Annotated in this window: 107 protein-coding genes and 3 pseudogenes (1 of these 110 only partly in view); 67 read left to right on the forward strand and 43 right to left on the reverse strand. The window is 65.2% G+C overall.

Features of this window, described 5'->3' with window-relative positions; genetic code table 11:
- From AC1DQR_RS00210 to AC1DQR_RS00245, 8 genes are all read left to right on the forward strand, one after another.
- Positions 1–199 carry the 3' portion of a hypothetical protein gene (locus AC1DQR_RS00210; protein ID WP_416052256.1) on the forward strand. 257 nt of this gene lie to the left of the window's left edge, so the window shows 199 of its 456 coding nt (coding positions 258–456); its start codon lies off the left edge, out of view; its stop codon occupies positions 197–199.
- 119 nt (positions 200–318) lie between these two features.
- On the forward strand, positions 319–702 hold the full coding sequence (locus AC1DQR_RS00215) for a hypothetical protein (RefSeq protein WP_477132301.1): 384 nt from the start codon (positions 319–321) through the stop codon (positions 700–702).
- A 152-nt stretch (positions 703–854) separates the two neighbouring features.
- A complete protein-coding gene (locus AC1DQR_RS00220) occupies positions 855–1,424 on the forward strand; it encodes a hypothetical protein (protein ID WP_416052258.1) in 570 nt (189 codons plus the stop codon).
- Positions 1,425–1,588: 164 nt separating this feature from the next.
- Positions 1,589–2,077 carry a hypothetical protein gene (locus AC1DQR_RS00225; RefSeq protein ID WP_174427842.1) on the forward strand — a complete coding sequence of 163 codons (489 nt, stop codon included), beginning with the start codon at positions 1,589–1,591 and terminating at the stop codon, positions 2,075–2,077.
- Positions 2,078–2,148: 71 nt separating this feature from the next.
- On the forward strand, positions 2,149–3,921 hold the full coding sequence (locus AC1DQR_RS00230) for a ShlB/FhaC/HecB family hemolysin secretion/activation protein (RefSeq protein ID WP_477132302.1): 1,773 nt from the start codon (positions 2,149–2,151) through the stop codon (positions 3,919–3,921).
- Between the two features lie 229 nt (positions 3,922–4,150).
- Entirely contained in the window at positions 4,151–5,554 is a 1,404-nt protein-coding gene (locus AC1DQR_RS00235) for a HEAT repeat domain-containing protein (RefSeq protein ID WP_477132303.1), read from the forward strand.
- Positions 5,555–5,608: 54 nt separating this feature from the next.
- Complete coding sequence (locus tag AC1DQR_RS00240) at positions 5,609–5,917, forward strand: hypothetical protein (RefSeq protein WP_477132304.1); 309 nt, start codon at positions 5,609–5,611, stop codon at positions 5,915–5,917.
- Positions 5,918–5,929: 12 nt separating this feature from the next.
- Positions 5,930–6,676: an immunity protein Imm33 domain-containing protein gene (locus AC1DQR_RS00245; RefSeq protein WP_477132305.1), complete on the forward strand. Its 747-nt coding sequence runs from the start codon at positions 5,930–5,932 to the stop codon at positions 6,674–6,676.
- 423 nt (positions 6,677–7,099) lie between these two features.
- Here AC1DQR_RS00245 and AC1DQR_RS00250 read toward each other — a convergent pair whose 3' ends face one another.
- The 4 genes from AC1DQR_RS00250 to AC1DQR_RS00265 all read right to left on the reverse strand — a co-directional run bounded on the left by AC1DQR_RS00250 (position 7,100) and on the right by AC1DQR_RS00265 (position 10,949).
- Complete coding sequence (locus AC1DQR_RS00250; RefSeq protein WP_477132306.1) at positions 7,100–7,279, reverse strand: hypothetical protein; 180 nt, start codon at positions 7,277–7,279, stop codon at positions 7,100–7,102.
- 730 nt (positions 7,280–8,009) lie between these two features.
- Positions 8,010–8,486, reverse strand: a complete 477-nt coding sequence (locus AC1DQR_RS00255; RefSeq protein ID WP_253931412.1) for a GNAT family N-acetyltransferase — start codon at positions 8,484–8,486, stop codon at positions 8,010–8,012.
- A 980-nt stretch (positions 8,487–9,466) separates the two neighbouring features.
- On the reverse strand, positions 9,467–9,979 hold the full coding sequence (locus AC1DQR_RS00260; protein WP_477132307.1) for a GrpB family protein: 513 nt from the start codon (positions 9,977–9,979) through the stop codon (positions 9,467–9,469).
- Positions 9,980–10,052: 73 nt separating this feature from the next.
- Positions 10,053–10,949, reverse strand: a complete 897-nt coding sequence (locus tag AC1DQR_RS00265; protein WP_477132308.1) for a LysR substrate-binding domain-containing protein — start codon at positions 10,947–10,949, stop codon at positions 10,053–10,055.
- Positions 10,950–11,105: 156 nt separating this feature from the next.
- On the opposite strand from AC1DQR_RS00265, the gene AC1DQR_RS00270 reads away from it, so the two are divergent.
- The 6 genes from AC1DQR_RS00270 to AC1DQR_RS00295 all read left to right on the forward strand — a co-directional run bounded on the left by AC1DQR_RS00270 (position 11,106) and on the right by AC1DQR_RS00295 (position 16,633).
- Entirely contained in the window at positions 11,106–11,597 is a 492-nt protein-coding gene (locus AC1DQR_RS00270) for a CidA/LrgA family protein (protein WP_477132309.1), read from the forward strand.
- A complete protein-coding gene (locus tag AC1DQR_RS00275; protein ID WP_477132310.1) occupies positions 11,590–12,282 on the forward strand; it encodes an LrgB family protein in 693 nt (230 codons plus the stop codon). The genes AC1DQR_RS00270 and AC1DQR_RS00275 overlap by 8 nt, the downstream gene beginning before the upstream one ends.
- 308 nt (positions 12,283–12,590) lie before the next feature.
- Positions 12,591–13,748 carry an MFS transporter gene (locus AC1DQR_RS00280; RefSeq protein WP_416052268.1) on the forward strand — a complete coding sequence of 386 codons (1,158 nt, stop codon included), beginning with the start codon at positions 12,591–12,593 and terminating at the stop codon, positions 13,746–13,748.
- An 84-nt stretch (positions 13,749–13,832) separates the two neighbouring features.
- A complete protein-coding gene (locus tag AC1DQR_RS00285; RefSeq protein WP_416052269.1) occupies positions 13,833–14,747 on the forward strand; it encodes a glutaminase in 915 nt (304 codons plus the stop codon).
- Positions 14,748–14,897: 150 nt separating this feature from the next.
- Positions 14,898–15,359: a helix-turn-helix domain-containing protein gene (locus AC1DQR_RS00290; protein WP_477132311.1), complete on the forward strand. Its 462-nt coding sequence runs from the start codon at positions 14,898–14,900 to the stop codon at positions 15,357–15,359.
- Positions 15,359–16,633: a type II toxin-antitoxin system HipA family toxin gene (locus AC1DQR_RS00295; RefSeq protein WP_477132312.1), complete on the forward strand. Its 1,275-nt coding sequence runs from the start codon at positions 15,359–15,361 to the stop codon at positions 16,631–16,633. The genes AC1DQR_RS00290 and AC1DQR_RS00295 overlap by 1 nt, the downstream gene beginning before the upstream one ends.
- A gap of 103 nt (positions 16,634–16,736) precedes the next feature.
- Here the strand turns inward: AC1DQR_RS00295 and AC1DQR_RS00300 are convergent, their stop codons facing one another.
- Together AC1DQR_RS00300 and AC1DQR_RS00305 are read right to left on the reverse strand one after the other, a co-directional pair.
- Entirely contained in the window at positions 16,737–17,540 is an 804-nt protein-coding gene (locus AC1DQR_RS00300; RefSeq protein ID WP_416052272.1) for a BPL-N domain-containing protein, read from the reverse strand.
- Between the two features lie 50 nt (positions 17,541–17,590).
- Positions 17,591–18,235: a LysE family translocator gene (locus AC1DQR_RS00305; RefSeq protein ID WP_416052273.1), complete on the reverse strand. Its 645-nt coding sequence runs from the start codon at positions 18,233–18,235 to the stop codon at positions 17,591–17,593.
- A gap of 287 nt (positions 18,236–18,522) precedes the next feature.
- Between AC1DQR_RS00305 and AC1DQR_RS00310 the strand changes: the two genes are divergently transcribed.
- The 3 genes from AC1DQR_RS00310 (at position 18,523) to AC1DQR_RS00320 (ending at position 20,450) form a co-directional block, all read left to right on the forward strand.
- Entirely contained in the window at positions 18,523–18,765 is a 243-nt protein-coding gene (locus tag AC1DQR_RS00310; RefSeq protein WP_150990685.1) for a hypothetical protein, read from the forward strand.
- A 313-nt stretch (positions 18,766–19,078) separates the two neighbouring features.
- A complete protein-coding gene (locus AC1DQR_RS00315) occupies positions 19,079–19,375 on the forward strand; it encodes a hypothetical protein (RefSeq protein ID WP_416052274.1) in 297 nt (98 codons plus the stop codon).
- Between the two features lie 205 nt (positions 19,376–19,580).
- Positions 19,581–20,450 carry a lysozyme inhibitor LprI family protein gene (locus AC1DQR_RS00320; protein ID WP_477132313.1) on the forward strand — a complete coding sequence of 290 codons (870 nt, stop codon included), beginning with the start codon at positions 19,581–19,583 and terminating at the stop codon, positions 20,448–20,450.
- A 361-nt stretch (positions 20,451–20,811) separates the two neighbouring features.
- On the opposite strand, the gene AC1DQR_RS00325 is transcribed toward AC1DQR_RS00320, so the two are convergent.
- Together AC1DQR_RS00325 and AC1DQR_RS00330 are read right to left on the reverse strand one after the other, a co-directional pair.
- Positions 20,812–21,069, reverse strand: coding sequence for a hypothetical protein (locus AC1DQR_RS00325; RefSeq protein WP_416052276.1), 258 nt, complete (start codon positions 21,067–21,069; stop codon positions 20,812–20,814).
- A 654-nt stretch (positions 21,070–21,723) separates the two neighbouring features.
- Positions 21,724–22,587: a hypothetical protein gene (locus AC1DQR_RS00330; RefSeq protein WP_416052277.1), complete on the reverse strand. Its 864-nt coding sequence runs from the start codon at positions 22,585–22,587 to the stop codon at positions 21,724–21,726.
- Positions 22,588–23,264: 677 nt separating this feature from the next.
- Between AC1DQR_RS00330 and wrbA the strand changes: the two genes are divergently transcribed.
- The 5 genes from wrbA to AC1DQR_RS00355 all read left to right on the forward strand — a co-directional run bounded on the left by wrbA (position 23,265) and on the right by AC1DQR_RS00355 (position 26,869).
- Entirely contained in the window at positions 23,265–23,864 is a 600-nt protein-coding gene (gene wrbA, locus AC1DQR_RS00335; protein ID WP_477132314.1) for an NAD(P)H:quinone oxidoreductase, read from the forward strand.
- A gap of 49 nt (positions 23,865–23,913) precedes the next feature.
- Positions 23,914–24,360, forward strand: a complete 447-nt coding sequence (locus AC1DQR_RS00340; RefSeq protein WP_416052279.1) for an ester cyclase — start codon at positions 23,914–23,916, stop codon at positions 24,358–24,360.
- Entirely contained in the window at positions 24,357–25,130 is a 774-nt protein-coding gene (locus tag AC1DQR_RS00345; RefSeq protein ID WP_416052280.1) for an SDR family NAD(P)-dependent oxidoreductase, read from the forward strand. Before AC1DQR_RS00340 ends, AC1DQR_RS00345 begins: the two co-directional genes overlap by 4 nt.
- Positions 25,131–25,167: 37 nt before the next feature.
- Complete coding sequence (locus tag AC1DQR_RS00350; protein WP_416052281.1) at positions 25,168–26,121, forward strand: quinone oxidoreductase family protein; 954 nt, start codon at positions 25,168–25,170, stop codon at positions 26,119–26,121.
- An 88-nt stretch (positions 26,122–26,209) separates the two neighbouring features.
- Positions 26,210–26,869: a hypothetical protein gene (locus AC1DQR_RS00355; RefSeq protein WP_477132315.1), complete on the forward strand. Its 660-nt coding sequence runs from the start codon at positions 26,210–26,212 to the stop codon at positions 26,867–26,869.
- Positions 26,870–27,526: 657 nt separating this feature from the next.
- Here the strand turns inward: AC1DQR_RS00355 and AC1DQR_RS00360 are convergent.
- A complete protein-coding gene (locus AC1DQR_RS00360; protein WP_416052283.1) occupies positions 27,527–27,964 on the reverse strand; it encodes a DoxX family protein in 438 nt (145 codons plus the stop codon).
- Positions 27,965–28,064: 100 nt separating this feature from the next.
- On the reverse strand, positions 28,065–28,958 hold the full coding sequence (locus AC1DQR_RS00365; protein ID WP_477132316.1) for a pirin family protein: 894 nt from the start codon (positions 28,956–28,958) through the stop codon (positions 28,065–28,067).
- A 98-nt stretch (positions 28,959–29,056) separates the two neighbouring features.
- On the opposite strand from AC1DQR_RS00365, the gene AC1DQR_RS00370 reads away from it, so the two are divergent.
- From AC1DQR_RS00370 to AC1DQR_RS00400, 7 genes and pseudogenes are all read left to right on the forward strand, one after another.
- The gene (locus AC1DQR_RS00370; protein WP_416052285.1) at positions 29,057–29,965 is read left to right on the forward strand and encodes a LysR family transcriptional regulator; all 909 of its coding nucleotides are present in this window, start codon (positions 29,057–29,059) and stop codon (positions 29,963–29,965) included.
- Between the two features lie 57 nt (positions 29,966–30,022).
- Positions 30,023–30,595: a histidine phosphatase family protein gene (locus AC1DQR_RS00375; RefSeq protein ID WP_416052286.1), complete on the forward strand. Its 573-nt coding sequence runs from the start codon at positions 30,023–30,025 to the stop codon at positions 30,593–30,595.
- Between the two features lie 40 nt (positions 30,596–30,635).
- Positions 30,636–30,758, forward strand: a complete 123-nt coding sequence (locus tag AC1DQR_RS00380; protein ID WP_416053382.1) for a hypothetical protein — start codon at positions 30,636–30,638, stop codon at positions 30,756–30,758.
- A gap of 576 nt (positions 30,759–31,334) precedes the next feature.
- Positions 31,335–31,466: a hypothetical protein gene (locus AC1DQR_RS00385; RefSeq protein WP_416052287.1), complete on the forward strand. Its 132-nt coding sequence runs from the start codon at positions 31,335–31,337 to the stop codon at positions 31,464–31,466.
- Positions 31,467–31,655: 189 nt separating this feature from the next.
- Positions 31,656–32,375, forward strand: a complete 720-nt coding sequence (locus AC1DQR_RS00390; protein ID WP_477132317.1) for a hypothetical protein — start codon at positions 31,656–31,658, stop codon at positions 32,373–32,375.
- A gap of 50 nt (positions 32,376–32,425) precedes the next feature.
- Positions 32,426–32,950 (forward strand): P-loop nucleotide/nucleoside kinase family protein, encoded by a 525-nt coding sequence (locus AC1DQR_RS00395; RefSeq protein WP_416052289.1) that lies wholly within the window; start codon positions 32,426–32,428, stop codon positions 32,948–32,950.
- 144 nt (positions 32,951–33,094) lie between these two features.
- Positions 33,095–33,250: pseudogene (locus AC1DQR_RS00400) on the forward strand (DJ-1/PfpI family protein); the annotation flags it as partial.
- A 34-nt stretch (positions 33,251–33,284) separates the two neighbouring features.
- Here AC1DQR_RS00400 and AC1DQR_RS00405 read toward each other — a convergent pair.
- The 4 genes from AC1DQR_RS00405 to AC1DQR_RS00420 form a co-directional block, all read right to left on the reverse strand.
- Positions 33,285–34,619 carry an MFS transporter gene (locus AC1DQR_RS00405; protein WP_416052290.1) on the reverse strand — a complete coding sequence of 445 codons (1,335 nt, stop codon included), beginning with the start codon at positions 34,617–34,619 and terminating at the stop codon, positions 33,285–33,287.
- 278 nt (positions 34,620–34,897) lie between these two features.
- Positions 34,898–35,842 (reverse strand): alpha/beta hydrolase, encoded by a 945-nt coding sequence (locus tag AC1DQR_RS00410; protein ID WP_416052291.1) that lies wholly within the window; start codon positions 35,840–35,842, stop codon positions 34,898–34,900.
- Positions 35,826–36,707 carry an alpha/beta fold hydrolase gene (locus AC1DQR_RS00415; RefSeq protein ID WP_416052292.1) on the reverse strand — a complete coding sequence of 294 codons (882 nt, stop codon included), beginning with the start codon at positions 36,705–36,707 and terminating at the stop codon, positions 35,826–35,828. Before AC1DQR_RS00415 ends, AC1DQR_RS00410 begins: the two co-directional genes overlap by 17 nt.
- Before the next feature lie 38 nt (positions 36,708–36,745).
- Positions 36,746–37,801 (reverse strand): sugar phosphate isomerase/epimerase family protein, encoded by a 1,056-nt coding sequence (locus AC1DQR_RS00420; protein WP_477132318.1) that lies wholly within the window; start codon positions 37,799–37,801, stop codon positions 36,746–36,748.
- A gap of 123 nt (positions 37,802–37,924) precedes the next feature.
- Here AC1DQR_RS00420 and AC1DQR_RS00425 point away from each other — a divergent pair, with 123 nt between their 5' ends.
- Positions 37,925–38,545, forward strand: coding sequence for a TetR/AcrR family transcriptional regulator (locus tag AC1DQR_RS00425; protein ID WP_416053239.1), 621 nt, complete (start codon positions 37,925–37,927; stop codon positions 38,543–38,545).
- A gap of 362 nt (positions 38,546–38,907) precedes the next feature.
- Positions 38,908–39,936: an SGNH/GDSL hydrolase family protein gene (locus AC1DQR_RS00430; RefSeq protein ID WP_477132319.1), complete on the forward strand. Its 1,029-nt coding sequence runs from the start codon at positions 38,908–38,910 to the stop codon at positions 39,934–39,936.
- A gap of 96 nt (positions 39,937–40,032) precedes the next feature.
- Here AC1DQR_RS00430 and AC1DQR_RS00435 read toward each other — a convergent pair whose 3' ends face one another.
- The 3 genes and pseudogenes from AC1DQR_RS00435 to AC1DQR_RS00445 all read right to left on the reverse strand — a co-directional run bounded on the left by AC1DQR_RS00435 (position 40,033) and on the right by AC1DQR_RS00445 (position 41,094).
- A complete protein-coding gene (locus AC1DQR_RS00435) occupies positions 40,033–40,260 on the reverse strand; it encodes a hypothetical protein (protein WP_416053383.1) in 228 nt (75 codons plus the stop codon).
- 53 nt (positions 40,261–40,313) lie between these two features.
- A pseudogene (locus AC1DQR_RS00440) lies at positions 40,314–40,646 on the reverse strand (HipA domain-containing protein); the annotation flags it as partial.
- A 202-nt stretch (positions 40,647–40,848) separates the two neighbouring features.
- The gene (locus AC1DQR_RS00445) at positions 40,849–41,094 is read right to left on the reverse strand and encodes a DUF3562 domain-containing protein (protein WP_416052295.1); all 246 of its coding nucleotides are present in this window, start codon (positions 41,092–41,094) and stop codon (positions 40,849–40,851) included.
- A 443-nt stretch (positions 41,095–41,537) separates the two neighbouring features.
- Between AC1DQR_RS00445 and AC1DQR_RS00450 the strand changes: the two genes are divergently transcribed.
- A complete protein-coding gene (locus AC1DQR_RS00450; RefSeq protein ID WP_477132320.1) occupies positions 41,538–42,296 on the forward strand; it encodes a CDP-diacylglycerol diphosphatase in 759 nt (252 codons plus the stop codon).
- Between the two features lie 89 nt (positions 42,297–42,385).
- Positions 42,386–42,640, forward strand: coding sequence for a hypothetical protein (locus AC1DQR_RS00455; RefSeq protein WP_183031900.1), 255 nt, complete (start codon positions 42,386–42,388; stop codon positions 42,638–42,640).
- A 67-nt stretch (positions 42,641–42,707) separates the two neighbouring features.
- Here the strand turns inward: AC1DQR_RS00455 and pstS are convergent, their stop codons facing one another.
- The 3 genes from pstS to AC1DQR_RS00470 all read right to left on the reverse strand — a co-directional run bounded on the left by pstS (position 42,708) and on the right by AC1DQR_RS00470 (position 45,584).
- The gene (gene pstS, locus AC1DQR_RS00460; RefSeq protein WP_477132321.1) at positions 42,708–43,739 is read right to left on the reverse strand and encodes a phosphate ABC transporter substrate-binding protein PstS; all 1,032 of its coding nucleotides are present in this window, start codon (positions 43,737–43,739) and stop codon (positions 42,708–42,710) included.
- A gap of 237 nt (positions 43,740–43,976) precedes the next feature.
- Positions 43,977–44,795, reverse strand: coding sequence for an alpha/beta hydrolase (locus tag AC1DQR_RS00465; RefSeq protein WP_416052297.1), 819 nt, complete (start codon positions 44,793–44,795; stop codon positions 43,977–43,979).
- 129 nt (positions 44,796–44,924) lie between these two features.
- Entirely contained in the window at positions 44,925–45,584 is a 660-nt protein-coding gene (locus tag AC1DQR_RS00470; protein ID WP_416052298.1) for a helix-turn-helix transcriptional regulator, read from the reverse strand.
- A 149-nt stretch (positions 45,585–45,733) separates the two neighbouring features.
- Here AC1DQR_RS00470 and AC1DQR_RS00475 point away from each other — a divergent pair, with 149 nt between their 5' ends.
- Positions 45,734–46,207, forward strand: coding sequence for a RidA family protein (locus tag AC1DQR_RS00475; RefSeq protein ID WP_477132322.1), 474 nt, complete (start codon positions 45,734–45,736; stop codon positions 46,205–46,207).
- A 33-nt stretch (positions 46,208–46,240) separates the two neighbouring features.
- Here the strand turns inward: AC1DQR_RS00475 and AC1DQR_RS00480 are convergent, their stop codons facing one another.
- Positions 46,241–47,197, reverse strand: a complete 957-nt coding sequence (locus AC1DQR_RS00480; RefSeq protein ID WP_477132323.1) for a LysR family transcriptional regulator — start codon at positions 47,195–47,197, stop codon at positions 46,241–46,243.
- Between the two features lie 295 nt (positions 47,198–47,492).
- Between AC1DQR_RS00480 and AC1DQR_RS00485 the strand changes: the two genes are divergently transcribed.
- From AC1DQR_RS00485 to AC1DQR_RS00500, 4 genes are all read left to right on the forward strand, one after another.
- The gene (locus AC1DQR_RS00485) at positions 47,493–48,416 is read left to right on the forward strand and encodes an alpha/beta hydrolase (RefSeq protein WP_416052301.1); all 924 of its coding nucleotides are present in this window, start codon (positions 47,493–47,495) and stop codon (positions 48,414–48,416) included.
- 130 nt (positions 48,417–48,546) lie between these two features.
- On the forward strand, positions 48,547–49,827 hold the full coding sequence (locus tag AC1DQR_RS00490; RefSeq protein WP_416052302.1) for an efflux RND transporter periplasmic adaptor subunit: 1,281 nt from the start codon (positions 48,547–48,549) through the stop codon (positions 49,825–49,827).
- Positions 49,828–50,051: 224 nt separating this feature from the next.
- A complete protein-coding gene (locus AC1DQR_RS00495; protein WP_477132324.1) occupies positions 50,052–53,243 on the forward strand; it encodes an efflux RND transporter permease subunit in 3,192 nt (1,063 codons plus the stop codon).
- A gap of 35 nt (positions 53,244–53,278) precedes the next feature.
- Positions 53,279–54,802 carry an efflux transporter outer membrane subunit gene (locus tag AC1DQR_RS00500; RefSeq protein WP_477132325.1) on the forward strand — a complete coding sequence of 508 codons (1,524 nt, stop codon included), beginning with the start codon at positions 53,279–53,281 and terminating at the stop codon, positions 54,800–54,802.
- Between the two features lie 96 nt (positions 54,803–54,898).
- On the opposite strand, the gene AC1DQR_RS00505 is transcribed toward AC1DQR_RS00500, so the two are convergent.
- Positions 54,899–56,980, reverse strand: coding sequence for a patatin-like phospholipase family protein (locus AC1DQR_RS00505; protein ID WP_477132326.1), 2,082 nt, complete (start codon positions 56,978–56,980; stop codon positions 54,899–54,901).
- A gap of 368 nt (positions 56,981–57,348) precedes the next feature.
- Here AC1DQR_RS00505 and AC1DQR_RS00510 point away from each other — a divergent pair, with 368 nt between their 5' ends.
- Entirely contained in the window at positions 57,349–57,873 is a 525-nt protein-coding gene (locus AC1DQR_RS00510; RefSeq protein WP_416053241.1) for an SRPBCC family protein, read from the forward strand.
- Here the strand turns inward: AC1DQR_RS00510 and AC1DQR_RS00515 are convergent, their stop codons facing one another.
- Complete coding sequence (locus AC1DQR_RS00515) at positions 57,874–59,319, reverse strand: MFS transporter (RefSeq protein ID WP_477132327.1); 1,446 nt, start codon at positions 59,317–59,319, stop codon at positions 57,874–57,876.
- A gap of 114 nt (positions 59,320–59,433) precedes the next feature.
- Between AC1DQR_RS00515 and AC1DQR_RS00520 the strand changes: the two genes are divergently transcribed.
- From AC1DQR_RS00520 to AC1DQR_RS00530, 3 genes are all read left to right on the forward strand, one after another.
- On the forward strand, positions 59,434–60,306 hold the full coding sequence (locus AC1DQR_RS00520) for a helix-turn-helix transcriptional regulator (RefSeq protein WP_416052307.1): 873 nt from the start codon (positions 59,434–59,436) through the stop codon (positions 60,304–60,306).
- A gap of 30 nt (positions 60,307–60,336) precedes the next feature.
- Positions 60,337–60,600: an oxidoreductase-like domain-containing protein gene (locus AC1DQR_RS00525; RefSeq protein WP_416052308.1), complete on the forward strand. Its 264-nt coding sequence runs from the start codon at positions 60,337–60,339 to the stop codon at positions 60,598–60,600.
- Between the two features lie 94 nt (positions 60,601–60,694).
- Positions 60,695–61,534, forward strand: a complete 840-nt coding sequence (locus AC1DQR_RS00530; protein WP_477132438.1) for an NAD-dependent protein deacetylase — start codon at positions 60,695–60,697, stop codon at positions 61,532–61,534.
- A 6-nt stretch (positions 61,535–61,540) separates the two neighbouring features.
- On the opposite strand, the gene AC1DQR_RS00535 is transcribed toward AC1DQR_RS00530, so the two are convergent.
- Positions 61,541–61,912 (reverse strand): hypothetical protein, encoded by a 372-nt coding sequence (locus AC1DQR_RS00535; RefSeq protein WP_416052310.1) that lies wholly within the window; start codon positions 61,910–61,912, stop codon positions 61,541–61,543.
- A gap of 372 nt (positions 61,913–62,284) precedes the next feature.
- Here AC1DQR_RS00535 and AC1DQR_RS00540 point away from each other — a divergent pair, with 372 nt between their 5' ends.
- The 3 genes from AC1DQR_RS00540 to AC1DQR_RS00550 all read left to right on the forward strand — a co-directional run bounded on the left by AC1DQR_RS00540 (position 62,285) and on the right by AC1DQR_RS00550 (position 65,387).
- A complete protein-coding gene (locus AC1DQR_RS00540; RefSeq protein WP_477132328.1) occupies positions 62,285–63,196 on the forward strand; it encodes a LysR family transcriptional regulator in 912 nt (303 codons plus the stop codon).
- 152 nt (positions 63,197–63,348) lie between these two features.
- Positions 63,349–64,047: a hypothetical protein gene (locus tag AC1DQR_RS00545; protein ID WP_416052311.1), complete on the forward strand. Its 699-nt coding sequence runs from the start codon at positions 63,349–63,351 to the stop codon at positions 64,045–64,047.
- 80 nt (positions 64,048–64,127) lie between these two features.
- Positions 64,128–65,387 carry an MFS transporter gene (locus AC1DQR_RS00550; protein ID WP_416053242.1) on the forward strand — a complete coding sequence of 420 codons (1,260 nt, stop codon included), beginning with the start codon at positions 64,128–64,130 and terminating at the stop codon, positions 65,385–65,387.
- Between the two features lie 5 nt (positions 65,388–65,392).
- On the opposite strand, the gene AC1DQR_RS00555 is transcribed toward AC1DQR_RS00550, so the two are convergent.
- Complete coding sequence (locus tag AC1DQR_RS00555; protein ID WP_477132329.1) at positions 65,393–66,103, reverse strand: GntR family transcriptional regulator; 711 nt, start codon at positions 66,101–66,103, stop codon at positions 65,393–65,395.
- Positions 66,104–66,205: 102 nt separating this feature from the next.
- Positions 66,206–67,177, reverse strand: a complete 972-nt coding sequence (locus AC1DQR_RS00560; RefSeq protein WP_416052313.1) for a tripartite tricarboxylate transporter substrate-binding protein — start codon at positions 67,175–67,177, stop codon at positions 66,206–66,208.
- Between the two features lie 243 nt (positions 67,178–67,420).
- On the opposite strand from AC1DQR_RS00560, the gene AC1DQR_RS00565 reads away from it, so the two are divergent.
- The gene (locus AC1DQR_RS00565) at positions 67,421–68,149 is read left to right on the forward strand and encodes a GntR family transcriptional regulator (protein WP_183032233.1); all 729 of its coding nucleotides are present in this window, start codon (positions 67,421–67,423) and stop codon (positions 68,147–68,149) included.
- Between the two features lie 132 nt (positions 68,150–68,281).
- Positions 68,282–69,775, forward strand: a complete 1,494-nt coding sequence (locus AC1DQR_RS00570) for a fumarate hydratase (protein WP_416052314.1) — start codon at positions 68,282–68,284, stop codon at positions 69,773–69,775.
- A gap of 21 nt (positions 69,776–69,796) precedes the next feature.
- Here AC1DQR_RS00570 and AC1DQR_RS00575 read toward each other — a convergent pair whose 3' ends face one another.
- Entirely contained in the window at positions 69,797–70,024 is a 228-nt protein-coding gene (locus AC1DQR_RS00575; RefSeq protein WP_043354709.1) for a DUF3820 family protein, read from the reverse strand.
- 128 nt (positions 70,025–70,152) lie between these two features.
- Between AC1DQR_RS00575 and AC1DQR_RS00580 the strand changes: the two genes are divergently transcribed.
- On the forward strand, positions 70,153–70,617 hold the full coding sequence (locus AC1DQR_RS00580) for a DUF2127 domain-containing protein (protein ID WP_416052315.1): 465 nt from the start codon (positions 70,153–70,155) through the stop codon (positions 70,615–70,617).
- Here the strand turns inward: AC1DQR_RS00580 and rrtA are convergent.
- The 3 genes from rrtA to AC1DQR_RS00595 all read right to left on the reverse strand — a co-directional run bounded on the left by rrtA (position 70,592) and on the right by AC1DQR_RS00595 (position 75,892).
- The gene (rrtA, locus tag AC1DQR_RS00585; RefSeq protein ID WP_416052316.1) at positions 70,592–71,206 is read right to left on the reverse strand and encodes a rhombosortase; all 615 of its coding nucleotides are present in this window, start codon (positions 71,204–71,206) and stop codon (positions 70,592–70,594) included. The genes AC1DQR_RS00580 and rrtA overlap by 26 nt on opposite strands.
- Entirely contained in the window at positions 71,193–73,676 is a 2,484-nt protein-coding gene (locus tag AC1DQR_RS00590; protein ID WP_416052317.1) for an ExeM/NucH family extracellular endonuclease, read from the reverse strand. Before AC1DQR_RS00590 ends, rrtA begins: the two co-directional genes overlap by 14 nt.
- 122 nt (positions 73,677–73,798) lie before the next feature.
- Positions 73,799–75,892, reverse strand: coding sequence for an ExeM/NucH family extracellular endonuclease (locus tag AC1DQR_RS00595; protein ID WP_416052318.1), 2,094 nt, complete (start codon positions 75,890–75,892; stop codon positions 73,799–73,801).
- A 161-nt stretch (positions 75,893–76,053) separates the two neighbouring features.
- On the opposite strand from AC1DQR_RS00595, the gene AC1DQR_RS00600 reads away from it, so the two are divergent.
- Positions 76,054–76,677, forward strand: coding sequence for an HAD family hydrolase (locus tag AC1DQR_RS00600; protein ID WP_416052319.1), 624 nt, complete (start codon positions 76,054–76,056; stop codon positions 76,675–76,677).
- Positions 76,678–76,753: 76 nt separating this feature from the next.
- Positions 76,754–77,386 carry a CDP-alcohol phosphatidyltransferase family protein gene (locus AC1DQR_RS00605; protein WP_416052320.1) on the forward strand — a complete coding sequence of 211 codons (633 nt, stop codon included), beginning with the start codon at positions 76,754–76,756 and terminating at the stop codon, positions 77,384–77,386.
- Positions 77,387–77,415: 29 nt separating this feature from the next.
- On the opposite strand, the gene AC1DQR_RS00610 is transcribed toward AC1DQR_RS00605, so the two are convergent.
- The 10 genes and pseudogenes from AC1DQR_RS00610 to AC1DQR_RS00655 all read right to left on the reverse strand — a co-directional run bounded on the left by AC1DQR_RS00610 (position 77,416) and on the right by AC1DQR_RS00655 (position 90,389).
- Positions 77,416–79,620, reverse strand: a complete 2,205-nt coding sequence (locus AC1DQR_RS00610) for a phosphocholine-specific phospholipase C (RefSeq protein WP_477132330.1) — start codon at positions 79,618–79,620, stop codon at positions 77,416–77,418.
- Positions 79,621–79,737: 117 nt separating this feature from the next.
- Positions 79,738–81,020: pseudogene (locus tag AC1DQR_RS00615) on the reverse strand (aldehyde dehydrogenase family protein).
- A 208-nt stretch (positions 81,021–81,228) separates the two neighbouring features.
- Complete coding sequence (locus AC1DQR_RS00620; protein WP_416052322.1) at positions 81,229–83,040, reverse strand: ATP-binding response regulator; 1,812 nt, start codon at positions 83,038–83,040, stop codon at positions 81,229–81,231.
- A gap of 3 nt (positions 83,041–83,043) precedes the next feature.
- Positions 83,044–83,706, reverse strand: coding sequence for a response regulator (locus AC1DQR_RS00625; protein WP_416052323.1), 663 nt, complete (start codon positions 83,704–83,706; stop codon positions 83,044–83,046).
- A gap of 503 nt (positions 83,707–84,209) precedes the next feature.
- Positions 84,210–85,073 (reverse strand): phosphodiesterase, encoded by an 864-nt coding sequence (locus AC1DQR_RS00630; RefSeq protein ID WP_416052324.1) that lies wholly within the window; start codon positions 85,071–85,073, stop codon positions 84,210–84,212.
- Positions 85,070–86,143, reverse strand: a complete 1,074-nt coding sequence (locus AC1DQR_RS00635) for an ABC transporter ATP-binding protein (protein WP_416052325.1) — start codon at positions 86,141–86,143, stop codon at positions 85,070–85,072. Before AC1DQR_RS00635 ends, AC1DQR_RS00630 begins: the two co-directional genes overlap by 4 nt.
- Positions 86,136–87,023 (reverse strand): ABC transporter permease, encoded by an 888-nt coding sequence (locus tag AC1DQR_RS00640; protein ID WP_416053243.1) that lies wholly within the window; start codon positions 87,021–87,023, stop codon positions 86,136–86,138. Before AC1DQR_RS00640 ends, AC1DQR_RS00635 begins: the two co-directional genes overlap by 8 nt.
- Positions 87,024–87,034: 11 nt before the next feature.
- Positions 87,035–87,853 carry an ABC transporter permease gene (locus tag AC1DQR_RS00645; RefSeq protein WP_416052326.1) on the reverse strand — a complete coding sequence of 273 codons (819 nt, stop codon included), beginning with the start codon at positions 87,851–87,853 and terminating at the stop codon, positions 87,035–87,037.
- Between the two features lie 329 nt (positions 87,854–88,182).
- On the reverse strand, positions 88,183–89,214 hold the full coding sequence (locus tag AC1DQR_RS00650; protein WP_183032245.1) for an ABC transporter substrate-binding protein: 1,032 nt from the start codon (positions 89,212–89,214) through the stop codon (positions 88,183–88,185).
- 65 nt (positions 89,215–89,279) lie between these two features.
- Complete coding sequence (locus tag AC1DQR_RS00655; RefSeq protein ID WP_477132331.1) at positions 89,280–90,389, reverse strand: substrate-binding domain-containing protein; 1,110 nt, start codon at positions 90,387–90,389, stop codon at positions 89,280–89,282.
- A 519-nt stretch (positions 90,390–90,908) separates the two neighbouring features.
- Here AC1DQR_RS00655 and AC1DQR_RS00660 point away from each other — a divergent pair.
- The 8 genes from AC1DQR_RS00660 to AC1DQR_RS00695 all read left to right on the forward strand — a co-directional run bounded on the left by AC1DQR_RS00660 (position 90,909) and on the right by AC1DQR_RS00695 (position 97,977).
- A complete protein-coding gene (locus tag AC1DQR_RS00660; protein ID WP_416053244.1) occupies positions 90,909–91,574 on the forward strand; it encodes a fumarylacetoacetate hydrolase family protein in 666 nt (221 codons plus the stop codon).
- A complete protein-coding gene (locus AC1DQR_RS00665) occupies positions 91,571–92,335 on the forward strand; it encodes a fumarylacetoacetate hydrolase family protein (protein ID WP_477132332.1) in 765 nt (254 codons plus the stop codon). Before AC1DQR_RS00660 ends, AC1DQR_RS00665 begins: the two co-directional genes overlap by 4 nt.
- Before the next feature lie 58 nt (positions 92,336–92,393).
- Entirely contained in the window at positions 92,394–93,854 is a 1,461-nt protein-coding gene (hpaE, locus tag AC1DQR_RS00670) for a 5-carboxymethyl-2-hydroxymuconate semialdehyde dehydrogenase (protein WP_477132333.1), read from the forward strand.
- Positions 93,855–93,906: 52 nt separating this feature from the next.
- On the forward strand, positions 93,907–94,755 hold the full coding sequence (gene hpaD, locus AC1DQR_RS00675) for a 3,4-dihydroxyphenylacetate 2,3-dioxygenase (RefSeq protein WP_416052330.1): 849 nt from the start codon (positions 93,907–93,909) through the stop codon (positions 94,753–94,755).
- A 58-nt stretch (positions 94,756–94,813) separates the two neighbouring features.
- A complete protein-coding gene (locus AC1DQR_RS00680; protein WP_416052331.1) occupies positions 94,814–95,203 on the forward strand; it encodes a 5-carboxymethyl-2-hydroxymuconate Delta-isomerase in 390 nt (129 codons plus the stop codon).
- A 63-nt stretch (positions 95,204–95,266) separates the two neighbouring features.
- Positions 95,267–96,070 (forward strand): 2-oxo-hept-4-ene-1,7-dioate hydratase, encoded by an 804-nt coding sequence (gene hpaH, locus AC1DQR_RS00685; RefSeq protein ID WP_416052332.1) that lies wholly within the window; start codon positions 95,267–95,269, stop codon positions 96,068–96,070.
- Between the two features lie 21 nt (positions 96,071–96,091).
- Complete coding sequence (hpaI, locus tag AC1DQR_RS00690) at positions 96,092–96,895, forward strand: 4-hydroxy-2-oxoheptanedioate aldolase (RefSeq protein WP_416052333.1); 804 nt, start codon at positions 96,092–96,094, stop codon at positions 96,893–96,895.
- Positions 96,896–96,969: 74 nt separating this feature from the next.
- Positions 96,970–97,977, forward strand: a complete 1,008-nt coding sequence (locus tag AC1DQR_RS00695) for a Bug family tripartite tricarboxylate transporter substrate binding protein (RefSeq protein WP_416052334.1) — start codon at positions 96,970–96,972, stop codon at positions 97,975–97,977.
- Positions 97,978–97,984: 7 nt separating this feature from the next.
- Here AC1DQR_RS00695 and AC1DQR_RS00700 read toward each other — a convergent pair whose 3' ends face one another.
- Entirely contained in the window at positions 97,985–98,815 is an 831-nt protein-coding gene (locus tag AC1DQR_RS00700) for a DNA-binding transcriptional regulator (RefSeq protein ID WP_416053245.1), read from the reverse strand.
- A 142-nt stretch (positions 98,816–98,957) separates the two neighbouring features.
- On the opposite strand from AC1DQR_RS00700, the gene AC1DQR_RS00705 reads away from it, so the two are divergent.
- The 8 genes from AC1DQR_RS00705 to AC1DQR_RS00740 all read left to right on the forward strand — a co-directional run bounded on the left by AC1DQR_RS00705 (position 98,958) and on the right by AC1DQR_RS00740 (position 107,139).
- The gene (locus AC1DQR_RS00705) at positions 98,958–99,893 is read left to right on the forward strand and encodes an alpha/beta fold hydrolase (RefSeq protein ID WP_416052335.1); all 936 of its coding nucleotides are present in this window, start codon (positions 98,958–98,960) and stop codon (positions 99,891–99,893) included.
- Between the two features lie 33 nt (positions 99,894–99,926).
- Positions 99,927–101,792 (forward strand): bifunctional 3-(3-hydroxy-phenyl)propionate/3-hydroxycinnamic acid hydroxylase, encoded by a 1,866-nt coding sequence (locus tag AC1DQR_RS00710; RefSeq protein WP_477132334.1) that lies wholly within the window; start codon positions 99,927–99,929, stop codon positions 101,790–101,792.
- Between the two features lies 1 nt (position 101,793).
- Positions 101,794–102,780 carry a 3-carboxyethylcatechol 2,3-dioxygenase gene (locus AC1DQR_RS00715; RefSeq protein ID WP_416052337.1) on the forward strand — a complete coding sequence of 329 codons (987 nt, stop codon included), beginning with the start codon at positions 101,794–101,796 and terminating at the stop codon, positions 102,778–102,780.
- Positions 102,762–103,553 carry a 2-keto-4-pentenoate hydratase gene (mhpD, locus tag AC1DQR_RS00720; protein WP_416052338.1) on the forward strand — a complete coding sequence of 264 codons (792 nt, stop codon included), beginning with the start codon at positions 102,762–102,764 and terminating at the stop codon, positions 103,551–103,553. Before AC1DQR_RS00715 ends, mhpD begins: the two co-directional genes overlap by 19 nt.
- Before the next feature lie 52 nt (positions 103,554–103,605).
- A complete protein-coding gene (locus tag AC1DQR_RS00725; protein WP_477132335.1) occupies positions 103,606–104,586 on the forward strand; it encodes a Bug family tripartite tricarboxylate transporter substrate binding protein in 981 nt (326 codons plus the stop codon).
- A gap of 26 nt (positions 104,587–104,612) precedes the next feature.
- Entirely contained in the window at positions 104,613–105,563 is a 951-nt protein-coding gene (locus AC1DQR_RS00730) for an acetaldehyde dehydrogenase (acetylating) (protein ID WP_477132336.1), read from the forward strand.
- Between the two features lie 27 nt (positions 105,564–105,590).
- Positions 105,591–106,607, forward strand: a complete 1,017-nt coding sequence (gene dmpG / locus AC1DQR_RS00735; RefSeq protein WP_416052341.1) for a 4-hydroxy-2-oxovalerate aldolase — start codon at positions 105,591–105,593, stop codon at positions 106,605–106,607.
- Between the two features lie 235 nt (positions 106,608–106,842).
- Positions 106,843–107,139, forward strand: coding sequence for a hypothetical protein (locus tag AC1DQR_RS00740; protein ID WP_416052342.1), 297 nt, complete (start codon positions 106,843–106,845; stop codon positions 107,137–107,139).
- Positions 107,140–107,402: 263 nt separating this feature from the next.
- Here the strand turns inward: AC1DQR_RS00740 and AC1DQR_RS00745 are convergent, their stop codons facing one another.
- Both AC1DQR_RS00745 and AC1DQR_RS00750 read right to left on the reverse strand, forming a co-directional pair.
- Positions 107,403–108,050 carry an AraC family transcriptional regulator gene (locus AC1DQR_RS00745; protein WP_416052343.1) on the reverse strand — a complete coding sequence of 216 codons (648 nt, stop codon included), beginning with the start codon at positions 108,048–108,050 and terminating at the stop codon, positions 107,403–107,405.
- Between the two features lie 151 nt (positions 108,051–108,201).
- Positions 108,202–108,957, reverse strand: coding sequence for a Crp/Fnr family transcriptional regulator (locus AC1DQR_RS00750; RefSeq protein WP_477132337.1), 756 nt, complete (start codon positions 108,955–108,957; stop codon positions 108,202–108,204).
- 159 nt (positions 108,958–109,116) lie between these two features.
- Between AC1DQR_RS00750 and AC1DQR_RS00755 the strand changes: the two genes are divergently transcribed.
- Positions 109,117–110,754, forward strand: a complete 1,638-nt coding sequence (locus tag AC1DQR_RS00755) for an acyl-CoA synthetase (RefSeq protein ID WP_416052345.1) — start codon at positions 109,117–109,119, stop codon at positions 110,752–110,754.
- Positions 110,755–110,861: the final 107 nt, after the last annotated feature.

Here is a 110,861-nt window from a genome sequence, read left to right on the forward strand (position 1 = left end):
TTGTCGGGATTCGTTCCCAGGAACCATCAATTGGATGATTTGCCCAGAAATAGTTATTGACGTATCCGAAATGGCGCGAGAGGTCGGGGTTCCTGCTGAGCAGTATGTGGAGGACGAATATCCGGACTTCGGGTCGCTGGCTTATGCGGATCTATGTGGATTGGCCGAGCATTTGAAAGCGATGTTTTCGAAAGAATAGCCGTTTGTGGGTCATAATTTATTGATTTTGCAAAGGTATCAAGGTCAGAGACGGATGCGGGAACGACGCGCAGTATTTGAGTAATACCTCTCCATCGGTACTCCTTGGGAAGCATGATTATGAATTTGAAAATTGAGTTCGCAGAAAACCTAGTTTCGCTGAGCCTGATCAGGCAGAAGAACATTCCATGCCTGTGCCGTGTATCCGGGTCGCTGTTTGAAGTCGTCTTTCAATCGCCTCTTCAAGACGTGGTCGGCGTCGTTGATGGATGGGGTCGTAAGTTGCTTGAAGAGCGGGCTGTAGCGGGTGCTGGTGGGAGTTTTACCCACTACAAGCACGGAATGGTGACGCTGAGTGAAATTCAGATGGGGCTCTACAAAATCATGGATCTTTCATTTTTCTATTCCGATTACGGGTGGTGTCCTATATTGATAGGCGGGGTTTATGCGCCACCTGGAAATTTTTGGGATGATGAGGGGGAGGATACGATCGGTAGGTTATAGATGTAGCGGAAAAATATATTTCCCCGAGAGGGGGTGGCGTTCTTCGCGCGTAATTTCGATATGGCGGCGCATGGGCCATTGAGTATGCCGATCGTAATCAGACGTTGGCGCATAGAGCTACATGCAATTCAATTTTATCTAAAAACAAAATCATGAAGCATCTGTTTTTAATCGGCCTCTGCCTTTCCACCACCACCGCTTTCGCAGCCAGCCCAGTTCTCCTGGAAACCCCAGTCACCTACGCTCCGGGCGCCAGCGTAGTCGACCAGGTCAAGTCCGAATGCCAGATCGAGAACATGCTGACGACCCGCGTCGGCGATGTACTGCGCAAACGGAACAAGACCGGCGACGGCACGGTCGCGTCCACGGGCGATGCCAACGGTGCACAGGTGCTCCGGCTGCAGATCACCCACATCCTGGGTGTTGGCGGCGGTGCCTGGACTGGCCCTAAAGCTATCACTGTGGCTGCCGATCTACTTGAAGGCGGCAAGGTGATCCGCAATACCAAGATCAACCGGTGGTCGGTGGGGGGGATGTGGGGTGGCTTCAAGGGGACGTGCTCCATCCTTGACCGTACTGCCGTTGCCATCGGGAAGGATCTGGGGCGTTGGGTTGCCGATCCGTCCTATGTGATCAAGGAGGAGGCGCCGCCTAAGGAGGCTGCCGAGGCGGCGGCGGAAGCCGCGCCGGCTTCTGCGGTTGCTCCGGCTAGCGTGGAGTAGCCCTCTGGGGTTGATGTCTTGTCGGGCTGAGGTCGCGGGCGTTGTGCGTAACGCAGAGTGCGCGCCCCCTTGGCTGGACGTCGTATCCGGGGGGGGCATTTCCCGGTGTTGTCAGCAAGCCAATATAAAGAAGTCGCCATATGGGTCAATTCTCTCGTCTCGCCATGCTCGCACTGCCAGCCCTGCTGGCCGGCTGCACATCGGTTTCCACGCTCGCGCCGCCGCTCGGCCCCGACGATCCGTCCGCCGAGCTTTACGGAACCGGCGGCTTCAGCATGACCATTCCGCAAGTGAACCAGAAGGGCTGCTACCAGGGCGATGCCATCCTGAACACGCAGTCCGCTGCGCCAAGCATCCGCGTGCGTGCCGCGCGTCCGCTGGTGATTGCGATTGACGGTGCATCGGGCATTCATCGCTGTCGCGATATGGTCCGGTTCAAGCCGGAGGCGGGTCACAAGTACGTCGCGCATGGCCGGCCGGGGCCGGATGAGGAGTCGGCGAAGGTTTCCATCTGGAAGCAGGCGGTGAGCGCGAACAAGCCTTACTGCCATATCGCGGTGTTCGATGAGACGGACGAGACGGATGTCAAGCCGGTGCAGATCAAGCGGGTCGAGCCGCGCCAGCGGGGTTTTACCTGCATCGGTTTCGATTAATGGCGTGAGCGGTTAGCGGCGCGCAGGTGCCAAACATGCCGTGACGCTTGGTCACGCAAATTCAAGCTTTCATGCAGATCAGAAGAAAAATGATTGCCGCCATGCTTTCGGTAGCGGGTGGTGCGGGTTACACCAGCACGTCATTGCGTGCCCAGGTGCCTCCCGCCAATCCGGGTCAGGCCGCCATCCTCTCCGGCGCGGAACAGGAGCAGCGCGTGCGCCAGCAGCAGGAAGCCCGCGAACGCGCCCAGGCGGTCCAGGCGCCGGGCGTGCGGGCAGCGCAGCCGTCGGCGGAGGGGTTTCCCGCGTTGCCGGTTGAGCAGCCGTGCTTTCGCATCGAGCGCTTTGTGCTTGAAGTCCCGGCGGAGCTGCCGCCCGCGCTGCATGCGCGCGGCGCGTCCGCCTTGCCGCAGGATCCGTTCGCCTTTGCCCGTGCGTGGCTGGATCACTACCAGGGGGCTTGCATCGGCAAGCAGGGCGTGGACATGCTGGCCAAGGGCGTGTCGCACGTCATCCTTGGCCAGGGCTATGTGACCACGCGCGTGTTGCTGCCCGAGCAGGACCTGAGCACCGGCACGCTGCGCATGGCGTTGATCCCCGGCGTGATCGGGCAATTGCGCTTTGCCGAGCCGGATCTCCGGGGCACGTGGAAGAGCGCGTTTCCCGCGCGCCCCGGCGATCTGCTGAACCTGCGGGACCTGGAGCAAGGCCTGGAGCAGATGAAGCGCGTGACCAGCCAGGATGTGGACATGCAGGTTGTGCCCACCAGCGTGCCGGGCCAGAGCGACGTGGTGATCGCGGTCAAGCGGACCAAGCCGTGGACGGTGGTGGCGTCGATGGACAACTCGGGCACGCGCTCCACCGGCAAGCTGCAGGGCAACCTGAGCGTGGGCATTGACAACCCGCTGGGCCTGAACGACCTGTTCAACGTGGGCTACAGCCAGGACTTGGCCTTTGGCGACCGGCGCCACGGCACGCATGGCTGGAACGGCTCCTACTCGGTGCCGTGGGGTTACTGGACGGGCACGGTGTCGGCGTATTCCAGCACCTATTACCAGCAGATTGCCGGCGTCAACCAGACCTTTGTCTCCAGCGGCAATTCACAGACGGTGGATTTCAAGCTGCAGCGGGTGCTCAGCCGCAGCCAGAACGATGTGCTTGGCTTGCAGTTCCGGCTGTCCAAGCGCTTTGGCAAGAGCTTTATCGAGGATACGGAGATCGAGCAGCAGCGGCGAAACAACACGGTGGTGGAGGTGGGCATCACCGATCGCCACTACTTCGGCGCCGCCCAGTTCGACGGCAGCCTGGCCTACCGCCAGGGCGTGGCCGGCCTTGGCGCGCAGCCCGATACGCTGGCCCAGCTGGGCGGCCCCACCTGGCGTTACCGCATGGCCGTGCTGGATGCGAACCTGTCGGTGCCGTTCAAGCTGGCGGAGCAATCGCTGCGCTATGTCACCACCATCCGCGGGCAGTTCACCAATGACCGGCTGTTCTATATCGACGCGCTGACCATCGGCAGCCGGTACACGGTGCGCGGCTTCGATGGCGAAAGCCTGCTGGCGGGGGAGCGCGGTTTCTACTGGCGCAATGAGCTACAGGCGCCGCTGGGCGGGAGCGGGCAGGCGCTGTACGCGGGGCTGGACTATGGGCGCGTGTTTGGGCCGTCAACCGAGGGGCTGGTGGGTACGCAGCTGGCGGGTGCGGTGATCGGGCTGAGAGGCGGGCTGGGGTCGAAGCTGGGGGCGGTGTCGTATGACTTGTTCTTGGGTATGCCGGTTTATAAGCCGGCGGCGTTTCATACGGCGGGTGTGACGGCAGGGTTGCAGTTGGTGTTTCAGTATTGATGGCTCGATCGGCAAAGACACCGGTTCAATCTCGGATTGGAACTAGCAAGCTACAGAAACTTGTCCGGAATAACTCCGATTATTTTGATGAACGTTCGTTTTCTTGTTCTGGCATTTTTGATGCTGGTCTCGTCCGCAGGCACCGCAGGGGAATCTACAGGGCCTCTTCCTTGCAGAAAACCGAGTTGTGAGGCAGGGAATTTGTCAACAAACCTACGATTGAACGGAAATGAGTCTGATCCCAAAGATCTTCTGCCTACGGCCTCCTGCGGATGCACCGCACGAGACAATCTACTTCCCCAAGAGCAATCCGGTTCCTCTTCGGGCCGCGCTCGCGCGGATCGCGGCCACGGATGATCGCGAACTGCTGGCGGAGGCGATCTGTCACTATTCCGGCTACGTAAGGGAGGCAGGCATTGCCCGGTGCGTGGAAATCGGCGACCCGCGATTCCTTGCGCCCATCGCAGACCGCCTGAACGACTGGGTGCCCCAGGTTCGCAAGGCCGCCGGAGATGGGCTGCTCACACTGCTTGCGACGACGCCGGCCGAACTCTTCGCGCCGCTGCTACCGAAGCTCCGGAGCCTGACCCAGGCAATGCGCACCGATCATGGCCCCTGGCTTGCCAAGTTCGAACAGCGGCTTGTCCAGGCAGGCGGCAGCGCAGCTATCTCCGGCGCACTGTCCAGCACGGATATGAGGCTGCGCCGCGCCGCATTTGCCGTTTGCCTCGATCATGGGCTCCAGTCTATCGTCGACCTGGTTAGGATTGGCTTGGCATCCGGCGATATTGTTCTTGCCCGTCAGGCAGCAAATCTGATCGACAAGGTTCCGCACGCGGAGCAGCAGCGTTGCATTGAACTGGCAATGACATCTACCTTTGGGCCTGTGCGCCGCGCCGCCCTGCGGTCCATCCTTGAGCAAGACGACCCCGCTGCCATGGACTTCGCTAAGCGCGCGCTCCTTGATCCCCAGGGAAGCCTGCGCTATAGCACGGCGCGGTGGCTGATGCAGCGCGGCTTTGATGTCTTGCGTCACTGCGTCGACACCCTGGATTCGGGACGCCTGAGACCCGGACAGATCAGAGCGGTGTTGTCTCTACTCGGGGAGCTGCAAGGCAAAGAGGCGTTGCCAGTCATTGGGCAGCACACACGATCGGCGCACGTGGAGGTGCGCGCGCAGGCCCTGATTCTCATGGCGAAGCTCGCGCCGTCCACCAAAGACGATATCGCCGCTCGCGCCATGCAAGACCCATCTCGCCGGGTTCGCAGGACTGCCGCTTTTCTGTGCGTAAGGCAGGGCGCCTTTGTCTCGCTCGCCCAGCTACGCGGCATGCTCAGGCAATACGGGGATCACATCACGGCGCTGAGGATTGCCAGGCGCGAGAAATGGGACTATCTGGTTTGCATCGCCTTTGTGGGGCAGCTATGCGAGCCGGATGAACGAACTCGTGAGGATCTGGCTTCGGCTATTGACATATGGCTTGCTACGGAAGGGAGTAGCTGGACGCGGCCGAGTCCCGCGCATACAGAAGTGTTGGCGCAGCCGGGCATGATGAAGTTGCTGTGCAACCTCACCAATCGCTCGCAGGCATTGCTTGCGCGGCGCTTGCTTGAAGTGGGCGTCGCGGCTTGAGAAGACCGCTTGCGGCCAAGAACAGATATAGTGCACATCGAGTATCGACTATCCATGGCGTTTATCCACATCATTTACGCGGGCACGAGAATACTTCTGTCGAGAAAGCCCTACTTGTCATGGCGTGAGATCCAGGAGGAATTCTGCGACTATTCGGCGTCGCTCGGTCCATGGTCGGAAGTCGAGGTCACGGAATTTTTGAGTGACGAGTATCAGATGCTGATGCCATCAGCCGCGACTCAGGTTTCGGCGTTCATCGATTCCGATGCAGTGATCAAGGAGGTCTCGTTTGCCGGCGAATCCGGCCAGGAAGGGCCTTTCGGCTGCGGCCCATCAGTATCTGTCGGGTCACCAGTCACCTGAAAAGAGGCAATCATGCGTCTTCGCTTACCGTTCTCGTCGTTCGGCTCAAAGGTACCTCAGGAGCAACCAAACGGCGCTGCGGTCTACGCGACTACAGCTTGCAAGCGGTTCAATCATCCGGAATTTCAGGTTCGGGTCTCAAACAGCGTGGTTCCGACGGAAGACCTCAATTGGTTCCTAAGATTTCTCGAACAGCGGGTTGCCGACGGCGAGAGATTCCGAGGCGGTGAGAGCCTGCAAGTCGGATGGATGCTCACGATGCTCGAAGAGGGGCCGGCCGGATATCTACGGGTGATGGAGCCCGATATGAAGGTTGTCCCCGTGAAGTTCACTGACGCGATTGACAGCACGCTGATGCACCTACGCCATCAGAAAGATATGGTTCAAAGTCTCTCGCCCCAGGTGGATCCTGACTTTCCTTCGCTGCGCCAGAGCGCTGTCGTGCACGTGAACTACAAGACTGCAAGCCGAATACTGCTGACGCGCGGACCCGTCCAGGACACGGACTCTGGCTGGTGGCTCACAGACTTGGATGACAACGCTGGCTCACAGGACCCGACACGCTTCTTCAAAACCTCGCTCTATCAACTCGGTGTTGACCGGCCAGATTTGGTCAAGTTCTTCGCGGTGCCATCGGGTCTCCAAGTTGCCGTAGACAACACATTCATCGGGGTACTCGGACCAGATGGAGAATTGAAGCAAATACCTGGCTCATACCTTAGCGAGTTGAATCGGCACCGGCAGCAGCGCTCGAATTGAGCCCGGATTGACTTGGGCTTTGCGTAGAGAGTAGCTCGAGCGGATGGCCGTCGTTGGTGGCAGATTCAACCCGTCGATGCAACAGCTTGATGGAATCGTTCAGCCGGTGTATCGAATTAGCGTCTTGCACGGGCGTTCATTCAGTCGCCTTGCTATCGCCTTCGCTTCGTCCGCGCAAAGGCCGAGTTGCTCCTCCTCATCAATCTGTGACGTCGAGATTGCGAGATTGGGCTTGCATCCATCTCGAAGGACTCCATGCTTGTCGGATCGGCATCTAACCCAACAATGGGCGCGGACAGGGATCAGGTCGGTACGCTAGTGTGCATTTGCATGGGTTTCTTGTGCAAGCCCAGGGAGGCAGGTGTCGATGGGGCAGTGCAAGGGCCTGCCGTGCCAGGCACGAGGCGATCGCACCGGGCCGCGTCACTTTGTTGGATGCTTGGCCGAGCTATTTGCGTTCGCCTCAAGAGCACCGAGCCGAAGGCTCATCACTTGCGCATGCAGCTTGATGGCCCTGACTATGGATTGAACGTCTTCATTCTCGCTCTTGGATGCGATATCGTCGAACTCTGCCCACAGCTTCTTCTCAGCTTCTGTCGTCATGGCTACTCCTGATGGCAATGGCAAACATCAGCGTTGGCAGAATCGGCGGTGCAACTTCTCTGCCGGCTGATGGGCCGGGGGGCCGAAAAGGTATGTTACGTGCCGCTGTAGCGGGAGTCTGTGCGATGCCGTACGCTGGGGAGGGGGGCGAGGCATTGTCGTCCGCGCCGAAGGGATGCGCGAGTGAGCTTCAGAACTATGTCGTGAGAGATCAATGCTGCGCCCATCACGGCAGATTGTGATGAGGTATCGGCGTCGTCCAGTAACTTTCCCAAAGCATGCAGGTCGGCGAGGCTGACGTGCGGAACCGGCAGGCCGCGCCAATATCCGCTCACGGAGCGGTCGAACATCCATGCTGGGACTTCAAGAAGTCGACCAGAAGAGGAGCCAGAGAGGCTGCAGCGGGAAACAGCCGTTCCTTTCGACAGAACCTCATGGACGTGTACCAACCTCCCGAACCAGGGGTGCCACGTATACAACAGCTCGCGAACCTCGGTCCCGTGGGTGTTCTGTCTTCGTGTTGTACAACCGAAACGGACCACACTTTTCGCTGGGCAACATCACCCCCAGCGAATTCGCATTGAAAATCATTCTGGAAAAACAGGCCACATAAGGCCAGATTGAAAAACCCAAGACTCTCCTGAAATCTGGAGGGAAGATGGGTCTCAGGTCACCATCGTCATCTTCCGGCTATGATCAATGTGTCCGGAGGCGAAGGATATCGGGACGGTCATGCGAGTGCGGTGTCAAATCCAAGTCGTCTGTACAACCTTTCAGCACCGGTTGGGTTATCACACTCGACTTTCAAGCACACACGTTTCACCCCTCGTTCTCTAAACGTCATCAGCAGGTGGCGTAGCAGGGCTTCCCCAAGTCCTTGCTGACGCCGATCGATATCAACGACGAGGTCTTTGATGAAACCGCTGCTCCAGCACTGGGCGAACGCAACCATTCGCCCACAGTTATCTAGCACTGGAAAGACTAGAGCAGGATCGTATTCTGCATCGGCGAGAAGTGTGTCCAGCCACGGTCGAAATTCTGAAATTTGACCGCCACCCATGGCGTAGGAAGATTGCATCAAATCATGGGCATCCTCAGCCAATGAAAGTGTGAATTCGACCAGACGCGCATTTCCTGGCCAATCAGGCTGGTACGCGCCGTCATCTTCAGTCTGTCTGCAGAGGTGGAGATATGGCTTCGCACTCATCTAGAACTTCTTTGTTGTTGGAAGGGCAATTTCACGCATTCGGACTGCCATAGACCGTCAATTCTGAAGCGAAATCGGCTCGGTTAACGGGTGGCTCCTAAAACAGATTATCACAACACACCGGTCTTCATGATACGTTCTTAGCGACGACGGTGGCCACACGTTTGCATTTTATTGGCACCCGCTGCAGCGGGATTTGCCCGAACAATGCCACCCTCTCTTTCAATCGGCTTTACGCGAGATTCGTGCGCGAATCGGAGCGCTAACTAGGTCAGCTTGAGCGGTCCGCCGAAACAACCCCGTACTCGCGCCGAAGGAGCTTGAAAGGCGCTGAAGGAATGCACTGGCTGTGGACAGATTACGCCGAGCTTTGCGATTCGCGACTCGACCAAATTTCCATGCCAAAGTTGGCCATGTTGATTGAGGACGGTAGCCGAACTGCATGGCTCTACCCGGGAACGGCCGTTCGGCGAGGGGATGGGGAGTGCATGCGGGCCGCTAGTGCAGTAGGCCTATGTAATAGGCCACCCACAAGAGCAGGGCCACTACGATCGCAAGGACGGCGCCGCGCCATACCGTGCGCGCACTTGGAAGATCGCTCCTGCCAGAAGCCAGAGTCACGACCAAGAAGATGGGAATGCCGACGACCTTCAAACCTTTGACAAGTACGCTGCATACTGTGTCAGCCATTCCACGCCAACTGGTGGCCCGATAGGGGCGCACTACCGGACGCCGAAATTCCGGTCGCTTGTCGAACATCACGGGTTGAGACTCTGCTTTGGTTGCCAGGCTGCATCTTACCAATTCCGGATAAGGCAGCTCCGATGGCGGCAGGCTTCATCGCTTTGCCCAGGACTGGCGTAGTTGGTAGAGATCCGGTCTTGGCCCACCCGCCTTGCGCTTCCAAGTGCTGCCAATTTCGATCAGCCGCCACATGAGCGGTCGAAGTCCGGGCCGGCAGAATGGCACCTGCGCCATTATCACTTTGCTGAACTCGGACGCGATCCCATCAAGGCATCAATAAAGGGGGCCTTCTTCGCAAGGTACTCGGCGATGCCGCCGCGGTTGCTGGCTTCGAGCTCAAATTTCAAATCCTGATACTGCTGTCGAATGGCGGGATCGCTCCTAAGAAGATCGCGAAATCGGAGCATTCTCTCAATCTGCCAGTGGCCACTGACACATACATGTACCTTGTGCGTTCGCACCCCATCTATATCGCGACGATAGAAATGGTGCCCGGCTGACAGATCGCTTCCCCGAACGTAACCCAGTGCGCTCATGAAACTGTCTCGGGCTGGCTCGTTGCGATGTTCTGAGACCTCAATCAAGAGGTCGATCTCTGGCTTGGCCGCAAGTCCTGGAACAGCGGTGCTTCCGACGTGATAAATACCGACAAGTTCCGTGCCAAGGCCCTTCGCGATGCGTGCTTTCTCGGCGGCGAAAAGAGCCGGCCATCTACTGTCATAGTGGGAGATTTTGCTGGTGAGCTTCATTGTGTTTCCTCTTGTTTCCCTTTGTTTCCTTTGCGCGCCATCGGCCAAGAGCTGCTAGTCCCAACGCAACCGCTCATATCGCATCCTTTTGCTCCGCCCCAAACGCCTCCTCACAACAAACCAGCCAGGCGCGTGCGGCTCGCGACAAATACCCCTCCCGCCAGACCAGCCCCAGTTCCCACACCAGCTCAGGTACAACCAGGGGCCGGAGCGCTACCCGCTCGGGGTCTAGCTGCCCGGCAATTGGCGCAGGCAGGATGGCGACGCCCACATCGGCCGCGACCAGTTCGCCGATAAAGTCCCAATGCCGGCTCTGCCCGGCAATCTGCGGTGTAAAGCCGGCGGCTTCGCAGGCGTCCAGGATGACGCGATACAGCACGAAGTCGTCCTCGTACATGACGAAGGGCAGGGTGGCGAGGTCGGTTAGCCGGACCGCGCCGGCACGGCGTGGTGCGCGCTCGGCGGGAAATACGGCGACCAGTGCCTGGCGGGTCACGGTGAGGCTGGCCAGGCCAGCTACGGCGGCGGGCAGCACTGTTACGCCGAGGTCGAGCTGGCCCGTGGCTACGCCTTCTTCCAGCGCGCGGCCGCCTTGCTCGCTTAGCCGCAGCTTTACGCCGGGGTACTGGCGGCGATAGGCGCCGATCACCGGGGCGAGGTAGCGGCCGGCCATGGGCGGGATGCCTACCTTGAGCTCGCCGCGCGCCATGCCGTCTACCTCAGCGACTTCCTGGCGCAGGCGTGCCACTTCGGCCAGCACGGACTGGCTGCGGGCGAAAACGACCTCGCCGGCGTCGGTGAGCTGTACCGTGCGGCCTTCGCGCAGCAGCAGCGGGCCGCCGAGTTCGTCTTCCAGGCTCTTGACCATCTTGCTGATGGTCGGTTGGGTCACATGCAGGGTTTCAGCGGCGCGGGTGAAGCCGTTCTGGCGGACGACTTCCACGAAATAGCGCAGGGCGCGGATATCCATGGGGGCTCCTCGGATGTGGCGTGCGTGGGTGATCACGGCTTGCCATTCCAATATGGCATCGAATCAATAATTTATATTCATTTTATATATCGAAGTGCGCTTCGTACACTAGCATCACTGCCACGCCGTGCGTGGCGCCATTGCTTGAATGTTCCGATGCCACGCGCTGTTACTGTCACTTCATCCACTTGCACCTCCACCTCCGCGACCTTGCCGCAGCCGCCCGGTGCCCGCCTGCGCACTGGCGCCATCGCGCTGGCCCAGGTGGTGGCGCTGTCGGCCCTGTGGCTGCTGGCGGACTGGCTGCGCGGGCGGCTGGGGTTGCCATTGCCGGCTGGTTTGCTTGGGCTCCTGGCCTTGGCCGCGCTGCTGTTCAGCGGGGCGGTGCGCGGTGGCTGGGTGCGTCGCGGGGCAAACTGGCTGCTGGGCGAGATGTTGCTGTTCTTTATCCCGGCGGTGCTGGCGGTGGTGCAGTATCCGGAACTGGTCCGGCATCAGGGCTGGCGGATCTGCGCGGTGATTGCCTTGAGCACGCTCGCGGTGATGGTGGTGACGGCGCTGGTGGTGGAGCAGGTGGTCCGTCTCGAACGCAGGCTGGCGCGCCGCGCGCGCCGTGCCACGCACAACCGGCAGCAGCACCATGCATGACTCCATGCTGGCGGCGCTGAGCCTGGTGGCAACCGTTGCCTTCTATTACATCAACAAGCGCCTCTATGCGCGCCGTGCGCGGCTGTGGCTGATGCCGCTGCTGGCCACGCCGGTGGTGCTGATCGCGCTGGTGCTGGCCGCGCATGTGCCGTATCGCGACTACATCGCCGACACGCGCTGGCTGATGTGGCTGCTTGGCCCGGCCACCATCGCCTTCGCATTGCCGATCTACGATCACCGTGCGCTGGTGCGCCAGCATTGGCTATCGATTTCGGTTGGCGTGCTGGCAGCGGTGGTGACGTCGGTGCTCAGCTCGGTCTGGCTGGCGCGCGGCTTTGGCTTGCCGGTGATGCTGCAAAAGGGGCTGGCGGTGCGCTCGGTGACCACGCCGTTTGCCGTGGATGCGGTGCGCGCGCTCGGCGGGCCGCCGGATCTTGCCGCGATCTTTGTGGTCATGACCGGGCTGACGGGCATGGCGATTGGCGAGACCGTGCTGGCCTGCCTGCCCTCGGTGCGCAGCCGGCTGGCGCAAGGCGCAATCTTCGGCGCCGCAGCGCATGGTGCCGGCACGGCCAAGGCGAGGCAGCTGGGTGAAGTGCAGGGTGTAGTGGCATCGCTGGTGATGATGATCGCGGGGCTGGTCAGCGTGCTGGCCGCGCCGCTGATCCGCAGCGTGTTTTTCTGAGCGGGCTTGCGTAGTACTGCGCAATGCCTGCGGGCGATTGGGCGCAGACGCTGAGTAGTACTGCGTAGCCTATGGCCTTGCGACCGCTCCGGGCGCAGGGTTTTTTGCGCGCCCGCCAACGCGCCGCGCGAAATTGGCGCAAAATGCGGCACTTGCGCGATCGTGCCGGCGCGCGGACATGCGCCGCTCATCCGCACGTGGCTTGCCGTTCTTCCCGCCACGGCGCGCGCGCCGTCCCTCTGCGCCGATTGTGCGCACCGCACGCGCAAGCTTCACCGATCTCTCTCTCGTTTTTCAATAACAACATCATGCGATTACCGCTTCTCGCGCTGGCTGCCGCGGCCTTTGGCATTGGCACCACCGAATTCGTCATCATGGGGCTGTTGCCCGATGTGGCCGCCGATCTTGGCGTTTCCGCGCCGGCTGCCGGCATGCTGGTCTCGGGCTATGCCATCGGCGTGGCCGTGGGCGCGCCCATCCTGGCCATCCTGACCAACAAGTGGCCGCGCAAGACCGCGCTGGTGGGGCTGATGGGCTTGTTCATCCTCGGCAATGCGCTGTGCGCGCTGGCGCCCAACTATGCATTGCTGATGGCCGCGCGCGTGGTCACGGCGTTCTGCCACGCGGCGTTCTTCGGCATTGGCGCGGTGGTGGCCGCGGAGCTGGTCCCGCGTGAGAAGCGCGCGCAGGCGGTGGCATTGATGTTTACCGGGCTGACGGTGGCCAACGTGCTGGGCGTGCCGTTTGGCACCGCATTTGGGCATGCGTTGGGCTGGCGCTCCACGTTCTGGGCCGTTACCGTGATCGGCGTGGCCGCCGCGGCTGCGTTGGTGGCCTGGTTGCCCAAGGCCATCCCGATGCAGGCCGGCAGCATCCTGCGCGAGTTCCGCTCCATCGGCGCGGCGCAGGTGCAGCTGGCGCTGCTGATCAGCACGCTGGCATCGGTCAGCATGTTCACCGTGTTCACCTACATCGCCTACATCCTGCGTGACGTCACGGGCTTCACCGCGCAGCAGGAGAGCATGGTGCTGCTGTTGTTCGGGGCCGGCATCACGGTGGGCGGCCTGGCCGGCGGCAAGCTGGCCGACTGGAAGCTGATGCCCGCGCTGGCCAGCCTGCTGGCCGCGGTGGCGGTGGTGCAGCTGGTGTTCTCGTGGACCAGCCATTTTCCGGTGCCGACGCTCTTCACGCTGTTTGTGTGGGGCATGGTCAGCTTTGCCGTGGTGCCCGCCACGCAGGTGCGCGTGCTGGACAAGGCCAAGGGCGCGCCCAACCTGGCGTCCACGCTGAACCAGGGCGCGTTCAACCTGGGCAACGCCACCGGCGCGTGGCTGGGCGGGCTGATGATCAGCGCCGGCCTGCCGCTGACCCAGCTGCCGTGGCTGGGTGCGGCGGTGGCCGCGCTGGCGCTGCTGGCAGTGGGGGTGTCGGCGTCGCTGGACCGGGGTGGGCCGGTGCCAGCTTAGTACTAGCCGCGCCAAGGCGCGCGGAGTGCCGGCGGGGCCCGCCGGGCTGTAGGATGTTGCCAGCAACGTTTCTTCGGGCCCGGCATGGACTACGCACACATCCTCCAACGCATCCACCGCGACATCGCGCCCTTGCTCACCCAGGGCCGCGTAGCGGACTACATCCCCGAGCTCGGCAAGGTACCCGCCACGCATTTCGGCATGGCGCTGGTGTTTGCCGATGGCCGCAGCCATTGCGTGGGCGACGCCGCGGTGCCGTTCTCCATCCAGAGCATCTCCAAGCTGTTTGCCTGCACGCTGGCGTTCCAGTTGCTGGGCGAGGACCTGTGGCAGCGGGTCGGGCGCGAGCCTTCCGGCAATGCCTTCAACTCGCTGGTGCAACTGGAGTACGAGCAAGGCAAGCCGCGCAATCCGTTCATCAACGCTGGCGCGCTGGTGGTGACCGACGTGCTGTGCAGCCGTTTTGTCCAGGCGGAGACCGCCATGGTGCAGTTCCTGCGCCGGCTCAGCGGCAACCCGGCGATCGACTACGATCCGCGCGTGGCGCAGTCCGAGCGCGAGCATGCGGACCGCAATCGCGCCATGGCGTATTTCATGAAGGACTTTGGCCGCCTTGAGATGCCGGTGGACAAGGTCATCGACGCCTATTGCCGCCAATGCGCCATCACCATGAGCTGCGAGGACCTGGCGCGCGCGGCGCTGTTCCTGGCGCATGGCGGGGTGGTGCCGTGGAGCGGCGAGCGCGTGCTGCACGCCAGCCCCACCAAGCGCCTGTCGGCCCTGATGCTGACCTGCGGCACCTATGACGCTGCGGGGGATTTTGTCTATCGGGTGGGCTTGCCGGCCAAGAGCGGCGTGGGCGGCGGCATTGTGGCGGTGCTGCCCGGCAGGTGGGCCGTGTGCGTCTGGTCACCAGGGCTGGACCACAGCGGCAATTCGCTGGCCGGGGTGCAGGCGCTGGAGTGGCTGACCACGTTGAGCGGGCATTCGATTTTCTGAATAGGGAGTAAATGTGCGTCAAGCGCCATAAATGCAATTATTCTTGCACTACGGACGCACGATGGCCGGAGTATTTGCCTTATTGCATCGCTCCTGAAAAGTGCTATTATTTTTGCATTCTCGGCCTGGATATGTAGAAATATTGCCACCATGGCGAAAAAAACCGCGCCACTCCTTCCCTCAACCCAGCGTTTGCTTGTCGAGTTCGGCGAACGTCTCAAGCTCGCTCGCCTGCGAAGAAAGCTCACGGCCAAGCAGGTGGCAGAGCGTGCCGGGATGTCTCAGATGACATTGCGATCGCTTGAGGCCGGTGGTTCGGGCGTAACGATCGGCGCTTATCTTTCGGTGATGCAGGTGTTGGGCGTCGAGAAAGACCTGGCCAAGATCGCGGAGACGGACGAGATCGGCAGAGGCCTGCAAGATTCCCGTTTGCTAGGACGCACGTCCAGCCAGCGCGCCGCTGCGCCGCGCCTGCCTCGCGACGAAACAGTCGCCCCTCCAGAGGACAGGTGGCCAGTTGAGACAGCAACCCCGCTTCCCGTCAATAGTGAGTCCTTGGCTGCCTTGATCTCCCCAAGGAGAAAGAAGCCAGCGGACGAGGAACACGAGTGATGAGCAAGATGATCGGGGTCTACGCTGACTGGGATGGCCTGGCATCCGCCAAGCGCCTTGGCTGGTTGCATGCCAGGAAGGCAAGGGCAGCAGAGCTGTTCGAGTTCGAGTACGATCCGGCGGCCTTGGCTGATCCCGCATTGGGGCGCTTGCAGATTGATCCCCGCATCGGGCTCTATTCTGGCCCACAGTCTCCAGGAGAACATCACGACAAGTTCGGGGTATTTGCCGACTCGTGTCCTGATAGATGGGGGCGCGTGTTGATGAGGCGGCGGCTGGAGCGCGATGTTCGCGACGGCATCTTCCCCAAGGGCACAAGGCTCTTTGAGTCCGACTACCTGCTCGGCGTGCACGACCGCTATCGAGTCGGTGCGATTCGATACCGGCTGAACGACGAAGGGAGCTTTCTCGATAATCGCGATGGTATTGCGGCCCCGCCATTCACCGAGCTTCGCGATCTGGAGCGTGCAAGCCGTGCTATCGAGGCGGATCCGGACAACACGTCCGCGGATGGCCGTGCATGGCTACGGATGCTAATTGCCCCGGGGGGCTCTCTTGGCGGTGCGCGCCCAAAGGCTAGCGTGGCCGACAGCGATGGCCACCTCTGGATCGCAAAATTCCCGAGCACCCGTGATGAGCATGATGTTGGCGCATGGGAGATGGTCGTGAACGCCCTGGCTACAGCGTGCGAGTTGCGGGTAGCGAAAGGGATGGCGCAGCGCTTCGCAAGCGACCACCACTGCTTCATGGTCAAGCGCTTCGATCGCACCAGTGCTGGCCGGAGACTGCATTTCGCTTCCGCCATGACCATGACCGGTCGGGTCGATGGCGACGACGCTGCCGCTGGCGCGAGCTATTTAGAATTGGCCGAAGTGATCATCCGGCATGGTGCGCAGCCCAGCGAGGATTTGTGCGAGCTTTGGTCACGCATCGTCTTCAACATCCTTGTCTCCAATACCGATGACCATTTGCGCAATCATGGATTCATCCTGATGCCAGGAAAGGGGTGGCGGCTATCCGAAGCCTATGACATGAACCCTGTTCCCATCGCCGATGGCTTGACGCTGAACATCACTCACGCTGACAACGCGCCGGATCTGGAGCTTGCACGAGAGGTGGCCGGGTATTTCCGGGTTTCCATGTCCGATGCCGATGACATCATCGAGGACTTCAAGAGGGTTGTCGGTCAGTGGCGGATTGCTGCGAACGGACTGCAACTGTCGCAGCGGGAACAGGACAATATGGCTTCTGCCTTTCGCCTGGCGCTGCGATAGGCAGGGCGCGATACCGCTCGGATCGAAGCGGCCCGGAGCCGGAAATCGGTTTGTTACTGGCCTGAGATTTTCCGGGCGCGATGTGGGGTTCGCGATCAACCAGTCAGCCCAGCATCAACCCGGCATGCGCTAGCAAGTGGCGGAACACCGCCAGCCGGGCTTCTCCCGTTTGCGCCAGCTTGCGGCAAACGTGCAGGTGCGCCGTCATGTCGCTGTGTCCGCGCAGGGCGTCCTTGCACTCGCGGTCCGAGATCTCCAGGTGGATGCCTGTGAGGATGGCGCAGCCCTTGCCCACGGGGGCGCTCACGATGGCGGGCGGGGTGCCTTCCAGGCCCGTGTACACGGCCAGGATCTGTGCCGCGTGGTTTGTTGCATCGCCGAAGTCGAAGCGGCAGCCGCCGTGGTAGTGCGCATACAGCGTGATCGGGGCATGGGTCAGGCTATGGGTGGTGCGTATTTCTGCTGCCGCGGTGCTCCGCGGCGTTGCGTCATAAGCGACGCCCCGGGTGAGTTCGGGCAAGCAGCCAACCGCGACGGCATCCACGAAGCTCAGTTCGCGCGGGCCGCAGATGGCGCCTTTGGTGCCGGCATGGAAGGCGAGTTCCCTGCACGCGTAGTACGCGCCCGCGCAGATGCCCAGGTAGGCACCGCCTTCTTCGACAAAGCGCCGGATGCGCGCGTTGGGTGCGCCGTTCAGGGCTGCGCAATAAGGCAGGTCCGCACCGCCCGGCATGACAAACATCACGGCATCATCAAAGAGCGTCTCGTCCTGCCGGATGTCGTCGGCCATGACCGCCCGGATCTCGTACGCGCCGGGAAGCAACTGCTGCCCGATCATCCGCATCAGGCGCGAGGTCCCGTCGGAGGTGCCAGCGTCGATATAGGTCAGGATCTGGGGCTTCGGCATGATGGTTTGGCTCGGTTGAGCGCGATAGTGCGGCAGCGGTGCTGTGTGCCTCAGGTTTGCGCGCGGCGGTAAAACGCCAGCCCGCCAGCCAGCGCAATCAGCGTGCCGCCCGACAGCCGGTTCAGCCAGCGCATGCCGTCACCACGAAAGGCGTGCACAATGCGCGCGCCCAGCGCCGCGTACACCAGCATGACGGTCAGGTTCAGCAGGCATTGGGCCAGCGTCAGGATGGCGTACTGCGGCAGCAGCGCCGCGCTCGTCTCGATGAACTGGGGCAGGAAGGCCGAGATAAACAGCAGTGCCTTGGGATTGGTCAGCGCCACCAGGAAGCTGCGTGAGAACAGGACGCGGCCCCGCACCGCAGCCGTATCCGGCACGGTCTCCCGTACCGTCTGCGCTGTCTGCGGCTCCTTGCCTGAGCGCAGCATCTTCCACCCCACATACGCCAGGTAAGCGGCGCCAAACCACTTGATCGCCTCGAAGGCAACCTCGGACGCGGCGATGACGGCGCCAAGCCCTGCGGCCACGGTGACGACCAGGATGATGTCGGCCGCGAGCGCCCCGGCCATGCCCCAGCACGCCTTGCGTACGCCATGCCTGGAGCCGTTGTTCAGGGCCAGCAGCACGGTCGGGCCGGGGGTGGCAATGGTCACGGCCGAGGCAAAGATGAAGAGCAGCAGGGTAGGGAGCGTCATGGTGCAATCTGGCTGGCGCACGCGTGGGCGGGCGGGAGACATAGGATGATTGGCCGCCGGCAGATTGTCCAGTGGCTGGCATGCGTGGCGTTGCCGTGCCATGTGTTGCACAATTGGCAAAAATGCAAGCCGGGATTGCACGAGATGAGCAGACATTGCGTGTTTTGATACGATGATGGTTAGAACGCAACGGTAGCCCGCAACCGCCATGACGCTTGCGATGCGCGCTTGAACGACTAGCGTTCGCCCGGCTAAGTTGCGGTTCTCCAATAAAAGCGGAGACAGCCATGATCAAAGAATACGCGTGGAAGAAGCGGGTTTTCGAGACCCATGAAGTACAAGTACAGGTGCGGCCGAGAACGCCCACGGTCTGGGAGTACACGGTGCGGGTCTGCCGCCCGGGCACGAACATCCGGGCCGCCGGGACTTTGCTGGAATCGTCCAAGGTAACGGACCTGTTCCCCACGGCGGACGCGGCGGAGACGGCCGGTTTTGCCCACGGTGCGGAGCTGGCGAAACGGCTGGCCTAGGGTGCGGTTGAAGCCCGGAAAGGGCTGGAACACGTCGATTTGGTGCTTTTTACCGGCTGATGGTGTAGCAGTGTGACTTTTTGTAGCGGGTGGTTTGGAGCGTACTTTGTGCCGTTATACTGCGCAGGTCGTTCCAACCACAGCGACCGGGTTTAGCGGCCCGCGGAAAAAGGTGAACAATCCGCCATCAATCCGCGTGAAAAAGGAGGCACTCCCATGCCCCAGTCGTCGCTGGCCCGTCCCGGGCAAATCTCACCTCCCAAGCCCGCCATCCTCTGCCAGCGCCCGCGCGCCTGCCAACGGAGGGCGCCCGATGCATAGGTATCCGCACTACAACATCTCCGCCCAGCGCGCCGGGCGTGACACCTTCCTCACGGCCCACGCCCCTTCTGAAAGCCCGCTAAGCCTCGCCGCCGAAAAAACCGCGCAACTCAGCGCGCTGCTTTCGGTGGCTGTCGAGAACGCCGCCGGCGGCTCCTTGTGCAACATCACCGAAGAGACGCAGAGCCATCTGCTCTCGCTCGCGGCCGTGCTCGCGCATGAAACACTGGTGCTGAGCGAATTGGCCGCGCTGGACGATGCGGGTGAGGGGGAGGGCGGCGATGGATGATGGCTGGCAGGCCGTTTAGCCACAGCGGGTGAAGATGGCAGCGCGGCGCACGGCATCGATACGGTACTTCGCGCGCATCGCAGCTTGGCGGCGCCAAACAAAGTGCACTACAACACGCGCTGCCAATCGTACGCTTGCAGCCCCATGCGGCCATCGACTATGTTGAATCTCAAGGCCGATGTGGCCGCGTCGATGGGGAGCCGTGATGAACAGGGTCATAGGACACCTGGCCGTGCTCGTTGTCTTGGGCCTTTCTGCCTTGCATGGGGCGCAGGCCTCCGACATCGACTGTAAGTCAGCATCCAGCGCGGGATCGATCCGCTGCGAAGATCCAAACGGCAACGGGATGCGATGTGCGCTGGCAACCGACGGGCGCCCGCGCAACAAGCACCTGGTCTGCGATAACGCGGAGCTTTCGACGCGCTACGAGCGCATCTATGCCGAACAGCAGAAGCTGCTGCACAGCGGCATCACCAACGATGCCGATGTCCGCGCGTGGCGCAGCAAGCGCGATGCCTGCGGCTCCGTGCGTTGTCTTGATAGCCTGTTCCATGAATGGTGGCGGTGGCGGGACGCCGCCCGCATGAGGCCGGCACGGCCCGCCGTTGCGCCGAGCACCACCGTTATGCCAAGCACCACCGTTGCAGCCCCTGTCCCGCCAAAGCGGGAGCCGGCACCTCCGGCGCAAGACTCGGCGCCGTCGGCTCAGCTGGCTGCCGTACCCGAGAGCGCGAAGCCGAGCGAGCCGACATCGCCGGCGCCCGCCGGCGTTCAGGCCCCGCCGACGTTGCCCGGAACCGGGCAAGTCCCGCCCGAGCCAGCCTCTGGCGCCGTGGTGCTGCCAGGCTCGTTGCCAGTTTGGTTGCCAGTTTGGTTGCCAGTTTGGTTGTCAGGTTTGCTGGCGGGCTTCGCCGCCGTCGGCATTGGAGCGGCCTGGCTTTGGAAACGCAAGCGAGATCGGCGTGCCTCGCCAAAACGTGAACGGCGTCGGGCCATCTCCGCCGGCATGGCAATCCTGTACGCCTTGCTCATCGTGAATGTGCTGCTTCTGGCGTTCACGCTGAGGTCGAGTTAAGGAAGGTCTGCATAAGCGCACGCTTCGAGGTCATCGAGCGCGCTCCTTCAGTGCCGCGTAACGCTATCTCGATAGCCTGGCCGTACAGGTACGCTTTCGAAGCGTCCTCCATCCTGCGCGTCACCGCCCAAAAAAAAGCGCTCGCTGTCGTGTAGACACGGGCGCTGAAGGAGGGCAGGTCGCGAACTCCTGCACTCGAAATCAGGATGCTTTAGGCTTAATGGTCCGGTTGGTCCTCTTGGCCACAACGGCGTCGATGCGGCAAGTCATTCGCGTCGCCAGGCGCTTCGCACATTGCTCTCGCAAGTAAAACTAGCGTGGAAAGTGCGTACATATCAACAGACTCATCGCTGCGGGTTCCTTACGCCCGGCACATGATGGTCTTGACGATAAGCGCGCGGTGCACGATGCGTTGTTTGAGGCTGTCACGCATGTCAGCTAGCAGCTTCTCGGCGCTTTCGCTATTTACGCCATCCATCTTCAAGTGCGCAATGCGCTGTTCCTGTGCCTCAATGCGCTTGCCTGAGCGTTCGATGGCCCTTTCCGTTTCGTCAAGGTCTTCCAACTCTTCCTCTAAGTTGCGCGTGTCTTCTACCCCTGGTTGCATCATGGGCTCCATGCTGATTTGGATGCTGATGCCTGGGTTTTAGATCAGGAATGAAGGCGTCGGTATAGGGGCGCGTCCTACAAGCGGCAGAGATCGCCGGGCGGAACCGCCGCTGACCGAAACATCGCTGGCCACCAGTGCCTTGTAAGCCGTCAATGCGTTCTCGCCAAACGGCGAAGATTGCCCGCTTTTTGCACTCGTCACCCGCACTACGGCTTGCTGCAAAGGCGTTTGCGAATCGTAGTCGCTTTCGACGTCCTGCCAACTCCGATCTTAGACTAGATGCGGATCATCCCGGAGCCGCTCGCTGAGGTTCTGGGCGTTCTGCGCGAGCGCTATCTCGCCGATCAGGCTGCAGAGAAATTCGGGACTATCGCTTGCTGGAAGTGGTGTTCGAAAGGTGCATTGGACAGCGGATTGGTGATTGGTGATTGGTGATTGATTGGAGCATGCGAGGCAGTGTTGCTTTCCAGGGCGGTCATCCTTTCAGCCCACTCCACGATTCCACCAACTGACCGACCGTTGCAAGCCGCTGAAGCAGCCAAAAATAGAGATGAGGAAAGTGGTAACCGATGCATTCATTTGGAATGCCATGCTAAGGAAATCGCGCCAGTGATAAAGTCAAATTTAGTGGTGGGAGACGTGTCGCCAATGCGGGCGGCCGCCCTATTCGATTTCCACCACATCGACCACTTGCTGCTGATTCCTGTAGCGGACTTCCTGACGCATGACGAATCGCCGGGCGGGACAATACCAGTCGGTCATGTCGAGCACGGTCGGCTCCAGTTCGATATCCGTATCGACTAGCCGAAAGCTGCCAGGATCAACGAACTTGGTGTATCGAATGGGCCAGCAGAGAAGTGTGCCGGTGGCAAGTTTCAAACGCCGCAGTGGCCCCACTATCCGCTCGGACAACGTCAGGCGGACATTTGAACCGACGAAATCGGAGACCTTGGTGCCGGTGCGGCGATCCACGATACGAAAGTCGTAGCGGGACACAAACGTTTCCGCGGGGAGTACCTGGCCCTCGACCAGCGTCGGTGGGTACAGCAGCAGTCCATTCGAGTTGGTACTCATTTCCCCGACCAGATCAGCGTACAGGCCATAGGCCTGAACACGTGCGTTCAGACTGCGTACGATCGGTTGTCCGGAGCGCTCGTCAATCACGAGCCGGTGACGCTGCACTGTCTCGACAGGTGGCCCCATCAAGCGCCGGAGGGCGGACTTGGAGTAGATATCCAGATCGAACGAACATATGTCGCGCTCGAGGTCGTTTACGTTCCGGAAGAAGGCAAGCGTCGTCATTGGCGTCAATCCGTCCGCCTCGAAGCGAATCCGCCCGCCGTCATGGATATAGGGCGCGTCGCATATCTGTCCGGCGTACACGCGGTGAGACGCGGTCCCCAGCAGACCACCTGCGGCGAGCCAGGCCGCCGCAAGAGATCGCCAGAGCGGCCTGCACCGGCGTGCCGGCCATCCCGGTACATGCGCGATTCTCCCGTAGGGTCCCGGGTCATGAACCAGTTTCATATAGTTAGCCGTGGACGCTTGCAGCGCGCTCCAATCTGGCGGCGCGCCTGCCAATGACTGGTCCAGTGTAGTCGCAGTCGGCAATATGAGGTGTGCCGGCTCAGTTCGATAGGCATGTGAGCCCATGCACCGCCTCGCGTGCAACCAGTTTGCCTCCAGTTCCGGGAGCTGTCTCCGAGAGTAGCCATTCCCGCAAAGGACGGCACAAAGTGTGCTGGCCCGCCGGCAGATCGCAGGGCCGGCATCATCCGGCAACTGCGGTGACATGCGACCGCTTCCCAGGCGTCGCCTTCCGGCGTGCGGCTTGCTCCTTCAGGGACGGCGACGTGGTCAACTTGGTGCCAGGCCAGCACGCCGCCGCCGCCCGCACCCGAGCCGACGTGCAACTACCGCAACGCAAAAGGGCAGAAAAGCTGCCTGCTTCGCGCACAGCCACAAGATCGACATGGATTCGAAACGAGCAGCCACGTTCTCATTTCGCGGCTTGCCGTCAGCACCGCCACCGCCACCGCCACCTCCACCGCCGCAATCGAACTCCGACGGCACGTCGCGGGAGGCACCGATCTATCTACGTATTAGATGGATATTATCGAAATTAATAGGCTACCTGGATAGATGGTCGGCGACTACGATTCAACTCACACGGCTCGCGGAGCCGCGCCACCAGGAGAGTTCAAATGACCAAGGTTCTTGTTCTGTACTACTCGTCGTATGGCCACATCGAAAAAATGGCGGGTGCCATTGCCGAAGGCGCGCGCGCAGCGGGCGCTCTCGTCGACGTCAAGCGCGTGCCCGAGACCGTTCCGGAAGACATCGCCAAAAGCGCTTACTTCAAACTTGATCAGTCCGCCGCGGTCGCCACGGTTGCCGACCTCGAGCACTACGATGCGATCATCGTCGGCACCGGCACGCGCTTCGGCCGCATGTCCTCGCAGATGGCGTCGTTCCTTGACCAGGCTGGTGGCCTCTGGGTACGCGGCGCGCTCAACGGCAAAGTCGGTGCGGCCTTCTCGTCGAGTGCGACACAGCACGGCGGCCAGGAAACCACTCTCTTCTCCATCATCACCAACCTGCTGCACTTCGGCATGACGATCGTGGGATTGCCATATAGCCATCAGGGTCAGATGAGCATGTCCGAGATTGTCGGCGGTGCCCCGTATGGCGCGACCACTGTCGCCGGCGGCGACGGCTCGCGCCAGCCGAGCGAGATCGACCTCGCTGGCGCCCGCCACCAAGGGGAACTGGTCGCGAAGACGGCGGCCAAGCTTCGCGCCTGAAAACGGCATACCACTCGTAGCAAAAGCCACCCTTCAAACGGAGCCAATCATGCAACAACAAGACATCGGCGAGATCGCCAAGGCCGTAGTGCGTCGCAATACCACGGAAGTCCAGGGCGGCGGTGACTGGGCCCTGTTCGACGCCCTGTTCTCGGACGACTTCCTGGACCACACCCCGCAACCGAATTGCACCCCGGACAAGGCCGGCGCGTTGGGCCTGTATCGCAAATTGCGCGAGGCATTTCCCGATTTCCACGCCGAAATCCACTGGCAGCGCGCGGTCGGCGATGTGGTCACCACCTACAAGACCTACCACGGCACGCACAAGGGTGACTTCCTGGGTGTTGCGCCGACGAACCGCGCGGTGCGGTTCGAGACGGTCGACGCCATGCGGGTGCAAGACGGCAAGATCACCGAGCATTGGGGTGTCGCCAATCTGTTTTCAGTGCTTCAGCAGCTCGGCGCATGGCCAGTCGGATCGGGAGAGCCCGCATGAACACCAACATCCTCACTGGCAAGGTCGTGGTTGTGACCGGCGCGGCCAGTGGCATCGGCAAGGCGGTTGCCGTCCAGGCTGCCCGCCATGGCGCCAAGGCGATCATCGTCTCGGACCTGAACGCCGAGCCGCGCGAGGGCGGGCGCTCCACTCTCGCCGAAATCGCGGATATCGGGGTGCCCGCACGGTTCCATCGGGCTGACGTCAGCCAGCGCGCCGACGTCGACACGCTGGTCCAGGCGGCAGAAGCGCTTGGCGGCATCGACGTGATGGTGGCCAACGCCGGCATCACGGCAAAAGCCGACGGATTCGACGTCACGGAAGAGGACTTCCATCGTCTGATGCGGGTGAACCTGGACGGCACGCTCTTCAGCGCGCAGGCCGCCGCCCGGCGGATGAAGGCGAGCGGCAAGGCGGGAAGCATCGTGCTCATGGCCAGCATGGGCGGGATCGCAGGCGCAGGTATCACGGTGGGCTACTCCACCAGCAAGGGCGGGGTCGTGCTGATGGCCAAGTCCCTGGCCGATGCCCTGGGACCGGACGGCATTCGCGTCAACGCCGTTGCCCCTGGGACCATCGATACGCACCTGTTGCGCACAAGCCCCGGTATCGCCGAGGCGGCAGAGGGCTTTCGCCAGCGCACTCCGTTGCGCCGGCTCGGGAAGCCCTCGGAGATCGGAGACGCGGTAGCGTGGCTGGGGTCCGATCTGTCCAGCTATGTGACCGGCACCGCCTTGCTCGTCGACGGCGGACTGCTGGCCGTGATCTGAAGACAAGCACTACAACCCATCGACAGGAGTACAAGACATGAGCACCGTCATCCGATTCCACGCCCACGGCGGCCCCGAGGTCCTCGAGGTGGAACAGCAAACCATTGCGCAACCCGGCCACGGCGAGGTTCGCCTGCGCCACGAGGCCATTGGCGTGAACTTCATCGACACTATCTTCCGCAAGGGCATCTTCCCGGTACCGTTGCCTTCCATCCCGGGCGTCGAAGGCGCCGGGGTTGTCGAGGCCCTGGGCGAAGGCGTACGTGGTTTCGCCGTGGGCGATCGCGTAGGCTACTTCCTGTCTCCGGGAAGCTACGCGCAAGAGCGGACCATCGACGCCCAAGCCCTGGTCCAGCTGCCACGGGATGTGTCGGCCGAGCAGGCAGCGGCAGTCCTGACCAAAGGCCTGACGGCATGGTCCACCCTTCACGGGTTCCATCAGATCAAGCGCGGCGAGACCATCCTTGTCCAAGGCGCGACCAGCGCGGTCGGCCGGCTCCTGTCGCGCTGGGCGCGCGCGCTCGGCGCCACGGTGATTGGTACCGGCGGCGTTGCCAAGCAAGACACGCTGCGCACGGATGTTGATCATGCGCTGGCCTCGGATGATCCGGATCTTGGTGCGCAGATCCGCGACATTGCGCCTGCTGGCGTGGACGTCGTCTATGAGTTCGTGGGCCAGGCCACCTTCGCGGCTTCGGTGGCCGCGGTGCGGGATGGCGGAACGATCGTGAACATCGGTGCCGCATCTGGCGCGCCAGAGATCGACCAGGCCGCCCTCGCGGCTCGGCAAGTGCGCGTCGCCGGAGGCCCGATGGCCCAACACCTGCAGGGCCAGGCGCGCGAGGAAGCGGTCGCCGCCGTGTTCGAAGCGCTGCGTACGGGTGTCTTCGGCGAGATCGAGCTTACGCGCTACCCCCTCGCCGACGCGTCGCGCGCGCATGAGGACATCGCCGAACGCCGCCGCCCCGGCACAGCCATTCTCATCCCCTGAGGCGCCCGCGGCGCAAGCACCTTGCCTCGTGCCGCGGCTGTCGGCACGGGTGCCTGCCGCCCGGCCTAAGCTACCTGGAGAGCAAACGATGCAACACACCACGCTGATCAAGGGCCGCACCGACCTGCGCACGGCAGACGCCCTGACCCTGATGAATGTCTCGCCGAGGTTCGACGTTACGCAATGGCCCAGGCAGGTGGAGACGTTCCTGCACGACACGGAGAATCCTCTGCACCGGGCAATCCTCAAGAATTACCTGCGCCACCTTCTGCTGGAAGTCTCCGGCTATTGGAACCAGATCATCGTGCCCGAACTCACCGTGGAAGAGCCCATGTACCGCGTGGGCGACCGGCGGGAAATGCGGGTCTTCACGGGCAAGGCCGCCGTCGAAGGTTTCTATCGCGAAGCGTTCGAAACCCGGACCAACGTAATGGGCGCGCGGACCATGAACATGGGCGTCGAAGACTATGGCGTCACCACCGAGGCTGTCTGGACGCACGTCGTTCCCGGCGCGATGCTCGCGGGCCATGATATCGACGCGGATCCCGCGGCGCACTACCTCATGACACATCACCTGTTCCAGATCTTTACCTATACCAACGAGGCCAGGCCCAGGCTGATCGCGGAGCGGATCTACGATGACCCGGAGAGTTACCGCTACGAAAAGCTGGCGCCGGCAGACGTCGTGACGCCGGAAATAGCCCGGGCGCAACTGGCGCCGTTCCTTGCACGTGCGACGCTCGAGTAGGCTGGGCCGAGGAGGCGTTGTCAGGCACGACTGCATGTCGGTTGCGTCCCGCTTTCGCCGTGGACGTGGGGGCGCCGCGTTGATGAACCCGGGGCCTGACGACGAGGCCACTGGGCTATGCGACCCCGCCACGCCCGCCTCCTGCAAGGAGGTACGAGTCAGCCACATGGGTAAAAAAAGTCCACTCAGATGCGTAACACCCTGAGGCTCAGCTAGCCTTTCTGGTCTGGCGTTCGTCGATCTGGCCCAATGTCATCGGGCCGGAAAAGCAGACGCGGCATATAGACACGCCACAATCCCTCTCCAATCGCCCTCCAATCGCTTCCAGTCCAACGGTTACGCCGTAGCGCAAGTCCCGCGTAGATGATTCCTGGCCTTGTGGATCAAGCCACCGCTGGTCACCTTGTGAGACTCGACATGGTGCGCGTACTCCATCTTTGGCAACCGACTCGGATAGGGGCGCACTGAGGCCGAATAGCAGCTCTGGGGGGGGCTCTCGTCCAATGCGCTGTGCGACCTCTGCTCGTTATAGCGGCGCTGGAACGCGTCCATCCGCCGCCGCTGCGCCCTCGGCGTGGCAGCCGGCGGCTGTGTCAAAACGCCGGAACCCGGGTAGCGAGGCGGTGCCTCAGCTATCCCGGGTTGCAGGCCTTGTCGTTATTGCGCCGCTACAGCCCGCGTCGCTTGCGTGCGGCGGCCATCGAAGCTGAACGCGCCGGCGCCGTAGTACATCACCTGCACCAGGCCGCCTGCCATGGCCAGGTTCTTGAGAAAGTGGAACATCTGGTTCTGGTCGCCCAGCGCATGGTGGAAGATCAGCGCGGTCACCACGGCGTAGACCGCAAGCAGTGTGGCCACCAGTCGCGTCCGGTAGCCGGCGATGAGTAGCACGCTACCGGCGAGTTCGAGCACCAGCGCGCCGAAATAGCCCAGCGCCGGCACAGGCAGACCGAGCGAGCTGATATAGCCGATGGTAGCGGCAGGCGCCATCAGTTTGCCAATGCCGCTGATGAGGAAGAGGGCGGCGATGAGAGTGCGGCCGATCAGGGGAAGGGCCGGGTGTGCGTTGGCGTTGGTCGAAGTCATGGTTTGCATCCTTTGTTTGAAAAATGTGAGGCGATGGGTAAGTGGTACGTCGTGGGTACTGGGTACTGGGTAGTGATGCGGAAAATGCGAGTTTCGCGGGTGCTGCGGGTTACCGCAGACGACCCTCGGCGCGCAGCTGCATGCCGATCCGCGCAATCTCGGCTTCGCCCTTGCGCAGCGCCTCGTCGGACGTATGGACGGAGTAGTAGCCAAGCGACAGGTCATGCGGATGCGGGATTGCCGACGCGACGATGAAATCCGCATCTGACTCGGCTGCGAATTCGAGCGGCTCTTCCGACTGGGCGAAGACAACGAGTTCGTCGTGCAGGACCTCGCCGCCGACAGCCAGCGTGCCGCGGTTGGCATGTGCCCAGGCCACCGTGTGGCCTTCGGGTGGCTGGTAGCGCCAGCGCTCGCCGGCGGCCAGGCGCACGTGCTGCAGCGCCACGCCGGCAGGCGCGGCAACCGGGCTGTTCCTGCCGGACTGGGTGCCGAGAATCACGCGTGCCGGACCCGTGCGCGGAATCGACGAAGCGGGGAGGTACTGGCTATGCGGCAGCCCGTTCTCGAGACTGCGCGGCAAGGCGACCCAAAGCTGATAGCCTTGGAACCTCTCGCCCTTGGCAGGACTGGCGCCGTGCCAGATGCCATTTCCAGCGCGCATCCACTCCACGCTGCCTGAATGCAGCACGCCGGCCGCACCGGTCGTGTCCTCATAGTCCAGTTCGCCCTCGATCAACACGGTGAGCGTGGCAATGCCCGAATGCGGGTGCATGGGGAACAACGCGTCGCCGGAAGGCGCAAAGTCGAAGTAGTCGAGAAAGACAAAGGGCTTGATCAGCTGGCCCACGTCTCCCGGGCTGACGATCCGCGTCACGGGGCCGTGCTGGCGCCCTTTGGTACGCAGGACGATGGGACGGGTGGCTGCCGCTTGCGGCTGGGCCGTGGGGTACCGGGTCTGGCGCGCTTGGGCTGCGCGCCCGGCTTGCGTTGCGGATTTCATGAAGGCTCCCTCGGTGATGTCATGACCGAAGGTTAGGCGCTTGACATCTATGCCGGTAGCCTATATTTATCGATCCAAACCATCTATGGATTAGATATATGCTCGACGGCGTCTCGCTGGACCAGTTGCGCACGTTCATTGCCGCAGCCGATGAGGGCAGCTTCTCCGCTGCGGGCCGCAAACTGCGGCGCGCGCAGTCGGTGGTGAGCCATACGCTCGCCAACCTGGAGAGCCAGATCGACGTGCAGTTGTTCGACCGCAATGGCCGCTACCCGCGTCTGACCGAACAAGGTACCGCGCTGCTGGCACAGGCGCGGATGGTGGTAAGCGGCATGGACGGCTTCAAGTCAAAGGCACGCGCGATTGCAGAGGGGCTTGAGCCGGAACTGTCGGTGGTGGTCGATGTCATGTACCCGATGGCCTCGCTGACCGGGGCAGTCGGCGAGTTTCGCGATGCGTTTCCACACACGCCGCTGCGCCTGTACGTCGAGGCACTGGGTGCGGTCCTGCAGCCAGTGCTCGATGGCGTTTGCCGGATCGGCATCAGCGGGTCGATGCCCGCAGTTCCGGAAACGCTCGAGGCGGAAAAGCTGCTCGATGTGCCCATGGTCACCGTGACCGCGCCATCGCATCCACTGGCTGCACATAGAGGTGTGATCCGCCAGCGCACACTAGAGGCCCACGTCCAACTGGTCCTGACCGACCGCACCACCCTTACCGAGGGCAAGACCTTCGGTGTTTTTGCGCCGCTCACCTGGCGTCTGGCCGATCTGGGCGCCAAGCATGCCTTCCTGCGCGCCGGCTTCGGCTGGGGGCACATGCCGGTTGCCATGGTGCAGGAGGATCTCGATGCAGGCACCCTGGTCATGTTGCGCCTGGAGAACTTCCAGCCGCGAACCCCGCCCATTGCCATGTTCGCGGTCTACCGCAAGGATATGCCACCTGGCCCCGCTGGCCGCTGGTTCCTCAAACGGCTGACGCAGCCCTCGCCAGGTTCGCCGAAATAGACGTCATGTTAAAGCACACGCAGCGTGTATTTTCTGCACTCACGGGACAGCAAGGACATGAATACAGTGAACAGGGAAATCACCTTAATGCGCCATGGCCAACCGAATCTGGCCATGTTCGACAAGGTTTCAGCACGCGATATGCAGGGCTGGATTGCGCAATATGATCTATCCGAGATCATTAACCAGCCCGCCCCCGAAGCTAGCGTGGGGCTAGCCGCCACCGCCAAAGTGATCGTGTCGAGCAGTGCGCCCCGAGCGCTGACATCCGTTCGGGCGCTGGGCCTTCAGCCGACCCTGGTAGACGAGATCTTCTGTGAGGCGCAACTGCCCTATGGGCGATGGACACTGCCGCGTCTATCGCCGTTTACATGGGCATTTATTCTCCGGGTCCTATGGCTGTGCGGTTTCTCAGGGAAGGTTGAGTCTGCCCGTAAGGCCAGGATGCGGGCCAATACGGCGGCGCAACGACTTCAATCCCTTGCCAGCGAAGGGTCAGTTCTGCTGCTCGGTCACGGATTCATGAATCGAATGATCGGCAAGCAGTTAAAGGCGGCTGGATGGGCTCAGGAGAGAAGCGATGGTAACCGGTACTGGAGCGCCAAGGTTTATCGGATGAATCAGGGTTAAGGCGAGGTGACAGCGTGCAAGCTGCTTTCTGCAGTGTCTTGTGATCCGCTTTTCGGTGATTTCGGTGATTTCGGTGATGCCGGTTGTCGCCGTGCGCAACTATAAGGCGCAGGATGTTAAGGGCGGACTGGGGCGCGGCGGCCAGCTCAAGGTAGGCTCCTGATCTCAGCGCTGTCCAGTGCGTAGAGGCAAGGCAGCGCCCGGCGGTTGGGGCCGGTAGTGCATGTTGCGAAGCCAACCGGCATCGGTGAGCGGCTTTGCCTAGCGTGCGACACCACCCACCGGACCGCACCGATTGTAGAAGCTAGCCCTTGCGTGCGGATCGCCACGACTACTTATCAACGCGCAGCGTCTTCACCAGTAGCGAGAAGGCCGATGTTGCGTGGCGACGGTGCGGGTAGTACAGGTGATAGCCCTCGTAGGTCTGCCCCCACTCCTCCAGCACTGCCCGCGAGTTTCGATGCCAGCAAGACGTATCCGGCCATCGTCTGTGCCCATCCCATCAGCAGTTGCAAGGAGCAAACCGCGGGCAGCATCTACGGCGAGCACCTGACCCAGGCAGGCTTCATTGCCCTGGCCTTCGATGCTTCCACGCAAGGTGCAAGCGGTGGCGAACCCCGATTCAGCGAAGACCCCGGCACGCGGGTCGAAGACTTCCGCTGCGCCGCGGACCACCATGTGACCCAGCCGTTCGTGGACGTGGGACGTATCGGCGTGCTGGGCGTTTGCGGCGGCGCATATGCGGCCAATCGAGCTACTGCTGACGCAGCCGCAGCACGTCGTCTTCGGAAGCGTGCCTGGAGGATTCGGCTCCTACAGCGATGGCTTCGAGCTGTACCGCCGCGCCCGCTCCACGGACCTCGGCATGTAAGCCAAAGGTCGTCGTAGCCAGGCGAGGCACGCGCGCTCAGTGCGTCAAAGCCAATCAGCGTGTCAATGACCGGTGCTTGGCCTGGATTGGAAGGCGGCTGCTTGCCCTGGCGTGGCAGCCACAGCCAGGCGCAGTCACTCGGATAAAATGCTGGGTGATTGATGATTCTTGCTCGAGGGAGTGGCGCCGATGGTTTACAGCAGGGACTTTTTCGAGTTGCAGCTTGACTTTGCTCGAACCGTTGCGGCTCTTGTCGAAATGCCCCTCGACCGAGCATTGCTCGACTACACGAACTTCTACATTCGATTCGGGCTAGGTAGGGATTTTGACCGGTGTCATCCCATTTGGCGTTGGTACGTCGATGGACTGACCCGTACATCGGATATTTGCGACTGGACCTATCGCTTCTATCTCGCGCAAGGTGAAGATTCACGGACGTCCGCGACGGTCCCGGAAACTGGCTGTTTTTCCTATGCGATGCAGGACGCGGAATGTGTGCGAATTCATTTCCGGAATGCGGAATCCACCGCGACACCTCCTTTGAGCAGGGAGCGCCTGCCTGCACGGCTTGCTGAACTTCGGTCACGCTTCGGCGACGTCAAGCGCAACAGGCAACAAGTGACACGCGTGGTGGGCACCTCGTGGCTCTATAACCTTCCAGCATATCAACGGTGCTTTCCCGCAGCGTACGTCGCGAGCGCCAGGGTTGCGGAACCGCGGTATCGCCACGTATCGCTGTGGGGACAATTTCTCGATCGTTACGGCTCGCTCAGACTCGGCGCTGTGCAGGATTTCAAAGAGCGGCTATCGAGACTGACGAACGTTCGAGACCTGGCGCTCGCCTTCCCACTGCAAGCGCTCGCCGTCGAAGCCCCCATCGCGGCGTTCTACACCTTCTACGGAATATAGCCCGATTGCTAGCTGTTCCGTCTTACATTCGAATACAGGAAGCGTCGAAAATGTTGATTGCCTTCGGAGGACTACCGGGCACGGGAAAGACAACGCTAGCGCAAGCACTTGCACGCAAGCTCGCCGCAGTATATCTGCGTATCGATACGTTGGAACAGGCGTTTATTGCGGCCGGGAGCGACAGGGCTGATATCGGACCTGCTGGCTATCTTGCTGCATATGCCGTTGCAAAAGATAATTTGCGCCTGGGGATGACCGTCGTCGCGGACTCGGTCAATTCGTTGCATGTGACGCGTAGCTCCTGGAGAAGCGTGGCGCTCGAAGCAGGTGTGCGCATCTTCGAGATTGAGCTGATTTGTTCTGATACAACGGCGCACCGTCTGAGGGTCGAGGGGCGACAGGCAGATATCCCAGGCCACAAGCTGCCGACATGGAAGAGCGTGCTTGAGCGTCAATATGACACATGGGATTCAGACCATCTTGTAGTCGACACAGCTAACGTTTCCGTTGAACAGGCCGTTGAAACTATCACTCATCGTCTTTCGATGTCACCTCCAACGAGTCGATTGCTCTAGCGATCGAGAAAATCCATTTCTCTGGGGCATCCTTGGATAACACGACGGCCCCAACGACGTCTTTGTAGCGGTGCATCTGTCCCCTGTGGGTCTACTACGGAAGCTCGAAGCTGAGTCGGGGCGATCGAGGGCTAGCCGGCGAAGGCTGGCCTCCTCACGGGCTACCGTGCAACTTGCCATTGGTCCTCCATCGATCAGTTGAGTCTGCTCGGAGCAGAACCCGTCCAAGAGCGCGTTGTGCGTGAGCGAAACCGGATGACTGGTGCTGGAGTAACCTCGGGGATCGACTTTGCTTTAAGTGGACGCCATTCGCCAGACGGGACTAGCTACTGGCTTACGCTTCCCGGATCCCGCTCAGCACCTCAGCCTCGACTCCCGGGTTCTGTTCGCCATCCCTGGTAGCAATCAACTCCTTCGGCGTCAGCGGGATCAAGGGCAGGATCAGTGCGTACACCGCGGTCGTGGCGATCACGCAATAGGTGAACCCGTGCGTTGGGCTGCTGTTATAGATCCATGAACCCAGCAGATCGCCGGCACGCGCCGAGAGCGCGAGAACGCCATCCACCAGCATCATCAAGGTACCTTGCAGGCCTGGCGGACAGGACCGCATCGCGAGATCGAGGTACGCTGCCGTGGCTACGCCGCCCATGAGCCCTATCGGTGCCGCCAATACAAGCGCGAGATTGGCTGAGTGAATGAACGCCAGCGGAATCATCTGCGGCACTGCGACGATCGTTCCCCACCACAGCAGCTTGTTCAGCGGTACCTTCTTGCACAGAAAGCCATACAGCAAAAATGTCGGGATGAACGCGGCGGCAAAGATCCCGTTGTAGTACGAGTAGACGGAATCCGACGCATGCAGCGCATTGCTCAGATAGAACTGCAGCGGAGTGGCCGATCCTGGCGCAAAGTTCCACAGAAAGCAGATGAGAACCGCTGGATAGACAGCCTTATGTTTCGCCAGCCGCCTGATATTCCCAACGAGATCTGCACCTCTGGCTTGCGGCTGATCGTAGAGTTGGCCGAAGACGGAAACGGGTTTCCAGAGCCCCAGCGCGGCAATCAATAATGTGACCGTCGCCACCAGGATGAAGGCTTCTTTCGCGGCGAGATGATCCGAGATGTACCCGGAAGCGAACGCGCCCGCGACGACAGGGACGGAGCTGACCACGTTGCATAGCGCGCTCAGGCGCCCGGACATGCGCTTTTCCTGTCCGACCAAGGCGATCAAGCCTTGATAGGCTGCGGCGACAAATCGGGACGACAGCATTGCCAGCAGCATCCCGATGACCAGTCCCGCGTATGAGAAACCTGAAAACGCTATCCAGATGAATGCCACCGCGGTCACTGGGGCGAAGATCAGGAAGAAGCCACGATCGCGCAATCCCAGCGGGTTCCATTGGTCGCGCGCGAGGCCAAAGGCGAACGCGATGTACACGGGTATGCCCGTAACCAGCCGGAATGTCGAGATCTGCGTCGCCGTTGCATGCAACTGATTCTTGAGTATGTACGACGTCTGTATATCCACCAGGAGGCCGGCGGGCGTTGCCAGATAGATGAACAGGGTCAGCCAGCCGAAATACAGCAGGGTTCGGTCACTGCCCTCGGCACCATGGCGAGCGGACGCGGCCGGCGTTTTCGTAGCGGCGCGTTTGAAGTTCTTGGGCATGGGGGCCACGTACACGTCCTCGGAAAACCAATCGGAGGGGCTCCCGTGCATGTGCGGGCTGCGCCACCGGGCATGGTTAACAGAATAGAGTGTCAGTGCGGGAAACGTGTAGGTAAAAAATGGGGCTTGATGTTCCGAGGCCTACCGCATTCACGCGGAGAATGGCGCCCGCGAGCGATATGACGCGCTGCTCGCGGGCGGCGCGATAGCCTGCCCAGCGTCCACCAGGTTCATCCGGAGGCGTCCGGCGCGTTGCGCGCCTGAGTGGTATCCGAAGGCTACGCCCGTAGCGCCGCTTTCATCATGGCGCCGACGCGATCGAACAGGCATTGCGCAGCAGGCGCCACGCCGAGCAGGTGAATGCAGGCATGCACCATGCCGGGCAAGCGAGTCTGTTGCACGATGACGCCCGCGTCGGCGAGCCGGCGGGCGTAAGCCTCGCCTTCGTCGCGCAGTGGGTCGTACTCGCAGACCAGAACGGTGGCGGGCGGCAGGCCACCGAGTTGCCCTGCGCGCAGTGGCGACGCATACGGCGAGCCGTTGTCCGCCGGTCCGCGCAGGTAGGCCGACCAGCAGGAGGCCATCACATCTCGCGTCAGGTAGTAGCCCTTGGCAAACTCCGTGTAGGAGTCTGAGTCCATCGTGCTGTCCAAAGCGGGATACAGCAGCAGCTGATGCGCGATGGCGGGGCCATTGCGGTCGCGTGCCAACAGGGCCGCGGCGGCGGCAAGGTTGCCGCCGGCGCTGTCGCCGCCTACCGCGATCCGCGTTGGATCGATGCCGAGTTCCGCAGCCTTGTCGAATGCCCACACCACCGCGCGATACACGTCCTCCAGCGGTACAGGGAACTTATGCTCGGGTGCGAGCCTGTAGTCCACCGACAGCACCACGCAGCCGGTGGCGTTGGCCAAGGCGCGGCAGGGGTTGTCGTAAAGCGCCAGCGAGCAGAGAACCCAGCCTCCGCCGTGCGCGAACACGATGGCGGGCAGCGGCGCGTCAGCTTGCCGCGACGCCGTCGGCCAGTAGCCGCGAATCCTGATCTCGTGGCCGTCATCGGTTGTCACGCTGAACATCTTGATCGCGGCCACGTCCTGCAAGGGGCCGTGCAGCGCAGGCAAATCGCGTTCGGTGGCGTGGCGCATCTCCGCTAGCGACGTCTCACCGCCGCTTGCCGGTAACGCAGCCAGGAAGAGAGCGATATCCACATCAACGGACATGCGCATGCCCTCCCTGCTGCGCTTCCAGGAACGGCAGCAGTTCAGCCATGAATGCCTCTGGTGCCTCCTCCATGATGAAGTGGCCGCAGTCCGGCACCACCACGCCGCGCAGGTCGATTGCGTTGTCGCGCAGCGTCTCCAGTGGCGCGTCGTTGGTCGCATGCTCCGCGCCGATGGCTAGCACCGGCATCGCCAGCTTGCGCTTTGCGCGTTCGCGGTTCTGCCGCACCGTTTCCGGAATCGCGCGGTAGTAGGCGAAACCGCCGCGCAGGCCGCCCGGCGCCGAATAGGCCTCGATGTAGGTGTCCACGGCCACGCGGTCGCGGCGATGGGACCACTGGTCGAACATGAAATTCAGGTAGGCGGCCTCACGCCCGGCGATCAGCGTCTCGGGAAGATCGGCTACCTGGTTGAACATGAAGTGCCACAGGAACTTGTTCTCGGCAGGTGGGGCGAAGATGCTCGGCGCAGGCGCAAGTCCGGGGATCACGGCCTCGGTAAGCGCCAGCCGCGTGACTGCGTCGGGATGGTCGCTGGCCAGCGCGTAGGCCACCCACATGCCCACATCGTGGCCGACTACCTGATAGCGATTGTGGCCCAGCGCCGCCATCACGCGGTGCAATGTGTGGGCAGTGGCGCCGGTGTCGTAGCCCGTGGGCGGCCGGTCGGAGTGCCCTGTACCCGGCGGGTCGACCGCGACGGCGAGGAAGCCGCATTGCGCGAGTGCCGCCATCACGTGGCGCCAGGCGAACCACGTCTGCGGCCAGCCGGGAATCAGCAGAACCGGCTGGCCGCTGCCTGCGGTAACGCAGTGGACACGGTGGCCGTCGATGCGTACATAGGTGTGCGTGTGTTGGGCGTTGTCTTGCATGGATGTCTTCATTGGATGCGATGGATGCGATGTTGGTGTCAGGCGATGCCGAGCATGCTGTCGATCTGGGCCTTGTTGACGGCGGCGCCAGCAAAGTCGTCGAAGATGCGCGAGGTCACGCGGATGATGTGGCGGTTGATGAAATCCACGCCTTCGCGCGCGCCGTCTTCCTGGTCTTTCAGGCAGCACTCCCACTCAAGCGTGGCCCAGCCTTGGTAGTCGTATTGCGCAAGCTTGGAGAAGATCGACTTGAAATCGACCTGGCCATCGCCCAGGGAGCGGAAGCGTCCGGCGCGCTCGGTCCACGACGTATAGCCACCATAGATGCCTTGCCGCCCGCTTGGGTTGAACTCGGCATCCTTGACGTGGAACATGCGGATGCGGTCGCGGTACAAGTCGATGTAGTCCAGGTAGTTCAGCTGTTGCAGCACGAAGTGGCTGGGATCGAACAGGATGTGGCAGCGCGGATGGTCGCCAACCAGGCCGAGGAAGCGCTCGAAGGTGGCGCCGTCGTGTAGGTCTTCGCTGGGGTGAATCTCATAGCAAAGGTTGACGCCTTGCGCATCGCAGGCATTGAGCACCGGCAACCAGCGTTTGGCGAGTTCATCGAAGGCGGCTTCGATCAAGCCTTCCGGGCGCTGCGGGAACGGGAACAGGTAAGGCCACGCGAACGAGCCGGAGAAGGTGCCCATCTCGGTCAGGCCAAGCCGGCGCGACGCCTTGGCGGCAAGCTGGAGGCGCTCCAGCGCCCAGGCGGAGCGCGCCTGCGGATTGCCGCGCAGCGCGGGCGGCGCGAAGTTGTCGCACATTGAATCGTAGGCGGGATGCACCGCCACCAGCTGCCCGAAGATATGCGTGGTCAGTTCGCTGATGACCAGGCCGTGCCCGGCCAGCATGCCTTTGACTTCGTCGCAGTATGTCTGGCTTTCCGCTGCGGTCTTCACGTCGAACAGGCGCTCGTCCCACGCTGGAATCTGCAATGCCTTGAAGCCGATGTCGGCGGCCCATTTGGCGATGGCGGGCAGCGTGTTGAACGGCGCTTGCGTGTCGCTGAACTGGGCGAGGTGGAGACTTGGACCTTTGATGGTTTGCATGGATTGAACCGCCTATTGTTTGTTGATCGACAAAGAATAGATGGCAAGGATGAGGAAGTCAACCGTGTTCGGCGCCGCGACGGTAAAATGCACGCCGCGACAGCATTCACTCACGAGCAGAACATGGCCGGACGCCCCAGAGAATTTGATCGAGACCAAGCCCTGAATACGGCCATGACCGTGTTCTGGGAGCGCGGCTATGAAGGCGCGTCGATGTCGACGCTGGTCGAGGCGCTGGGCCTGGCCTCGGCGCGCATCTACGCGGCGTTCGGCAGCAAGGAAGCGTTGTTCCGGGAAGCGGTGGCGCTCTACGAGGCAGGCGAAGGTGGCTTCGCGGATCGCGCCATGCAGGAAGAGGAGTCGGCCAGGCAGGCCATCGAACGCTTGCTCAACGACGCGGCGCGGACCTACACCAAACGCGGCCGTCCGCATGGCTGCCTGGTGGTGTCCGCTGCCAGCAGCTGCGCACTCGAGAACGAACCGGTGGCCGACTGGCTGGCAGAACATCGCCGCCAGCGCACGCAATCCATCATTGACCGGTTGCATGCGGCGGTGCAAAGCGGTGAACTGCAGCAGGACACCGACATCGCCGCGCTTGGCGATCTCTACGGCGCGCTGCTGCACGGCATCTCCGTGCAGGCCCGCGACGGCGTCAGCCGCGCCCGCTTGCAGGCGATGATCGGGCCCGCGATGCTGGCTCTGGATGCTGCTGCAGTCCCTGGCAAAGCCGACTCTCAACGTTGATTCGGAAGAGTGGCGCTCGCTGCACCGGGTGCGGTCCCTGCTTGCTGATCTGGGCCGGATTGACATCCACCATGTCCGGCACCGTACCGACTGCACGGCCCGTTCAGGTCACTATAATCGATGCGTTATGCGTTATGCGTTATGCGTTATGCGTTATGCGGCATCGCGCAGAGCCCTTCGCCAGTCTAGCTACTGACGGGCTACTGATGGGCTACTGATGAGCCGCCGATCAGCGGCAAGGCAGCCATGTGCGCTTTGCACTCGTCAGCCTGACAAGGTACCTATCGCAAGAGCGATATGCGGGCAGGCGATCGGCCCGCCACGTGGCGGCGGTTGCCCGGCCAACCTGTGGGGGAGAAACCATGCAAAGAAGCATCGATCAGGTACGTGCCGCGATGCTTGCCGTGGTGATTTCACTGGTTGCCGCATGCGGCGGGGATGGAGGCGGAGGCGGCTCGGTTAACGGCAGCGGAGCGGGCGCCCCGGCGGGCGGCATTGCTTTGCAAGTTGTTTCGTTTGGCGACAGCCTGTCGGACGTCGGGACCTTTGCGCCGATCGCTAGCGCGGTCGGCGGGGGGCGATTCACAACCAATCCTGGGCAAGTGTGGACTCAGGATGTTGCGCAATACTACGGCGATACGCTAAGCGCCGCGTTTACGATCGACATTACGCATCAGTTGAGTGCGCAAAGCGGCCTCGGCTATGCGGAGGGCGGCGCCACGGTGGCAACGCCGGCAAACCTGAACAATTTTCTGACTGACGTGATCGGTAACGTCGAAATGCCTGTCAACCAGCAGGTTTCGAGCTATCTATCCGCACACGGGAGCTTCAACGCCAATCAGCTAGTGCTGATCTGGGGCGGCTCGAATGACGTGCTTCGCGCCGGGGAGTTGCCGGCCGCGGCGCCGACCGTGCAGACGGCGGCAACCACCTTGGCGCAGATTATTGGACAGATCATCGAGAACGGCGCCACGCATGTCGTCGTGGTCAATGTCCCGAATGTCGGACTATCGCCCAAAGGCATTGCCTCCACCGACGGCGGGGCAAACCTGACCCAGCTATCGCAAATCTTCAACAACAGCTTGAACGCTGCCTTGCAGGCCGGTGGCCTGCAAGGCAAGGTCATCCAGATCGATTCTTATACATGGGAGAACCAGATCATCGCGAGCTTTCAGGCCAATGGCTTCGTCGTGTCAAACACCAGCGCCGCCTGCGATCCTGCGAAAACGCCTCACGACACGGCCTTGTTGTGCTCGCCGGCTACCTACGTGACGGCCAATGCCGATCAGACCTACATGTTCGCCGACGACCTTCATCCGGCGACGCGCCTGCATGCATTGTTCGCCCAGTTCGTTGAGCAGCAGATCGCCAGGAGTGGTCTTGGTCACTGAGCCTGGGAAAATGATGACTCGCCAGCAGAATCGTCGGGTTCCAGCACGTTCGTTTTTTTGCCAGCATGGCCCCAGAGCATGCGGGCGTGCTTGCTCTCAGGCCAGCCGCTCGAGCTGCCGGCTGACTTCGTCGAGCCAGGCCTGCTGCCGTCCGGCAATCTCAGCAAATTCTGAACTGGCCAGCGGGTGCTCGGCGAGGCGCCGCCAGTATGCGCGGGCCAACGGCAGCATTTCGTGCCATACGCTGGCCGGCGGCTGAGTGGGCAGTGTGAACGCGGGTAGGCTGTCTCGCATCGTGCCGCTGCGGTCGGGGGCCAGGGCCATGGGCAGCATGTCATAAGCAGGGGCCTGTGACAGAGGGGCATGGTGCCTTCATGCAGAAAGGCAAGGTTGCGATTGTGCATATCACTGTTGCCGATCGGGCGGCCGAAGGCATATAGCCGGCAGACATCCTGATGCGATTGCTTCGTAATGCGGGCCTGCTTGAGTAGTGCTTCGGTGAGTTCCGGCCAGATCGCGCGAGCCCGCCCGACGAATTCCGCGTCCAAGGTGGCCAGTGACACCACGCCACGCCGACCACCCTGCTCAGTGCGGTCGAAGCGCGATAGCTGCAGGAAACACTGGCCGTTAGCATCCAGCACTTCGCTATTTGCAGCTGATAGGCCGTGATTGGCCAACTGTTGCAGGGCGAGATGCTCCGCCAGCAGCAAGTCGCGCCAACGATAGTGGGGGAGAGCGTATGCGCCGTAGGAGGCTTGTCTGTGTCTGTGTCTGTGCTACGCGGACAAGCGGAGAGAATCGGACAAAGCGGCGTTTGGTACGCAGAAAGCCGGTGGTCTTAGGAACGACGCTCCACCACCCCTCTAGCTCAGGTGCGGCGCGCGCCGACGACGACTTCGGCCCCTTCGGCTGCTAAACGTAGCGCGGCGGCGCGGCCGATGCCGGAACAGGGGGCGGTGGCAGCGCTGAAGATTGCCGTTGTTTCCGAAACGCCTCCGTCACGCGCCTGGCGGCAAACAGTGGCAGGTAGTCGTGAATCTTGGCGCCGGCCTGAAGCTCGTGCCAGGCGGCGAAATACGCGCGCTCCACCTCCTCCACCGGGACTTTCAGGGCTTCCGATATCCTGGCGATCATCGAGGACTGTGATTCAGTTTTCATATTGCCTGCCACCCCGCAGGAATGCGGTGCGTGATGCGGTGCTGGCGCGCGTTGCTTGAGGGCGGAAGAGCGAAAGGGCTTGGTCAGGCACTCGCCTGATCATCGGTGGGGCGCATTCTCAAGTATAGGAATGCAGCGTCGCTATACGCGCCATCGTGTTGCCATATTTGTCCTGCACAATGCAGTCTATGCCGACTCAGGTGGATAAGTTCTGAATGCCAATACCCACGACTGCCCCAGGCCTGGATCGTCGTAGTCGTCGTAACGAGTCGGTTGGCCTCTCCCTCGCTTTGTGGTCTCACCGTGCGTCCAAGAATGCCGGGGATGCTGGGGATGGGGTGCGCTTTGCTTTTTTGTTCGCGGGGTGTGGAGCCATCAGGTTGATGGCTCTTTTTGTTTTTGGTGCCACGGCGCGGCGATTGGCCATGCTGCTGGTGCTATGCATGACGCCGAGAGCCTGGGCCGATGCGGACGTCGGGTTTCTTGCGATGTTTGCCAAGGACGGGCTGTGGCGTAACGTGCAGGCGCGCTGCCTGGCACCCGGCGCGCCGCATCACCCCGATTGCGTGGTGGTGGATCGTGAAAAGGGCCTGGTGCTCTACAAGGATGCGATCGGCCGCTCACATTTTCTTGTCATTCCGGATCATCGCGTGACTGGCGTGGAGGAACGTGGCGTGTGGGAGGACGGCGGGGCGAACCCGTGGGCATTCGGCTGGGACGTCAGGCGGTTTGTCGGGCAGGCACGCGGGCGGCCGTTGCCCGATGGCATCCTGGGCCTGGCGATCAATGCAAAGGCGGCGCGCAGCCAGGAGCAGATGCATATCCATCTGGACTGCATCAGCCGGGATGCCAGGGACTTTGTCGCCGGCGCGAGCGCGCGTATCGGGACCGCCTGGACGGCGCTGCGGTTCATGGGCAAGCCGGTACAGGCGGTTTTCGTGCCTTCGCCGGGAGCGGCGATGCCCGTCAATCCATTCCTGCTTATCAAGCATCGTCTTGGCGAGGCAGCGTCTGCCGTGCCGGACCGGGGCGTGTTTGTCACCTATGTGGCGGATGCCAAGGGCACGGGCGGCTTTGTCATCGTGGACCAGCCGGTCGATCGTGAGGCTGGCAGCAATGGACACGCCAGCGATTTCCTGGACCGCCAGTGCAAACTGGCGCAAGAGGATGTGCAAGAAGACGCGCCAGCGGCGCTTGAGTAACCTCGGCTTCGAGGCTGCCAAACCGGGGTTGCGCTCGCGCAAGCCGTTGCTAGAATGAATGTCCCCGATCAGCATGCAGGAGTGCAGCCATGGCAACGTATCAGCGCGGCGATTTGTTCCTCGTCACTTCTGTTGAGGAATTGCCCTGGGGGCGTTACAGAGGGTTTGTGACCATGATGGAGGGCACGCAGACGCAAGCGTCATCACGGCACACTTGCCCCATGTGCAGGGACAATCCGCTCCAGGCCCATGAGGACGCCGACGCCGATGTCGAGTACGCCTACAGGCACTATCTCTCGGATCATATTGACTGGAGCGCCCACGCCGGCGATACGGAGCACTGAGCGGAATCAGGGAACCCGCTGCAGCGCGGGGCTTCCCGAACGCACTACCCGCACTCACTACCCGCACTCACTTCAGGTTCTCTCCCCAGTAGGCTTCGATCTGCTTGACCAGCGCGGGTGGCAGCGCCACGTAGTGCTCTGCCGCGGCATCAGCCTGCCCGTCATTCAGTGCCCAACGGAAGAATGCGAGAGCGGCTTTGGCGCTGGCGGGATCCTTCGGGGCCTTTGGCATGATCACGAACACGGCGCCGGTAATTGGCCACGCCTGCGTGCCGGGCGCGTCCGTGATGACCTGATAGAAGTCGGGGTGCTGGCTCCAGTCTGCGGATGCTACCGCTGCGCTGAAGCTCTCCCGCGCGGGCTCGATAAACGCACCGTCCCGGTTTCGCACGGCCGTGTAGGGCAGCTTGCGTTGCAGTGCGTAAGTCAGCTCGACATAGCCGATCGCTCCTTTGACATTCTTGATGTAGGTGGCCACGCCCTCGTTGCCGTTGGCGCCGACGCCTGCCGGCCATTTGACGGTGGTGCCCGAGCCCACGCTGCCTTTCCATTCGTCGCTGACCTTGGACAGGTAGTCGGCCCAGTTGAAGGTTGTGCCGGAGCTGTCGCTGCGATGCACGACCAGGATCTTTTGATTGGGGAAGTGGATGCCGGGGTTGATCGCGCCGATGGCCGGGTCATCCCAGTTGGCGATCTTGCCCAGATAAATATCCGCCAGCAGTTGGCCGGTAAAACGGATCTGGCCCGCGGCTACACCGTCCAGGTTGATGATCGGCACCACGCCACCGACAACCAGCGGAAACTGGGCTAGCCCGGCTGCGCGTAATTCATCTGGCTTGAGCGGCATGTCGGAGGCACCGAAGGTGACATTGGCCGCCTTGATCTGCCGGATGCCGTTGCCCGAACCGGTGGGCTGGTAGTTCACCTCCTGGCCGGTCTTGGCGTAGTAGGTGGCCGCCCATTTCACCAGCAGCGGATAGACGAAAGTGGAGCCAGCGCCGGTGATATCGCCCGCGTGCGCGGACAGCGCACAGCCGGCGAACAGGCTGGCGAGCGTGGCGTTGCGCTTCACGTTTTGCCAAAAGAGGGTCGGAGTCATTTCGCAATCTCCCAGGCATGTCAGTGAACGGCGCACTTAGTGCATGTACGCCCGTATTGGACGTACTGCATGTAACGCTTCAACGGCGCGGTCCGCCGGGGAGGTCACATGCTTATCCTAGCACTCGCTACCTTGTTACCGGCAAGGCGTTTTGCAAGCACGACGAGGAGGCGCAACGGTGCGTCATCGCGTTGTCATGATGTTGTCACTGGGTCGTCATGATGGCTTGCCGAGTCCTTACTTTTCCGCCATCCACTGCGCCACGGCTTTTACCACTTGCGGCTCGATCCCGTTAAACCCGTGATAGGACATGGCCTCGCACGGGTCTCCTACGCTTTTGCCGCCGGCGAAGTGGATCAGTCCGGCCTTGGGGGCTTTGGCCAGCTTGTCCATCAGTCCTTGCACTTCGTTGTACGGGCACTGCTTGCAGCCATCCTGCTCGTGATGGACCACGAGCACGGGTATCTTGAGTTTGTCGAGGGCCATCGCCGGCACCTGTTGGCCGCGATCGTCGCGCAGGATGGTGGCGGTCAGCACGATGCCATCGGGGCCGCCATCGTCCGCTAGCCGGATCGCGGTGGACGCCACCGACTGGGTGCCGCGGCTGGTGCCGACCAGCCAGACGGGCAGGTTGGTGTGGCTGCGCATCCAGGCGATCACGGCCTTGGTGTCTTCGGCATGCTCGGTGGACAGGCGGAAGCCGGTCAGGTAGGGCCAGGACAGGCGGTCGCTCGGCGCATCGATGACGGCAACCGCGAACCCGTTGTCGACGAAGAGCTGGCGCGAGCGCACGAGGAAATTGCCGGCACCCCAGGCAACGCCCCCGTTGGGGTAGATGTTCAGGCCACCATGCCCGCCCGCGTAGAGGATCACCGCAGCCGTGGGCTGTGCGGGCGCCAGATACAGGAAGCGCTGCGTCACGCCCGGGCGGGTCGGGATGTCAACCACCTGTGGTGTGGTCTGCGCGCGCGCAGCCAGGGTGCAGAGCAGCAGCGTGAGGCAGAGCGTGGCCTGGTTCAGCCATCGCGGCGGCGTGTTTGCTTGGCGGCAAGGCATGGGTTGTCTCTCCGGGGTTCGAATTTCGAATTGGCTGGCGGGGCAGGGCGCCCGTGGCCGTGCGGCACGATAGCACCGGCGGCGGGCATGACCAATCCACGCAAACACCAGCCTTGGCGTCTACGCCACCTACGCCGCGGCGCTGACCCGATACACGCAGCGCCGCGCGTTGCTCAGCAGATGCTCTTCGCGGGTGACCGTCGCTTGCGCCCCGACGACCTCCTGGAAGATCCGCAGCTCGGCCCGGCAGAACCCCTGGCAGGTCTGCGCGGCGGCGCAGATCGGGCAATGGTCTTCGATCAGCAGCCAGTCCTTGCCGTCTTGCTCAAGGCGCGCCATGTAGCCTTCGGCCTGGCGCAGCGCGGCGAGCGTGGCCAGCCGCTGCTGCAACTCGCCCTGGCCGGCGACGGCCGCGAGATATTGCGTGCGGGTTTCGGACTCGCGCTGGCCGATCAGCTTGTCCATGCCTTCCTCGCCGAACAACTGCCGCACCGATCCGATCAGCTGGATGGTGAGTTGCGCGTGGGTATCGGGAAAGCGGCCGTGCCCGCTGGCGGTGAGGACCCAGTCCTGGCGCGGCCGGCCTGCGCCGCCGGCGCTTTGCTGGCGGCCCTCGATCAGCCCGGCGGCGAGCAGCTTCTGCACCTGCTGGCGCGCGGCCTCGGCGGTGCCGCCCAGCGCCTGGGCGATCTGCGTGGTCGAGGCCGCGCCCTTGGTCTTCAGCAGGAACAGGATGCGATCACCCGGAGACCCTGTAGGGTTATCCAAGTTATTGTTTGCATAATTCATGGGTGCGCCCTAATATCCAAAAACTGTCTTGGATATTAGGGCAGGCGGACGGCAATGTCGAGCCTGCCCTGCATCCGGCCAAGCCGACTATTGCTGCCTCAACGCTGTCTCAGTGCTGTCTCAGCGCTTTCTATCAAGGAAACCGTCCCATGCAAGCCACTCGTACCCAACATGCATCGCGCCAGCTCACCATGCTTAATCCGCTTGGTCTCTATGATCCCAGCGCCAACGGTTACTCCCATGTGGCGATGGTCGCGCCCGGCGCGGGCCTGGTCTGCGTGGCCGGGCAGGGGGGGGAGCGCGCGGACGGCAGCCTGCCTGACAGTTTCGAGGCGCAGGTGCGCCAGGCGTTCGACAACCTGGGCGTGGCGCTGGCCGCCGCGGGCGCGCAACTGCGCCACGTGGCCAAGCTGACCGTGCTGGTGGTGGATCACGACGAGGCGCGCCTGGCCGTGCTGGCGGCGGCGGTGGAGCGGGCCTGGGGCGATGCGCCCAAGCCGGCGTGCACCTTGATTCCGGTGCCGCGGCTGGCGCTTGACGGGATGTTGTTCGAGGTGGAGGCGCTGGCTGTGGCGGAGGGCTCAACCTCCTCAGCGTCCTCCTCGTCCACCGGCGCGGTGTAGCCGGTGCCAATGCGCGGTACGCCGGCGTTGCGCTCAGGCCGCCAGCTTGGGTTGCCGGGATGGCTGAGGCTGTCCCGCCTGGGTCTCGCCAAACTGCGGATGGTGCGCGAACAGCTCGGCCACCCAGTTGACGAACACGCGCACCTTGGCCGACAGGTGGCGGTTCTGCGGGTACATCGCGGCGATCGGCAACGAGTCTGTGGGCCAGTCGGGCAGTACTTCGACCAGCCGGCCGCTTTCCACATAGGGCAGGGCCATGGCGCGCGAGATGCGGGCGATGCCGTGGCTTTCCAGCGCGCAGCTCAGGTAGACGTCGCCGTCGTTGGTGGAGATGGACGAGGGCAGCAGCATTTCCGTGCGCTGCTCGCCTTGCCCGAGCGGCCACGGTACTTCGCGGCCGGTGAGGTTGGACAGGTAGTTCACGGCCCGGTGCTGCACCAGCTCGCTGGGCTGGGTGGGCGTGCCGTTGCGCTTGAGATAGATCGGCGAGGCGTAGAGCCCCAGCCGCAGCTGGCCGATGCGGCGCGCCACCATGGTGTCGTCCACCGGGTCGCCCACGCGCAGCACCACGTCCACGCCTTCCTTGAGCAGGTCGATGGGCTTGCCGTTGATGGTGAGCTCCATCTTGAGCTCGGGGTAGGCGGTAAAAAACTCATGCAGCTTGGGGATCAGCACCAGTTGCGCCAGCCCGGCGGTGGTGTCCACGCACAGCGTGCCGCGCGGCGTGTTGTTCTGGTGGGTGAGGGATTGCTCGGCCTCTTCCACGTCCGCCAGGATCCGCACGCAGCGCTCGTAATAGGCGGCGCCGTCGGTGGTCACGCTGATGCGCCGGGTGGTCCGGTGCAGCAGCTTCACGCCGAGATGGGTTTCCAGGTTCTGGATCAGCCGGGTGAGCGTGGCTTTCGGCAGGTCCATGGCCTCGGCCGCGCGCGCAAAGCTGCCGACATCCACCACGCGGGTGAAAGCCTGCATTGATACGAGACGATCCATGTTCACTCCCCTGGGTAAGGAAACAGGCAGGTCTGGCTGGCGGGGCAGGCACCCGGGTGGGGTGCGGCCCGGCGTGGCTCATGACGGCTTGCGCGGCTGCGGAAGTGCGGGAGTGGAGCACAAAATGGATGACCTTGCACAGCGAAGGGTTTCCCGGGCGCCACATGCCCGATTATTTCACCGGAGAAACAGTGCATTGGTAAAGCCTCGCTTTATCCCACCTTCATCAACCACCATAATTCGCTGCATCGCAATATGCAATGGATGCGTCGCCATCGCGCCGCACGTGACCGACATGTCGCCCTCGCAATCGAAAGCCGCAGCAGCAGCCTTAGCAGCCGAACTGGCCGAGGGGCGCGTGACCGAGCACGCGGTGGAGAGCTGCGGGCGCACCATCACGGTGCGCCTGAATTACCCGCCGGGCTATCCGGAGGGCAAGGCCGCCCCGTCGCTGCCATGGCTGATCTACCTGCATGCGGGCGGCTTTGTGGACGGCAGCCTGGAGAAATCCCAGCGCCTGGCGCGCTCGCTGGCCGTTACCGTGCCTGCGGTGGTGGTCACTCCGGCGTATTCGCTGGCCCCCGATTTTCCGTTCCCGGCGGCGCCGGAGGACGTGTTTCATACCGCCGAATGGGTGCTGCGCCATGCGCGCCGCCTGAAGGTGGACAAGCTGCGCTTTGCCCTGGTGGGCGAAGAGGCGGGCGGCAACCTGGCGATCGCGCTGTCGCAGATGCTGCGTGACCGCGGCTTGCCCGAGCCGCGCGCGCAGTGGCTGATCCGCCCGGTGACCGATCCGTGCCTGCAGCACGCCTCGTGCTCGGTCGGGCAGGGCGGGCGCAGCGTGCCGCTGGAAATGCTCCAGCGCCTGGCGGGCTACTACCGCGATTACCTGCCGACCCCGGCCGCCAGTGTGCATCCCTACGCGGCCCCGGCGCTGGCCTCGCGGCTGGCCGGCCTGCCGCCCACCTTTGTGCAGGTGGCGGAAGAAGATGCATTGCGCGCCGAAGGCGAAGCCTTCGTCAGCCGCCTGCAGACGGCCAGCGTGCCGGCGCAGGTCCAGATCATGCCCGGTGCCTGTGGCGCCGGCGTGGAAGTGTCCCACGACCGATGTCAGGTGTGGATAAACGAAGGCGCGCGTTACCTGCAAGGCTATCTTGCCGGCGACGACGACGCCTCACCCAAGGCCGAACGCCAGACAGGAGCCAGCCCGCCCGGCTGATCCCGCGTTACCAATAAGCCAAGCCGGCCTGCGAGAAGCAGGCGTACCGGGCGCGCTCCGGCGGGGGCGTTCGTCCTATTTTTGCTTTCCAGTTGAAGAAAACCCGCAGACGGAATACGGAGTCAAGAAAATGAATCAGCAAACTCGACGCACCATGATTGCCCTGGCCATCGTCGCAGTGCTCGGCGCTGGCCTGGCCACCTCGATCTTCAAGCCCTGGCACGCCGGCGAGGCGCAGGCCGTGCCTGGCCCGGCAGCACCCACCACCGTGGACGTGGCAGCGGCCCTTGGCAAGACCATCACCGAATGGGACGAGTTCTCCGGCCGTCTGGAAGCGGTGGACCGGGTTGAGATTCGCGCCCGCGTTGGCGGTACCATCGACGCCGTGCACTTCCGTGAAGGCGCGCTGGTGAAGAAGGGCGATCCGCTATTCACCATCGACCCGCGTCCTTATGCCGCGGAGGTAGCGCGTGCGGAAGCCGCGCTGGCCGCCGCGCAAGTGCGTGCCAGCCACGCGCAGACGGAGCTGGCGCGCGCGCAGCGCCTGGTGCAGGACAACGCGGTATCGCGCCGCGAGTTCGATGAGCGTGACAACGGTTCGCGCGAAGCCATTGCCAATGTGCGTGCCGCACAGGCCTCGCTGGATGTGGCTCGCCTTAACCTGACCTATACGCGCATCACCGCGCCGGTCAGCGGGCGCGTGTCGCGCGCCGAGATCACGGTGGGCAACCTGGTGGCGGCCGGTGCTGGCACGCCGGTGCTGACCACCGTGGTGTCGGTCTCGCCGGTCTATGCCAGCTTCGAGCTCGATGAGCAGACCTACCTGCGCTATACGGCGGACAAAGCGTCTGGCGCGTCGGGAGCATCCGGTGGCGAAGGTGGCCAGTCAAAGCTCCCGGTGTTCCTGGGCCTGGCCAACGACGAGGACTATCCGCGCGAGGGCCATATCCAGTCGCTGGACAACCGGCTCGATACCAAGAGCGGCACCATCCGCGTGCGCGCCGTGTTCGACAACCCGGACGGCCGCCTGCTGCCGGGACTGTATGCGCGCATCAAGCTCGGCGGCGGCACGCCGCATCCGGTGGTTCTGATCAACGACCGCGCCATCGGCACCGACCAGGGCAAGAAGTTTGTGCTCGTGCTGGACGGCGCCAACAAGCTGGCGTATCGCGAAGTCACGCTTGGGCCGTCGTATGAAGGGCTGCGCGTGATCCGCCAGGGTTTGAAGGCCGACGAGAAGATCGTGGTCAATGGCCTGCAGCGCGTGCGCCCCGGCATCACGGTCGCGCCCAAGCCGGTCGATATGGCGTTCAAGCGCGAACTGGATCAACGCGGCGAATCGGCTGACCGCAAGCAAGCGGCCACGGAGAAGATCACGGATAAGGCGGCCGACGCAAAGCCGGTGACCTGAGCCGATCCGGCATGAACCGCATGCGCTGAATCCGTCAAGGGTTTGCTCCCCTCTCCCGCATGGCGGGAGGGGGGCTGGGGAGAGGGCGGGCGCATCCATAGTGCGCCGGCTTTGAAAGTACCTCTCCCCCGAGGCAAAACCATTTTTTAGCTTCCCCGCTCCACATGGCGCCTGCCATTCAGGCCGCCAGGGGGAGCCCTTTCGCCAAGACTGCCGAGACTGAGATGAATCTCTCGAAATTCTTTATCGACCGGCCTATCTTTGCCGGCGTGCTATCGGTGCTGATCTTCCTGATCGGCGCCATCTCGATGTTCAAGCTGCCCATCTCGGAGTATCCCGAGGTGGTGCCCCCGTCCGTGGTGGTGCGCGCGCAGTATCCGGGCGCCAACCCCAAGGTGATTGCCGCGACCGTGGCGTCTCCGCTGGAGGAGCAGATCAACGGCGTCGAGGACATGCTCTACATGTCGTCGCAAGCCAATAGCGATGGCCTGCTGACGCTGACCGTCACCTTCAAGCTCGGCACGGATCCGGACAAGGCCCAGCAGCTCGTGCAGAACCGCGTGGCGCAGGCCGAGCCGCGCCTGCCGGAGGACGTGCGGCGCCTGGGCATCACCACGGTGAAAAGCTCGCCCGACCTGACCATGGTGGTCCACCTGGTCTCGCCGAACGACCGCTACGACATGACCTACCTGCGCAACTATGCGGTGATCAACGTCAAGGACCGCCTGGCGCGGATCCAGGGCGTGGGCCAGGTGCAGCTGTTCGGCTCGGGTGACTATTCCATGCGCGTGTGGCTGAACCCCGAGAAGATGGCCGAGCGCAAGCTGGTGGCCGCCGACGTGGTCAAGGCCATCCGCGAGCAGAACGTGCAGGTGGCCGCCGGTGTGATCGGCGCCTCGCCCGCGCTGCCGGGCGCTGACCTGCAGCTCTCGGTGAACGCGCAGGGCCGCCTGGAAACCGTGGAGGCCTTTGGCGACATCATCGTGGCGACCTCGCCCGATGGCGGCGTGACCTACCTGAAGGACGTGTCCCGCATCGAGCTGGGCGCGTCGGAGTACGCGCTGCGCTCGCTGCTGGACAACAAGTCCGCGGTGGCCATTCCGATCTTCCAGGCCCCGGGCTCCAACGCCATCCAGATCTCGGACGACGTGCGCAAGACCATGGAGGAGCTCAAGCAGAACTTCCCCGATGGCGTGGACTACAGCATCGTCTATGACCCGACGCAGTTCGTGCGCCATAGCATCGAGGCCGTGACCCACACGTTGTTCGAAGCCATCGCCCTGGTGGTGCTGGTGGTGATTCTGTTCCTGCAGACGTGGCGCGCCTCGGTGATTCCGCTGCTGGCCGTGCCGGTGTCGATCGTGGGGACGTTCGGGCTGATGCATGCCTTTGGCTTCTCGATCAATGCGTTGTCACTGTTCGGGCTGGTGCTCGCCATCGGGATCGTGGTGGACGATGCGATCGTGGTGGTGGAGAACGTCGAGCGCAATATCGCCGAGGGGTTATCGCCAAAAGAGGCCACCTACAAGGCCATGCGTGAGGTGAGCGGCCCGATCATCGCGATCGCGCTGACGCTGATTGCCGTGTTCGTGCCGCTGGCCTTCATGACGGGCCTGACCGGTCAGTTCTACAAGCAGTTCGCGCTGACCATCGCCATCTCGACCATCATCTCGGCCTTCAATTCGCTGACGCTGTCGCCGGCCTTGTCCGCGCTGCTGCTGCGCGGCCACGATGCGCCGAAGGACTGGCTCTCGCGCGGCATGGATCGCGTGCTGGGTGGCTTCTTTGGCCGCTTCAATCGTTTCTTTGGCGCCAGCGCCGATCGTTACGGCAAGGGTGTGAAGGGCGTGATCTCGCGCAAGACAGCGGTGTTCGGCGTCTACGCCGTGATGCTGGCGCTGACCTGGGGCGTGTTCCAGCTGGTGCCCAAGGGCTTTGTGCCGGCGCAGGACAAGCAGTACCTGGTGAGCTTTGCCAAGCTGCCTGACGGCGCCACGCTTGACCGTACCGAAGACGTGATCCGCCAGATGTCCGACATCGCGCTCAAGCAGCCGGGCGTGGAATCGGCGATTGCCTTCCCGGGCCTGTCGATCAATGGCTTCACCAACAGCCCGAGCGCTGGCATCGTCTTTGTCTCGCTCAAGCCGTTTGAAGAACGCAAGACCAAGGAACTGTCGGGCAACGCCATCGCGGCGCAGCTCAACGGCAAGTACGCGGCGATCCAGGACGCCTTTATCGCCGTGTTCCCGCCGCCGCCGGTTCAGGGCCTGGGCACCATCGGCGGCTTCAAGATGATGATCGAGGACCGTGCCGCGCTGGGTTACGACGCGCTGTTCGACGCGACCAACGCCTTTACCACCAAGGCGCGTGCCACGCCGGAGCTGGCCGGTATCTTCACCAACTACCAGGTCAACGTGCCGCAGCTGGATGTGAAGCTGGATCGGGTAAAGGCCAAGCAGCTGGGCGTGCCGGTGACGGACGTGTTCGACACGCTGCAGACTTACCTTGGCTCGGCCTATGTCAACGACTTCAACAAGTTTGGCCGGACCTACCAGGTCAAGGTCCAGGCGGATGCGCAGTTCCGCGCCCACGCCGAGGACATCCTGCAACTGAAGACGCGCAACAGCGCGGGCGACATGGTGCCGCTGTCGTCGCTGCTCACCGTCAACCAGGGCTTTGGCCCGGACAGCGTGATCCGCTACAACGGCTTCACCGCGGCGGACATGAACGGCGGCCCGGCCCCGGGCTTCTCCTCGGGCCAGGCGCAAGCCGCGGCCGAGCGCATTGCGGCCGAGACGCTGCCCAAGGGCATCAAGTTCGAGTGGACCGACCTGACCTACCAGGACATCCTGGCCGGCAACGCGGGGGTATGGATCTTCCCGCTGTGCGTGCTGCTGGTGTTCCTGGTGCTGGCCGCGCAGTACGAAAGCCTGACCTTGCCGCTGGCCGTGATCCTGATCGTGCCCCTAAGCCTGCTGGCCGCCATGACTGGCGTGTGGCTGACCAAGGGCGACAACAACATCTTCACGCAGATTGGTTTCATCGTGCTGGTGGGGTTGTCAGCGAAGAACGCGATCCTGATCGTGGAGTTTGCGCGGGAGCTGGAGCATGAAGGCCGCTCCATCGTGGCCGCCGCCATTGAAGCCAGCCGCCTGCGCCTGCGCCCGATCTTGATGACGTCGTTCGCGTTCATCATGGGTGTGGTGCCGCTGGTGGTGTCCACCGGCGCGGGTGCCGAGATGCGCCATGCGATGGGCGTGGCGGTGTTCGCCGGGATGCTGGGCGTGACCTTCTTCGGGCTGTTCCTGACGCCGGTGTTCTACGTGGCGCTGCGTATGCTGGCGACCCGTGGCGAGCGCCGCACGGTGTCGGACGCGCCGTCGGCGAGCCACAAGGCTATCGCCTCTGCTGAGTAAGGGTGATCGACATGAACGCAACATTGACATCCAAGATGACATCGCTACTGCCTGCGGCGCTGCCGCGCCTGGCCACGCTGGCCGTGGCCCTGATCCTGGCGGGCTGCTCGCTGGCGCCGACCTACAAGGTGCCGGAAAGCGCGACCGCCGCCACGCCGGCCTACAAGGAAGCGATGGCCGCGCAAGCCGAAGGCACGCAATGGAAGGTGGCCACGCCCGCCGAAGGCGCGCAGCGCGGCGAATGGTGGAGGATATTCGGCGACGCCGATCTCGACCGCCTGATTGCCACGGCCACCGAGTCCAACCAGGACCTGGCGATCGCCGCGGCGCGCCTCAAGCAGGCCCGCGCCTTCACCGGCGTGGCCGAGGCCGACCAGTACCCGCAGTTGAGCGTGGGGCTGGACCCGACCCGCACGCAATTGTCGGCCGCCTCGCAAGGGCTGCCCGATGGCACCAAGGTGGCGCCGCAGACGGTGCTCAGGGCACGCGCCTTTGCCAGCTACGAGCTTGACCTGTTCGGCCGCGTGGCCGACAACGTCAAGGCGGCGCGCGCCGAAGGCGATGCGGCGGAAGACCTGTATCGTTCGGTGCTGCTGGCGCTGCAGGCGGACGTGGCGCAAGCCTACTTCGCGCTGCGCACGCTGGACAGCGAGCGCGACCTGCTCAACGCCACCATCACCCTGCGCGAGGACGCGCTCAAGCTGCTCAAGCGCCGGTTCGACGAAGGCGAGACCACCGACCTGGATCCTGCCCGCGCAGAAGCCGAACTCGGCACGGCCCGCGCGGACCTGGCTGGCATCGAGCGGCGCCGCGCCAACCAGGAGCACGCGCTGGCGGTGCTGACCGGCGCGCCGCCGGCCGCCTTCACGCTGGCCGCGCGCCCGCTGGACGCCGTGCTGATCACCGTGCCGGCGGGGCTGCCCTCCGATTTGCTGGAGCGCCGTCCCGACATCGCGCAAGCCGAGCGCCTGATGGCGGCGGCCAATGCGCGCATCGGCGTGGCGAAGGCCGCCTTCTATCCACGCATCACGCTGAGCGGCTTGTTCGGCTTTGAGTCGAGCGACCTGTCGAACCTGTTCAAGTGGTCCTCCAGCGCGTGGGCGCTGGGGCCGCTGATCGGCAGCACGATCGCCGCCCCGATCTTCGACGGGGGCCGCAACAAGGCCAACCTGGCGGCGGCGCGCGCCCAGCACGAGGAAGCGGTGGCGAGCTACCGCCAGAGCGTGCTGACCGCGATGCGCGAGGTGGAAGACAGCCTGGCGGACGTACGCTGGCTGAGCCAGCAGGCCGGCGCATTGGACGGCGCACTGGGCGGCGCCCGCCGCGCGGCCAAGATCTCGCGCAGCCGCTACGAGGCGGGCGCGGTGGATTACCTGACGGTGATCGATGCGGACCGCACGGTGCTGCAGTCGCAGCGCGACGCCAACCAGGTGGCCGGGCTGCGTGCCTCCGCCACGGTGGCGCTGGTGCGCCGGCTGGGCGGCGGGTGGGGGCCGTTGCCGGATGCCGCACCCAGTGTGGCGCAGGCGGGCACTGGCCCGCTGGCCGTGAACCATTGAGCGCAGGCAGCGGGGTGTCCCGCTGCCTGGCTGTGCTTGCGTTGCCGCGCGATGGGCCCGTATGCGTCGGACAACCGGCCGTACGGGCTCGCTGCGCTATTCTTTGGCAAACAACCGGCTTTCGCGCAGCGAGCGTGCACCCAGTACGCCGAGGTAACGATAGGCACGCGCAAGGTTGACACTGCTGTTATAGGTGGTGCCGACGGTCGTAGTCTGTGGCCAGCGCCAGACCGGATCGCGTATCTGCTCGAACAAGTACTGCAACACAGGGCAGCTGTACTCGAATCCGTCAGGATCGAAGGCCTTGTATCCGATACAGTTTTGCACCTCCGCGTATTTTTTGTCATCGATCAGATAGGCCGCCTTGGCCATCCAGCGCGCTCGATCCAATCCAGACATCAGATAGAACACCTCCGCGCAAGCTGGCTGAACGCATTTTTCCGACGCGGCGGCTTGCGTATCGTCGAGCGGGACGATACGGCCTCGCCAAACCGCATTGCGCCAGCGCAAGGGGTTGACGGCTCCCGGCACGGGTTGCTTGGCTTCGGCAGACAAGATGGCTGTCTTGAGGCGAACCTTGTCGGCATCGCATTGGGCTGTGAGGTCGAACATCTCCTCGTTTGGCTCCGACGGATGGCCGAAGAACACGATATGCCGCTTCGGCGACTGCTGGCGCAGATAGCGATTGACTGCGCAAAGCGAAGCCAAGTCCGAATAGCCATCGCGCTCGCCGGTGGCGGTGAAATCCTGTTCCCCCGCCACTACGATCAGCTTGTCCATGCCGCGCCGAATCAGGCTGACCATCCCAAGGTTGTCGCCACTTTGCCCGCCGTCGGACAAATGAATGGTGGGGCCGCTGTTCGATGAAGGGAGGTCATTCAGGTAGTAGAACGGCCAGGGCAGCAGCGAGTGCCAGCGGCGCGTGGCGTCGCCGACGCGATAGTTGGCGATATCGATTCCCCACCGCGAGTTCGTTAGCGTCAGCACGCTGTTGACCGCGAAACGGTTGTATTGCCGTTGGGCGGTGTCGAAGAAGGCAGCCGAAGCTAGCACGGTGTCGGCGACGCCGACGCCCAGGTCGTCCAGATAGCCCCGCACGTAGCCGAAGCGGCCAGCGCCGTAACCAAACGGTGTGGCCTCAAAGACGGCTTCGGACAGGTCATAAGGTGCGGAATCGACATCCAGCAGCACATTGCCACTCGCTGCCGTGGCGTTGATGATCCAGATCGGCACGCGCGGACTCGCAGGCGATGCCGAATAGAGCGTCCTCAGCCGCCTGAATGTCAGCGAGTTCATCTGCGCTGCGATATCCGCGCTCCAGAGGGGCGCTGGAACCTCCTCGCCTGCGGACGGCTGATAACCGTAGGTCCGGAAAATCCCTCGCGCATATTGCTGCTGCGAGGGCGAGGTGGGCAGACGCCAGTCAAACAACACGCCACTGAGTAGCGCCACGGGCGCGGTGGAGATGTTCTCCAGCGCCGTAAAGGCCGCTTTGCGCACAGGCTCTGTACGGTCATAGCGCTTGGACGTTCCGCCGGGCGCGGTGAACAGGATGTCCTGGTAGCAATCCACCCACCCGAGGTTCCGGTTGTCCTGAACGGCGGGTTCCTGTGCCGGGGTGAATATCTTCTCGCAGGCACCTGCCTGGGCCACGTCCAATTGCAGGTCTTTCTTCAGCCCTCCCGGGCTGGCAGCAGGCACGTAGCCCTCGGTGCCAACCGTCTTTTCCTTTGGGGGGAAACTAACGGGACGGATATCCGCGAAGTACCGCTTGAGGGGCCCGAGTTCGGGCTTTTCGCTGACCCTCAATGCGTTGGCGTATAGGTAAAGTGCCGCATAGCTGCCACCCGACACGCTGGAGATATAGTCGATGCTGCCCAGCCCGTCGGCGTTGACTAACTCCTGCAAGACGCCAAGCGCGAACGGTGCCGCCTTTGACCCACCTCCGGACAGTGCTAGCCCGACGCGCGGACTGTTAATTCGGGATCCCACTTCCGCAGCGTAAATGGCCTCTGGTTCGAGTGATTGGCTGTCGTTCAGGCAGTTGCTAGCCGCGGGGGCGGTGCAGGGCGGTAGCGGCATGCGCAGGTCCTGAGCCCCGGCGAGATCGGGGTTCCGATAACCCACGGCGCAGCCCGCCATTGCCAGTCCCAGGCAGGAAACTAGTGCTTTGCGCATATACCTCGTCTCCATAGAGCCATCCGGCCTTTTTACCTTCTCTGCTTTTTCTGCCTTTTCTGCGCTGAGCATAGCAACCAGCCAATGGCCAGAATACGGCCAATTGGGGGTAAGCATTTCATGGGATGGGCGAGGTGGCCGTCCCCGTGATAGGGCGGCTTGCATGCGTGATTTGCCGCGCCATCGCGGCGATCAAAGCTGACTACACTAAAAGCTAAAAGCACCTCGGCCACCCCAGCCGGAGAGGGCCACAGGCTTTACCGCAGCCCGCCGGCGCATTGATTGTCCAGGCCCCCACCATGAGCAGGCGGCGAATCCACAGAAGGCGGACCCACAAGCGGCGGACCCTGTTTGTCGGGTTCCTGGTTTTGGCGGGCGTGGCGGCCGTGCTGTTGCTCCCCTTGCCGCGGTCGTGGCGCGCCGTCACGCATATCGTCAACGAGGTGACGATCGCGCAGCCCGATGCCGTGGTGTTCGACTACGTTTCCACGCCCGCCAACTGGCCCAACTGGCATCCATCCTCGCTCGCCGTGACTGGTGACTCGGCCGGCCATTCGCTCCTGCCCGGCGAGCAGGTCACCGAGACCTTCTCGGTAGCCGGGCGGCGCGGCCAGGTGGTGTGGACCGCGATGGAGCGCAGCCCATCCTCGGCCTGGATGATCCAGGGCACCATTGATGGGCGCGAAGCGGGCGCGGTCCGCTACACACTCGCCCAGACGCCGGAGGGCACGCACTTCCGGCGCGAATTCAGCTACCCCGCGCCGAACCTGCTGTTTGCGCTGACCAATTGGCTGGTCCTGCGCAAGCGCATCGAGGCCGAGTCGGCTGAGGCGGTGACGCGGCTGCGGGCGGTGCTGGAGGCCCGCAAGCCCTCGCCCGGTACGGGCGGCTGATCAGCGTGCCGCCTGGGCCACGGCGTCCGGGCTGGCTAGCGGCCGAGCCAGGGCGAGCAACAGCAGCGCACAGAGCAACGCCGCCGCCAGGTTGTAGCCCATTGCGCCGGCAAACGCGTGGGCATAGCGCTGTGCGCCGCCAATGCCGCCAACGCCGCCTTCGGCTTGCAGCGCCCGCTGGAAGAACAGGCCAGCGATGGCGATGCCGAATGCGCCTCCCACTTGCTGCATGGTGGACACCACCCCGGACGCCATGCCGGCTTGCGTCTCCCGCGCAAGGCCGAGTACGAGATTGAGCAGCGGCGTCATCAGCATGCCCTGGGCCAGGCCGAACAGGATCAGCGCGGGCACCAGATGCCAGGGCACCAGCATGGCGCCTGCCGTCACCACCTGGAGCGTCAGGGCGGTGTGCGCCGCGGCGTAAAGCAAGGCCGCCACGGCGAGTACGGCGTTGCCGAAGCGCCCCACCAGCCGGGGCGCCCACATCGATGCGGCAACGAATCCCACGCTGGCCGGCGCGAACACGCTGCCGGCCAGCAGCGGGCCGACGCCCAGCCCGGCCTGCAGCAGCAGGGCAAAACACAGGAAGAACGCGCTGGCCGTGGAGTACACCAGCAGCACCACCAGCGTGCCCAGGGCAAAGCGGCGCTGGGCAAACAGGGCCAGGTCCACCAACGGCGCGGGCCGGCGCCGTTCCACGCGCACAAAGCCGGCCAGCAGGGCGGCGGCCAGCGCCAGCGAGGCAAAGGTCCAGCCCGGCCAGCCGCGCGCCGGGCCCTCCAGCAGTGGCACCAGCAGCAGCGTCAGCCCGGCGCTGGCCAGCAGCACGCCCATCCAGTCCAGCCCGCTTGCGGGCGAGCCGGGGGCTGCCATGGCTCGCGATTCGGGGATGCGCCGCGCGGCCAGCATGGCAGCCGCGCCCACCGGGATATTGATCAGGAAGATCAGGCGCCAGCCGAGGCCAAACAGGTCGCTCTGCACCAACAGGCCGCCCAGCACCTGGCCGGCGATGGCGGCCAGGCCAAGCGTCATGCCGAGCAGGCCAAAGGCGCGGCGGCGTGCGGCATCGTTAAAGCTGACGCGGATCACGGCGTAGATCTGGGGGAACAGCAGCGCGGCGGCGCCGCCCTGCAGCACGCGCGCCGTGATCAGCAGCGCCGCGGTAGGGGCCACGCCGCACAGCGCCGAGGCCAGCGTAAAGCCCGCCATGCCGAGCACGAACAGCCGCCGCCGGCCGTGGAGATCGCCCAGGCGGCTGCCGGTGATCAGCAGCACGCCGTAGGCCAGTTCGTAGGCCGCCACTACCGCGCCGACCTCGCCGAAGCTGGCACCCAGGTCGGCCTGGATGGCGGGAATCGCCACATTGACCACGAACAGGTCGAAGACGGTGACAAAGCCGCCTAGTAACAGCACGAACAGCACGGGCAAGCCGCTTGGAGAGGGCATGGTGGATCCTGTTGAATACTCAGGCCCGCATTCTCAGTTGCCCGTCAAAGTATTACAATTTAACTATTTATACTATTACATCAGGCAACAGGCTAACGCCATGCTGCTAATTCCATGCCGCCACGTACCCTAGACCGTACCCGCGCAGCGCTGGCCGACTTCCTGCGCCAGCGGCGCGAACGCATCTCGCCCGCGCAGGCGGGCCTGCCCAGCGCCGGCCGGCGCCGCACCCCGGGCTTGCGCCGCGAGGAGGTGGCGGCGTTGGCCGGCGTGGGCCTGACCTGGTACACGTGGCTGGAGCAGGGGCGCGAGATCGGCGTTTCGGCGGCGTTCCTGGAGAACCTGGCGCGCGTGCTCCGGCTGGACGCCGCCGAGCGGCGCCACCTGTTTTTGCTGGCGCACCAGCGCCCGCCAGCCGAGAGCGGGCGCACCTGGTGCACGGTGCCGCCGCTGGTGCGCCGGTTGATGGACGACCTGCCGCTGCGGCCTGCCTATGTGCTCAACCTGCGCTGGGATGTGCTGGCGTGGAACGCGGCGGCCGAGCGCGTGTTTGGCTTTGGCGCTTGCGCGCCGGGCCATCGCAATATGCTGCGCATGATCTTTCTGGACCCGGCCATGCGCGAGCGCTTTGCCGGCTGGGAGGCGCAGGCGCCGCAGATGCTGGCGAGCTTTCGCCGCGACCTGGCCCGCGCGCCGGACGATCCGACCCTGCTTGAGCTGGTGGACGAGCTGGAGCGCGCGGCGCCGGATTTCAGGCAATGGTGGCGCCAGCACGATGTGCAGGGCATTTGCACCGGCATCCGGGCCTTGTGGCTGGATGCGGTGGGCACGGTGCGCTGCGAGCATGCCACGCTCACGGCGGACGAGGAGCGTCACCTGCGGCTGGTGGTCTATGCGGCGGTGGCGGGGGAGCCTGGCAGCGAGGCGTTCGAGGCATGGCTGGCCAGCGGCATCGGCTGCGATGCGCGCGCGCCGGCCGTATACTGATCGTGCAATTCAACTGGAGTCTTGGAGTCGATGGTGTCGGTAGAAAACCTGGCGTCCCCCGCAGGACGCACCCCAGAAACGGCGACTACGCCGGAGCCGGCAGCGCAGGCATTGCCGCCCAAGCCCGTGGCGCCCCCCACGCCGGATATCAATGATTGCTGCGGCAATGGCTGCGATCCCTGCATCTTCGACCTGCACGCCGCGGCGATGGAGCAGTATCGCGCCGAGCTCAAGGCCTGGCTGGCGCTCGCCGGCCAGACGGCCGATGCCGGCGCGGGCGGTCCCAGCTTCTGACCCGGCTGGCAGGCCACACCTGCCACGCAAATACCACGCAAATACCACGCACGTACCACACAAGGAGCCTGCCGTGACCGTCACCGACCGGAATATGCTGGCCGATCTCCACGCGTTCGTGCGGGACCACCCGCGCCTGCTGGTGCTGACGGGGGCCGGCATCAGCACCGATTCCGGCATTCCCGGCTACCGCGACGCGCAGGGCAACTGGCAGCGCACGCCACCCGTGCAGGCGCAGGATTTCTTTCGCTCGCATGCGGTGCGCCAGCGTTACTGGGCGCGCAGCATGCTGGGCTGGCCGGTGCTAGCCAACGCGCAGCCTAACGCCGCGCACTTCGCGCTGGCTCAGCTGCAAGCGGCTGGCTATGTGCGCCAGCTTGTCACCCAGAACGTGGACGGCCTGCACCAGCGCGCCGGCAGCACCGGCGTGATCGAGCTGCATGGCCATGTGGGCAGCGTGATCTGCCTGCAATGCGGCACGCGCCGCCCGCGCGCTTCGCTGCAGGCGCAGCTCGAGGCGGACAACCCGGCGCTGGCCGAACTGCGCGCGCTGCCCGCTTCCGATGGCGATGCGCACCTGGAGCTGGCCAGCTTCGAGGCCGTGCACATTCCCGCGTGCGGGCACTGCGGCGGCGTGCTCAAGCCCGATGTGGTGTTCTTCGGGGAGTCGGTGCCGCGCGAGCGCGTGGAGGTGTCCCTGCAGGCGCTGGATGAGTCGGATGCCTTGCTGGTGATCGGCTCGTCGCTCACGGTATTTTCCGGCTACCGTTTCTGCCTGGCGGCACAAAAGCTGGGCAAGCCGGTGGCGGCCATCAATCTTGGCCAGACCCGTGCCGATGCGCTGCTGGCGCTGAAGGTGGATGCCTCGTGCGCGGCGACGCTGACGGATCTGGCCGGGCGGCTGGACTTGCCTGCGGGCGCCGTCGCCCAATAAGCGCATTCAGGGACCGCGCCGAGCCAGCGGATTGTCGGGGCCGGGCACCGGCAGCGTGCGCTGCGCATCGCCGGCATGCAGGGTGTAGCTGTCCGTGGCGTCCGGCCCGTCGACGATCTGCAGGCCTTCGCGCAGCAGCCAGGCCCGGATCTGGGCCTCGGTGGCTTCCGGGTGAAACTGTGCTTGCAGGTTGTTGCCGCCGTCACTGCCGCCGTGCGCCGGCAGTGCCGCGTTGTTGCTGTTGTCGCGTCCCACCAGCAGGCCGAATTGCAGCACTGCCAGCGTGGCCGCAACGAGGGCAAAGGGTTTGACCCAGCGAGCGCCGTTGGCGGTTTCGGCGGGCGGTGGTTGCGGGGTGGGACGTTGCCTTGGTTTCATCTCGTCCGTTTTGCTGTTGCTGTTGCTGGCGACGCGGCATTGTATCGCTTGGGGGTGATCAATAAAGCTCATGCCGGCGAGGAATCCGGTCATCGCCCGGCACTGGCTTGTGCCCGCTCGGCTTCAGCGAGCGCCACCCTGCGTCAGAGGGGGCTTGCCGCAGCCGGAAGGCATGAAAGCAAGCTAGGGAATCCCATTACAGCACTGGCGTGGATATTGCATAAAAATCCGCTGTTAATACTGTGAAATTTCACAAGGCGGACAAAATGGAAGTAGCGAGGCTGGCCAGCCCTGGCCGGGGGCCGAATTGATGAGCCGGGTGCACTGCGGCGGGGCGCGGTTGGGGGGCTGTGCATGCGCAGGCCCGGCGCCATGAACACGCGCTTTGTCGAAGCCTTCATGTGGGTAGCGAGGCTAGGCAGCTTTCGCGCGGCGGCCGAGAAGCTGCACATCACTCAGGCGGCCATGTCCAATCGCATTGCCTCGCTGGAGCAGGAGATTGGCGCGCGCGTGTTCGAGCGCGAGGCGCGGGACCTGCGGCTCACGCCGGTGGGATTGCGCCTGCTTGGCTACGGCGAGCGGCTGCTGGAGCTGCAGCGGGAGATCATGGTGCTGGGGCGCTCCGGCCATGAGTTGCTGGGGCTGGTGCGCATCGGCGCCATCGAGAGCGTGGTGCATACCTGGCTGGTCGACTTCCTGCGGCACCTGCAATCATCCTATCCGGGCATCGAGGTGCAGATCACCTCCGAGACCACCGAAGGGCTGCACAAGACCTTGCGCGCCGGCGGCATCGATATCGCCTTGCAGACGGACCCCGCGGTGGGCGAGGGCATCACCAGCACGCCGTGCCTGCCGATGGCGATCGGGTGGGTCGGGCCGCCCGGCGCGGCGCAGCCCGATGAAGGGAAACTGGCCACGCTGCTGCAGCACCCGACCATCACCATGAGCCCGGGATCGCAGCCGCACGTGGCGCTCAAGGAGCTGTACCGCAAGGCCGGGCTGCCCGTTGGCAAGGTGCACTGCGTGAGCTCCATCGCGGCCATCGTGCGGCTGGTGAAGGCGGGCTTTGGCAATGCGCTGATGCCGCTGGCGCCAGTGCGTGAAGAGGTGGAGCGCGGCGAGCTGCGCGTGATCAGTTGCGATGTGCCGCTGCCGCATCAACGGCTGGTAGTGAGCCATCTCGACCATGCGGCGTCGGAGGCGATTCGCCTGGTGGCGGATCTGGCCTGCCGCGAATCGGATCGCTTTGTGCGTTCGCTGCCTGCACCGTTTGCGCCGGAGTGAAGCACGGCCGCGCGCCAAGCTGGTGCGCGAACGCAGGCGGATCGAACAGAAAAACTGATCGGAAACACGAAGAAAAACCCGTTTGTCGCGCGCGGCGATCGCGCCGATCATCAGCTCACCGCTTTGGATTGGCGTGGCAACCGGAGAGTTTGATGAGCGAGATGTTTGCGACCGAAAGTTTGGCGACAGAGAGCGGGGCAGGCATGGCCCCGCAGGGCATGCTGTTTGTCGCGTCGAATGTGGATGCGGCCGACGAGGCCGATTTCAATCAATGGTACGACCGCGAGCACGTGGAAGAGCGCGCCCGCATCGAAGGCTTCATCTCTGCCGCGCGTTATGAAGCCGTGCAGGGCGGCCCCAAGTATCTCGGCCTGTACCGCACCGAGTCGCTCGGTGCATTCACCTCAGCGGCCTACAAGGCGGCCTTTCGCCGCCAGACGCCGTGGTCGGTGGCCAACCTGGACCGCATGCGCCAGCCGATGCGCCGCGTGAGCGAAGTCACCGCCGCGGTCGGGCACGGCAGCGGCAGCTGGATTGCCGTGCTGCCGCTGGCGCAGCCGGAGGATCCGCTGGCACTGGTCGACCTGGCGGGCGAGGTTGGCGGGCAACTGTCCGCGCAGCCCGGCTTTGTCCAGTCCTACCTGCTGATGCCCGACGCCGAGCTAAGCCAGCCGCTGCCCAAGGAGAGCCTGACCGACCGGCAACTGCTGCCCATCCTGGTGATCGAGAGTAGCGCCGAAGCCGCGAGCGAGCAGGCACTGCAGGAGGCGGCAAAGCGTCTGGGCGCATCGATGCAGCAGGCCGCACGCTACGCGTTGAAGTGGAAGCTCTTCTCCGCGGAGGTGGCGTGATGACCAACGCAAGCACGATTTCCACCACGCAGGGCGCCGCGGGCACGCTCGATGCGGTCACCCACGCCGCCAAGCCCAGGATGGGCCGGCTGGCCGCGGCCAGCACCGTCGGCACCACGCTGGAGTGGTACGACTTCACCGTCTACAACCTGATGGCCGCGCTGGTGTTCAACGCGGTTTTCTTCCCCTCGTTCGATCCGCTCACGGGCACGATCCTGGCGTTTTCCACCTATGCGGTGGGCTATGTCTCGCGCCCGCTTGGCGGCGTGCTGTTCGGGCATCTGGGCGACAAGCTCGGCCGGCGCTTCGTGCTGGTCGCCACGCTGATCCTGATGGGCGTGGCCACGGGCCTGATGGGCTTGCTGCCCACCTACATGTCGTGGGGCATCTGGAGCCCGATCCTGCTGGTGGCGCTGCGCTTCCTGCAAGGCGCGGCGATCGGCGGCGAATGGGCTGGCGCGGTCTTGCTGTCGATGGAGCACGGCGAGCAGCACCAGCGCGGGCGCAATGCATCGTTCACGCAGGTGGGGCCGTCGTGCGGCACGCTGCTGGGCACCGGCTTTATCGCCGTGGTGTCGCTGTGGCTGAGCCCGGAAGATTTCCAGGCGTGGGGCTGGCGCATTCCGTTCCTGTCGAGCGTGCTGCTGGTGCTGTTCGGGCTGTGGCTGCGCAAGGGCGTTGAGGAAACCCCGCTGTTCAAGGAGATGGAAGCGCGCAAGAGCACGGCCAAGACGCCGATCAAGGAAGTGTTCGTGGAACACTGGCGGCGCCTGCTGGTGGCCGGCGGCGTGCGCATCGGCTCCGACGTGCTCTATGCGCTGGTGGTGGTCTTCACGCTGACTTACGTGACCAGCGTGCTGCACCTGTCTCGGCCGCTGGCGCTGAGCGCGACCATGATCGGCGCGGCGTGCAACGCCATCGCGGTGCCCTTGTTCGGCAGCCTGTCGGACAAGCTCGGCCGCCGCCCGGTGTATATCGCCGGGGCCTTGCTGGCCGTGGTGTGGGCCTTTGTGTTCTTCCGCCTGATGGACAGCGCGCAACCGCTGCAGATCTGCGCCGCGGTGGTGGTCGGGCTGATCATCCACGCCATGATGTACGGCCCGCAGGCGGCCTTCGTGACCGAGCAGTTCCCCACGCGGGTGCGCTACGCCGGGTCATCGCTGGCCTATACGCTGGCGGGCATCGTGGGCGGCGGCTTTGCGCCGCTGATCATCGCCAGCCTGTACAAATCGTACGGCTCGACGCTGGCGATCTCGCTGTATGTCAGCGCCGCCGTGGCGCTGACGCTGGTGGCGCTGCTGGTGGCGCGGGAAACCGCGAAGAAGCCGCTCGAAAGCTGATCCGGCTAACCCTCGATCGCCGTCGCGAAGACCGTTTCGCGGCGGCCCTGCAGCAGCGCCTGGCGAAAGGAAAGCACATGGGCCGTGACCGCGCTGGCCGCTGCCGCGCAGTCGCCCTCGCGCAGCGCCTTCAGGATCGCGCGGTGCTCGGCGCCGACCTCGGCCAGGTGCCCTTCGGACGACAGCGAAATGGCCCAGAAGCGCTGCGAGCGCGCGTGCAGCACCTTGAGGATTTCGATCAGGATCGGGTTGCCCGAGACCTGCGCGATTTCCTCGTGGAACAGGCGGTCCAGGTTGGTCACCTCGGGCAGGTCGCGCTGCGCCACGGCTTCTTCCACCTGGCTCAGCAGGCTTTCGAGCTTGTGCAGGCCGGCGGCGGTGATGCGCTCGGCGGCCAGCCTGGCGCACAGCGTTTCGTTGGCCAGGCGCACGTCGATCAGGTGCAGCGCATCGTCGATGGACAGTGGCGAGACCACCACGCCCTTGCGCGGCAGGATTTGCACCAATCCTTCGTTGGCGAGCCGGTGCAGCGCCTGGTTGATGGGCGTGCGGCCAAGGTCAAGATCGTCGACCAGGGTGGAGATGTTGAGATGCTCGCCGGGGCGGTAGACCAGCGTGGTCAGCCGCTCCCGCAGGCCGGTATAGGCCAGCTCATTCTGCGATGGTTCTTCGGTCCTGGCCCGGGCGCGCGATGTGCCGGCGCTACGGCGATCCACTGATGGCAAAACTCTCTCCCGACAACACGGCAACGCGTGCAAGGGCGATATCGTACTACCAAAAGCTGGCGCGGCCCGAGGCGCCGGGCCAATGCGGCACGCTTAATCCAGCTTGATATCCGCCGTGGTGATCACGGCCTTCCACTTGGCCACTTCGGCCGCGGTGTGCTGGTTCAGCGCGGCGGGTTTGTAGGCGGCGTCCGGCAGCAGCTGGATGCCCTGGTCGGCCAGCTTCTTCGCAAACTCCGGGTCGGCGATGGCCTTGGCGAACGCGGCGTAGTTGCGGGCGATGACGTCCTTGGGCGTGCCCTTGGGCGCATACAGGCCGTACCAGGTGGATGCCTCGAAGTTCGGCACCACGGTTTCCGCCACGGTGGGCACTCCGGGGAACTGCGGCACACGCAGCTTCGCCGTCTGCGCGACGGCGACGACCTTGCCGCCCTTGACCTGCGGCAGGGCAGTGTTGGTCTGGTCGAACATGCCATCCACCTGCCCGCCCATGACATCGGTCAGGGCCGGGCCGGCGCCCTTGTACGACACCGGGGTCACCTTGATCCTGGCCTGCTGGGCGAACATGGCGGCGACCAGATGCGAGGCGGAACCCACGCCCGCGTTGCCGAAGTTGAGCTTGCCCGGATTGGCGCTGGCAAAGGCGACCAGCTCCTGCACGGTCTTGAACTTCGAGTTCGCGCCGACCAGCAGCACCAGCGGCGTATCGGGGAAGCGGAACACGCCCTCGAAGTCCTTGACCGGGTCATACGACAGCTTCTTGTACAGCGACGGCGCCGCGGCCATATAGCCCATATGCCCGACCAGGAAGGTATAGCCATCGGGCGCGGCCTTTGCTGCTTTGCCCGCGCCGATGGTGCCGCCGGCGCCGGCCTGGTTCTCGATCAGCACCGGCTGGCCCAGATCGCGCCCGACGCGGTCCGCGATATTGCGGGCAAGCGCATCGGTCGGGCCGCCGGCGGCGAAGGGCACGATCCACGTGATCGGGCGGGTGGGGTAGCTTTGCGCCAGCGCACTGGTGGACAGGGCTAGCAGGGCCAGGGTGGCGGCGAGTTGCTTGGTCATTGTTGTCTCCATCATCAAGGTGGTTTTGCTTGTTTTGATCGGTTGTTTTGATCGGTTGTTTTGAGATGATCGGTACTGCTTATATGTACATGTCGCAAATATGTTTAAACATATTCTAGGAATGTGGCACTCGACCGTCAACCCGGATCCGCATCTCGTTTACCCTTTACGCTTGGCTTGCGGGCCGCCAGGCGCTAGCATTTGCTACGCCTCAGGCACATCGATCGATCATTCAGGGAACCCATGGAGCCACGCCACGCCGAGTTGACCAAGGCACTTATTCACGACATCACAAGCGGGGTCTATCCGGTCGGGTCAAGCCTGCCGGGCGAACTGGAGCTGGCGGAGAAGCACGGCGTCAGCCGGGGCACCGTGCGGGTGGCGCTGATGCGCATCCAGGAGCTAGGTCTGGTCTCGCGTAAAAAGCGCGCCGGCACCCGGGTGGAAGCCGCCGCGCCGCGCAGCAGCGAGTACACGCCCAAGCTCTCCACCATCGACGAGCTGGTGCAATACGGCGCCGCGACGCAGCGCGTGATCCACGGCGCGCGCGAGATCGTGCTGGATATCGAACTGGCCACCCGGCTGGGCTGCCCGCCGGGCTCACGCTGGCTGCATATCGAGACCTCGCGCACCAATCCCGAAGCGCCATCGCATCCGTTGTCATGGTCCGATGTCTACGTGATGGCGGCTGACGGCGCCAAGATCCGCAAGCTGCTCAAGACAGATCCCGGCCTGATCAGCGAACTGGTCGGCAAGACCACCGGGCGCCTGGTCAAGGAAGTGCGCCAGACCGTGCGGGCGGTGGGCGTGCCCGCCGCGCTCGCGGACGTGCTGGGCACCGCGCCCGATGCGCATGCGCTGGAATTCGTGCGGCGGTATTTCGACCAGTCGGACCGGTTGTTCGAAGTGGTGGTGAGCTTGCATCCGGCCGATCGCTTCACGTATTCGACGGTGCTGCAGCGTCAGGGCTGAGCCTTCGCCAGCCCGAAGATCGCCTGAAGACGGGTGGCCAAGGGATTTGCTTTCCGGTGGCGGGACGTGTCATTATGTATAGACATAATTGATTCGCGCAGCCGCTGTTCGGCCTGCTGCGCCCACCCCGCCATGACTGTGATCTTCCAGGAAGACGTCGTCGACACCATCGCCGACGCGCTGCAGTACGTCAGCTACTACCATCCCGCCGATTTCGTGCAGGCGCTCAAGCGCGCCTTTGCCGCCGAGCCCGCTGGCGCGGCGCGCGATGCCATCGAGCAGTTGCTGGTCAACAGCCGCATGAGCGCCGAGGCGCACCGGCCGATCTGCCAGGACACCGGCGTGGCGCAGGTTTTCATGACCGTGGGCATGGACGTGCGCTTTGCGGCGCGCGATGGCGCAGCAAAGCTGTCCGTGCAGCAGATGGTGGACGCCGCCGTGCGCCGGGGCTACACGCACAGCGCCAATCCGCTGCGCGCCACCATGGTCGGCTCGGCCCTGGGCGAGCGGCGCAACACCGGCGACAACACCCCGGGCTTCCTGCAACTGGATCTGGTGCCCGGCAACACCATCAAGATGACGGTGGTGGCCAAGGGCGGCGGCGGCGACGTCAAGGCGAAGTTCGCCACGCTCAACCCAAGCGATTCGCTGGTCGACTGGATCCTCGCCGCCATCCCGCAGATGGGTGCCGGCTGGTGCCCGCCCGGCGTGCTTGGCGTCGGGGTGGGCGGCACGCCGGAACAGGCCATGCTGGCGGCCAAGCGCGCGTTGTTCAGCCCCATCGATATCCATGCGCTGCGCGACAAGGGACCCGCGAACGACACCGAGCGGCTGCGGCTGGAACTGTTCGAGCGCATCAACGCGCTCGGCATCGGTGCGCAGGGGCTGGGCGGGCTGGCCACCGTGCTGGATGTCAAGGTAGCCGCGCTGCCGTGTCACGCTGCAACACTGCCGGTGGCGCTGATTCCCAATTGCGCGGCCACGCGTTTTGTTACGGTGGAACTGGATGGCTCAGGCCCCGCGCGGCTGGAGCCACCGCCTGCCGATACCTGGGATGGCATTCCCGGCGCGTTGACCGCCAAGCCGGGGCGCGTGGTCGACCTGGACAATCTGGATGCCGCGGAGGTGGCGCAATGGCAGGTTGGCGAGACCTTGCGGCTGCGCGGCCGCCTGCTGACGGCGCGCGATGCCGCGCACAAGCGGCTGGTAGCCATGCTGGATGCGGGCGAGCCGCTGCCGGTGCCGCTGCGCAATCGCGCGATCTACTACGTGGGGCCGGTCGACGCAGTGGGCGGCGAAGCGGTAGGCCCGGCAGGGCCTACCACGGCTACGCGCATGGACAAGTTCGTGCCGCAGTTGCTGGAGCAGACGGGCTTGCTGGTGATGATCGGCAAGGCCGAGCGCGGGCCTGTGGCCATCGAGGCCATCCGCCGCCACGGCGCGGCCTACCTGATCGCGGTGGGTGGCGCGGCCTACCTGATCTCCCGGGCGATCCGCAAGGCACGCGTGCTGGCCTTCGCGGAACTAGGGATGGAGGCCATCTATGAGTTCGAGGTAGAGGACATGCCTGCCACGGTAGCGGTGGATGCCACAGGGCGGTCGATTCATCGGATCGTTGCGGGCTGAGGCCCGCTGCGCTCCCGGGTGCTACGCCTGGGGCCGATAGCGCCCGCGCAGCGGATCCAGCAGGCTGGTCAGGCCGTTGTGGTCGAGTTCGTGCATCAGGGCCAGCAACTGGCCGATCTCGCCCGGTGGAAAGCCTTCGCGCGCGAACCAGTTCAGGTAGGTGCCCGGCAGGCTGGCGATGACGCGGCCCTTGTACTTGCCGTAGGGCATGGTGCGGGTGAGCAGGAGTGGCAGGTGTTCGGGATTCATGGAGCGACCTCAGGCGGGCCTCGGATGGCGCCGGCAGGGGGGATGTTACCAGCGTGCCGCGCCCGGTTTGCCGCTGCCGGCCGCGCCGGGGTACGATCCTGACCTTACCGCTGAAGAGGACAAGCAAGATGGCAAAGCAAGGCACAGGCGCTGGCCTGAAAGGCATCGCCCTGTTCGAGGCCGCCAAGGGTGTGCTGGTGATCCTGGCGGGGCTGGGCCTGGTGGCGCTGCTGCACCGGGACGCGCAGGCGCTGGCCGAGGCCATTGTGGCCCGCCTGCACCTGAATCCGGGGAGCCGCTACCCGACCATCTTCCTGTCGCTGATGGCCCATCCGAGCGACGCGCGCCTGTGGGCCATTGGCGGATCCGCCGCGATGTACGCAGCCATGCGCCTCACGGAGGCCTACGGCCTGTGGCGTCAGCGCGTGTGGGCGAAATGGCTGGGCGTGTGGTCGGGCGCGGTCTACATTCCGGTGGAACTGTACGAGGCGGTGGCGCATCCCAGCGCGATTCACATCGGGCTGGCCATCGCCAATGTACTGATCGTGGTCTACCTGGCCAACAGCATCAGGCGCAATCCGGCCAGCGCCTAGCCATCGCAGGCGCCTCCCGGCGTGGCCAGGCCAGCCATGCGCCAGCGGCCAGGCCGTACAGGTGGGCGCTGGCCACGACCGGGCCGCCCAGCCACGCGCCTGCGTCTTCGGCGGGCCCCGCCAGGATCTGCCAGCCCGCGCGCGCCGCCAGCGCGAGCAGCAGCATCGCCGCGAGGCCATCGCGGCGGGCCCGGGGCAGCAGGGCGACCATGGCAAGCCCGTAGTTGATGCCGGAGAAGCCCGCATAGCGGAGCAGTTCCGGCTCGCCGGCCAGCAGCAGCAATCCTGTCATGGCCGCCAATGCAGGCACCACCTGCCAGGCGCGCATGCGCGCCGGCAGGATCGCCGCCAGCATCAGCAGCCCCGCCACGTTGAGCAGGCAATGCGTCCAGCCGAGATGCACGAAATGGCAGCTCAGCAGACGCCAGGCCTGGCCCGCGAGCATGGCCTCGCGGTCAAAGCGCAGGGCTTGCATCAGCGCAGGCCCGGCAGCCTGGAGCGCGACCAGCGCCAGCGCCAGCAGCAGCCACCCGCCAGCGGCGCGCCGCCTGCCAACGTGCATGTCAGCGTGCATTTCAGCGGCGCGCAACGCCGTCTGCAACACCGCCTGCCAAGCGGCGCCATGCCGCTGCGGCCAGGGCGCCGGCCAGAGCCAGCAGCATCCACGTGTCCGCTGCGCCGGTCCCGGTGTCGCCGCCCTGGCTGGCGGTGGCGCCACCGGCATTGCCGTTGCCCGCACCCGCTTGCTCACCCTCCGGCGCAAGGCTGTCGTCGCGCAGTGCCAGGTCCACCAGCACCGGGTCGTGATCGGACGAACGGTAGGCATCCGGGGCGTAGAACGACGTTTGCTGATCCGCGCTCTTGAAGGCCACCGAGTACTCCAGGGCAATGGGTTCATCCGCATTGATGTGCCACTCGCTGACCGCGCGGATGCGGCTTGCCGCGGCGTCGTTGGCCAGTGCGTGGTCGATGTAGCCGGCCTCGCCGCCAAAGACATAGCTATAGGCGCCGGCCCCGACGAAGCGCGCCACCATGTCGGCGTAGCCCTTGTCGGCAAAGAGGCGGATCGGGTCTTCCTTGGCGTAGCTGTTGAGGTCGCCGATCAGCAGCTTGCCGTCATCCGCGACGCCGGTGGGCGAGGTGGCAAGCCAGTCGGCGATCTTTCCGGCGGCGGCGAGGCGGGTCGGGTTCCAGCAGCTCTGGCCATCGCCCTGGTCGGCGTTGGCGCCCGTGGACCCGGTGCAGCCCTTGGACTTGAGGTGGTTGACCACCACCGTGAGCTTGCGGGCCTGGCCGGGCAGGCGGAAGGTGCGGGCCAGCGGCTGGCGGTTCTTGTCGTCGATGGCCAGCGTGGCAGGCACGCCCACGGGCTCCACGGCGCGGCTGTTGTAGATCAGGGCGACCTTGATGGCGTCGCCGCCGAGCTTGTCCACGCCCGGGTCGACAAAACGCCAGTCCGCACCGAGCTTGCCGACCAGGCGCTGGATGGCGCTGAATTCGCCATAGCCGTCGTTCTCGATTTCCATCAGGCCGACGACATCGGCATTCAGCGCTTTGAGGGCGGCCACGATCTTGGCTTCCTGGCGCTCGAACTCCGCCAGCGTCTTGGCGCCGCGATTGTTCGGGTCGTCGAAGCCCGCGCCCTTGCCGTCGCCGTTGAAGTAGTTCAGCACGTTGAACGATGCCACCCGGATATCGGACTGGGCCGCGCGTGCCGGCGCGCTGGTGCGCGGGTTTGCCGTGGCCTGGAAGGCCGGGGCGGGCGCGCCGGGCGCGGTCTGCAGGCGCCAGCCGCCAAAGCGCATTTCCAGCACGCCCTGCACATTGCTGACGGTGTACCCGCCGCGCAGCGTGTTGGCCGCGCTCAGGCCCGGCGCGGGGAACGGCACGACCGCCGGGTTCTGCTTGTTCGAGCCGTCGTCGAGCACCAGGCGGTTCAGTGCGTTGGCCGCGGCCTGCGCGGCCGCGCCGGCCTTGGGCAGCGCCACATTGGTAGGCAGCGGCAGGCGGCCGTTGCTCAGCAGCACGCTGCCATAGCGGCCCAGTTCATAGGTCTCGCTGACAGTGAGGGTTTGCGGCAACCGCACCAGCATGCCCTCGAAGGCAGCCAGCGATTGCGCGGTCTGCGCGGGCAGCGTGACCACCGCGGGCGTGACGGTCTGGCCGTTGCCGCAAACCGCCACGGTGCTGGCGAGCGCCAGCTGCGTCTGGCCGAACTTCTCCTCGACCTTGCCAACCAGGTGGACCAGGTCGCCGGCACGGGCACTCGTCGAGGGGGCGTACACGAACAGTCCCTCGGACACGCCGGGACGGTTCTGGCGCTGGGCATCCGCCTGCTGGACGAAAAAGCCGCCGAAGCCATCCGTGCCGGGATAGTCGGCTGTTACCACCGCCTCCACGTCGACCGTCTGCCCGGCCAGCGGCGAGGTGGCGCCGGCGCCCTGGATATCGGCGATCAGCGTGGCTGCGGCGCCGCACTGCGCGGTGACCGGCGGCAATGGCGCCGGTGCGTTGTTGTAGTAGCCAAGGTCGGCGAAGGCGTCGGTGCCGAAGCCGTCCCACTGCAGCGCCGGATCGAAGGCCCCGGTGCTGTCGCTGTCGCCGGTGACCAGCCCGGCCTTGCGGCGCAAGGTGTTGTCCTTGGTGGCGGAGGCGCCGGTGCCCCAGGCGCCGCCGGCAGGCTGCACGCCGACCTGCCCGAAGCGGTCGATCACGGTGCCCGCGCGCGTCAGTACCAGCGCGTCGTCGCCGTTGAAGGTAAATGCGATGACCTGGTTCAGGCGGCTGCCGAGCGTGGCCGCCATGCTGGTATGCGCCATCACGTAGACCGCGCCGGGCGCCAGCGTGCCGCTGAGCGTGAAGGTGCTGGTGGGCGCCGTGGCGCCATTGTTGTATTGCTGCAGCTTGTATTGCGACAGGTCGATCGCGGTAGCATCCGGGTTGTACAGTTCGACGGCCTTGTTGTTGGAGGTGCCTTCCACGACCTCGCTGATGATCAGGTCGGCATGAGCGGGCAGGGCGATGGCAAGCAGGGCGGTACTAAGGACGGACAGGCGCATGTGGGGCGGCTCGATGGATTGGGTTTTGCAAAGTCCGTGATGCTATTGAGCGCAGGTGACACAGGCATGAATGGCTGGCATACATTTGCCCGCCTCCCTCCGCTTCCCTCCGCCGCCCCGGCTCACGCCCGCCAGCGCGGCAGGACGCGGCGCACAAGCCAGTGCCACGCGGTGAGCGCCGTGGCGCCCGCCAACGCCCAGAGCAGCCAGGGATCCGTGGCGCCCGCGCCGGCTTGCGCTTTCTCGATGGATTCCTTGCTGCCATTCGCGCCAGCGTCACCGCTGGTGCCAGTGTGAGTGCCCGTACTTCCCGCGCTACCGTCTGTGCCCGCTGTGCCCGCTGTGCCGTCTGTGGCGACGCCATCGCCGCGCATGGCAAGGTCGATCACCAGCGGGTCGTGGTCGGACGAGCGATAGGCGTCGGGTGCATAGAAGGACTGCTGCTGCGCCTCGCTCTTGTGGGCCAGCGCATAGGCCAGGGAGATCGGCTCGTCGGCGTTGATGTGCCAATGGCGTGCCGCGAGGGTGCGGCTCGCCGCCCCCGCATCGGCGAGCGCGTGGTCGATATAGCCGGCCTCGCCGCCAAAGACATAGCTGTAGGATAGGGTGCCGGCTTCGGCGAAGCGCGCGATCATGTCCGCATAGCCGCGCTCCGCCAGCAGGCGGATCGGGTCTTCCTGTGCGTAGCTGTTGAGGTCGCCAATCACCAGCTTGCCATCGTCCGGCACGCCGGTGGGCGTGGTGGCCAGCCAGTCGGCAATGCGGCTGGCCGCTGCCACGCGCGTGGGATTCCAGCAGCTCTGGCCATCGCGCTGGTCCGCATTGACGCCGCGGGCGTCGTTGCAGCGCTTGGACTTGAAGTGGTTCACCACCACCGTAAGCTTGGCGGGATGGCCCGGCAGGTGGAAGGTGGCGGCCAGCGGCTGGCGGGTTCTCGCGCCCAGCGCCAGGGTGGCCGGCGTACCGACGGGTTCCACGGTGCGGCTGTTGTAGACCAGTGCGACCTTGATGACGTCGCCGCCCAGTTGCTCCCGGCCAGGATGGATGAAGCGCCAGTCCGGACCGAGCTTGCCCGCGAGCCGGTGGATGGCGCTCAGCTCGCCATGGCCATTGTTTTCGATTTCCATCAGGCCGATCACGTCGGCGTTAAGGCCTTGCAATGCGCTCAGGATCTTGGCTTCCTGGCGGGCGAACTCGGCAGGTGTCTTTGCGCCGCGATTGCCGGGGTCATCGAAGCCCGCGCCGCGGCCGTCGCCGTTGAAGTAGTTCTCGACATTGAACGCCGCCACGCGCAGATCGGTGCGAGCGGCGCGCGCCGGGGCGCCGCCGCGCGGATTGGTGGGCTGGAACGCCGGTAGCGGCGCGCCGGGGAGCGGCTGGATGCGCCAGGCGTTTGCGCGCCATTCCAGCACGCCCCGCACATTGGCGACGGTGTCCCCGCTGCGCAGCGTGTTCGATGCGCTCAGGCCCGGTGCGGGATGGATGACGCGCGGCGGGTTTTGCCGGCTGTAGCCATCGTCCAGCACCAGGCGATTGAGCGCATTGGCGGCAGCCTGTGCGGCGGCGGCTTCCCCGGGCAAGGCCACGTTGGTGGGCAGCGGGGGGCGGCCGAGGCTGAGCACCACGCTGCCGTAGCGGCCGAGCTCGAAGGTCTCGCTGACGGTGAGGGTCTGCGGCAGCCGCACCAGCATGCCCTCATAGGCCGCCAGCGAGCCCGTGTGCGGCGTGGGCAGCGTGATGGTTTCCGGGGTGACCGCCTGGCCCGCCCCGCACACCGTGGCCGGGCCGGACAGCCTTAGCCGCATCTGGCCCGCGCGCTCCTCCACCGTGCCGAGCACGCGCACCAGATCGCCCGCCCGCGCAGCCGCGCGCGGCGCATGGACGAACATGCCCTCGGACACGCCGGGACGACGCTGGCGCTGGGCGTCGGCCTGCTGCACGAAGAAGCCGCTGAGGCCGTCGGCGCCCGAGTAGTCGGCCGTGACCACCGCCTCCAGCGCGACCCTTCGCCCGATCGACGGCGTGCCCTCGCTTTCGTCCCGCAGGTTCGCGATCAGCGTGGCCGGCGCTCCGCATTGCGCGGTGGGAGGGGCTAGCAGCGCACGTGCCTGATCGCGATCGCCCGCGTCGGCATGCGCGGGCAAGGCAAAGCAGAGCAAGGCCAGGCAGGGTGGCAGGCAGCTGTGCAGGATAGGCTTTGGCAAGAACAGGCGCATGGATGGGTCTCCAAGGTCTCGGCGCAATGTGGGTCCGGATGGACTGCTGATGCCAGCGTAGAAGCCAGGGCCGGCTCGCGGATTGAGCCAATTCTCATATTGGGTGCGGCGCAGACTCTGCGAGAATGCAGCCTTGTCCTCAACGCAGCTGACGAGATACCGTGACTGTCCGTGCCGTAGTGTTCGATTTTGGTGGTGTGCTGTTCGACTGGAACCCGGAATACCTGTATCGCGAATTGATTCCGGATCCACAGGAGCGTGCCAGGTTCTTGTCGGAGGTGTGCTCGCCGGCGTGGAATATCCGCCAGGATGCCGGCAGGCCGCTGCACGAGGCCACCGAGTCCCTGGTGGCCCAGCATCCCGCGCAGGCCGGCCTGATCCGCGCGTTTTATGGCCGCTGGCCGCAGATGCTGCGTGGCACGCTGGCTGATGGCGTGGCGCTGCTGCAGCGCCTGCACGACGCGCAGGTGCCGCTGTTCGGCCTGACCAACTGGTCCAGCGAAACCTATCCCTATGCCGAGCGCATCGGCGATTTCCTGTCATGGTTCCGCGATATCCTGGTGTCGGGCGAGGTTGGCGTGGCCAAGCCCGACCCGGCCATCTACCGGCTCATGCAGGCGCGCATCGATGCCAGCCTGCCGGGCATCGCGCCAGGTGAGCTGCTGTTCATCGACGACAACGCGGCCAATGTGGCTGCGGCAACCGCGCTGGGCTGGCAGGCCGTGCATCACGCCAGCGCCGCGCAGACCGCAAGCGCGCTGCGCGCAGCGGGATTGCATTTCTAGCCAGACTAGCCAGATCGATTTTTCCGACCGTCATACCGACAGTCTTGCGCGCCAAAGGATTCAGGAGCCCGCCGCCATGGCATCCACACCCGAACGTCCCAAGCATTTCTCCATGATCCGCGAGTTGCATCTTGCGGATCTGTTCACACTGGGCAACGCCGCCTGCGGCATGGCATCGGTGTTTTTCGCCATGTTCTACATCGCCTCGGGCTCGCCAGCGCATTTCATGGCGGCGGCAGCGCTGGCGCCTGCGGCCTTCATTTTCGATGTGCTGGACGGGCGCATCGCGCGCTGGCGCCACCAGCATTCCGCGCTGGGCCGCGAGCTGGACTCGCTCGCCGACATCATTTCCTTCGGGGTTGGCCCTGCCACGCTGGCGTTTGCGGCGGGCATGCGCGGCGGCTGGGACATGGCGGCGCTGATCTACTTCGTCTGCTGCGGCGTGAGCCGGCTGGCACGCTTCAATGTCACCGCCGAGACCTTGTCCGAGGGCAGCGACAAGGTGGCGTATTTCGAGGGCACGCCGATTCCCACCAGCGTGCTGCTGACCGCCGTGCTGGCCTTTTGCGCTTGGCAGGGCCGGGTGGGCGATGCGCTCTACGGCAGCGTGTGGTCGATCGGCCCTGCGGACCTGCATCCGCTTGCGCTGCTGTTCGTGCTCTCCGGCTCGCTGATGATCAGCAAGACCTTGCGCATCCCGAAGATGTAGCCTCGCGCAAAAAGTGCAGCGCAGGTGCTTCACGCATGCTGGCTGGAGGATCCCGGCGACCGCCACTGCTCCCCGATGGCACGGCCGCCCATGGCCGGATCGCTGACCGATGGCGCGCCCGTTTCCATGCGCCCGGCACAGCGCCGCGCGTAGCCCGGCAGGGCGGCTACCGTCACGGTGAAGTCGTACCAGCCGCCTGACGCATCCACCGGCCACGCCAGCGTGTGCCTGGCGCGGGCCGGCACAGTGACGTTGCTGGCCGCGCCATCCACGTAAGCGTTGGGGGCAAGCACGAACGTGCAGGGCTGGTCCGCGTCATTGCGCAAGCCAATGCGCAGGCTTCGCGCCGGGATGTCGTAGCCGATCTCGATCTCGGGGGCCACGCCTGTACTGGTACTGGCGCCACCTGCCGGACCGATGAAATGCCGGTGCCAGCCGTTGGGGCCGAGCACCCAAAGGTCATAGCGTCCCGCATCGGCACGCGTGTCCCACGTGCCGGCCAGGCGCTTGCCGGCTTCGACGGTATAGCGGCGCGGCACACGGTCCAGGTGCAGCCGGTCGTAGACGTGGAATACCGCCCCTGCCTGGCCGCTGCTGGTCAAGCTCAGGTGCACTGCCGCATGGTCGGCATCGGCCAGGGCCTGCGCGTGCAGCGCGTACGGCAGGGCCCGCGACGGGCGCGTGCCGCCGGCCTGGCTGGGCAATTCGGGCAGCGCCGGGATGGCAGGCGTACGCGTGCCGGGCAGCGCGCCCGCCCGGGCGGCCAGCGCGGCAGTGGCCGGCAGCGGGGCCACGACGCTGGCGTGGTTTGGCGTGGCGAAATCGAATAGCGACGTGAGATCGCCGCAGACCGCGCGGCGCCATGGCGTGATGTTGGGCTCGGGCACACCGAAGCGGGCCTCGATAAAGCGGATCACCGACGTATGGTCGAACACTTCGGAGTTGACCCAGCCGCCCTTGCTCCAGGGGGAGACCGCCACCATCGGCACGCGCATGCCCAGGCCGTAGGGCCGGTGCAGGAGGCGCGGATGGTCGTCGGCTTCTACCCCGGTGATCAGGGCGTGGTACTCGCCGCGGGTGTCGACCGTGGAGGCGCCGGCAAGCACAGCCTGCGCCGGGTCCGCGTGCCACGAGAGGTAAGACGGCGCTGCCGGCGGCGGCACATGGTCGAAGAAGCCGTCGTTCTCATCGAACATCAGCAGCAGCACGGTCTTGCTCCACACCGCCGGGTCGGCAGTGAGCGCGTCGAGCACGGCGCTGACGTAGGCGGCGCCCTGGGCCGGGCTGGACGGTCCGGGATGTTCCGAGCCCTGGCGGGTGGGGCAGATCCACGACACCTGTGGCAGGCGGCCATCTAGCACGTCCTGGCGCAACAGGCCCAGGCCGCGCGTGGAGAGCGCCTTGTCCTTGAGCGTGGCCTGCGCGCCAGGCGCGCCGTGAAAGGCGTCACGATAGCGCTTGAACCCGGCAGTGGCATTGAGCGCGAAGTTGTTCGCCATGTCCTGGTAGATCTGCCAGCTCACGCCGGCGGCTTCCAGCCGCTCGGGATAGGTGGTCCAGGCATAGCCGCCGTCGGGCTTGCCGCCGCCAAGCTTGTTGTAGGTGTTGCCAATGGCCGGGCCGTTGCCCTTGCCCAGCGGGTCGTTGGTGCCGCTCCACAGGAAGCAGCGGTTGGTATTGGTGCCCCCGAGAAACGAGGCATGGTAGGCGTCGGCCACGGTAAAGGCGTCGGCGAGCGCGTACTGGAAGGGCACGTCGGCCTGGTTGAAGTAACCCATGGCGTGGCCATTCTTGAAGGTGGGCCAGTGCTGCATGCAGCCTTCGCCCCAGGCATCCTGGGTGTTCGACCAGGTGTGCGGCGTGCCGGTGACGCGCATCAACTCGAACACGCGCCCGGTGTCGAGGTGGAACGGCGCCAGCGTGGCCGGCGCGCCGGGCTGGCTTTCGTCGCGCTGGTACCAGACCGTCTTGCCGGCAAGGCCCGGGGCATCGGCCACCGGCACCGGGAAGCGGTCGGCAAAGCCGCGCACGCCCCGCATTGCACCGAAATAATGGTCGAAGGCGCGGTTTTCCTGCATCAGCACCACGATATGCTCGACGTCGCGCAGACTGCCGGTGCGATGGCTGGCGGGAATGGCCAGTGCCTTGCGGATGGCTGGCGGCAACATGCCAAGCGTGCTGGCGGCGGCGACGGTGCCAGCCGCGGAGCGCAGGAATCTACGTCTGTCGGTCATGAAAGGGCGTGGCGCGGATCGGATGCGGATCGGACGTGTTGAGGGTTGTTATCGCACGCCCGCCATCTTAACGCTCTCCCGGCGGCCCGGCTCCGCGCCCGCGCCGCAGGTTGGCCACTATTGCCGCAGCGACAGCCAGATCGCCTTGGGCTCGGTGAAGTTGTCGATGGCAGCGTTCCCATGCTCCCGCCCCAGCCCCGAGTCGCCGGCTCAGCCCCAGGGCAGGCGCACGTCGGTGTGGCCATAGGTGTTGATCCACACCGTGCCGGCCTTGAGCTCGGCGGCCACCTGGTGCACGCGGCCGATGTCGGCGCTCCACACGCCCGCCGCCAGGCTGAACGCGGTGCCATTGGCGATGCGCACGGCGTCGGCTTCGTCCTCGAAGCGGATCACGCTGGCGACCGGCCCGAAGATTTCCTCCTGCGAGACCCGCATCTCGTGCTCGACGTTGGCGAACACGGTGGGCTGCACGTAGTAGCCCTTGCCGCCCACGCGCTCGCCACCGGTCACGGCAACGGCGCCTTCGCGCTTGCCGATTTCCACATAGTCCAGCACGGTCTTCATCTGCGTGGACGACACCAGCGCCCCCATGGTGGTGTCCGGCGCGGCGGGGTCTCCCACGCGGATCGAGGCGGCGCGCGCCGCCAGCTTTCCACCACTTCGTCATAGACCTCGCGCTGCGCCAGGATGCGCGAGCCGGCAGAGCCGGTGAACGTCACCTTGTCGATGCCGGGATGGGCCACCAGCGCATTGCCTACGACGCTGCCCTTGCCAGTGACAATATTGAGCACGCCGGGCGGCAACCCGGCCTGCAGTGCCAGCTCGCCCACGCGCAGCGCGGTCAGCGGCGTGATCTCGGCGGGTTTGACGATAAGGGCGCAGCCGCAGGTCAGCGCAGGGGCAATCTTCCACATGCCGATCTTCAGCGGGAAATTCCACGGCACGATGGCGGCGACCACGCCCACCGGTTCGCGCACGGTGTAGGTCAGCGCGCCGGGGCGGGTTGGCACCACCTGGCCGTTGATCTTGTCGGCCCAGCCTGCGTAATAGCGCACGGTGTCGATCACCGCCGGCATGTCCTGGCGCCGCACGGCGGCCAGCGGCTTGCCAGCATCCAGGCTTTCTAGCGCGATCAGCTCCTCCTGGTTCGCTTCCAGCAGGTCGGCAAAGCGGTACAGGATGCGGCCACGCTCGGCCGCGCGCAGGCCGCACCAGACCTTGAGCGCGGCGCGCGCGGCGGTCACGGCCAGGTCGACGTCGGCCGCGCTGCTTTGCGCGACCAGGGCGATCGGGAGCTCCGTGGCCGGATTGATGTCGGTGGAATACTCCCCGGTGCCGGGTGGCAGGCGCTTGCCGTCGATCAGCAGGTCGTGTCTTGGCAGTTGGGGCTGCGTGCTCATGGTTGCTCCTCGCTTGGGGTCGGTGACTTGGGGGCGGTGAACCTCGCGGCACGTTAGCGGAAGCAATACGGCTTGCCAGTGACGCCCGTGCCTGCTGTCTCGAAGCAGTGTGGGTGGGCGTTGGCACTAAGTCCAATTAATAGGACGGTTTGATTAATACGAAAAAAGCATGAATCAAGGCGGGATAAAACGAGGGCGGGCGCGCCCGTCAGCCTTCGGCGCGTGTTGCCCGGTTTGTGGCGCCCCGGGGGATGTCCTGTCGCCAGCCGGCATCGCGCAGCAGCGCCGTCATGGCTGTATGCAACTGATGCGCCACAACTGGCTTGTGCAACAGCGCGGCGCCCCCGGCATGGACACTGCGCAACCGGTCCGGGGCGGTATCGCCGGTGATGATGACGGTCGGAATACTTTGTCCTAGCCGCTCGCGGATCGCCATCATGGCTTCCTGGCCGGTGCGTTCGCCGCGCAGGCGATAGTCCGCCAGCAGCAGGTCGGGCTGGAAGGCGCCAAGCGCGGCCAGCGCGTCTTCTTCGGACTCCACGGCCAGGCACACCGATTGCCAGCTCTCCAGCAGCGCCGCCATGGCGATCCGGATTTCCTGGTCGTCGTCGATCACCAGCACGCGCAACCCCTTCAGGCTGGGCTTGTGATGCAAGCCGGCGGGCTGGGTTTCGGCGCGGTCCTCGGTCAGGGGCAGGGCGAAGCGGAAGACCGAGCCGCGGCCAGGCCGAGAGTTCAGCAGGATGCGCGTGGAAATGGTGCGCGCCAGCCCTTCCACGATGGCAAGGCCCAGCCCGAGGCCCTTGCGCTGGTCCCGCTCCGGATTGCCCAGCTGGTGGAACTCCTTGAAGATCGCGCGATGCTGGGTCATGGGAATGCCGACCCCGGTATCCCAGACCTCGATCATGGTGCGCTGGCCCCGGCGGCGGCACGCCACCAGCACGCCGCCCTGGGTGGTGTAGCGGATGGCATTGGCGATCAGGTTGCGCAGGATCAGCTCGACCAGCGTCGGGTCGGCGAACACCGTGGCGGTGGTATCCCGGGTCCGGTAGAACAGGCCGCGGCCATCGGCCTGCGGCGCAAACTCGTTCTCCAGCTTGTAGAGCAAGGGCTGCAGGCGGAAGGCGCGCGGCCGGGCGGTGATCACGCCTGCGTCCACCTTGGAGAAGTCCAGCAGCGTGTTGAGCATTTCGCGCGCGGCCCCGGAGGCAGCCTCGATGTGCGCGAGCAACTGGCGCTGCTTGTCGGTGAGGTCGGAGCGGCTCAGCGTGACCACGAACAAGCCGAGCGCGTGCAGGGGCTGGCGCAGGTCGTGGCTGGCCGAGGCGAGGAACACCGATTTGGCGCGGTTGGCTTCCTCGGCCTCGCGTTGGGCATATTCCGCGCGGGCCGTCTGCTCGCGCAACTGCGAGATCAGCTCCACGTTGGCAAAGCGCAGCGCAATGCCGTGCCGTGCCACGCGCGCATAGTTGCGCGCAAAGATCATCAGCACCATGAGATAAAGCGGCGCGCCGAGGAACATGGGCAGGTAGGCGACGTCGCCGGTGGCGATGAAGACCGCCCAGACCGGCACGATGGCCGGGATGAAGAAGCCCACGGCAACCGGCAGGCAGGCGGAGAACACCGCCAGCGCGGCCGCGCTCATGCCCGCGATCAGCGAGAGGATGCAGATCACCGTCGCGGGCGTCCTCACATCCATGTAGAGCCACGCCGCCAGTCCCCAGAGCGCGCCGATCAGCGTCAGCAGCAGCGTCATGCTGCGCGCGTAGTGCCTGGCATGGGCTTCGGCCGTGCGCTCGGGCATCAGGCGCCGCCCGAAATGCCCGGCGGCGCAGGCCAGCCCCATCGTCAGCGCCCAGGGCAACGCACCCGGATGCCCGCCGCCGAGGACCAGCCCAAGGGCCAGGATGAACGCCGCCAGCGCGCAGCCCAGCATGGCGATGCCGAAGCTCTGGTCGATCAGTTCCATTTGCGCGGCCAGCAGCCGCGGTTCGTCAAAGCGAGGGAGGAGAGACGCCATGGCTTACCTGCCCGTCTGCACCAGGCCGCGGCGCTGGGCCTCCAGCACCGCCTCGACCCGGCTGACCACGCCCAGGTAATCGAGAATGGCCGCCACGTGCACGCGCACCGTGTTTTCGGAGAGCCCCAGATGGTGGGCAATGATCTTGTTGGAGCGGCCCTGGCTGAGCTGGTCCAGCACCTCGAGCTGGCGCGGCGTGAGCGAGCTGGCCTGGTAGCCGTGATAAGGATTGCCGCTGGCATGGCCATCGGGGTTGCCGCCGTCGGCGCTGGCAGGCTCGGCGTTGAAGTACGTGTCACCGCGAAGGCAAGAGGCGATGGCGTCTTCGATCTCGACGCTGCTCGCGGATTTTGGCAGGAAGCCGGCAATCTCCTTGCGCGCGGCGGCGGGAATGGTCTCCAGCCCGGAGGTGCCGGACACGATCAGGATGCGCGCTGTGCAGAAGTGGCGGCGCAGCACCTTGATACCCTCGATCCCGTTGAGGCCGGGCATCTGGATATCCAGCAGGATGATATCCACGCTGGCGGCGCGGTGTTCCTCCACCGCGCCCATGACCGAGCCCGCCTCGATGATGCTCGCCACGCTTGGGCTGTCTGCCAGCACCAGGCGCAGGCCGGTGCGGAACAGGGTGTGGTCGTCGATGAGCAGCAGGTGTGCGTTGAGCATGAGTTGGGGTTGGCCGGCGCATGGCGCGCAGGCTGCGGCCGATGGAACAAGTGGAGCAAAATGTGACGCGCTGCGCCCCGGTCGAAGCGAGCGCCAGGGCGAATTGGACTCGATTATGGTGGGCTTGTCTATTTCCCCACTAAAGAGGGGAAAGGATGGGCGGGGCGCAGCGGCGTCTGGCGCGAGGCCGCCCCGTAGAGCGCCTGTGCGCTGGCGCTCGCGGGAAATGCTCTGCCGGATGCCGGCGCCGGCGGCTTGGCGCAGGGATGGGCACTAGTCCAGAAGGATTATGTTGTTCGCGGACGTCTGGTGTCACCATGCACGCATGGGTGATTTCCGCGACTCGCCCATACCACTTTTGTTACCCACTACCACCCGGCAGTGGGTTTTTTTTGGGCCGCGGTTCGTGCTGCTGGATGGGCTGGCGGCTGGAGGATGCAACCTGTTGCAGGCCGATGTGCCGATACCTTCTTAATTGACCGACCGACCGACCGGCCGGCCAGTCAGTCGATCAGCTTGCCCGCGGCATCGAAGAAAGGATGGTCTGCGCCAAAGTCACCGATCACCGCCGCGTGGCTGACCAGCCCATGCGCGGGATCCCACTGATGCAGCAGGTAGCCGGGCGGCTCCATGCGAAACCGCGAGACCGCCTGCGGATCGAGATCGAGCGTGACCTGATGCGCGGGACCCGGCGCCGTCATGGCGATGGTGCCGCCAAAGCGGTGCGTGATGTGCCGGTGCAGGTGGCCGCACAGCACGCGCTCGATGGTCGGGTGCCTGCGCACCACCGCCTCCAGCAGCGCCGCATCCGCCAGGCCCTGCTGGTCCATGTGGCCGATGCCGGTATGAAAGGGCGGGTGGTGGAGCATCAGCAGCGTGGGCCTGCCAGGCTCGGCCGCGAGCGTGGCCTCGAGCCACGGCAGCGCGGCGGGATCGACCTGGCCGCCCGGCTTTCCCGGCACCGTGCAGTCGAAGGCCACCAGGCGTAGTGGCCCGGCCTCCACGCTGTAGTGAACCGGCGCGTCGCCGTCGCCGTTGGCGAACAGGTAATCGTGATCGGCAAACACGCGGCGCAGCGAGGCGCGGTGATCATGGTTTCCGGGCAAGAGCCGCACCGGCATCGGCAGCGTTTGCAGGATGCCGCGCAGGAAGCGGTATTCCTCCTCGGTGCCGAAGTCCACCAGGTCGCCGGTGATGACGACGGCGTCGGGCTGCTGCGGCGCCGCCAGCAGCGACGCGATGCAGCGCCGCAGCGCGCCTGCGGTGTCTACCATGCGGTAGGACAGCTTGCCGCCGGCCTTGATGTGCAGGTCGGTGATGTGGGCCAGCAGGTAGGTGCCGGCCGGGTTGTCGTTGGTGGTGTTCATGCGCAGAGCGCTTCGGGGAGCGTGATCAGGTGGCCGGTATCGAGGCGCAGGCCCACGCGGTCGCCCGCGAGCCAGCCATCGCGCCGGGTGGTGTCGACGACAAGCGGCGCCGGCGCGCCCACGTCGACCAGCAAGCGCGTGTAGTTGCCCAGGAACAGCGCAGTGACGACCGAGCCGCCCAGGTGGGCATCCTCGGCCTGTGCCAGCGCGACGTCTTCGGGGCGGAACAGCAGTTCGGCGCGCGGCGAGGGCGCGGCGGCAAGGCTTGCGGCAGTGCCATGGCGCGGCACCAGGCCGCCCGGCACGCGCCAGGCATCGGCCTCCAGCACGGCCGGCAGGCGGTTCATGGTGCCGATGAAATCCGCTACGAAGGCATTGGCCGGTGCGCGGTAGATCTGCTGCGGCGTGCCGGTCTGCGCGATGCGGCCACGGTCCATCACGATGATGCGGTCCCCCAGCGCCATTGCCTCGGCCTGGTCGTGGGTGACGTAGACGGCGGTGATATGCAGGCTGCGCAGCAACTGGTTGATGTCGGCGCGCAAGGCGTCGCGCAGCTTGGCGTCCAGCGCGGTCAGCGGTTCATCGAGCAGCAGCACGCGCGGCTGCACGGCAATGGCGCGGGCCAGCGCCACGCGCTGGCGCTGGCCGCCGGACAACTGGTCGATGCGCCGCTCGGCAAAAGGCCCCAGATGCATCATGGCGAGCATCTCGTCCACCCGGCGGCGGCGCGCGGCCGCGTCGATGCGGCGCACGCGCAGGCCGTAGGCGATGTTCTCCGCCACGGTCATGTTGGGGAACAGTGCGTAGCTCTGGAACACCATGCCCACGCCGCGCTGCTCGATCGGCAGCGGCGTCACATCGTTGTCGCCAAACATCACTGCGCCGCCGGCGTCGGGGAACTCCAGCCCGGCGATGATGCGCAGTGTGGTGGTCTTGCCGCAGCCCGAGGGGCCGAGCAGCACCACGGTCTCGCCCGCGCCGATGTCGAGGTCTAGCGGTTGCAGCGCCAGCGTGCCGTCGGCGAAGGTCTTGCCGCAGTGGCGCAGCGTGATGGTGGTCGGTTCATGCATGGCGGGCCTCGGAAGTGGAGAGCGGATCGGTGCCGGGGATCGTTCTAGCGTCGGCGTCGGCGCCGTCGGCAAGCGGCTGGTGCTTGCGGGCGCGCGCGCCCAGCGCGGACAAGCCCTGCATCAGCACCAGCAGCGGGATGATCATGAAGAAAAACACGATGGTGTAGGCCGAGCCGATCTCCAGCCGCATCGAGGCGTAGCTGTCGGCCAGCCCCACCGGCAGCGTCTGCGTGGTGGGTGTATGCAGCATCCAGGTCAGGTTGAACTCCCCCACCGACAGCGTTACCACCATCAGCGCCCCGGCCAGGATGCCCTGGCGGCAGTTCGGCAGCACCACGGTAAAGAAGCGCTGCAGGCGGTTCGCGCCCAGGCTGGCGGCGGCGTCCTCCAGCGTGCGGATATCGATGGCCGACATGATGGCCAGCACCGAGCGCACCATGAACGGCAGCGTAAACAGCACGTGGCCCACGAGGATAAACACCCAGCTCGTGCGAAATGCCTGCCAGCCGCCATAGAGCAGGATCAGCCCAAGCGCGGTGGCCAGCCCTGGCACCGCCACGGGCAGCATCAGCAGCTCCTCGATCAGGCGCGTCACGCGCCCGCGCCGCAGCGCCATGTAGTAGGCCGCGGGCACGCCCAGCACCAGGGTGCAAGCCAGGCACGCCAGGGCAATGCCCAGCGACAGGAAGATGGTGTTGCGGTAGAGCGCCCACACCTCTACCAGCCAGCGCGTGGTGAGGCCGCTGGACACGCCGACGAAGATGTTGTTGGTGAGGCCGGCGAGCACGGACAGCACCACTGGCACCACCATGAACAGGCACACCAGAAGGGTGAGCGCGAGCTGCAGCCAGTAGGCATTGCCGCGGCGGGAAGACGTCATCATGGGTAGCCTCAGGCAGTAGCGGCGACGGCGTCGCCCGAGAACCAGCGCGCCACCGCCAGCAGGGCCCAGGTGACCGTGCCGAGCAGCAGGGACAGTGCGGCGGCCATGCCGAAGTTGGCGTAGTTGGTGAACTCGTTGTAGATGGTCAGCGGCAAGACATCGAGCTGCGTGGCCAGCGTGAAGGCGGTGCCGAAGGCGCCCATGCTGGTGGCGAAGCAGATCGCGCCGCTGGAAATCATGGCCGGCATCAGCGCGGGCAACATCACGTCGCGCACCACGCGCCAGCGGCCCGCGCCGAGCGAGCGGGCGGCTTCTTCCAGCGATGCGTCGAGCTTGGCAACGGCTGCCATCACAGTCAGGATCACGCGCGGGATGGAGAAGTACAGGTAGCCGACGAACAGGCCGGCGAGACCGTAGGCAAAGGTCCAGCGGTCTCCCACCAGCCAGTCGCCCACCATGGCGAGCAGGCCGTTGCGCCCGCCCAGCATGATGACCATGAAGCCGATGACGACGCCGGGGAAGGCGAGCGGGAACGTCAGCATGGCGACCAGGAGGGCCTTTCCGGGCACGGCGTTGCGCTCCAGGAAGGTGCCGGTGATGCCGGCGATGATCAGGGTGGCCAGCGTGACCGTTGCCGATAGCAGCACGGTGACCATCAGGCTGTGCAGATAGCGCTCGCTTGAGATGACGGTCCAGTAGACGCTCGCGCCTTTTTCGCCCGTAACGCTGATCGCTAGCAGCTTTGCCATGGGCAGGCAGAAGAAGGCGAAGAAGACGATCAGGGCCGGGAGGGCGAAGAGGAGGAGTGGGGGGCTTCGTTTAGGCATGATGGGTTTGCTTTTTCCCGGGGTTGGGGAGGATCAGCTTCAACGTTGGTTGCTTGGGTTCATGGGGGGCTGCTTAACTTCAAGGGCTTAACTTCAACTTCAACTTCAACTGCAGTTTCACCACGCCTGCGGCGCGGCGACCTACTTTTTTGTCTTGCCAAAAAAGTAGGCAAAAAAGGCGCTCCGTACGGCCTTGGCACACCTTGACGGCTCGCTGCGCATCGCGCTTGGGTTGATCTTGCCGCTGGTTGGCTCCCCTTTCCCACTTGTGGGAGAGGGCGGGCGCCGCCAAGCGCGCGATGCCGCACTCATCCACTAGCGCTCGCCATTCAACGGACTTCCTTCAGATACTGCTCGCTGAAGCCTTTCTGCGCATCCGCCATCTTTCCGAAATCCACCGGCTTGGCCCGCGCGTAATCCGCTGCCGGCAGGAACCGCGCTTGCACTTCCTTGGGTACGGCGGCGCTGCGCACGGGGCGCAGGTAGGCATTGGCCCACAGGGCCTGCCCTTCATCGGACAGCACAAAGTCCAGCACCTTCTTGCCTTGGGCATCGTGCGGTGCCTTGTTCACCAGGCTCATCACGTACGGCACCACCACCGTGCCTTCCTTGGGAATCACGAAGGCCACGTTGGACTTGTCCTTGTAGCGGGCGCGGTAGGCGTTGAAGTCGTAGTCCAGCAGGATCGGGATCTCGCCGGAGAGCACGCGGGCATAGGCGGTTTGCTTGGGGACGATGGGCTGGTTCTTCTGCAGGTCGCGGAAGTACTTGAAAGCCGGGCCGAAGTTGTCCATCGAGCCGCCCATCGCCTGGTTGACGGCAACCGCGCCGACGTAGCCGACAAAGGCGCTGGCCGGGTCGAGGTAGCCGATCAGGCCCTTGTACTCGGGCTTGAGCAGGTCGGCCCAGGACTGCGGCACGGGCTTGCCGCGCAGCGCGTCGACGTTGACCATGAAGCCGAGCGTGCCGGAGTGGATGGCGAACCAGTTGCCTTGCGGGTCCTTGAGGCCGTCGGGGATGTCGTTCCAGTGGGCCGGCTTGTAGGGGGCGGTGACGCCGTCCTTCTTGGCCTGGATGCCGAAGGTCACGCCGTAGTACACCACGTCCGCTACCGGGCTGCCCTTTTCGGCGACCAGCTGCGCTAGCGACTGGCCGGAGTTCTTGTTGTCATGCGGCACCGTGACGCCGGTCTTTTCCTTGATGGCGCGGATCTGCGAGGCCCAATCTGCCCATTCGGGCGGGCAGTTGTAGCAGATCGCGGTTTGCGCTGCAGCGCCCTGGCTGAATGCGCAGACGGCGGCGGCGCCGAGCGCGCTGGCGATCCGGCGCAGCGGTTTGTGCCAGGAACGGGTGGCTTGCATGGTGAACTCCTTGGGTTGCATACGAGGGCTAGGGCTAGGGCTGGGGGAACGCGGTGGGTGAAGGGTCATGCCGGTGCGGCTACCGTGCCGCCCAGGCGCAGGCCATGGGGCAGCAAGGTAATGCGCCCGGGTCTGGCGCCGGATACGTCGGGTATGCCGGATACGTTGGACGCGCTGGATACGCCGGTTGCTGCGAGGCCGAAGCGCCGAAGCAACTGCGCAACGGCGCGCTCGCCGATTTCGGTGTTGGGCTGCACCACCGATGCCAGTGGCGGCTCCACCAGCGCGCCCAGCGCGATGCCGTCGTAGCCCAGCACGGAGATGTCGCGCGGCACGCGCAGGCCGAGCCGCTTCAGGTCGGAGATCACGCCGATCGCCAGCAGGTCGTTGGTGCAAAAAAAGGCAGTGGGCGCATCCGGCCCGGCGGCTAGCGCGCCGATCTGGTCAGCGTTGCTGGCGGTGTGAGTGGGCAGGCAAAGCGGCGGCGCGGCTTCCAGGCCGTGCGCGTGCATGGCATCGCGGTAGCCCTCGAAGCGCTGGCGCGCGCGGTCGGAGGCGATGAAGGCGCCAGAGACCACGCGGATGCGGCGGTGCCCCGCCGCGATCAGGGCTTGCACGCCTTCGCGGGCGCTGCCGCGGTTGTCCACCGAGACAGAGTGGCGCTGGCCGCGCGCGGCTGCCTGGTTGTAGGCCAGCACATAGGGCACGCCTTCGGCATCGAGCTGGTCGAGCACGGCGCTGCGGGCGGCGTCGGCCACGGTGAGCACCATGCCGTCGACCCGGTGGCGCAGCAGGTATTCGATGCGTTCGCGTTCGCGCGCGGGGTCGTAGGCGCTGGTCACCAGCATCAGCGAGTAGCCGGCGGCCAGCGCGGCATCCTCGATGCCCCGCCAGCATTCGGCGAACACGGCGTTTTCCAGGGTGGGCAGCATCACGCCGATCATCCGGCTTTGCTGCGCGCGCAGCTTGCTGCCGAGCAGGTTGGGGCGGAAGCTCAGCCGCCGTGCGGCTTCCAGCACGCGCCGCGCGGTGCCTTCGCGCACCAGCGCCGGGCTGTTGAACGCGCGCGATGCGGTAGCTAGCGATACGCCCGCTGCTTGCGCAACGTCCACCAGCGTGGCGGTGCCGGCGGCGTCCGGGGCGGTGCTGCTGGAACGGTCCTGGGTGCGCTTCACGTCAGAGCTTCCGGTCTTGGTTTCGGGGTCACGTTGCGCGCGTGGCGAGCCAGGCACGCAACGGCGGTAAAAATGAAAACGTTTTCATTCAAGCCGCAAAAAAATCGGGTCGCAAGCCTTTTTGCTGCTGCGGTGCATTAGCGCAATCGCGCTGCGGCAAGGCGAAACCCGGTACAGCGCGAATTCTGGGGATGCTGCATGACAGCACGATGACAGGCGCAGACGAGGGCGCGAAGGGCCGGGCGGCTAGATCGCGGCGCCGCGGCTCACAATGGGGTTGAAACTATCCTGCAATCTAATTAACATGTTAAGTACAGGCGGCGCCAACGGGCGATCCGCCGTCGACGATCCGCCGGCCCGGCAGCGCAAGCGCCCGGCCACGCGCGGGCGCAACCAGAGAGGAGCACGATGCGACAAGCCAGAATCGCCGCCGGCGGCCGGCCAGTGCGGGCAGTGCCGGTGGACGGTGCCACTTTGCTGCCGCTGGACGGTGGGCGCGCCCTGCGCGAGGATGAATTCATGTGGCAGCCCGCCGTCACCGGCACGGTGTACGGCACGCTGCTGAACTTCAAGGGCGCGCTCGCGGCCCTTGGCGACAGCGTCAATGCGGCCCCTTATCAGGCGCCGCCTGCTGGCCCGATCCTCTACATCAAGCCTGCCAATACCCTGGCCGCCCATGGCAGCCTTGTCGCGCTGCCACCGGGCCAGGAAACCCTGGAAATCGGCGCGGCGCTCGGCATCGTGATCGGCCGCCGCGCGACCCGCATCGACCCGGCACAGGCCGCGGACTATATCGCCGGCTACACGGTGGTGTCGGATGTCAGCGTGCCGCACGCCAGCTATTACCGCCCGGCGGTGCGCCACAAGTGCCGCGACGGCTATTGCCCGATTGGCCCGTGGGTGATGGCCAGCGAGCAGGTCGGCAACGCCGACGCGCTCAGCATGGTGGTGCGCATCAATGGCGAGGCGCGCCAGCGCAACCACACCGGCAACCTGCTGCGCCCCGTGGCGCAATTGCTGGCCGATGTCACCGCCTTCATGTCGCTCGAGGCCGGCGACGTGCTGCTGGCGGGCGTGCCCGAAGGCGCGCCGCTGGCGCGTGCCGGCGACATGGTGGAGATCGAAATCGAACACGTAGGGCGGCTGCGGCACGGCATCAAGGCAGCGCCCGGGGAGGCAGCATGAGAACCGCACGCGTAGCCTTCGATGGCCTGGTCCACACCGCGCAGCCGGCTGGCGAAGGCGCATTGCGCCTGGACGACGGCCGCGTGGTCAGCGAGCACGCCGTGACGTGGCTGCCGCCCGTGGTGCCGCGCACCACCTTCGCGCTTGGCCTGAACTATGCCGACCACGCGCGCGAACTGGCCTTCAAGGCGCCGGAAGAACCACTCGTCTTTCTCAAGGGGCCGGGCGCGTTCATTGGCCACCGGGCGCATACCATCCGGCCGCAGGGCGTGAAGTACATGCATTACGAGTGCGAGCTGGCGGTGGTGATCGGCAGCACGGCTCGCGGCGTCAAGGCGGCGCAAGCTTATGACTACGTGCGCGGCTATACGGTCGCCAACGACTACGCCATCCGCGACTACCTGGAAAACTACTATCGCCCCAACCTGCGGGTGAAGAACCGGGACACCTGTACGCCGCTCGGGCCGTGGCTGGTGGACCGCGACGACGTGCCGGATCCGATGAACCTCGCGCTCACCACGACCGTCAACGGCAAGCTGACCCAGCAGGGCAGCACGCGCGACATGATCTTCGCCGTCCCGTGGCTGATCGAATATCTCAGCAGCTTCATGACGCTGGAGGCGGGCGACGTGATCCTGACCGGCACGCCGGAAGGGCTGGCCGACACGCAGCCGGGCGACGAGATCGTCACGGAGATCGAAGGGGTGGGGCGGCTGGTGAACACCATTGCCTCGGCTACCGAATACGGCAGCGGGCGCTGAAGGGCGCTGAAGCGAACCCAGGCGCACCGGGCGCACCAAATGCCAACAGGAGACAACCATGATCAAGCATTGGATCAACGGCAAGCAGGTCGACAGCAAGGACACGTTCACCACCTGGAACCCGGCCACCGGCGAAGAGATCGCCACGGTGGCCGCAGGCGGCGAGGCCGAGATCAACGCCGCGGTGGCGGCCGCCAAGGCTGCGTTCCCCAAGTGGGCCAATACCCCGGCCAAGGAGCGCGCCCGCATCATGCGCCGCCTGGCCGACCTGATCACCGAGCACGTACCGCACCTTGCCGCGCTGGAGACGCAGGACACCGGCCTGCCGATCGCGCAGACCGGCAAGCAACTGATCCCGCGCGCCGCCGAGAACTTCAATTTCTTCGCCGAAGTGTGCGTGCAGATGAACGGCCGCACCTATCCCGTCGACGACCAGATGCTCAACTACACGCTCTACCAGCCGGTGGGCGTGTGCGCGCTGATCTCGCCGTGGAACGTGCCCTTCATGACCGCCACCTGGAAAGTCGCGCCATGCCTGGCGCTGGGCAATACCGCGGTGCTGAAGATGTCGGAGCTGTCGCCGCTCACGGCGGACCAGCTCGGCATGCTGGCGCTGGAAGCGGGGGTGCCGTCTGGCGTGCTCAACGTGGTGCAGGGGTACGGCGCCAGCGCGGGGGACGCGCTGGTGCGCCATCCGGATGTGCGGGCCGTATCGTTTACGGGCGGCACGGCCACCGGCAAGCGCATCATCGAGCGCGCGGGCCTGAAGAAATTCTCGATGGAACTGGGCGGCAAGTCGCCGGTGCTGGTGTTCGACGACGCGGACCTGGAGCGCGCGCTGGACGCCGCGCTGTTCACCATTTTCTCGATCAACGGCGAGCGCTGCACCGCGGGTTCGCGCATCTTCGTGCAGGACACGGTCTACGACGACTTCGTCGGCAAGTTCGCCGAACGCGCCAGGCGCCTGCGCGTGGGCGACCCGACCAGCGAGCAGACACATGTGGGCGCCATGATCACCCAGCAGCACTGGGAGAAGGTCACCGGGTATATCCGCCTGGGCGAGCAGGAGGGCGCCACCATCCTGGCCGGCGGCGCCGAGCGCCCGTCCGACCTGCCGGCGCACCTGCGCAATGGCAACTTCGTGCAGCCCACGGTGCTGGCCAATGTGGAAAACCACATGCGCGTGGCGCAGGAAGAGATCTTTGGCCCGGTGGCCTGCCTGATCCCTTTCAAGGGCGAAGACGATGGCCTGGCCATGGCCAACGACACCGCTTACGGCCTGGCCTCGTACATCTGGACCCAGGACGTGGGCAAGGTGCACCGGCTGGCGCGTGGTATCGAGGCTGGCATGGTGTTCGTCAACAGCCAGAACGTGCGCGACCTGCGCCAGCCGTTTGGCGGCACCAAGGCATCCGGCACGGGGCGCGAGGGCGGCGAGTTCAGCTTCGAGGTGTTTGCCGAGGTGAAGAACGTTTGCATCTCGATGGGCGGGCATCATATTCCGCGCTGGGGCGTTTGAGCGCAGCCCGCACCAAAACAAAACAAAGCAAAGCAAAACAGGAGACACCGCCATGGGCAAGCTATCCCTCGCCGCCAAGGTCACGCACGTGCCGTCGATGTACCTGTCCGAGCTGCCGGGCAAGCACCACGGCTGCCGTGAGGCGGCGATTGCCGGGCACCGCGAGATCGGGCGGCGCTGCCGGGAGCTGGGTGTCGATACCATCGTGGTGGCCGATGTGCATTGGCTGGTCAACGCCGGCTACCACGTCAACTGCAACGCGCACTTCGAGGGCATCTACACCAGCAACGAGCTGCCGCATTTCATCAAGGACATGGCCTATGCCTATGACGGCAATCCCGAACTGGGCCGGCTGATCGCCAGCACTGCGTGCGAGCAGGGCGTGATGACACGCGCCCACGAGATCGCCAGCCTGGAGCTGGAATACGGCACGCTGGTGCCGATGCGCTACATGAATGCCGACCGCCATTTCAAGGTGATCTCCATCGCGGCCTGGTGCGCCTGGCACCAGCTCGAAGAAAGCCGCCGCTTTGGCGAGGCGCTGCGTGTGTCCATCGAGGCCAGCGATGCCAATGTGGCGTTTCTCGCCAGCGGCTCGCTGTCGCACCGGTTCAACGACAACAACAGCCCCGAGGAGAGCATCCACCAGATCAGCCGCGAGTTCTTCAAGCAGGTGGACCTGCGCGTGGTGGAACTCTGGAAGCAGGGCGACTGGGCCACCTTCTGCCGCATGTTGCCGGAGTACAACGAGCACTGCATCGGCGAGGGCGGCATGCACGACACCGCCATGCTGCTGGGCCTGCTGGGCTGGGACAAGTACGACCGCCCGGTGGAGATCGTCACCGACTACTTCACCAGCTCGGGCACCGGCCAGATCAATGCGATCTTCCCGGTGCGCTGAGGAATCACCGGTCACCGATCACGGATAACGATTCACGCTTCATCGGAGAGGCCTGCCAATGCCCCACATCATCGTCGAGTACACGGACAACATCCGCGCCGACGCGCGCGTGCCCACCCTGCTCAAGACCATCAACGACGTGCTGATCGCGCAGGACGGCGTGTTTCCCATCGGCGGCATCCGCTCGCGCGCGCTGGCGCTGACCGACTACCGCATGGCCGACGGCGAGGAGGACTACGCTTTCGTCCACATCACGCTGAAGATCGGCGCCGGGCGACCCGAGGCGACCAGGAAGGCGGCCTGCGATGCGCTCTTCGAGGCTGTCAAGGCGCACTTTGCCGAGCTATATGCACGGCGTTACCTGGCGCTGTCAATGGAGCTGGTCGAGTTCAACGAGGGCGGCAGCTACAAGCACAACAACGTGCACGCCCGCTTCAAGAAGGCCTGACCGGTTCGACCGTCGACCAACAGGCCCCTGCGCACAACGCTCAACGCTTCCCACGGAGACCCCATGCTCAGCCCAGAGCTGATCCACCAGATCGCCCATCGCCTGCACGGCGCAGAGCAATCGCGCCGGCAGATCCGGCAAATCTCGCTGGACCACCCTGACATCACGATTGAAGACGCCTACGCCATCCAGCGCGAGTGGCTGGCCCACAAGCTGTCCGAAGGCCGCACCATCAAGGGCCACAAGATCGGCCTGACCTCGCGCGCCATGCAGCTTTCCTCGCAGATCGACGAGCCTGACTACGGCACCTTGCTGGACGACATGTTCTTCCAGGACGGCGCGACGATCCCGCCGGGGCGCTTTATCGTGCCGCGCGTGGAGGTGGAGCTGGCCTTCGTGCTGGACAAGCCGCTCAAGGGGCCGAACTGCACGCTGTTCGACGTGTATGACGCTACCGCCTACGTGATCCCCGCGCTGGAGATCATCGACGCGCGCAGCCATGGGATCGACCCCGACAGCAAGCGCCCGCGCAAGGTGTTCGACACCATCGCCGACAACGCGGCCAATGCCGGCGTGGTGATGGGCGGGCGCCCGGTGCGGCCGTTCGATGTGGACCTGCGCTGGGTCTCGGCCATCATGTCGCGCAACGGCGTGATCGAGGAAACCGGCGTGGCCGCCGGCGTGCTCAACCATCCTGCCAACGGCGTGGCATGGCTGGCCAACAAGCTGCATCCGCATGGCGTGGGCCTGGAAGCGGGCGAGGTGATCCTCGGCGGCTCCTTCACGCGGCCGGTGGCGGCCAGCCCGGGTGATACATTCCACGTGGACTACGGCGCGCTGGGCGCCGTGGCCTGCCACTTCGGCTGAACGCCTGACCCGGACGCCATCATGGAAATCCCCCTCAATACCTTCAAGCGCACGCTTGCCGCCAACGAGCAGCAGATCGGCCTGTGGCTCGGCCTGGCCAGTCCCTACACCGCCGAAGTGCTGGCCGACGCCGGCTTCGACTGGTTGCTGATCGATGGCGAGCACGCACCCAACACCGTGCCGTCCATCCTGGCGCAACTGCAGGCGCTGGCCGCCTATCCCGTGCGGCCGGTGGTGCGTGCGTCGTGGAACGACACCGTGCAGATCAAGCAGTTGCTTGACCTGGGCGTGCAGACCCTGCTCGTGCCGATGGTGCAGGACGCGACCGAGGCGGCCGCCGCGGTTGCCGCCACCCGCTACCCGCCGCAAGGCGTGCGCGGCGTGGGCAGCGCCATGGCGCGTGCCTCGCGCTGGAACCGTGTCGGCGGCTACCTGGCCCAGGCCAACGGCGAGATGTGCGTGCTGGTGCAGGTGGAGACGCGCGCCGGGCTTGCGCACCTCGATGCCATCGCCGCCACCGAAGGCGTGGATGGCGTGTTCATCGGCCCGGCGGATCTCGCCGCCGACATGGGCCATCTCGGCAACCCGGGCCACCCGGACGTGCAGAGCGCCATCGCCGACGCCATCGCGCGCATCCGCCGCGCCGGCAAGGGCGCGGGCATCCTCAGCGCGGACGTGGCGCAGTCGCGGCAGTACATGGCGCTGGGCACGACGTTCACCGCCGTTGGCGTGGATGCCACGATGCTGGCCCGGGCCGCAGAGAGTCTGGCCGCGCAGTTCAAGGGCCAGGGCAGTGCGGGGACTAGCGGGGATAAGACGTACTAGCATCCCGTGGCGCTTAGCGCGTATTGCACAAAGCACCAAAAACAAACAACAGAAAAATCGGAGGAGACCCAATCATGCAAGCAAACGCCTGCGCCCGGCGCACGCGCCTCTATGCCATGGCGCAGCATGCTTCGCGCGTTGCCGCAGGGCTGGCGATAGCGCTGGGCGGCACCAGCGCCGCCAACGCCGCCGACCCCGCCGCACGCTGGGTGGTGCCCTACACCGCCGGCGGCGGCAGCGACCTCGCCACGCGCATCGTCGCGCAGAAGATCGCGCCGGCCATGCACCAGAACTTCGTGGTCGACAACAAGCCGGGCGGCGCCACCATCCTCGCCGCGCAGGACGTGGCCAAGGCACGTGCCGACGGCGCTACGGTGCTGACTGCCGGGCAGGGTACGCTGGTACTTAACCCAGCGTTGTATCGCAAGCTGCCCTATGACGCCGCCAAGGATTTCACGCTGGTGAGCTCGCTGGTGAAGCTACCCGTGATATTGGTCGCCAACCCGGCCTTGCCGGTAAAGACCTTGCCCGAGTTCATCACGTGGCTGAAAGCGGGGCAGGGCAAGGCTACCTATGCCTCTGTCGGCACCGGCAGCCCCCACCACCTGAGCGCCGAGCTGCTGCTCGACCGCGTGCAGGCCAGCGCCGTCCACGCGCCGTACAAAGGCACGCCACCCGCGTTGCAGGACGTGGCGGGCGGGCAGGTCGATTTCATGATGGCAGATCTCTCGGCCGCCGTGCCGTTGATCCGCGCCGGGCGGTTGCGCGCTATCGCGCTGCCCGCGGAGCAGCGTTCGGCGGTGCTGCCGGATGTGCCGACCTTTGCCGAGGCCGGGCTGGCTGGCTTCACGGCGTTCGCGTGGCAGGGCGTGGTGGTCCCGGCCGGCACGCCGCCGGCCTCGGTCGACAAGCTCAACGCGGCCATTGCCGCGGCGCTGAAAGACCCGGCGGTGGTCAAGCAAATGCAGGAGCTTGGGCTGGAGCCCATGGGCGATAGCCGGGCGGGATTTGCCGCGTTCGTGGACAATGAGCGCGCCAAATGGGGCGCCTTGATCCGCACACACAAGATCGTGCTGGATTGAGCCTTGCCTAAGTGGCCCGCCGCGCGGACGCCGGCGAGGCCATGGCTTCCTGCACGCGGCTGGCTATGTCCTGCAGCGGTGCCACGAAGCGCTTGACCGCCTCCTGCTCGCTCAGGGCGCGCGAGAGATACACCACATTGAGGCTGCCGCGCACGCGGTCCGCGTGCCGGATCGGCACGGCGACCGCGCCGATCTTGCGCTGCTCCAGCCAGTCGCCGCGATTCGACCCAAAGCCATCCTCGCGCACGCGCGCAACCAGCTTGCGCACATAGGTGGCGTTGTTGGCCAGCGCTGCCTGCTCATCGCCGCCGCCACCTGAGCGCAGCAGGTTGAGTATGTCCTCCCGTTCCCCTTCGCTGCAAAACGCGAAATAGGCCCGCCCGGCGGCCGTTGACAGCATCGGCAGGCGCCGCCCGACCATGGCGCGGTGGAAGGACAGCGGGCTGAAGCGGTGCGTGGTCTCGCGAATGATCATGGCGTCGCCGTCGGGCGTCGTCAGGTCCGACGGCCATAGCACGCGCTGCAGCAGCTCGCCCATCAGCGGCGCGGCGATGGTGGAGATCCACTCATCGTCATTGAAGCCTTCGCTCAAGGCCCTGACCTGCAGCGTCAGGCGATAGCTGTCGTCCGACTCGCTGCGGCGCACGAAACCCTCCGCGATCAGCGTTTCCAGCAGGCGTCTGACCGTGGTGCGGTGCAGCCCGGTCAGCTCGCTCAGCTGCTGCGCGGTCCCGCGCCCGCTTTCCATCCGGTTCAGCGCCTTCAGCACGTCCAGGCCACGGGTCAGCCCGCGCACGCTGGCGTAAGGCGAGGTGCGGCGATCAGGCACCCCAGGCATTCCAGGCATAAAAAACCCTTTTAAATCAATGTTGTGCACTCCTTGCACATTCTGTTCGTTTTTTTGTCCGGATGCAATCGGCTCTCTACACTCCGCTGTACCAGTTAGCCATTCAAGAACATTCACGAACGAAGGAGACACGATGTCAACCGCCGCCACGCCCCTCAAGTCCGTCCCGTCCAGCCAGCCCGAGCTGCCGTTCCAGAGCATCTGGGGCGAGTTGCGCGGCGTTTCCTTCAGCCAGGGCTGGCTCGATGCCAAGGGCATCCGCACCCGCTACCTGCATGCGGGCAGCAGCGACAAGCCCGCTTTGATCCTGTTGCACGGCGTCGGCGGCCACGCCGAGGCCTACGTGCGCAACCTGCAATCGCATGCCGAGCATTTCGATGTATGGGCCATCGACATGATCGGCCACGGCTGGACCGACAAGCCGGCGGGCGGGCGCGAGATCTCCGATTACGTCGATCACGTGATCCGCGTGATGGATACCCTCGGCATCGCGCGCGCTGCATTCAGCGGGGAATCGCTGGGCGGCTGGGTGGCCTCGCGCCTGGCGATCGACCATCCCGAACGCGTGGAGCGGCTGGTGCTGAACACCGCGGGTGGCTCGCAGGCGGACCCGGTGGTGATGGAGCGCCTCAAGACGCTGTCGATGCGCGCCGTGGAAGAGCCGGGCTGGGACTTCATCAAGGCGCGCGTGGAATGGCTGATGGCCGACAAGGCCAAGGCCTTCGACGACCTGATCGCCACGCGTCAGGCCATCTACATGCAACCCGGCATGGTCGAGGCCCAGCGCGGCAACATGGTGCTGCAGGACATGGAAACGCGCCAGCGCAACATCCTTCGCGCCGAACACTATGGCCGCATCAAGGCCCCGACGCTGGTGCTGTGGACCTCCGACGATCCCACCGCCGATGTGTCGGAAGGACGGCGCATCGCCACCATGATTCCCGGCGCGCTGTTTACGGTGATGGACGGCTGCGGCCACTGGCCGCAGTTCGAGGATGCCGACACCTTCAACCGCATTCACCTGAATTTCCTGCTCGGCGACGCCGTGCCGGAAGCGGCCACGGTCTAAGCCGGCAAGTACCGGACAAGCAGGAGAGGAGACATGAACAACGCCATCGAGATGGCGGGCGCAGACGCTCGTCCGCAGGATCTGGACACCGACGTCGCCATCATCGGCGCCGGCCCGGTGGGCCTGATGATCGCCAACATCCTTGGGCTGCAGGGCGTGCGCGTCGTGCTGGTCGAGAAGCTGGACCAGATCATCGACTACCCCCGCGCCATTGGCCTGGACGACGAGGCGCTGCGGGTGTTCCAGTCGGTTGGCCTGGCCGATGCGCTGCTGCCGCATACCACGCCGCACCACTGGATGCGTTTTGTCACGCATACCGGCCGCTGCTTCGCGTCGATCGAGCCGCGCACCGATGAGTTTGGCTGGTCCCGCCGCAACGCCTTTATCCAGCCGCTGGCGGACCAGATCCTGTACGAGGGCCTGCAGCGCTTTGCCCATGTGCAGGTGCTGTTCGGCCATGGCGTATCGGCCTTTACGCAAGACGAACACGGCGTGACGATCCGCGCGGAAGACGCGCACGGACGTGTCACCGCCATCCGCGCCGCCTACCTGGCCGGCTGCGATGGTGGCAACAGCGTCGTGCGGCGCACGCTGGACGTGCCGTTTGAAGGGCGCACCAAGCCCAACCAGTGGATCGTGGTGGACGTGCGCAATGACCCGATCGGCACGCCGCATATCTACATGCACTGCGACCCGACGCGTCCCTATGTGTCGGCCGCGCTCCCGCACGGGATCCGCCGCTTCGAGTTCATGGTCATGCCTGGCGAGACGGAAGAGGAACTGTCCCGGCCGGAGAACCTCGCCGCGCTGATCCGCAAGGTGGTGGCCGATCCGGACAAGGTCGACTATATCCGCAAGCGCGTCTACACCCATAACGCGCGGCTGGCGCGGACGTTCCGCGTCAAGCGCGTGCTGCTGGCGGGCGACGCGGCGCATATCATGCCGGTCTGGCAGGGGCAGGGCTACAACAGCGGCATCCGCGACGCGAGCAACCTGGGCTGGAAGCTGGCGATGGTGGTCAAGGGCGTGGCGCAGGACCGGCTGCTGGATACCTACAGCATGGAGCGGCGCGCTCATGCGCGCTCGATGATCCACCTGTCCGAGGTGGCGGGCGACATCTTCGCGCCGGCAAGCCGCTTCGGCGCGTCGCTGCGCGATGGCCTGAGCCGCGTGCTGAACGTGTTCCCCTCGGTCAAGCAGTACTTCGTGGAGATGCGCTTCAAGCCCATGCCGCGTTATGAATCGGGTGTGGTGCTGTTGCCCGAGCGCAAGGGTGACGACCGGTTCCTCGCGCGCTTGCTGGAGCGCTCCGGCAACTCGCCACTCGGACGCATGCTGGGCCTGATGAGCGAGAAGCGGGATTCGCTGGTCGGCCGGCTCGTTCACGGCCGCGATCCGGCGGGAAGCTCGCCGGTTGGGCGCATGTTCATCCAGCCAATGGTGCGGACCGAGCAAGGCCATACCGTGCGCCTGGACGACGTGATCGGCAATCGCTTTGCCATCATCGCCTGGGGCGCGGACCCGACCTTCGGCCTGACGCCACAAGCGCGCGCCGTCTGGGAAACGCTGGGCGCGTGCTTCGTCATGGCCAAGCCCGATACGCAGCTTGCCTATCGCGACGACGTGCCGCAAGGGGTGATCGCCATCGGCGACACTGCCGGGCGTCTCAAGGATTGGTTCGGCAAGCTGCCCGGCTCCGTGGTGCTGCTGCGCCCCGACCGCTTTATCGCCGGGTTGTGCTCGCCGCAGCAGGTGTCTGATGCCATCCAGGCGCTGGCCGGAAAGCTAGCGCTGTCCGACGCGTCACCGTCGGCTGCAGCCGCACCGGGCGCGTTGCCCGCGCAGCCAGGCACGCAGCCGGCGCGCGACCACGCCATCGCCTTTGCGCGGGGAGCCTGACATGCCGATGCATCTCGAATGCCTGTCCCACACGCCGCTGCACGGCTACCACGATCCCGCGCCGGAGATCGTGGCCGAAGTGGAGCGCGTGCAGGCCGCGGCGCGCGCTCGCGTGCAAGCCTTTGCGCCGGAGCTGGTGGTGGTCTTTGCGCCGGATCACTTCAATGGCTTCTTTTACGACGTGATGCCGCAGTTTTGCATCGGCGTGGCGGCCAGTGCCATTGGCGACTTCAAGAGCCTGGCGGGCCCGATCGATGTGCCGCGCGACACCGCGCTCGCGATGGCGCAGGCGGTGCTGGACCGCGACGTGGATGTGGCCGTGTCGTACCGCATGCAGGTGGACCACGGCTGCGCGCAGGCGCTGGAAGTCCTGCTGGGCGGCCTGGACGTTTGCCCGGTCATCCCCGTCTTCATCAACTCGGTGGCGCCGCCCATGGCAACGTGCCGGCGTGCGCGGCTGCTCGGCGACGCGATCGGACGCTTCCTGCAGGGCCTGGGCAAGCGTGTACTGGTGGTGGGGTCGGGTGGCATCTCGCACGAGCCGCCCGTGCCGGAAATCGCCTCGGCCAATGCGGAGGCCGCAGAGCGCCTGATTGCCGGGCGCAATCCGCCGCCCGAGTCGCGTGCTGCCCGCCAGGCGCGTACCGTGGCCGCCGCGCAAGCGTTCACCAAAGGCGACAGCCCTCTGCATCCGCTCAATCCGGCATGGGACCGCGCCTTCCTGGAACGGCTGGCCAGCGCAAATCTTGCAGCGGTGGATGCCATGCGCAATGACGACATCACGCGCGACGCCGGCAAGTCGGCGCACGAGATCCGCACCTGGATCGCCGCCTTTGGCGCGCTGGCGGCCGCCGGGCCTTACCAGGCATCGATCGAGTACTACCGGCCCATCGACGAGTGGATCGCAGGCTTCGGCGTGATGCAGGCACAGCCCGCCACCGGGCATGCATCACCCAACCAGGACCAACCATGTCAAACCAGGAAATGACGCTCGCGCTCGCCAGGCGGCTGCGCGAGGCAGAGCAGACGCGCACGCCGGTCGAGCCGCTGCGCGGCGAAATCCCGCCGGGCGATGCAGCAATGGCTTATGCCATCCAGCGCGCCAACGTCGACGCGTGGCGGGCCCAGGGCCGCCGCGTGGTTGGCCGCAAGATCGGCCTGACCTCGCTCGCGGTGCAGCGCCAGCTTGGCGTGGACCAGCCCGACTTTGGCACGTTGTTTGCCGACATGGTCTTCGGCGACGACGAGCCGATTCCGCTCGCCCGCACCCTGCAGCCGAAGGCCGAAGCCGAGGTCGCGCTGGTGCTGAGCCGCGATGTCCCGGCTGAGGATGCGACGCTGGTCGACCTCATCAACGCCGTCGCCTACGTGCTGCCTGCGATTGAAGTGGTCGGCAGCCGCATCCGCAACTGGGACATCTCGTACGTGGATACGGTGGCTGACAACGCCTCCAGCGGCCTGGTGGTGCTGGGCGCGGTGCCGGTGCTGCTGGCTGGCCTGGACCTGAAGACCGTGAAGATGGAAATGCTGCGTGATGAGGAGCGCGTTTCCACGGGTTCCGGCGCGGATTGCCTTGGCCATCCGCTTAACGCCGCAGTCTGGCTGGCCCGGAAACTGGCCTCGCTGGGGGACCCGTTGCGTGCCGGCGACCTGATCCTGACCGGTGCGCTGGGGCCGATGGTGGCCGTGGCGCCGGGGCAGTGCTTCGAGGCCCGCATCAGCGGCATCGGCAGCGTGCGGGCGCGGTTTGCGCCGGGCTGACACGCGGCATTTCAAGCTTTTTTACCACATTAAAAATACACAAGGAGACAACATGCAACCCACCAGATCCATCCTCGCAGGCGCATTGCTCGTGACCGCCGGCGTGCTTGGCAGCGCCCCCGTCCATGCCGACACGTTCCCCAGCCACCCGCTGACCATCGTGGTGCCGTTCCCCGCCGGCGGCGTGACCGACATGATTGCGCGCCAGATGGCGCAGCAGATGCAGACCGGCCTTGGCAAGCCGGTCGTGGTCGAGAACCGTCCCGGCGGTGGCGGCCAGATCGCGGCGCAATCGGTCAAGCGAGCTGACGCGGATGGCTACACCATGTTCGTGGCCGCCACCGAAATGTTCGCGATCAATCCCGGCCTGTACCGCAATTTCTCGTACGACCCGCTCAAGGATTTCAAGCCGGTGACGGCGCTGGCGTCGTCGCCCCTGGTGCTGGTGGTGCCGCAGGGCAGCCCCGTCAATTCCGTCAAGGACCTGGTAGCGCTGTCCAAGAGCAAGCCGACCGGCGTGAACTATGCCTCGCAGGGGATCGGCTCGATCGGCCACCTGCTGGGCGGCTTGTTTGCCGACAAGGCCGGCGGCCACATGACGCACGTGGCTTACAAGGGCTCCGCCCCGGCCTTGCAGGATGTGATGGCCGGGCAGGTCGACATGATGTTCGACCCGGTGATCACCACCTCGCCGCTGATCAAGGGCGGCAAGGTCAAGCCGCTGGCCATCGCCGCGCCGCGCCGCTCGCCTTCGCTGCCGGACGTGCGCACGCTCTCCGAACTCGGCATCGGCGGGCTGGATGCCGGCGTCTGGTTTGGCATGGTGGTCAAGGCCGGCACGCCTGATGCCATTGTCGCGCGTCTCAACGAGGCCGCGCTCAAGGCGCTCAAGGCACCCGAGGTGACCAAGCGCTTTGCCGACCAGGGTCTGGAAGCACTGCCCATGACGCCGCAGCAGTTCGGCGCCTTCCTTAACAGTGAAAGCACGCGTTGGGCCCCGCTGGTCAAGGCCAGCGGCGCCAGCGTGGAATGACGCAAGAGATCCAACAGGAGAGATCCATGACCCGCAAACTGAAGGCTGCCATCATCGGCTCCGGCAATATCGGCACCGACCTGATGATCAAGATCCTGCGCCATGGCGCGTATGTGGAGATGGGCGCGATGGTCGGCATCGACCCGGCATCGGACGGCCTGGCGCGCGCCGCGCGCCTGGGCGTGGCGACCACCCACGAAGGCGTGGAAGGACTGACGCGCCTGCCTGTGTTCAGCGATATCGATGTGGTGTTCGATGCCACCAGCGCCGGCGCGCACGTGAAGAACGATGCGTTCCTGCGTGGCCTGCGGCCGTCGCTGCGCATGATCGACCTGACGCCGGCGGCCATTGGCCCTTACTGCATCCCGGTGGTCAACGGCGATGCGCACCTGGACGCGCACAACGTCAACATGGTCACCTGCGGCGGACAGGCCACCATCCCCATGGTGGCGGCCGTATCGCGGGTGGCGCCGGTGCTGTATGCCGAGATCGTGGCCAGCATCTCCAGCAAGAGCGCGGGCCCCGGCACGCGCGCCAACATCGACGAATTTACCGAGACCACCTCCAAGGCGATCGAAGCGATCGGTGGGGCCAGCAAGGGCAAGGCCATCATCGTGCTCAACCCGGCCGAGCCGCCGCTGATCATGCGCGACACGGTGTATTGCCTGAGCGAGATGGCGGACGAAGACGCCATCGCCGCGTCGATCGACGCCATGGCCGCCGAGGTGCGGCAATACGTGCCCGGCTATCGCCTCAAGCAGAAGGTGCAGTTCGACCGCATCCCGGCGGATGCGCCGCTGGTGGTGCCCGGGGTGGGGTGTGTGGGCGGGCTCAAGACCTCGGTGTTCCTGGAGGTGGAAGGCGCGGCGCACTATCTCCCAGCCTACGCCGGCAATCTCGACATCATGACCAGCGCCGCGCTCACCATCGCCGAGCGGATGGCGAGCGCCATGCTTGCCCAGCGCGCCGCCGCCTGACTCACCTGCAGATAAGGAGTGCCTGCCATGCAAGGCCAAAAGAAGATCTACATTTCCGATGTGACGCTGCGCGACGGCAGCCATGCCATCCGCCACCAGTACAGCGTCGAGCAGGCCCGGCAAATCGCCAAGGCGCTGGATGACGCCAAGGTCGATTCGATCGAAGTGGCCCACGGCGATGGGCTGCAGGGATCCAGCTTCAACTATGGCTTTGGCGCCCACACCGACCTGGAATGGATTGAGGCGGCGGCCAGCGTGGTCAAGCACGCAAAGATCGCCACGCTGTTGCTGCCCGGCATCGGCACCGTCCACGATCTCAAGGCAGCCTATGATGCCGGCGCGCGTATCGTCCGCGTGGCCACGCATTGCACCGAGGCGGACGTCTCGCGGCAGCATATCGAGTACGCGCGCCATCTGGGCATGGAAGCCGTTGGCTTCCTGATGATGAGCCACATGACCACGCCGCAGAACCTTGCCGCGCAGGCCAAGCTGATGGAGAGCTACGGCGCCACCTGCTGCTATGTGGTGGACTCCGGCGGCGCGCTGACCATGAACGGTGTTCGCGACCGCTTCCGCGCCTTCAAGGCGGTGCTGAAGCCGGAAACGCAGACCGGCATGCACGCGCACCACAACCTGAGCCTGGGCGTTGCCAACAGCATCGTGGCGGTGGAGGAGGGCTGCGACCGGGTGGACGCCAGCCTGGCCGGCATGGGCGCCGGCGCCGGCAACGCCCCGCTGGAGGTCTTTATCGCGGCCGCCGAGCGCATGGGATGGGACCACGGCTGCGACCTGTACAAGCTGATGGACGCGGCCGATGACATTGTGCGTCCGCTGCAGGACCGTCCCGTGCGGGTCGACCGCGAGACGCTGGCGCTGGGCTATGCCGGCGTGTACTCCAGCTTCCTGCGCCACAGCGAGGCCGCGGCGGGCAAGTACGGCCTGAAGACCGTCGACGTGCTGGTGGAGCTGGGCCGCCGGCGCATGGTGGGGGGGCAGGAAGACATGATCGTCGACGTGGCGCTGGATTTGCTGAAGGCGCGCTAAGGTCATCGGCGCCTCAGGTTTCATGTTATCTGGCACGCTGCCTGCGGCTCATTGCCTCGGCAGAAAACACGACGCCGCCTCCCCGCTTTCGCCGGGGAGGCGGCGCGTTGTGGCGACGGAGAACGTCGCCGCGAGCAAAGAGCGTCAATTCGCCTAAGGTCAGCCGCGTTAGCTCGCGGTGGGCCCTGAAGGCTATTGCAGTGGCTGTTGCAGCCCCATGCGGCTAGCGGTGGCCTTGTTGGCCACTCTTCTGGCCTTGCTGGTTTTGTTGCCCGGCCTGATCGGTCTTCTGGCCTTGCTGGCCTTGCTTGTCCTGGCCGCGGTCCTGCTGCTGTTGCTGGCCGCCCTTCTGATCCTGGCCACCTTGCTGTCCGCCTTGCTGGCCACCTTGCTGGTGCTGCTTGCTTTGGTCTTGCTGGCCTTGGCCGGGTTGCTGTTGCTGTCCCATCTCTGTCTCCATGGCGCGGCGGTAGTGCCGCGAGAGGGAAAGGCGCAAGGCGCGTGCCACGGCTTGTGCGCTGGCGCCACATGAGAGCGTCCTGCCGCGGCGGATACCCGGGAAATGCCGGTCTGGCAAGGGATGGCGCAGCCTTTCGCTTTGTTCATCCATACGGATGCTGCGTCGGACACGCACGGCAAGTCGGTGGATCTGCACTTGCCAGGGCCCGTTAGCCAGGGTCTTGCCAGCCCTTTTTACAAATCCCGCAGGTTTTTACAAGCCGGCCGGCAGCGCCACCGACAGCACAAAGCAGACGATCAGAGCGGCTGCACGGTCACCGCCAGGGGGCCGGCCTCTTATGCCGCCAGGTGCATGCGCGGCGCCGGACCCGGCGGGGTTCCGCGGTTGTCGCCAGGTTCGAGCAGGCTCAACGCGGCAGGGCCCAGCGTGTTCGCGCAAGCGCAGGCCAACGCAGCCACGCTGCCCAGGCCCACTTGCGCGGCCAGCCAATCGGTGCGCACGCCGCTGCCGCCCGCAAGCAGGTACACCGCGCGCGCGACGCGCTGCTCGCGCAGCAGCACGCCCAGCGCCTCGCCCTCGGCGAACAGCCGTGCGCGTACCAGCCGCGGGGTGACTTCCCATCGCTGCGCGACCAGTGCCGCATTCCACGGTAGCCGAGGCTGGCCGAAGATCTCGCCGGCAAGCGCGCGTGACCAGTGTTTCTCCGAATGGCACGGGCAGCCCGGCAGGGTGGCCAGTGTCATGCGCGGGCATGCGTCGTCCGGCACTTCCTGCAGCGTGATGGCGGTGCTTTGGCCCGGCGCTGGCAGCAGGTCGCAATCGAAGTACGCAAACGCCGGCACCACGAACGGGTTGCCAGGCGCTACCTCCCGCCGCGCGTTCGCGTCGCGCAGGCGCGCGGTGCCATGCCGCGCATCGACGCGCACGGCAAAGGGGAAGCGCAGGTGAGAGAGGCGCAGATCGGTGCTGCTGACGAGGGCCATGCGAAGCTCAGGTGACGCAGGCTGGCGCGCATCGGGCGCGGCGCCAGGGAAAAATCGCATTGTACGGCTTCGCGCGGCCAGTGAGTTTCACGATGCCGAAGGAGGGTTTCATCGCCGGCCTTGGCCGCGACCGCTGCGCTATGGCCGCTGCCTACAGCTCCGACAGGCCAAAGTGACGCAAACGCTCAAGGTCGGTCACCCGGATGCTCTGGTACGACAAATCGACCATGCCCTCCGCCGCCAGGCGCCGCAGCGCCTGGTTGACCCGCTGGCGCGAGAGCCCCGTCAGCAGGCCGATCTCCTCCTGGGACAGCTCCAGCACCGCGCTGGTACGGGGGTACAGCGCCGGGTGGAAGAGCTGGGCAACCGCCTGCGCCACGCGGGCATCGACGCTCAGCAGCCGCTCGTTCTGCACGGTGGCGATGAACTGGCCCATGCGCTCGTTCAACTGGCGCACCACGAAACTGGCAAACGGCAGGCTTTCGTTGAGCAAGGTGTGGAACACAGTGTCGGGCACCAGCGCCAGGCGGGAGTCGCGGATGGCGATCACATCGTATCTCCGCGCTTCGCGCTTGATGACACTGCCTTCTCCGCACCAGCCGCCCGCCGGTACCCCGGAAAAGGTGCAACCGCGCCCATCCGGCGTGTAGACCGCGAGCTTGATCAGGCCGGTCTCCACCCCGATCCAGTAGCGCGATGGCTCGCCACGATGCGCGATGAAGGCGCCGGCGGCAAAATCCTGCACCACCACCTGCCGCGCCGCCAGCGCCTGGTGGCCAGGCGCGAGCGCGGCGAACCATTCATGCTGGGAAAGCAGGGCGGCATGCCCGGTGCAGGGCGGTGGCGTCGTGATATCTGCGGGGGGAGGGGTAGGCGATCTGTGTGTGGCTGCGGGCAGGCTGGGCATGATTTCGGCTTGGCCCGGCACGGGCATTGTCATCCGGACGACAGAGCTTGGTCCTGTGCGATGATAGCCTTGCACAGTGAAAAGTAACAGCGACCGGCGGCGCGCGGCTCATCCTGAGGGCCAATACCCGCACAGCCGGCGCATGCGGAGACTACGGCAATGCCAAGCGATTTCGACACCGGCCTGGGCAAGAACCCGGCCAATCACGTTCCCCTCACACCCATCGATTTCCTGGCGCGCGCCGCCAGTGTGTATGGCGACCGGCTGGCCATCGTGCACGGCCCGGTACGCCAGAACTGGCGCGACACCTACGCGCGGGCACGGCGCCTGGCCAGCGGGCTGGCCAGCCTGGGCGTGGGCAAGGGCGATACCGTTGCGGCCTTGCTGCCCAATACGCCTGCCATGGTGGAGGCGCACTTTGGGGTGCCGATGGTGGGCGCGGTGCTCAATGCGCTGAATATCCGGCTTGATGCTTCCAACCTGATCTTCATGCTGCGCCATGGCGAAGCGCGGGTGCTGCTGGCCGATACCGAGTTTGCCGACCTGGCGCGGCAGATCGCCAACGAGATTCCCGGGCTGAAGGTGGTGGCGGTGCTGGACGCGCTCGGCCCGCAGGACGCCCCGGCCTTCGGTGAGACCGACTATGAGCGCCTGCTGGCCTCGGGCGACCCGGAGTTCGCCTGGCAGATGCCCGCTGACGAGTGGGATGCGATCGCGCTCAACTACACCTCGGGCACCACCGGCGACCCCAAGGGCGTCGTATACCACCATCGCGGCGCGGCCATCAACGCCATCTCCAACATCCTGGAGTGGGACCTGCCCAAGCATGCGGTGTACCTGTGGACGCTGCCGATGTTCCACTGCAACGGCTGGTGCTTCCCGTGGACCATTGCCGCGCGCGCCGGCGTCAACGTCTGCCTGCGCAAGTTCGAGCCCAAGCTGGTGTTCGACCTGATGCGCGACGAGGGCGTGACGCACTATTGCGCCGCGCCGATCGTGCATACCGCGCTGGTCAACGCCCCGCCGGCCTGGCGCGAAGGCCTGCGCGGCCCGGTGCGCGGCATGGTCGCGGGTGCGCCGCCGCCCGCCGCGGTGCTGGCGCAGATGGAGGCCATGGGCTTCGCGTTGACCCACGTCTATGGCCTGACCGAAACCTACGGCCCCGCCGCGGTATGCGCCGAGCAGGACGACTGGGCCGGCCTGTCGCAAGAGGACCGCGCCACCAAGAAGGCAAGGCAGGGCGTGCGCTACCACCTGCAGACGGAGGTGGCCGTGCTGGACCCGGACACCATGCAACCGGTGGCCTCGGACGGCGAGGAAATCGGCGAGATCATGTTCCGCGGCAACATCTGCATGAAGGGCTACCTCAAGAACGAGAAGGCCACGCGCGAGGCGTTTGCCGGCGGCTGGTTCCATACCGGCGACCTGGGTGTGTGCACGCCGGACGGCTACGTCAAGATCAAGGACCGCAGCAAGGACATCATCATCTCCGGTGGCGAGAATATCTCCAGCGTGGAAGTGGAAGACGCGATCTATCGCCATCCCGCCGTGCTGGCCGTGGCGGTGGTGGCCCAGCCGGATGTGAAATGGGGCGAGACGCCCTGCGCGTTCGTGGAGCTGAAGGACGGCGCCAGCGCCACGGCCGAGGAACTGATCGCCCATTGCCGCACCCTGCTGGCGGGCTTCAAGGTGCCCAAGGCGGTGTACTTCGGGCCGTTGCCCAAGACATCGACGGGCAAGATCCAGAAGTTCGAGTTGCGCAAGAAGGTCAAGTCGGATGCTGCGATCGACGTGTAAGGGCTTTGTCCGAAGTCGCCAGATACGCCAGAGCCGTCTGCAATGAAGGCGGCTGTCACTTTCTCTCTCCGTACGGAGGGGAGGTTTAGCTGGGGCCACGGGAAGCG

The organism is Cupriavidus sp. 05L411 (assembly GCF_056398045.1).

Bases quoted from the DNA above. Each gene is read 5' to 3' on its own strand.
- AC1DQR_RS00215 (WP_477132301.1), top strand. From the start codon at position 319: ATGAATTTGAAAATTGAGTTCGCAGAAAACCTAGTTTCGCTGAGCCTG.
- AC1DQR_RS00220 (WP_416052258.1), top strand. From the start codon at position 855: ATGAAGCATCTGTTTTTAATCGGCCTCTGCCTTTCCACCACCACCGCT.
- AC1DQR_RS00225 (WP_174427842.1), top strand. From the start codon at position 1,589: ATGCTCGCACTGCCAGCCCTGCTGGCCGGCTGCACATCGGTTTCCACG.
- AC1DQR_RS00230 (WP_477132302.1), top strand. From the start codon at position 2,149: ATGCAGATCAGAAGAAAAATGATTGCCGCCATGCTTTCGGTAGCGGGT.
- AC1DQR_RS00235 (WP_477132303.1), top strand. From the start codon at position 4,151: ATGAGTCTGATCCCAAAGATCTTCTGCCTACGGCCTCCTGCGGATGCA.
- AC1DQR_RS00240 (WP_477132304.1), top strand. From the start codon at position 5,609: ATGGCGTTTATCCACATCATTTACGCGGGCACGAGAATACTTCTGTCG.
- AC1DQR_RS00245 (WP_477132305.1), top strand. From the start codon at position 5,930: ATGCGTCTTCGCTTACCGTTCTCGTCGTTCGGCTCAAAGGTACCTCAG.
- AC1DQR_RS00250 (WP_477132306.1), bottom strand. From the start codon at position 7,279: ATGACGACAGAAGCTGAGAAGAAGCTGTGGGCAGAGTTCGACGATATC.
- AC1DQR_RS00255 (WP_253931412.1), bottom strand. From the start codon at position 8,486: ATGAGTGCGAAGCCATATCTCCACCTCTGCAGACAGACTGAAGATGAC.
- AC1DQR_RS00260 (WP_477132307.1), bottom strand. From the start codon at position 9,979: ATGAAGCTCACCAGCAAAATCTCCCACTATGACAGTAGATGGCCGGCT.
- AC1DQR_RS00265 (WP_477132308.1), bottom strand. From the start codon at position 10,949: ATGGATATCCGCGCCCTGCGCTATTTCGTGGAAGTCGTCCGCCAGAAC.
- AC1DQR_RS00270 (WP_477132309.1), top strand. From the start codon at position 11,106: ATGCCACGCGCTGTTACTGTCACTTCATCCACTTGCACCTCCACCTCC.
- AC1DQR_RS00275 (WP_477132310.1), top strand. From the start codon at position 11,590: ATGCATGACTCCATGCTGGCGGCGCTGAGCCTGGTGGCAACCGTTGCC.
- AC1DQR_RS00280 (WP_416052268.1), top strand. From the start codon at position 12,591: ATGCGATTACCGCTTCTCGCGCTGGCTGCCGCGGCCTTTGGCATTGGC.
- AC1DQR_RS00285 (WP_416052269.1), top strand. From the start codon at position 13,833: ATGGACTACGCACACATCCTCCAACGCATCCACCGCGACATCGCGCCC.
- AC1DQR_RS00290 (WP_477132311.1), top strand. From the start codon at position 14,898: ATGGCGAAAAAAACCGCGCCACTCCTTCCCTCAACCCAGCGTTTGCTT.
- AC1DQR_RS00295 (WP_477132312.1), top strand. From the start codon at position 15,359: ATGAGCAAGATGATCGGGGTCTACGCTGACTGGGATGGCCTGGCATCC.
- AC1DQR_RS00300 (WP_416052272.1), bottom strand. From the start codon at position 17,540: ATGCCGAAGCCCCAGATCCTGACCTATATCGACGCTGGCACCTCCGAC.
- AC1DQR_RS00305 (WP_416052273.1), bottom strand. From the start codon at position 18,235: ATGACGCTCCCTACCCTGCTGCTCTTCATCTTTGCCTCGGCCGTGACC.
- AC1DQR_RS00310 (WP_150990685.1), top strand. From the start codon at position 18,523: ATGATCAAAGAATACGCGTGGAAGAAGCGGGTTTTCGAGACCCATGAA.
- AC1DQR_RS00315 (WP_416052274.1), top strand. From the start codon at position 19,079: ATGCATAGGTATCCGCACTACAACATCTCCGCCCAGCGCGCCGGGCGT.
- AC1DQR_RS00320 (WP_477132313.1), top strand. From the start codon at position 19,581: ATGAACAGGGTCATAGGACACCTGGCCGTGCTCGTTGTCTTGGGCCTT.
- AC1DQR_RS00325 (WP_416052276.1), bottom strand. From the start codon at position 21,069: ATGGAGCCCATGATGCAACCAGGGGTAGAAGACACGCGCAACTTAGAG.
- AC1DQR_RS00330 (WP_416052277.1), bottom strand. From the start codon at position 22,587: ATGAAACTGGTTCATGACCCGGGACCCTACGGGAGAATCGCGCATGTA.
- wrbA (WP_477132314.1), top strand. From the start codon at position 23,265: ATGACCAAGGTTCTTGTTCTGTACTACTCGTCGTATGGCCACATCGAA.
- AC1DQR_RS00340 (WP_416052279.1), top strand. From the start codon at position 23,914: ATGCAACAACAAGACATCGGCGAGATCGCCAAGGCCGTAGTGCGTCGC.
- AC1DQR_RS00345 (WP_416052280.1), top strand. From the start codon at position 24,357: ATGAACACCAACATCCTCACTGGCAAGGTCGTGGTTGTGACCGGCGCG.
- AC1DQR_RS00350 (WP_416052281.1), top strand. From the start codon at position 25,168: ATGAGCACCGTCATCCGATTCCACGCCCACGGCGGCCCCGAGGTCCTC.
- AC1DQR_RS00355 (WP_477132315.1), top strand. From the start codon at position 26,210: ATGCAACACACCACGCTGATCAAGGGCCGCACCGACCTGCGCACGGCA.
- AC1DQR_RS00360 (WP_416052283.1), bottom strand. From the start codon at position 27,964: ATGCAAACCATGACTTCGACCAACGCCAACGCACACCCGGCCCTTCCC.
- AC1DQR_RS00365 (WP_477132316.1), bottom strand. From the start codon at position 28,958: ATGAAATCCGCAACGCAAGCCGGGCGCGCAGCCCAAGCGCGCCAGACC.
- AC1DQR_RS00370 (WP_416052285.1), top strand. From the start codon at position 29,057: ATGCTCGACGGCGTCTCGCTGGACCAGTTGCGCACGTTCATTGCCGCA.
- AC1DQR_RS00375 (WP_416052286.1), top strand. From the start codon at position 30,023: ATGAATACAGTGAACAGGGAAATCACCTTAATGCGCCATGGCCAACCG.
- AC1DQR_RS00385 (WP_416052287.1), top strand. From the start codon at position 31,335: ATGCGGCCAATCGAGCTACTGCTGACGCAGCCGCAGCACGTCGTCTTC.
- AC1DQR_RS00390 (WP_477132317.1), top strand. From the start codon at position 31,656: ATGGTTTACAGCAGGGACTTTTTCGAGTTGCAGCTTGACTTTGCTCGA.
- AC1DQR_RS00395 (WP_416052289.1), top strand. From the start codon at position 32,426: ATGTTGATTGCCTTCGGAGGACTACCGGGCACGGGAAAGACAACGCTA.
- AC1DQR_RS00405 (WP_416052290.1), bottom strand. From the start codon at position 34,619: ATGCCCAAGAACTTCAAACGCGCCGCTACGAAAACGCCGGCCGCGTCC.
- AC1DQR_RS00410 (WP_416052291.1), bottom strand. From the start codon at position 35,842: ATGCGCATGTCCGTTGATGTGGATATCGCTCTCTTCCTGGCTGCGTTA.
- AC1DQR_RS00415 (WP_416052292.1), bottom strand. From the start codon at position 36,707: ATGCAAGACAACGCCCAACACACGCACACCTATGTACGCATCGACGGC.
- AC1DQR_RS00420 (WP_477132318.1), bottom strand. From the start codon at position 37,801: ATGCAAACCATCAAAGGTCCAAGTCTCCACCTCGCCCAGTTCAGCGAC.
- AC1DQR_RS00425 (WP_416053239.1), top strand. From the start codon at position 37,925: ATGGCCGGACGCCCCAGAGAATTTGATCGAGACCAAGCCCTGAATACG.
- AC1DQR_RS00430 (WP_477132319.1), top strand. From the start codon at position 38,908: ATGCAAAGAAGCATCGATCAGGTACGTGCCGCGATGCTTGCCGTGGTG.
- AC1DQR_RS00435 (WP_416053383.1), bottom strand. From the start codon at position 40,260: ATGGCCCTGGCCCCCGACCGCAGCGGCACGATGCGAGACAGCCTACCC.
- AC1DQR_RS00445 (WP_416052295.1), bottom strand. From the start codon at position 41,094: ATGAAAACTGAATCACAGTCCTCGATGATCGCCAGGATATCGGAAGCC.
- AC1DQR_RS00450 (WP_477132320.1), top strand. From the start codon at position 41,538: ATGACGCCGAGAGCCTGGGCCGATGCGGACGTCGGGTTTCTTGCGATG.
- AC1DQR_RS00455 (WP_183031900.1), top strand. From the start codon at position 42,386: ATGGCAACGTATCAGCGCGGCGATTTGTTCCTCGTCACTTCTGTTGAG.
- pstS (WP_477132321.1), bottom strand. From the start codon at position 43,739: ATGACTCCGACCCTCTTTTGGCAAAACGTGAAGCGCAACGCCACGCTC.
- AC1DQR_RS00465 (WP_416052297.1), bottom strand. From the start codon at position 44,795: ATGCCTTGCCGCCAAGCAAACACGCCGCCGCGATGGCTGAACCAGGCC.
- AC1DQR_RS00470 (WP_416052298.1), bottom strand. From the start codon at position 45,584: ATGAATTATGCAAACAATAACTTGGATAACCCTACAGGGTCTCCGGGT.
- AC1DQR_RS00475 (WP_477132322.1), top strand. From the start codon at position 45,734: ATGCAAGCCACTCGTACCCAACATGCATCGCGCCAGCTCACCATGCTT.
- AC1DQR_RS00480 (WP_477132323.1), bottom strand. From the start codon at position 47,197: ATGGATCGTCTCGTATCAATGCAGGCTTTCACCCGCGTGGTGGATGTC.
- AC1DQR_RS00485 (WP_416052301.1), top strand. From the start codon at position 47,493: ATGTCGCCCTCGCAATCGAAAGCCGCAGCAGCAGCCTTAGCAGCCGAA.
- AC1DQR_RS00490 (WP_416052302.1), top strand. From the start codon at position 48,547: ATGAATCAGCAAACTCGACGCACCATGATTGCCCTGGCCATCGTCGCA.
- AC1DQR_RS00495 (WP_477132324.1), top strand. From the start codon at position 50,052: ATGAATCTCTCGAAATTCTTTATCGACCGGCCTATCTTTGCCGGCGTG.
- AC1DQR_RS00500 (WP_477132325.1), top strand. From the start codon at position 53,279: ATGACATCGCTACTGCCTGCGGCGCTGCCGCGCCTGGCCACGCTGGCC.
- AC1DQR_RS00505 (WP_477132326.1), bottom strand. From the start codon at position 56,980: ATGCGCAAAGCACTAGTTTCCTGCCTGGGACTGGCAATGGCGGGCTGC.
- AC1DQR_RS00515 (WP_477132327.1), bottom strand. From the start codon at position 59,319: ATGCCCTCTCCAAGCGGCTTGCCCGTGCTGTTCGTGCTGTTACTAGGC.
- AC1DQR_RS00520 (WP_416052307.1), top strand. From the start codon at position 59,434: ATGCCGCCACGTACCCTAGACCGTACCCGCGCAGCGCTGGCCGACTTC.
- AC1DQR_RS00525 (WP_416052308.1), top strand. From the start codon at position 60,337: ATGGTGTCGGTAGAAAACCTGGCGTCCCCCGCAGGACGCACCCCAGAA.
- AC1DQR_RS00530 (WP_477132438.1), top strand. From the start codon at position 60,695: ATGCTGGCCGATCTCCACGCGTTCGTGCGGGACCACCCGCGCCTGCTG.
- AC1DQR_RS00535 (WP_416052310.1), bottom strand. From the start codon at position 61,912: ATGAAACCAAGGCAACGTCCCACCCCGCAACCACCGCCCGCCGAAACC.
- AC1DQR_RS00540 (WP_477132328.1), top strand. From the start codon at position 62,285: ATGAACACGCGCTTTGTCGAAGCCTTCATGTGGGTAGCGAGGCTAGGC.
- AC1DQR_RS00545 (WP_416052311.1), top strand. From the start codon at position 63,349: ATGAGCGAGATGTTTGCGACCGAAAGTTTGGCGACAGAGAGCGGGGCA.
- AC1DQR_RS00550 (WP_416053242.1), top strand. From the start codon at position 64,128: ATGGGCCGGCTGGCCGCGGCCAGCACCGTCGGCACCACGCTGGAGTGG.
- AC1DQR_RS00560 (WP_416052313.1), bottom strand. From the start codon at position 67,177: ATGACCAAGCAACTCGCCGCCACCCTGGCCCTGCTAGCCCTGTCCACC.
- AC1DQR_RS00565 (WP_183032233.1), top strand. From the start codon at position 67,421: ATGGAGCCACGCCACGCCGAGTTGACCAAGGCACTTATTCACGACATC.
- AC1DQR_RS00570 (WP_416052314.1), top strand. From the start codon at position 68,282: ATGACTGTGATCTTCCAGGAAGACGTCGTCGACACCATCGCCGACGCG.
- AC1DQR_RS00575 (WP_043354709.1), bottom strand. From the start codon at position 70,024: ATGAATCCCGAACACCTGCCACTCCTGCTCACCCGCACCATGCCCTAC.
- AC1DQR_RS00580 (WP_416052315.1), top strand. From the start codon at position 70,153: ATGGCAAAGCAAGGCACAGGCGCTGGCCTGAAAGGCATCGCCCTGTTC.
- AC1DQR_RS00590 (WP_416052317.1), bottom strand. From the start codon at position 73,676: ATGCGCCTGTCCGTCCTTAGTACCGCCCTGCTTGCCATCGCCCTGCCC.
- AC1DQR_RS00595 (WP_416052318.1), bottom strand. From the start codon at position 75,892: ATGCGCCTGTTCTTGCCAAAGCCTATCCTGCACAGCTGCCTGCCACCC.
- AC1DQR_RS00605 (WP_416052320.1), top strand. From the start codon at position 76,754: ATGGCATCCACACCCGAACGTCCCAAGCATTTCTCCATGATCCGCGAG.
- AC1DQR_RS00610 (WP_477132330.1), bottom strand. From the start codon at position 79,620: ATGACCGACAGACGTAGATTCCTGCGCTCCGCGGCTGGCACCGTCGCC.
- AC1DQR_RS00620 (WP_416052322.1), bottom strand. From the start codon at position 83,040: ATGGCGTCTCTCCTCCCTCGCTTTGACGAACCGCGGCTGCTGGCCGCG.
- AC1DQR_RS00625 (WP_416052323.1), bottom strand. From the start codon at position 83,706: ATGCTCAACGCACACCTGCTGCTCATCGACGACCACACCCTGTTCCGC.
- AC1DQR_RS00630 (WP_416052324.1), bottom strand. From the start codon at position 85,073: ATGAACACCACCAACGACAACCCGGCCGGCACCTACCTGCTGGCCCAC.
- AC1DQR_RS00635 (WP_416052325.1), bottom strand. From the start codon at position 86,143: ATGCATGAACCGACCACCATCACGCTGCGCCACTGCGGCAAGACCTTC.
- AC1DQR_RS00640 (WP_416053243.1), bottom strand. From the start codon at position 87,023: ATGACGTCTTCCCGCCGCGGCAATGCCTACTGGCTGCAGCTCGCGCTC.
- AC1DQR_RS00645 (WP_416052326.1), bottom strand. From the start codon at position 87,853: ATGCCTAAACGAAGCCCCCCACTCCTCCTCTTCGCCCTCCCGGCCCTG.
- AC1DQR_RS00650 (WP_183032245.1), bottom strand. From the start codon at position 89,214: ATGCAAGCCACCCGTTCCTGGCACAAACCGCTGCGCCGGATCGCCAGC.
- AC1DQR_RS00660 (WP_416053244.1), top strand. From the start codon at position 90,909: ATGTGGCAGCCCGCCGTCACCGGCACGGTGTACGGCACGCTGCTGAAC.
- AC1DQR_RS00665 (WP_477132332.1), top strand. From the start codon at position 91,571: ATGAGAACCGCACGCGTAGCCTTCGATGGCCTGGTCCACACCGCGCAG.
- hpaE (WP_477132333.1), top strand. From the start codon at position 92,394: ATGATCAAGCATTGGATCAACGGCAAGCAGGTCGACAGCAAGGACACG.
- hpaD (WP_416052330.1), top strand. From the start codon at position 93,907: ATGGGCAAGCTATCCCTCGCCGCCAAGGTCACGCACGTGCCGTCGATG.
- AC1DQR_RS00680 (WP_416052331.1), top strand. From the start codon at position 94,814: ATGCCCCACATCATCGTCGAGTACACGGACAACATCCGCGCCGACGCG.
- hpaH (WP_416052332.1), top strand. From the start codon at position 95,267: ATGCTCAGCCCAGAGCTGATCCACCAGATCGCCCATCGCCTGCACGGC.
- hpaI (WP_416052333.1), top strand. From the start codon at position 96,092: ATGGAAATCCCCCTCAATACCTTCAAGCGCACGCTTGCCGCCAACGAG.
- AC1DQR_RS00695 (WP_416052334.1), top strand. From the start codon at position 96,970: ATGCAAGCAAACGCCTGCGCCCGGCGCACGCGCCTCTATGCCATGGCG.
- AC1DQR_RS00700 (WP_416053245.1), bottom strand. From the start codon at position 98,815: ATGCCTGGGGTGCCTGATCGCCGCACCTCGCCTTACGCCAGCGTGCGC.
- AC1DQR_RS00705 (WP_416052335.1), top strand. From the start codon at position 98,958: ATGTCAACCGCCGCCACGCCCCTCAAGTCCGTCCCGTCCAGCCAGCCC.
- AC1DQR_RS00710 (WP_477132334.1), top strand. From the start codon at position 99,927: ATGAACAACGCCATCGAGATGGCGGGCGCAGACGCTCGTCCGCAGGAT.
- AC1DQR_RS00715 (WP_416052337.1), top strand. From the start codon at position 101,794: ATGCCGATGCATCTCGAATGCCTGTCCCACACGCCGCTGCACGGCTAC.
- mhpD (WP_416052338.1), top strand. From the start codon at position 102,762: ATGTCAAACCAGGAAATGACGCTCGCGCTCGCCAGGCGGCTGCGCGAG.
- AC1DQR_RS00725 (WP_477132335.1), top strand. From the start codon at position 103,606: ATGCAACCCACCAGATCCATCCTCGCAGGCGCATTGCTCGTGACCGCC.
- AC1DQR_RS00730 (WP_477132336.1), top strand. From the start codon at position 104,613: ATGACCCGCAAACTGAAGGCTGCCATCATCGGCTCCGGCAATATCGGC.
- dmpG (WP_416052341.1), top strand. From the start codon at position 105,591: ATGCAAGGCCAAAAGAAGATCTACATTTCCGATGTGACGCTGCGCGAC.
- AC1DQR_RS00745 (WP_416052343.1), bottom strand. From the start codon at position 108,050: ATGGCCCTCGTCAGCAGCACCGATCTGCGCCTCTCTCACCTGCGCTTC.
- AC1DQR_RS00750 (WP_477132337.1), bottom strand. From the start codon at position 108,957: ATGCCCAGCCTGCCCGCAGCCACACACAGATCGCCTACCCCTCCCCCC.
- AC1DQR_RS00755 (WP_416052345.1), top strand. From the start codon at position 109,117: ATGCCAAGCGATTTCGACACCGGCCTGGGCAAGAACCCGGCCAATCAC.